The sequence below is a fragment of the Peribacillus sp. Bi134 genome (assembly GCF_918698065.1).
Taxonomy (GTDB): domain Bacteria; phylum Bacillota; class Bacilli; order Bacillales; family DSM-1321; genus Peribacillus.
This window is the reverse complement of the sequence record NZ_CAKKLN010000004.1, coordinates 288,358-403,700: the sequence shown is the minus strand read 5'-3', so window position 1 is coordinate 403,700 and position 115,343 is coordinate 288,358. Positions and strand designations below refer to the sequence as shown.

Genomic DNA, 115,343 nt, shown 5'->3' with positions numbered 1-115,343 from the left:
TCAAATAACTAAAGACAGTATATCATTGTTGCTCGAATCGATGCTAATATTTTGCTTCAGTGGTAGGATGTCCAAAAAAAGAGTAAATATGCAGGCCAAATAAAGGGGCAAGACATGTATCGGCTTATGCCAAATGTCTTGCCCCTCATCTGTATTATTTCTATTACGCGTTAACTTTAAGTTTTTTGAATTCTTCCGTTAGTAACGGAACGACTTCGAAAAGGTCTCCGACAATTCCATAATCCGCCACATTGAATATGTTAGCTTCCGGGTCTTTATTGATCGCAACGATAACCTTGGAGTTGGACATCCCAGCTAAATGCTGGATCGCACCGGAAATTCCGCAGGCGATATAAAGGTCAGGTGTTACGACTTTACCCGTTTGCCCGATTTGCAGAGAGTAATCGCAATAATCCGCATCACATGCTCCGCGGGAAGCTCCTACCGCTCCGCCAAGAACTTGTGCCAGTTCCTTTAATGGTTCAAAACCATCTTCACTTTTCACGCCGCGGCCACCAGCGATGATTACTTTCGCTTCTGAAAGGTCGACCCCTTCACTGGCTTTTCTTACAACATCTTTAATGATTGTACGTAAATCCTTGATGTCCACACTTAATGTAGAAACATCACCAGAGCGGGACTCATCTTTCGCTAATGGTTCGATATTGTTCGGACGGATTGTCGCGAATATCACGCCATCTGTTACAATTTTCTTTTCAAATGCCTTACCGGAATAGATCGGACGGGTGAAAACGATATTTCCGCCTTCTTCTTCAATGGTTGTAACGTCGGAAATCAATCCTGATTCAAGCTTTCCAGCCAATTTTGGTGCAAGGTCTTTTCCTAGGGCCGTATGTCCAAAGAATATCCCTTCTGGTTTTTCCTGTTCGATGACGGCAAGCAAGCTTTGCGCATAACCATCTGAAGTATATTGTTTCAATTGATCATTTTCGACTGCAACAACCCGGTCTGCCCCATACTGGATCAATTCATTTCCGAAATTTTGAACACTGTCACCAACCAAGACACCTACTATTTCCCCGCCATCTGCAGCAAGTTTAGCCGCACCGATAGCTTCAAATGATACATTTCTCAGTGAACCGTCACGAACTTCGCCCAATACAAGAAACTTTCTAGCCATTTATAAAAACCTCCTGTGCACTATTTTATCTTTTTGTCGTGTGTTGTTATTTTGAAAAAGTACCGTTTCGATTAAATCACTTTTGCTTCGCTTCGTAATAATTGAACAAGTTCGCTTACTTGATCACCGATTTCGCCGTTTAATACTTTTCCAGCTTCTTTTTTAGCAGGAAGGTAAATTTCAATCGTTTTTGTTTTTGCCTCAACATCTTCTTCTTCCAAATCCAGGTCATCCAATTCCAATTCTTCAAGCGGTTTTTTCTTCGCTTTCATGATTCCCGGCAATGATGGATAACGTGGTTCGTTTAGCCCTTGCTGAGCCGTTACCAACAACGGAAGGGATGCTTCGATCGTTTCAGAGTCCCCTTCGACATCACGGATAACGCTTACATTTCCATTTTCGATGTCCAGCTTAGTAATGGTAGTAATATAAGGAATTTCTAAAATTTCGGCCACGCGTGGTCCCACTTGACCAGAACCGCCATCAATTGCAACGTTCCCTGCAATGATTAAATCGGCATTTTTATCTTTTAAGTATTCGCCTATAATTTTGGCAGTCGTGAATTGGTCGCCATTTTCAATGTCGTCTTCTATATTTATCAATACGGCTTTGTCAGCACCCATTGCCAGCGCCGTACGTAATTGCTTTTCAGCCTCTTCGGTTCCGACGGAAATAACCGTTACTTCGCCGCCTTGTGCATCACGCACCTGGATTGCTTCTTCAACTGCATACTCATCGTATGGATTAATGATGAATTCTGCTCCATCCTCATTAATTTTCCCGTTGGATAGAGTAATTTTTTCTTCTGTATCAAATGTTCTTTTCAGCAGTACATAAATGTTCACGATAATACCTCCCGAATGATTTGAGTTTTGAAGATTATGAATTTTATTGATATATAGTATTGTATTCTACAGATTTCATCAAAATCCTGCATGATATATAAAAATAGTTATTTATACTCGAATCATCATTTCCCTGTGAACTCAGCTTCCCTTTTTTCAATGAAAGCGCCGATTCCTTCTTGTGCATCAGCAGTATCGAAAGCTTGGCCAAAGAGGGCGGCTTCCCTTTCCACACCTTTATGGTAGGCATCATGCTTGGAATAATTTAATAACTCTATGGCCGACTTTAAAGCAAGCGGGCTTTTCTTGGCAATTTTATTGGCTAGTTCTTTAGCTTTCGGAATCAATTCTTCATCCGTGAAGGCATGATTCGCCAATCCGCATTGTACAGCTTGGGTACCTGAAATCGGTTCACTTGTAAACAGCATTTCAGCTGCCTTTGCCATGCCCACATAACGAGGAAGACGTTGGGTCCCAGCAAATCCAGGGATTAAGCCCAACTGCAGCTCAGGCAAACCCAGTTTAGCCCTTTCGGTTACCAAACGGATGTGACAGGCCATGGCCAGCTCCAATCCTCCGCCAAGGGCCGCTCCATGGATGGCTGCAATGACCGGTTTTGGGAAAGATTCGATTTTCTCAAAAACAGATTGCCCGTTCTTGGTCAGCTTCTCGAAAGCTTTCCCGTCTTTCACTTCCGTAAACTCCTTAATGTCTGCTCCTGCAGAGAAGAATCTTCCTTCACCATGAAGAAGGACAACCCGTACGGCGTCATCATTCTCAATTTGGTCGAAGGCCTGTGACAGCTCTCCGATGATAGCCGAAGAAAGTGCATTTGCAGGTGCATGATCAATCGATATAAAAGCCACATGATTTTCGACAGAAAGCTTAAGATATTCCATTTCAATCCCTCCAGGCATACTAGTCAAACTTTTTCGAAAATTTAATATGTATCACTTCCCGATAAAGCTGGAAGCAGAATTAACCGATTCTTTCGAGGATGGCTCGCCATCCTCTATTTAAATCGTTAACTTTTCAGGCCACAGCCGCCAATCAGAAGGCGGTGAACATCAGGTGCAAGGTCTGGGAGCGAATACTTTTGCTCATTCATGACCCAGGTCGTCACTGTTTCGTCAATCGTTCCAAAAATCATCTGCCTGGCAAGTAAATTATTTAAATCAGGCAGGAATTCGCCGTTTTCTTTTCCTTCTATAATGATTTGATCGATTAAATTTAAATACCCTCTTAACACATCATTAATTCTTAGGCGCAATTCTTTATTCGACTGTCTTAATTCCAACTGAGTGACAATTGCTAAATTCACGTCTTCTGAAAGGTTTTTAAAATGTTTTTGGATGAGCACATGCAGTTTATCCGAAGCAGTGGTCTTTCCTTTTAGCTCTTCTTCGATCTGTTCCACAAAATAGCCCATCTTTTCATGGAATAATGATATTAGGATATCTTCTTTATTTTTAAAATAAAGATATATGGTGCCATCCGCTACCCCTGCCTGCTTGGCGATTTTGGATACTTGGGCTTGATAGTAACCGTTTTGGGCAATGACGATAACGGCCGCATCAATAATTTGATTATACTTAGGTCTGTTGCTTTTCACTGGATGTCCCCTTTCAGAAAATGAATGAACCATCATTCATATTTCTATCATAAAATGATGACCCTTTACTGTCAAGCAAAACTTCTAAGGGGCCTGACATTCCACTTCTGTTCATTGTACAGTCCCCATCCATAGGTTGTCCAGCCGTTTTGCAAAACACGGAGCTCTCTTCCGCTGCTCCGTTAAAAGGGGGGTGCATGTTTAAGCTTCTTTTCTTTCCTCGGATATTTTTTTCTTTTCCTCCTCGATTAGGACCCTTCTCAGGATCTTTCCTATCGTCGTTTTTGGAAGTTCATTCCTGAATTCATAGCTGCGCGGCACCTTATAGGAAGCCAGGTTCTTTCTGGCAAATTCATTCAATTCCTCTTCTGTGACCCTCGCATTTTTTTTCAGTACGACATAGGCCTTGACGGTTTCCCCGCGATATGGGTCAGGGATACCTGCCACAACCACTTCCTGTATGGCCTCATGCTCGTATAGCACCTCTTCCACCTCACGTGGATATACATTGAAACCGCCTGCAATGATTGTATCCTTTTTCCTCTCGACGACATAAAAGAACCCCTGCTCATCCATGTAACCCAGATCGCCAGTAAGCAGCCAGCCATTTTTAAAGGTTTTTTCCGTTTCATCCGGACGATTCCAATATCCTTGCATCACCTGTGGTCCTTTTATTGCAATCTCTCCAATTTCATTCGGAGGAAGCTCTTCAAAGTTTTCCAGGGACAGAATCACCGAGTCGGTATCTGGCCAAGGCAGTCCAACGCTTCCTTTTACACGCGGCTGATCCCAAATGAAATTAGCATGTGTCACCGGTGAGGTTTCTGAAAGCCCATAGCCTTCAACAAGCTTTCCGCCGGTAATTTTCTCAAACTGCTCCTGGACCTCTAAGGGCAATGATGCAGAACCGCTTATACAGGCATTGATGGAAGAAAGGTCATATTTGGCGATATCCGGATGGTTCAAGAGGCCAATATACATCGTCGGTGCTCCTGGAAACATGGTCGGTTTCTGTTTTTGAATGGTTTTAAGCGTCGCTTCGACATCAAATTTTGGCATGATGATCATGGTGTTCCCTTCCATGACGGATAAAACCAAAACTGTAGTCATACCGTATACATGGAAGAAAGGCAGAATCGCAAGGATCCTTTCCTCACCGCGCTTATTTTTATAAAGCCATGCATTGCACATTTTCGTATTTGCCAGCATGTTCTTATGGGTAAGCATGACCCCTTTGGGAAAGCCTGTTGTCCCACCTGTATATTGCAAAAGCGCAAGGTCATTATCCACATCGATTGGCACTGTGACTTCTTCAGTGATCTTTCGTTTCATGATTTCGGAAAATAAATGATGATTCCCTTCATGCTCCACATTGATGACAATGCCGTATTGCTTTTTTTGGATAAAAGGATAGATAAGATTTTTCGGGAATGGTAAATATTCCTTGATAGCGGTTACAATTATATGTTCTATATCCGTTCTTGATGCCACTGCTGTGACACGGGGAAATAAAATATCCATCGCTAAAATTATTTTCGCTCCGGAATCTTTCATTTGATATTCTAATTCACGTTCCGTATAGGTTGGATTCGTTTGAACCACGACTCCGCCGGCCATCAAAATCCCAAAAAAGCTTATGACACCCTGAGGGCAGTTTGGAAGCATGACGGCAACGCGTTCACCTTTTTGAAGACCGATACTTTTTAAATAGGCTGCAAACTTTATAGCCGATTCATGCACTTCCCGGAAAGTTAATTCTTTTCCCTGGAAATGAATCGATACTTTATCAGGGAATTCTTCAGCTGATTCCTTCAAAAAAGAATAAAGAGGTTTATCTTCGTACGACAAAACAGCGGGTATCTGTTCCGGATAAATAGCTTGCCATGGCTTATTGCTCATTTGCCCCCTCCTTCTGAATATTCTCAATACTCTTAATCATTATAATACAATCGGGATTTTCTTACAATTGCCGAATTTCAGAGTATAAAGACCTTATGATGAGAAGCAGACCAGTATATATCCTATGCCAACCACAGGGAACGAAATACATTAAAAGAGAGAAAAAAAAGGAGTGGATCCACTCCTTACAGACTGTAGACAAATTAGGGTAGAACCAGTTCACCTTCAATTCTAGTGAAGGTTTCATCTCATATAAGTTTGCATGCACGGTAAAGCATTAAGCGATAATGCTTCATTCTTTTGTATCAATTTGGAGTGAACCATATTTCTCTTCCTTTGCCGTAAAGTCTATTTGACCAATGTTATTTCTAACTTTTGTAAGAGTTCAAATAAAAGAAGCGGCACAATGGCCGCTTCAATTGAAGAATGTCATATAAATGATTCCAAACAGAAAAAAGATACCGCAACAAACAATTAATACTTTTGCAAGTTTCTCCACAGCTTACTCCCTCTCATGAAGGGCATTAAGAAATTCCGGCGCCGATGACAAAAGATAATGCGATTGATATGATCATCGATAGGAATCCAACTGCCCGATTATCTTTTTGTATTTCTTCATCTATTTTAAATCCAGGAGTCATAAATTCAAAAATGAAATACCCGATTAACAGCAGGACAAATCCGTATACGCCCCAGCCAATCATGGTAAGAAGCGAATTCTGATGGAGAATGGACTGTTGGAATACATAGGCGATCCCAAATATTTTACCACCTGTTGCCAATGCGACAGAAAGGTTTCCCTGTTTGATTTCCTCCCAGTTCTTGTACTTTGTGACAAGTTCAAAAATGGCTAAAAAAACAATCATGCACAAAATAACGACACTGTAACGAGCAGCTATATATACATATTCATTTTCCCACATGTTCTCCATGGTCCAACTCCCGAATGGTAACTAGCCACCCGGCTTGGCTAAATAGCCGGAGTGACCGCTTTCCTTTATTTAAATTCCACCACCGTAACACCTGTTCCGCCTTCACCGGCTTCCCCGAAGCGAATCTTTTTGACAGAGCGGTGATTTTTCAAGTATTCCTGGACTCCGGACCGAAGAGCGCCCGTTCCTTTACCATGAATGATGGAAACACTCGAATAACCGGCCAAAAGAGCATCATCAATGTACTTTTCCACTCTTGAAATTGCATTTTCAAAGCGTTCTCCACGGAGGTCAAGTTCCACGCTAACATGATAATCGCGGCCTTTGATTGTGGTAAGCGGCTTTGTTTCTTTTACTTTTGTGCTCTTGATGAATTCCAGGTCAGACTCCTTCACCTTCATCTTCATGATGCCGATCTGAACCTGCCATTCATTATTTGAGACCTTCTCAATCAAGTGACCTTTTTGACCAAAGCTTACTACCTTAACTTCATCTCCAGGTTTCAAGCTTTTATCCAGCGGCTTAGCAGCTTTATTTGACGTTTTTTTCACTTTAGGCGCTGCTTCTTCAAGCCGCTTTTTGGCATCGATCAGTTCATGCTCTTTAACATCGGCATGCTTTTCCAGTCGCAGTTTACGTAAATCGGCAATGATCGCTTCCGCTTCCTTTTGTGCATTATCAACGATTGCTGCTGCCTGTTTTGCTGCCTTTTCGACCATCGCATCCCGTTCTTCATGGTACTCATCAATTTGCCTTTGAAGGTCTTTATGAAGAATTTCCGCCTCTTTCAGGTGATTCTTGGCTTCCAGCTCCTCTTCTTCAGCCTTCTTGCGGCTGTCCTCAAGGGATGCTATCATATTTTCAACTTTATTCGTGTCCTCACCAATATGACTGCGGGCGCTGCTTATCACGCTTTCTTCCAAACCAAGACGCTTGGAAATTTCAAAAGCATTACTCCGCCCTGGTACACCGATCAAAAGTTTGTAGGTGGGACTCAAGGTTTCCACATTAAATTCGACGCTTGCATTAATGACGCCTTCCCGATCATATCCATACGCTTTTAATTCCGGGTAATGTGTCGTTGCAATTACACGTGCTCCGCGCTTATACACTTCATCCAAAATGGAAATCGCCAAAGCGGCACCTTCCTGTGGATCTGTTCCCGCTCCAAGCTCATCGAATAAAACAAGGCTGTCATAATCGACATGCTTAAGGATATCGACAATGTTGACCATATGCGAGGAGAATGTACTTAAGCTTTGTTCAATCGACTGTTCATCGCCAATATCGGCATAAACAGAAGAAAACACAGCCGTTTCGGAACCATCAAGCGCAGGGATTTGCAGACCCGACTGGGCCATTAACGTACAGAGGCCTATCGTTTTCAGGGTAACCGTCTTCCCTCCTGTATTCGGACCGGTGATGACGATTGTCGTAAATTCATCACCAAGAAAAATATCATTGGCTACGACAACATCACTCGGAATGAGCGGATGTTTCGCTTTGAATAATTTCACGCGTCCCTCATTATTCAGAATCGGCTTGGATCCTTTAATCGCTTTTGCATATTTTGCCTTGGCAACAAGGAAATCTATTTGTGCAAGCACTTTGACATTATGAAGCAATTCAGGGGTGAACGCACCGACTTTTTCCGATAGTTCAACCAATATCCGTTCTATTTCCTGCGTTTCCTTCACACGGGTTTCCTGCAGGACATTATTCAGTTGAACAATTGCTTGCGGTTCAATGAACAACGTCTGCCCTGATGATGATTGATCATGAATGATCCCGCCATATACACTGCGGTATTCCTGTTTTACCGGGATGACGAATCGATCATTCCGGATGGTGATGATGGCATCGGATAACATTGTTGATGCATTTGAAGAACGGATCATACTTTCCAGTTTTTCCCTGACGCGACTTTCGTTCGTCCGAATTTGGTTTCTTAGGGTACGAAGCTTGTCGCTGGCAGAATCCATCACTTCGCCATGTTCGCTTACTGCAAACGTAATTTCCTGTTGCAAATCAATCAACGGATGAAGGGAATCGATATATTCAGCTAATAGCGGAACATCAATTTCCTGCTCTGCGAGTTCTTCGAAAAAACGGCTGAGGATCCTGCCGGCACGAATCGTACTCGCAAGTTCCATCAGTTCCATCGGTGAGAGCATTCCGCCAATCTGTGCCCTTTTTGCATGTGGACGGATATCGAAAATCCCGCCCAATGGCAAGTTACCTTTCAACCGGACGATTTTGGCTGACTCATCTGTTTCTTCCTGCCATCTCGACACTTCTTCAAAATCCGTGGAAGGCATTAATTGCTCTGCCTTCTCTTTTCCTATGGATGAGGATGCGTGTGAGATTAATTGTTCTTTTATTTTATGAAATTCCAATGTCTTTAAAGCTTTTTTATGCATGGAGTTAAAGCTCCTCCTTATTTATGGGCAAATAGTTAATCATTTCTCTTTAAAAACGCCAATAATCCATCCGTATCCCTTGCATTAAGAACCGTTGATTCTTTAATCCAGCCCTTTTTGGCTGACGAGACCCCAACAGGCATATGTTCAAGCATGTCGATGCTGTGGGCATCCGTATTGATTATGATAGGAACTCCCGCTTCTTGCGCCTTGCGCAGATGGGGAGGTGCCAAATCCAATCGGTTCGGATTCGCATTCAATTCCAAGGCGGTATTCGTTTCACGAGCCAGTTCGATCAGCATCTCTATATCCACATCATATCCGGCGCGTCTGCCAATGATCCTTCCCGTTGGATGGGCGATGATATCTACATGCGGATTATTCAGAGCCGTTTTTAAGCGCTCCATGATCGTTTCCCGCGGCTGTGAAAAGCTTGAGTGAATCGATGCGATCACCAAATCCATCTCTGCAAGCAGCTCATCGTCATAATCAAGTGTCCCATCAGGAAGTATATCCATTTCAATCCCTGAAAGAACGGTAAAGTCAGCGTATTTTTCATTAAGTTCATGGATGATTCGTTTTTGTTCTCGTAAACGTTCCGCGGTCAAGCCGTTCGCCACTTTCAGATATTGCGAATGATCGGTGATGGCCATATATCGATACCCTTTTGCACGGCATGCTTCAATCATTTCTTCAATCGTATGAGCTCCATCACTCCATGTGGTATGCATATGCAGATCACCTTTAATGGCCTCTAAAGATATGAGAGGTTCATTAGCATCATAATGCTCGACTTCCGTTCCATCTTCACGTATTTCTGGCGGAATGAAAGGAAGGCCAAAATGGTTATAAAATTGTTCTTCCGTTTCAAACGTCAATACATCACCGGTTTCAGTCACTTCCACCCCATATTCGCTGATTTTCTCTCCGCGATCTTTAGCAAGCTGGCGCATCCGCACATTGTGATCCTTCGAACCTGTAAAATGATGGAGTGTCGTGATGAATTCCTTATCCTTAACGATTCGGAAATCAACAGAAATATCATATTCATAATCAAGCACGACCGATACTTTTGTATCACCGGCCGCAATTACCTGCTTTATCCCTTTCATTGCTAGCAGTTGATTTTTAACCTCTTCGGGATGATCTGTCGAAATGATGAAATCTAGGTCCTTGATCGTTTCCCTCATGCGCCGGATGCTGCCAGCCCTGGAAGAACGGATGATGTATTCCATGTTAGCAAGGGCCGTTTCAATATCAGCCGCAATCGGCCTCATGAAGGCAAGGGGGAGTCGATCGGGCCTTGAACCCGCCTCGGCAATTGCAGACAGGATCTTCTCTTCCGTTTTTTTGCCGAAACCGGCAAGCGCCGCGACCCTGCCTTCTTCACAGGCGATTTTAAGATCATTCACATCTTTGACATGCAGCTCTTTATGAAGCTTGGCAATTTTCTTCCCGCCCAAACCTTGAAGCTGCAAGAGCGGAATCAATCCTTTTGGCACCTGCTCCTGAAGCTCTTCAAGTACAGTCGATTTCCCCTCATTTATATACTCTTCGATGACGGATGCCGTTCCTTTCCCGATTCCATTTAAAGCGGTAAAATCTTCGATCTCCGACAGGCTCCGGTCATCCGTTTCCAAGGCGCCTGCTGCCTTTCGGAAAGCTGAAACCTTGAACGGGTTCTCTCCTTTTAATTCCATATATATTGCAATTTTTTCTAATAATTTAATGATATCTTTTTTATTAATTGTCATTTAATTCACCGCCGGAAAAATTAGTAGGGTCTCCCATGTTCACTTTCTTAAAGATACCTTTCTTGGAGGTAAAGTACAAGCAGTCCGATTCTTACCTTAGGGGGAATTACATGCTGCTACATAAAAAGGGGCCTCCCCCGTTCAAAGTATAGGAATCCAGGACTTTGAGAAAGGGAGGCAGGCCCACTTATACTGACATTAAGATTGTTTTAGATCATGAAACCAAAGTTCCTTCACCTGCTCGGATAGGAACGGCGTATGTTTCACGATCGATTCTGCCAGAAACGAGCCCGTTAATGGTTTCTGGATTGAATCCATTGGCAGCATGGCAGCTATATATAATATAATAAACATGATAAGATAGACTTCGAGAAAGCCCAATATCCCTCCACCCCAGCGATTCAGCTGCTTTAATATCGGAAGATGGGTAATGAAGTTGAGCATGGATCCTATCATTTGCCAAAGAAGCTTGGCAGCAAAGAAAATGATTGCAAAGGCAATTGCATTGTAATACGCCGTATCAAGCCCGACTGTATCGAAAAACATATTAAGGGTCGAGGAATCTCCCATCGTTGGAAAAGGAATCCACAATTTCAAATTGGGAGCAAGATTTCCGTAAAATACATAGGCGACGATGAAGGCTACTATGAACCCTGTCATATGAACCGTTTGTAAAATGAAGCCACGCTTTAAACCGATTAATAAACCGATTAAAAGAATGGCCAGAATTGCTAAATCAAGCATGTACTCAGTCCTTCTCTCTCTTTAATTCCAGTTGAAGCTGGTCTAATTCATCTTTTAATTTAATATATTCGTGGATGGTATTCACGGCCGTTAGCACCGCTAGCTTACTTGTATCCAAGTATGGATTTTTCATCCTGATCTCTCTCATTTTTTCGTCAACCATCGAAGCGACCAGGCGCATATGACTTGCGCTTTCTGTGCCGACGATTGTATATGGTTGTCCGTATATATCAACTGTTGTTTTATTTCGTTTATCGTCTGACAAAATGATGCCCCCAATCTAAACAATCCTAATTCTATCATATCACGAAGTTTTTCGTCATGAAAGAGAGTACATCGTCATTTCTCGCATAAAAATTTCAATAATTTGTCAAACGAAAACGAATTTTAGGAAGAGGATTACCTAATAAACAAAATGAAGTTAGGAGCTTACCCATTATGTCCCATGTTGTTTTACTTATCAGCCCTGAACAAATAAAGGCTATGAAGTCCCACTATTCTTCATCCTTGGCCGCCAAGCTGCCGCCCGGGAGCATCTTTTCCGCCAAACCGCCGTTATGTACGGTGACCGCCTATAAATCTGGAAAGGTGCTTTTTCAGGGTAAAAATGCCGAGCTAGAAGCAGTAAAATGGCAAAATGGCACCACTGCTGCTGCTCCAAAGAAAAAAACGACATCCTCTGCATCAGTCAATGTCCATCGATATTCGCCGCCTGCAAATATCGGAACCATGTCTGTGATTGGATCCGATGAGGTCGGAACAGGAGACTATTTCGGCCCGATCACCGTCGTAGCCGTATATGCAAAAAAGGAACAACTAGCCCTATTAAAGGAGCTTGGTGTCCAGGATTCCAAAAATCTCAAAGATCCACAGATCATCGAAATCGCCAAACAGATTAAGGATGTAGTGCCATTCAGCCTGCTCACATGCGACAACCCGAAATATAATGCGCTCCAGGCAAAGGGAATGTCACAAGGAAAAATGAAGGCACTCCTCCATAACCAAGCAATCAAGAATCTCATGCAAAAAATCCACCCGGAACAAGCGGAAGCGGTCCTTATTGATCAATTCGCCCAACCAGAGGTATTTTTCAATTACCTTAAAGGGCAAGAACTATTTCAAGCCAACGCCACCTATCTATGCACAAAAGCGGAAGGTATACACCTTGGAGTAGCAGCCGCATCCATCCTGGCCCGATATGCATTCGTGAAACGCTTTGACTTGCTGAGTGAAAAGGCCGGATTCAAAATCCCTAAAGGAGCCGGATTTGCAGTCGATGAAGCGGCCGCAAGATTAATTCATGAAAAAGGAATCGATTCATTAAACGAATTCACGAAAACCCACTTCGCCAATACAGAAAAAGCGAAGCGACTATATCAACAGAAATATCATAAATAGAAGAAAGCGGCTGATCTTTTGGAAAAGCCGCCTTTTTCTCGTGAGTTCGCGCTTTCTGCTCGTAAGTTTGCGCCATTTACTCGTGAGTTCACGCTATTTACTCGTGAATTCACGCTATTTACTCGTGAATTCACGTCATTTACTCGTGAGTTCGCTCCATTTACTCGTGAATTATGCAATTTACTCGTGAGTTTGCACTATTTACTCGTAAAATCCTAAAAGACAGCTCCCCAAGATTCAGGGAGCTGTCTTTTTGGTTTTATCCTCTTAGCTCTGCGCCAGCTTTTTCTTTAACGGCTTCAAGCACTTTATCATGTGCTTTTGTAATGTCCTCGTCCGTTAGAGTACGTTCCGGGTCGAAGTATTTCAGTGAGTAGGCAATGGATTTCTTGCCTTCCTCCATTCTTTCACCTTCGTATAGGTCGAAGATGCTTACTTCTTTAAGCAATTTGCCACCGGCTTCTTCAATAATTTCCTGAATGTCCCCGGCTTTCGTAGCTTGATCCACAACGAGCGCGATATCGCGTGTGGTTGATGGATAGCGCGGAATGGTTTGGTAAGCAATCGGCGCGACTTCGGCTTCTGCCAATGCTTTTAAGGAAAGTTCGAAAATGTATGTTTCTTTAATATCCAAGTCTTTTTGGACAGTTGGGTGCACTTGGCCGATAAAGCCAATCACTTCACCATTCAATAGTACTTCCGCTGTCCGTCCTGGATGCATGTCGTTGATTTCCGCTTGGCGGTAACTGATTTGATCAGCTAATCCAAGTGTGTCGAATAATGCTTCGATCACGCCTTTGGCTACAAAGAAATCCACTGGTTTCTTTTCACCTTGCCATAGATGTGACTCCCATAGGCCTGTGATTGCTCCAGCAATATGTTCTTTTTCTTCAGGCAGCTCTTGTTCGTCACGCTTAAAGAATACCGAACCGATTTCATACAGTGCCAGTGAATCAATTTGGCGGGCATTGTTATATTTCACGACTTCCAGCAATTGAGGCACGATGCTTAAACGCAGCTGGCTCCGTTCTTCACTCATTGGCATTGCTAATCGTATGGATTCTCTTGCTTCCAATGCAAATTGGGACGCTTTTTCCTGGCTTGTCAGTGAATAGGTCACCGCTTGATAAAGGCCTGCGCCTTCAAGTGTACGGCGTGCCTTCCGCCGTTTAATTTGATAGTCAGTCAATTGGCCTGGGGTAGCAGAGCCGATTGGAAGTGTAGCGGGAATGTTATCATATCCATATAAACGTGCAGCCTCTTCGACTAAATCAGCTTCAATCGTAATATCACCACGGCGCGTCGGGACTGTGATTGTGAATGTTTCATTGTCAAGTTCAACGCCGAATTGCAGACGTTTGAAGATTGATTCCACAACTGATACGGTCATGCTTGTGCCAAGAAGTGTGTTGATTTTTTCAAGAGTGATGCTAATGACTGCAGGTTCCATTGTCAATTCGTCAACTTCTGCTGCTCCTTGTAAGACTGTTCCGCCTGCATATTGCGCAATCAATTGTGCAGCACGTTCTCCAGCTTCACGTACACGTGCTGGGTCGACGCCTTTTTCAAAGCGGGCACTGGCTTCACTGCGTAATCCATGGTCCTTTGATGCTTTACGAACTACTGTACCTGCAAAATATGCACTTTCAATAATGATGTTCGTCGTATCATTTTTAACTTCGGAATCAGCTCCGCCCATAACACCAGCTATCGCAACAGGCTCGCTGCCATTTGTGATCACTAAATGGTCAGGTGTCAAAGTGCGTTCAGTTTCATCCAATGTTACGATTTTTTCAGCATCCTTCGCTCTGCGGATGACGATCTCCTTTGAACCAAAGCGGTCATAATCAAAGGCATGGAGCGGTTGGCCGTATTCAAGTAAAATGTAGTTCGTGATATCCACGACATTATTATGAGGTCGGATACCTGCAGACATCAACCTAGTCTGCATCCAAAGCGGTGAAGGGCCGACCTTTACATCCTTGATGATTTTAGCCATGTATATCGGGTTATCTTCTTTCGCTTCCACTTTGACACTGATATAATCAGTTGCTTTTTCAGCTGCCTCTTCTTTCTCGACAACCGGCCATTTCACTTCCCGGCCTAGAATGGCTCCCACTTCGTATGCAACACCAAGCATGCTCAAAGCGTCGGAACGGTTTGGAGTCAGCCCAAGTTCCAGCACTTCATCACTTAAACCAAGTTCCTCCAATGCATCTTTCCCTACTTCCACATCATTAGGGAAGACGAAGATACCTGTAGCATAATCCTTGGAAACGAGCTTGGATTCGAAGCCCAATTCCTGAAGCGAGCATATCATCCCGTGCGATTCCTCTCCGCGAAGTTTCGCTTTCTTGATTTTGAAGTTACCTGGAAGGACCGCGCCAACAGTAGCGACTGCGACTTTTTGGCCTTTATCGACATTCGGTGCTCCACAGATGATCTGAACGGGATTTTCAGCCCCGATATCAACTTGGCATTTATTCAATTTATCCGCATTTGGATGCTGTTCACGTTCTAGGACATGCCCGATGACGACCCCTTTTAGCCCTTCACTTTTCTTTTCTACCCCTTCAACCTCAATGCCGCTTTTCGTGATTTTGTCAGCTAGCTCCGTCGCATTGATGCCTGAAAGGTCAACATAATCTTGTAACCATTTATATGACACAAACATGGTAGGTCCTCCTTTTTAAAATAAAAAATTTATGCTTCGTGATGGTTGAATTGTTTTAAGAATCGAACATCATTCGTATAGAAATGACGGATATCGTCCACGCCGTACTTCAACATGGCAATCCGTTCCACACCGATTCCAAATGCGAATCCAGAGTATTTCTTGGAATCGAAGCCAGCCATTTCAAGGACGTTCGGATGTACGATTCCACCGCCAAGCACTTCGATCCAGCCTGTTTGTTTACAAACGCTGCAGCCTTTACCGCCGCAGATTTTACAAGAAATATCGACTTCGACGGAAGGCTCGGTAAATGGGAAGAAACTAGGACGAAGACGGATTTCACGGTCTTGCCCGAATACTTTTTTCGCAAATACGTCTAGTGTTCCTTTCAGATCGCTCATGCTGATGTTCTCATCGATGACCAAGCCCTCAATTTGCTGGAATTGATGGGAGTGTGTCGCATCATCGTTATCACGGCGGTATACTTTTCCTGGGCAAATGATTTTAACAGGACCTTGACCTTTATGTTTTTCCATCGTTCTTGCTTGAACAGGTGACGTATGCGTACGCATCAGGATTTCATCCGTGATGTAGAAGGAATCCTGCATATCACGTGCCGGATGGCTTTTTGGCAAGTTAAGTGCCTCGAAGTTGTAATAGTCGCTTTCAACTTCAGGGCCTTCCGCGACCGTATAACCCATACCGATGAATAAGTCTTCGATCTCTTCCACGACACGTGTTAATGGATGAAGGTTCCCCTTGTTTACCGGACGTCCTGGAAGTGTGACGTCAATCGTTTCAGTTGCTAGCTTTGCATTGACTGCCGCAGTTTCAAGTGCTTTTTGCTTCTCCTCGATCTTTGTTGCGATCGCTTCCCGTACATCATTGGCAAGTGCCCCGATTTTCGGGCGTTCTTCGGCAGATAATTTACCCATGCCGCGCAATACCTCAGTGATTGGCCCTTTTTTCCCTAAATAAGCAACACGGACTTCATTCAGTTCTTTTAATTCGGAAGCGGCGGCAACTTTTTGCAACGCTTCTTCCTGCAGTTCTAGTAAACGTTCCTGCATCATGTCTTCCTCCTTTATTTTCCTTTTGTAAAAATGAACACAAAAAAACCCCGATCCCTAAAGGGACGAGGTTTATGTATCGCGGTACCACCCTTATTAGTGCACAAAACAAAAAAACTTCTGCACTCACTTCATTAAAAATAACGGCTCTTCACCGGAACATTTTTCAGACATCCTGTCTTCCCAATGCCAACTCGAAAGGTGAATTCACTTAAGCAGTGCCATAAAAATGCTTTCAGTCAAGGCATTTTCTCCCTGGATATGGTTAACTAAAGCTACTAGTCTTTGTCATCGTCGTTTCATTATAAAATTCTGTTTTATTATATTATAATTCTTCGGCCGTTTCAAATCGATTTTCGTAAATGGTACATTAAAATCCCGGCAGCGATACCCACATTCAATGATTCGCTTTTTCCGTAGATGGGAATATAAAGGTTTTTAGTCGTTTTCACCAATAATTCTTTTGATACCCCTTGGCCTTCATTACCGACCAGGAGGGCAAATCGGGAAGACTTTTCCACTTCCTCAAATGGTGATGCGCCTTCTAATGCCGTGCCATAAACCGGTGTGCCGCCTTGCTTCAGCTCATCGATGATTTCGGAAAGGTTCCCTTTAATGACAGGCATATGAAAGAGGCTTCCTTGCGTCGAACGGACCACTTTGGGATTATACAAGTCGGCACACCCTTCGCCAAGTATGACCGCATCGATTCCAGCAGCATCCGCTGTCCTGATCATCGTTCCAATATTACCCGGATCTTGAACGGCATCGATCAACAATAGCTTATCCGGATTGATGGACGCCATGCTCGTTGATTTCTGTTCACAAACCGCGGCAATTCCCTGCGGGGCTTCGGTATCGCATATCGCCTTCATAATATCATTTTTCACATAAATGAGTTCTGTGCCTTCCACCTTAAAATGGGCAGGCATTTCAGTTTCTTCATTTATGATCACTTCCAAGACGATTTCTTCTTTTAAGGCTTCTTCAACTAAGTGAAAACCCTCGATTAAATATTTACCTGTTTTATCGCGTTCTTTTTTGGTCAAAAGTTTTTTCCAATGCTTAACTTGCGGGTTTTTTACGGATTCGATATATTTCAAGGGTAAACGCTCCTTTAACTTCACACTGATTTTCCTATTATAACGCAATTCGCATACATATTGCATGCGAGTTTGTGAAATGCTATTAATGTCAGTCATTATGTGTTAGAGGAGGAATAATTATGAATTTAAACTTACGTAATGCGATCATCCAAAATGTATCTGGAAATTCGCAAGAGCAGCTGGAAGACACGATTGTCGATGCCATACAAAATGGCGAGGAAAAAATGCTTCCTGGATTGGGAGTATTATTCGAGGTCATCTGGCAAAATTCATCCGAGCAGGAAAAACAGGAAATGATCACTGCCCTCGAAGCAGGATTAAAAAAATAACAGCCTTAGCAGGCTGTTATTTTTTTGATTTCGCTTCGCCAGCCTTAAGTTTTTCGATGGAGACTTCTTCATCAAGCAGCAAGATGAGTTTTTTTGAGCTCACTTCTTCAAGCATCGCTTTTGTCTCAGCAAAAGAGTAGCCATATTTCGTGAAAAAGCTGCGTAAATCTCCAGACCCTTCATCTGTGAAGTAATGGAAAATTTTCAAGAAAAGAGTGTCCTCCTTATCCTGATTGGCAATGATCAGTATATCCGTATGTTCATTTCCAAGCTGCACGTGATTTTTTATATCAGCTGCCACTGTCATTTGGGTGCCAGATATGCCTTTAGCTTTTAAGTCTTGAATTGCAGCAAGTATTTCCGGATTAGAGTCAAAAACACCATATACGTTTTTTTCCATGTTTCTCCCTCTCCTTGTTACTCTACTAAAAATAAAATTCCTTAGTCATTATACCTTGCGGCTTTAACATTAAACAAGCAAATAGTATAGCGGAAATTCGCAACTAATGAACGGGAAAACCCTTTGCCTAAAGGATTTTTTAAAAAAAGCCTGTAGACAAACTAGATGAAGAATCGAGTTTGCCTGCAATTTCTTTATGGCTTGTACAACTTGGACGTTGATTTCCATTCCAGGCACCGACTCGCTCCAATCAACTATATCAAATCGGAGGATATAAGATGTTGCTTTGGGTCAGATTTTTCGGGAACATAATTTGATGAAAGATATATTTTCCGAAACCCTCTTTATCCACAAACTGAAGAACAGCCTTGTGCAGGCTGTTCTTTTTGCGTATTACAGATTGTCGGTATTGATTCGATTTTTGATGTATTCTTCTTGCAAGCCTTCCTCTTGCTGTCCGCTCGCATTCGGGCTCAGAGTCTGATCCAGTGATCCTCGGGCATCGAGGGCTTTGTCAGTATCGGCAGAAAACGGGTCTGCATGAGGGTCGCTTGCCAGTGTTCCTTCATGATTACCTGGTTTTTGCTTCTTGAATTTTTCCGTGGAGTTCCCCCAGATTTCCCTTTCTTGAGCTCGCTTCGTACCCAGTTCTTCATTTTCAAAGATGTTAGCTGAATTCCCGTGAAGCTCTTCACTTCTTCCTGGCTGTGCTTCCACTTCTCCTGATTGATAGGCATTCGCTGTTGTTTCAGGAAAAAGGTTAGGGTCCGGATTGTTCACCACTCCTGTTTTAATCGGATTCTCTGCAGGTTCGTCCGTATCCTCGATACGGTTGGAAGTTATGTTCTCTCGTGCTGATACGGTTTTCGATTCATCTAAAAGAATCAGGAATTTTCCAGCCTCCACTTCATTTATATAAGCAGTGGCTTCACTATCGGCAAGCCCTAACTCACCTAGTCGGTTCCTTATATCTTCAGAACTCTCGTTCAGGAAAAAATGTTTCATCTTATCAATGAAGGAATCCTCATTTGAGTTAGTAACGACTTCGACATCCGGATCACGCTTTTCATTGACGAAATCCAAATCTTCTTTCCTATCAGCCATTACCGTTATTTCTCCTTCATGGACCCCCTTTCCCTTGAGGGATTGTATAGCCTGGATTAGTTCTCTTTCCGTATTAAAAACACCATATAATGTTTTTCCCATGCTTCTTCCTCCTCCTATTATTCCGATATTTCTTCTTATGTGTATTTATACCCTGATGGGTGCTAATTAAACAAAAAGGTTTGCCTTCCCTAGGCTCGAACCTTTAATAAGTCTCTAAAATCAAAAAGAAGCCTGCAGTTTTAAAACTGCAGGCTTTTTCCTTCAAGCTTAGAAGCGGTCGGTTCTATGTTCAGTTGCCTTTTTCTCATTCACGATCGAATCATCTGTACTATCAAGCTGAATATCTTCCTTTTTAAGAGTATCCTGAACTTGTTCCGTTTCTTGTACAGCATGTTTCTTGATGACAATTTCATCAGAGACGACCGGTTTTTTCGAAACTTCCAATTTTTCTTCAACAACAGGGATCCTGATTGTTTCCCCATCTTCAATGCTCCCGGTTTCCAGATTCGCTTCACGCCCTGAAACTGATCTATGCTCGACTGTCACTTCTTCGTGTTCAACAGGGACATTTATCGTTTTATGCTGTTCATTGACTTCTTTGTTAATGACGACTTCACCTGTCTGAACTTTTTCTTTATCGATGTTCAGCTGTTCTTCGCGTAGTGTAAGCGTCCTTTCATCCTCTGGCAATTCACGGCCGTGTCCGTTGACTCCATATACATCTTCTTTATTTAATGCATCGGTTTTTTCAGTGCCGTTAAATAGTTGGTTGGTGGAGTTTGTATCAAGCCTTGTACCGGCAGTGTCCATTGTTCCGGTCGTGAATTTATCTTTTGCCGTTCCAAGATGGCCTTCACCTTCTTCAACCAGAACCAGGACTTTTCCGTTCTCTACATCAAAGACATGTTCAGCCGCTTCATTATTCGAAAGGCCTGCATTCGCCAATCTTGTTGAAAGATCTGCCGTATCTTCCGGCATGAAGAAACGTGCCACCTTGTCCATAAACGATTCGTCGTTAGGAACATTCGTCATTGTATGAACATCCGTTTCGCGTTTGTGGTTCGTGAAATCCAATGTTTCTTCCTTGTCCGCGACGACAGTAATATCGTCCCCTTCAAAACCCTTTGCCTTAAGTGCATTAATTGCTTGGATCACTTCTGCGTTTGATTCATAAACTCCATATACTGTTTTATTCATTTTACATTCCTCCTTAGGTTTTGTTGTTTCGTTTAGTGGATGCTATATATAAACACTACCCGCCATGGTCCTAAGTAAACGAGGAATCAATATTTCTTTTTTGTTATAACTTTTACAATTCGTTCTCAGCACAGAACGCATTTTTTTCTAAAATCCAGACTTTACAAGGGATTCCTCATTTATTAAAATGTAATGTTTAACCAAATAATTACATTTATTTTCTATTTACATTCTTTTTTCTTCTATTATAAAGCCACAGCCTTTATTAGCAGGTCTGCAATATGCACTGCTTTCGTACAATCCCCCAAGTTTTCCCTCTCGATCCCCAATTGCATTTGTAACAAACAGCCAGGGTTTGCCGTTACAACAATATCGGCCTGTGTCGATTTCGTGTGCTCCATTTTAGAGTCAAGAATATTCATGGACATCTCTGATTCAACAATATTATAAATCCCTGCGGAGCCGCAGCACCGATCCGCATCCTTCATTTCCCTGAAGTCGATTCCTTCTATCGATTGAAGGAGAACTCGCGGAGCCAATGAGGTGTTCATCACATTCCGTAAGTGACAGGAATCCTGAAAAGTTACCGATTGAGCCGGCAATTTCAAGCGAACCTTTTCCTGGAAACGCAAATCAACAAGTATCTCGCTGATATCTTTCAACTTATTTTTAAATGCGATTGCACGGTCGTGCCATTCTGGTTCAGCTTGGAGCAGATGGTCATAATCTATGAGAAAAGCTCCACATCCGCCGGCATTCGTAATAATATAATCAACTTCCTCTGCTTCAAAAGCTTCTATATTACGCTTGGCCAGTTGCTTAGCACCTTCTTTTTCGCCACTATGTCCGTGCAGCGCCCCGCAACATGCCTGGGATTTCGGAATCACGATTTCACATCCGGCCAGCTGAAGAAGCTTTAATGTGGCCTTGTTCGTCTCCAAAAACATCGTATCCATCAAGCAGCCGGAAAAGAAAGCCACCTTTTTGAGCGGCGTTCCGGTTGCAGGCAGCTTGGTCGGCCTATTTTTCATTTCTGATTTTTTCGGGACTTTCGGCAGCACTTTTTCCATGGTTGCCAAATTATCCGGAAGCAGGCTGAGGACTCCCGTTTTACGGGCAATGTATTGCAGTCCTGATTTCTGATAGAAGCCAAGCAAACTCGTCATGGCCTGCATTCGCTCCTGGTGTGGGAATAACCCACTAAAGACGGCCTTGCGAATCGTTTTTACAGGGTAACTGTGTTTTTTATTCTGATGGATGATATCCCTTGCTTCTTCAAGAAGATGTCCATATTTGACACCTGAAGGACACACAGGCTCACAAGCCCTGCAGCCGAGGCAAAGACTCAACGAACGTTCTACATCCTCATCAGGCTCAATCACACCATCCGCCACCGCTTTCATAAGTGCGATCCGGCCCCTTGGTGAATGGGATTCCTTTAGCCCCGATTCTATGTATGTCGGGCAATGGGGTAAGCAAAAGCCGCAGCGCATACAATTCAACAATTCATCTTCATTCATTTTTTCCGCGAATTGAATGGCAATGGTTTTCCTTTCCTGAACTGTCGTCATGAAGTAACCACCACTCTTTTCCTGGTTTCCTTGGCAAATACTTTGCCGGGATTCATGATGTTATTGGGATCGAAAGCTTGTTTAATCGCCCTCATTGCGTCAATCCCTTCTTTCTTCAGCTTCCATTCAAGATACGGGGCCTTCATCGCTCCTACACCATGTTCACCGGTAATCGTCCCGCCAAGGTCGATAGCCGCGGCAAAAATGTCGGCAAAAGCGAGCTCCACCCTCTCCATTTCCTCATGATCACGAGCGTCGGTAATGCACGTTGGATGCAGGTTCCCATCCCCAGCATGACCAAAAGTGCAAATATCCACGTCATGCTTGTCTGCGATTTCATTAATTGCTTTAACCATTTTGGCAATTTCCGAGCGGGGAACGGTGGCATCTTCCAAAATGGTTGTCGGCTTTAGGCGTGCCAGTGCGGAAAGGGCTGTCCGTCTTGCTGTTTTCAAGGCGACAGCGTCAGATTCCGTTTCGGCAATTTCCACTGAAACCGCCTTCTCCTCTAGACAGATATCGGCCATCCTTTTCATATCACGTTCCACCACTTCAGGCGGCCCATCCTGTTCAATCAGCAGGACCGCTTCCACATTGGTGGGCAAACCGATTTTCGCGAAGTCTTCAACAACTATCAAAGTCGGCCGATCCAGAAATTCCAATGTAACAGGAATGATTTTATTTGAAATGATCTTGGCCACTGACTGGGCTGCAGCATCCAGATCTTGATATAAGGCAAGCATCGTCTTTGTCGTTTCCGGCATGGGGATCAGCTTTAGGATCGCTTCCGTAACGATTCCCAAGGTCCCTTCCGATCCGACAAATAGTTTCGTTAAATCATATCCGGCTACGTCTTTGGCAAGCTTGCCCCCTGTTCGAATGATGTCCCCGTTCGGAAGGACAACTTCAAGCCCGATGACATAATCACGGGTGACTCCGTACTTTAATCCTCGCAGTCCGCCAGAGTTCTCATTAATGTTGCCGCCAATCGTGGAGATTTTCATCGAACTCGGATCCGGCGGATAAAACAATCCCTTCTCTTCAACTGCTGAAATCAAGTCCAATGTGATGAGCCCAGGCTGTACGGTAGCCGTTAAGTTCTCCTCATCTATTTCAAGTAATGAATTCATTCGATTGAATAAAAGGACAAGCCCACCCTCTGTCGGGCAGGTGCCTCCGCTCAAATTCGTCCCAGACCCGCGTGGAACGATCGGAACATTATATTCGTTACAAACTTTGACGATGGCTGCGACTTCAGCTGTGCTGCCCGGTTTAATGACAGCATCCGGCATCGCTTGAAAGCCTGGCGTTGCATCATATGAATAGACTAGACATTCCACTTTCGAGTCATCGTAATTCTCCTGACCGACGATGGTAAGAAGTAGCTGCTTAACCTGTTTTGTTAACATGTACATCCTCCTCATAAACATAGGAAATTTCGAGATTTTTTATATGTTGTAAGTATAAGAAAAAAAACACTTGGCCTTCTATGTATGAATATATAGAATTTAGTGCTTTCCAGAGAATTATTTTGTATGTTTATCCAATACTCTTACCGCTAGATACATAGTGACTAAATCGGCTAGCTTCCTAGGGTTCAGTCGGGTCAAATCTTCTATGCGCTTAAGCCTGTAATGAAGGGTATTGATATGGATGTGCAGGGCTGCGGCTGTTTCCTTCAAAGATAGATCACATGCAAAATACATGGAGAGGGTTTTAAGCAGCTCCTCATTAGGAAGCAGCTCCTGAATTGTCCTGGATAAATATTCCTGTTTTGTTTCAGCGGTAACTTCATCAAACAGGACCTCAAGCTTCAAGTCCTCGTCAAATATGATCCCTGATGAAGGACACGCGATTTTCAAGGAACGTTCCGCTTTAAAAAACGCCGACCTGAAAGCGGATCCTGATGCACGCGAACTTACTCCTGCACACACTTTATAACCCGAACTCTCCTCTAGCTTTTTTTGCAGTTTACTTAGTTTCTTATATTGCTGGTTTTTTGAACCGATGAAATCGGCTATTGAAAGAATGACGAATTGGTTCCTCCCCCAACGGACTGCGATGTCATTGGGATGCTGCTGGCTTATGTAAATCTGAAGCGTTCTCCATACATGAGGTTCAATGATTTCCTCAGTCTTGAATTCCCCAAGAGTGATGATTCGGTCTGCATGAACATCGACCCCAAGCAACTTGGCCTTCTGAAGGAAATGTTCATTGAACGTCTGCAGCTGATGCCATTCAAATACAAAGAATTCCATCAGACGTGATTGGGATTCTGCTTGTTCGAAATGATAGCTTTCCTGAATGAACATCTCCGTCATCTTTTTTAATAGTTCCGCATAAGGGGAAACATGTTTGGGGTCACCTGTAATTCCAATGACACAAACGGCTTCCTGGTTGAAGAAAATAGGTAGGTTTATACCTGCCTTCACTCCTTTCCAACTTCGTTCATCCTGTTTGTTGATGATCAATTTCTCACGATTGTTGAAAGCGTGGATGGCTCCTTCATGATAAGATCCAATACGGCTGCTGTCGGTGCTGGCGATAATTGTGCCAGCATGATCAATAATGATGATTTCCTCTTCAATCAGTTTCCGAACCTCATGAACCAATTTCCCTGCCACAGCTGCCAATTGCATTATATGTCCTCCTTTTTTGTATGGGCTTGAAAAATATTTCGAGGCTCCCCTATGAAAAGGGAGCCTCATTCTACTTATGGAATCATCCAGGAAAGGACGCCATTTTGCAAGAAGGTAATCACACAAACAAGCAGCAATAAGAAAAGACTATGTTTGAGCGTGAATCTCAATAATTCCGATTCCCTGCCCGCCAAGCCAACGGCAGCACATGCAATCGCTATCGATTGTGGTGAGATCATCTTTCCGGTGACCCCTCCGGAAGAGTTCGCCGCCAGCGCCAGCACCGGTTCCATCCCAACTTTAAGAGCGGTCACTTTCTGCAGACTGCCAAATAAGAGGTTTGCTGATGTATCCGATCCGGTAATGAACACCCCTAGCCAGCCGAGAACCGGTGCGAAGAACGGAAATAAATCACCCGATTTTGCAAGGGTCATCCCTAATGTTGTCGACATTCCTGAAGAATTCGTCACGTAGGCAAAGGCCACCACGGTAGAAATCATCAAGATGGGCTTTGCCAACTCTTTCATCGCTTCAACAAAGGTGCTATAAAAGTCTTTTGCAGACATGTGTGCGATGAACTTCGTTACGATTGCAGCCAGTAAAATGGCAGTCCCGGCTGCCCCGAGCAGTTCTATTTTATAGAAAGCCGCAATCTGCAATCCATTGCTTCCGATTATCTCATTATGCAGACCTGGGACTTCGATTTGGAAGGTTAATAGCTTCCCGATTTCATTGATTGCGCCAAGCAGCACATTGGTGCCTTCATAATGTCCGGAGAGTGCCGGCTTTATTGGGTTCATCCCCCATATTGTTATGAAAAGCGTTAACAGAAGGAATGGTGACCAAGCATGGAATATCTGCCATTTCGAGTATTTTGTCTCCGCTTCGGCTGTATATAAAGGTTCGACAGTGGCTGCCGTTTCCTCGGAGGCAAAGCGAAAGATCGTTTTAGGTTTCCAGAATTTAAGGAAGATTGCCAATGCAAATAGTGACACTAACGCGGAAAGGATGTCCGGTAGTTCGGGCCCAAGAAAATTTGAACTTAAGTACTGTGTGATGGCAAAGGAAAATCCGGAAACCAAAATTGCCGGCAGGACTTCAAGCGACCTTTTCCACCCAGTCATTATTAAAATGAGATAAAGCGGAATGAAAGCCGAAAGGAATGGCAATTGGCGGCCGACCATTTTTGAGATCTCCATGGCGGCTATGCCAGTAGGGCCTTCCATGGCGATAATCGGTATTCCAACTGCCCCGAATGCTACCGGAGCGGTATTCGCGATCAAACAAATTCCGGCTGCATATAGCGGGTTAAATCCGAGACCGACCAAAAGCGCAGCCGAAATGGCAACAGGTGCTCCAAATCCCGCGGCACCTTCTAAAAATGCCCCGAAAGAAAATGCCACCAATAATGCCTGGAGACGGCGGTCTTCCGTAAGCGAAAGCACTGAAGAACGAATGATATTGAATTGTCCGCTTTTAACAGTCATTTTGTACAAAAATACGGAAGTGATGATTATCCATCCGATTGGGAGCAGCCCATATACGGCTCCCTGTGAAGCAGACATCACTGCTTTTCCTGCAGGCATTCCGTATATCAATACAGCCACTGCAAGAGCTACAAGCAAAGTGGTTATACCTGCAATGTAACCTTTCATACGTTTGATGGTAAGTGCCCAGAAAAAGTAAAGAATTGGAATGAGTGCGGCAAGAGATGATAAAACTAAATTATCGGTGATCGGCGTAAAGTTTTGTGTCCATGTCATTCATTTCGACTCCATTTTCTATAGATTTTTTAAAAAATTCAGAAATCAATCGCTAATTGAAACCCCTTACATACCGAAATATTCAAAGTCATCAGATGACTTGATGAGTACTCATTAAAATTAAATGATTGAAAATATAAAATCAAGATTTTTTTTATTTTTTGTTGATTTTTCACCCTTCTGGAAGTGTCATATAGCATTTGTGTTATATAATATTAATCAGAGAAACTCATAGAAAATAGAGGTGCTACTACTTGGTATATAAAAAAATAAAGCCGAAAAAAATTTATGAAGAAGTCAGCGATGAACTTTATGAAATGATTCGGTCAGGCAGCCTGAAACCAGGTGAACAATTGGATTCGATTCAGCAGCTTGCGGAAAATTTCCAAGTCGGGCGCCCGGCCATCCGTGAAGCATTAAGTGCATTGAGTTCAATGGGTCTTATTGAAATAAAACAAGGTGAAGGAACATTCGTTAAAACCTTCGACCCCGCCATCATGAACCACCCCTTGTCTGCCGCCCTTTTGATGGATCAAGACAATATCAAGCATTTACTGGAAGTTCGGAAAATACTTGAGTCCGGTACGGCAGAAGTGGCAGCGAAAAAAAGAACGGAAGAAAACCTTATCGAACTCAAGGACAGGCTTTTTAATATGGAAAAGGTATCAGATGATGAAGAACTTAGTGATAAAGCGGATATCGCCTTCCATGTTGCAGTGGCAAACGCATCACAAAATGAGCTGCTGATTACATTGATGAACCATGTTTCAGAATTAATGACGGAAAAGATGCGTGATATCCGTCGGGTTGCGCTTTATTCCGAAGAGATGACACTTAAGCAGCTTTATCAGCAGCATGTCAGGATTTATGATGCAATCTTGGCACAGGATGAAGACGGAGCCCGCAGTGCCATGCTGTTTCACCTTCAAAGCGTCGAGGAATCACTGGACCGGGTCATCCAAAAAAATCAGTAAAAGCATAGTTGACCTTTCATTAATTTCAAAAATACCCTATACAAAAAAGGATAAAATTGATATATTATTTTGAAAACGATTATCTCATTTAAAAAATCATGGAAATTGGTATATTCTCTAAACCATTTCCTTTTTCCATTTTCTAGTCATCAGATGACCTGTTAACTTATTTGAAATAGGAGGAGTTCAGATTGAAAGTTACTCTCTTTGCAACATGTTTAGTCGATTTGTTTCAATCCAATGTCGGCAAAGCGACAGTGGAGCTACTCGAGAGATTAGGCTGTGAGATCGATTTCCCGGAATCCCAGATATGCTGCGGACAGCCGGCATATAATAGCGGGTATACGAAGGAATCGAAGGAAGCCATGAAAAAGATGATTAAAACGTTCGCGGATGCTGAATACATCGTAACCCCTTCCGGTTCCTGTGCAGCGATGTTCAAGGAATATCCGGCCCTATTCAAAGGGGATGCCGAATGGGAAAAGAAAGCGGCATCATTAGCGGCTAAAACATATGAATTGACCCAATTCATCGTGGATGTCTTAAAAGTGACCGACGTCGGGGCGACCCTTAAGGGAAAGGCCACTTATCATACTTCATGCCATATGACACGGCTGCTTAAGGTCAAGGAAGCACCTGCCATTTTGTTAAGCCATGTCAGGGGGCTGGAAATGACACCACTTCCGGATGCCCAAAACTGCTGCGGGTTCGGGGGAACCTTTTCGGTCAAGATGGGTGACATTTCCGGGCAGATGGTCGAGGAGAAAGTCTGCAATATTGAAGATACCGGGGCAGATTTTTTAATCGGCGGGGATGCAGGATGTTTGATGAATATCGGCGGGCGGATCCAAAGGAAGGGGCAACCGGTGCAAGTGCTTCATATTGCGGAAGTCCTGAATAGTATTTAAAGAAAGCGAGGAGGGGAAAAAATTATGGCTATGAAAACCAGCTCTGCCAAGTTTAAAGACCGGGTGGATGAAGGAATACATAATGATTTTATGCGATTGGCCGTATCGAGTGCCCAAGAACGATTACACGGACGGCGGCTGACTGCCGTTGATGAATTGGGAAGCTGGGAGGATTGGCGTTCCCTTGGGGAAGAAATCAGGCAGCATGTGCTTAGTAACCTTGATTTCTATTTGCACCAGCTCGCAGAAAATGTTTCGAAAAGAGGCGGTCATGTCTTCTTCGCTCAAACGGCTGAAGAAGCAAGCGGTTACATCAAGGATGTTATTGTAAAAAAGAATGCCAAAAAGGTCGTGAAATCCAAATCGATGGTCACGGAAGAGATCAATTTGAATGCCACTCTTGAGGCAGTTGGCCTCGATGTCGTTGAAACGGACCTTGGTGAATACATTTTACAAGTGGATGATCATGATCCCCCTTCCCATATCGTCGCACCTGCTCTCCATAAAAATAAGGAGCAGATTAGGGATGTTTTTAAAGAAAAGCTTGCATATACGCAAACTGAAAAGCCGGAAGAGCTTACCGCCCATGTCCGGGGCATTCTGCGGAAAGATTTCTTAAGCGCCGATGTGGGCATTACCGGCTGTAATTTTGCGATTGCGGAAACGGGCTCGATCGGTTTGGTGACGAATGAAGGAAATGCAGATTTGGTCACCGCCCTCCCAAAAACGCAAATCACCGTGATGGGAATGGAACGGCTTGTACCTACATTCGATGAATTCGAAGTCCTTGTCAGCTTATTGACAAGAAGCGCTGTCGGCCAAAGATTGACCAGTTACATCACCGCACTTACCGGTCCGCGTGATGAAGGTGATGTAGACGGACCCGAGGAGTTTCACCTTGTGATCGTGGATAATGGACGCTCCTCCATCTTGGGAACTGAGTTTCAATCCGTTCTTCAATGCATTCGCTGTGCTGCCTGTATAAATGTCTGCCCAGTCTATCGCCAGGTTGGCGGTCATTCATATGGTTCAATATACCCCGGACCAATCGGTGCTGTGCTTTCACCTTTACTCGGAGGTTATGATGATTTCAAGGAACTTCCATATGCCTCCACTCTTTGTGCCGCCTGTACAGATGCCTGTCCGGTAAAGATTCCTCTCCATGATTTACTGAGGAAGCATCGGGAAGTCATCGTTGAAAAGGAAAAAATGGCGCCGTTTTCAGAAAAGATGGCCATGAAGGCCTTCGGAATTGGTGCGGCATCGCCTATGCTTTATAAATTCGGCTCCAAAATCGCACCATCAGCGATGTCCCCTTTTAAAACGGGGGATATCATCTCGAAAGGACCGGGACCGCTCAAAACTTGGACAGAAAGCCGCGAGTTCCCTGCTCCAGGGAAAGAGAGCTTTCGGGACTGGTTCAAAAATCGGGAAAAAGGAGGGAAACCATCATGAATGGAACCATCCATAATGAAGGGACATTTTTAAACAATATAGCAAAAAACCTGGGAAGGGGTCCTATTACGGAAGGCATCTCCGTTCCGGAATGGAAGCACGCCCCCCAAAAAGAAGTTTTGAAACATGCGACACCAAATGAGCTTGTCGCGGAATTGGAGGAGCAATGTAAACGGGTGCATACTCAATTTCACGTTACCGACTCCAAGAAAGTGATGCATTGTTTAACACAGGTGATCGAGGAGCTTGGAAACGGACCCTTGATCATCCCTAAGGACGATCGGTTTTCCGACTATGGGTTAGAGGGTATCTTAAAGGAAAAAGATGTCCATATATGGGATCACCAAGCCGGCAAAGAAAATATCGAAAAAGCCGAAAGTGCTAACATCGGAATCACATTCAGTGAGATGACATTAGCAGAATCAGCGACCGTCGTCTTGTTCAGCGACAAGGATCACGGCCGTTCCATCAGCTTCCTTCCTTCTTGCCATGTTTCCATCATTCCAAAAAGCACCATCGTACCGCGAATGACCCAGGCTGCTGCGGCCATCCGTTCAAAAGTTAAACGGGGCGAGGTCGTTCCTTCCTGCATCAATTTCATAACAGGCCCGAGCAACTCTGCTGATATCGAAATGGACCTTGTCGTCGGAGTCCATGGCCCCATCAAAGCGGTCTATATAATCGTCGAAGATAAGTAGTAATAAGAAATAGAAAATGGAGAGGACCTAAATTAGGCCTCTCCATTTTTTACTTTCACTATATTATTCGTAAATGATCCGATCAACCGCTTCGCGATCGAGGCGTTTAATCACTTCGACAATGAGCTTAACTGCATTCTCATAATCATCCCTGTGAAGCATTGCTGCGTGTGAATGAATGTAGCGTGTGGCAATCGTGATCGCCAGAGCGGGAACACCATTTGCCGTTAAATGGATGGAGCCGGCATCCGTCCCGCCGCCTGGAATCGATTCATATTGATAAGGAATATTCATTTCATCAGCCGTGTCGGTGACGAAATCGCGCAATCCCTTATGTGCCACCATCGATGAATCATAGATGACGATTTGCGGGCCTTCCCCCATCTTACTCATCGCTTCTTTTTCGGAAACCCCCGGTGTATCACCAGCAATGCCGACATCGACGGCAAAGCCGATATCCGGCTGAATTTTGAATGTGGATGTTTTGGAGCCACGCAGGCCGACCTCTTCTTGCACTGCGCCAATTCCATATACTACATTAGGATGGTCGCTTTCTTTCAGCTGTTTAAGCACATCAATGGCGATTGCACAGCCAATTCGATTGTCCCAGGCTTTGGCGAGAAGCATCTTTTCATTATTCATGACCGTGAATTCAAAATATGGCACAACCATATCCCCTGGCTTGACGCCCCATTCCTTAACCTCTTTTTTGCTGGATGCACCAATATCAATAAACATATCTTTAATATCAATCGGCTTCTTCCTTGCATCGGCTGACAGGATATGTGGCGGCTTGGAACCGATAATGCCAGTTATATCACCTTTACCTGTAACGATCGTCACGCGCTGGGCCAGCATTACCTGTGACCACCAGCCCCCTACCGGCTGAAAACGCAAAAATCCTTTATCATCAATTTGGGTGATCATGAATCCGACTTCGTCCATATGCCCGGTAACGACGATTTTCGGTCCGTTTTCATCCCCCGTTTTCTTGGCAATCAAACTCCCCAGGCCATCTGTCGATATTTCATCCGCAAATGGTGTTATGTATTCGGTCATCACTTTTCTTACTTCACTTTCATTTCCTGCAATGCCTTTAGCATCCGTTAAGTCCCGAAGCATCTTTAACGTTTCATCCAATTGAGCCATTCTTTTACCTCCCTATAACTTACATTACAAGAATAATTATACAGACAATCGATTACATAAACAATCAGTAGCCTTGCTTTTGCCTTTCGTAATTCACTTCATTTTTGCTTACATAAGCTTTTTCCACATCCATTGCCGAAAATCCAAGCAACTCCCCTAAATGTAAATACGCAGCAAATACCTTTTGGAAGGATGACTCTGTCAACTGTGTGCGAAATTCACTGATGTAGCCGTAAATAGCAGTAAATTGAACAGTCAAATCCTCCTGATGCATGGTTGGGGCAGATGGAACTTCCGGTACAAATCCCCGTTCGATCCCGAGTGACAAAATGAAATGAATGCCATCCACGTATTCAGCCAAAATCGTTTCTTTATCAGAGGGGCCTTTAAGACTCCAGAATTTAAAACATCTCGTTTCATTGGCTAGCTCACCAAGCTCCACTAAAAGAGCAAGTATCTTCCGTTCCACCAAGTCTTCAGAACCCAATTCATGCTTTGATTGTATATGCTCATCCAAAGCTGCCTGCATTTCCATTAATTTACCTATGTTCATTTTCATCACTTCTTTCCTTGTCTTCCCCTAAATTATATCAAATAAATGAAACTTATTAAAAACCCATACGTAAATGAAGGGAATCACTCTGTTTAAGGAGGTAGCTCCATGGTATTGATCATGCGGTTCATTCTTTTGGCTCTCATCATTTTCTTAATATATACAGTCATCAAATATCTATTTAATCCGAAAAGAAAATTAGAGCTGGCACATGAACAGAAAAAGTTCTTTCTGCTCGACGATACAGCCAATATACGAAAGAATTTTTTATTGACGTACAACGGGGTGATGTTTGAAGGGGAAAAGTATCTAGGGACGACGGAACGCTCCTTTGAGGTCATCTCCATCTTCATATGGCCCAAGAAAGTGGCCGGCCTAAAAGGCTTGAAGCGAAATGACTTTTTAAAAATCGAGGAAGCCATAAAAAAACAATATCCGGATGCCGTTATTGATTGGAAAAGCCCTGTTAAGGAATTTTTACAAAAATGAAAAAAAATCACACGTAATGAAGAGCCTTGAGAAAAATGTACTCAAGGCTCTATATTAATCATCTGAACGAAAAAATTCCTTCCAGGGAACGACCGTCTGTTTCTCTCTCAATAAATAGAGCAATAAGGTTAAGGATAATAAAATGATGACGATCAGGGTTGGACTGAAATCTGCAATATAGTGGCCAAAAACCGTATATACGAATGCTACAGGGAGATTAGTCATGAAGGATAGATAAAAATAATTTTTCAGCCCTTTATTGGATTCCAATAAGCAAAGCGACAGCAAGTAAAAGTGAATGAATGGTATTAGCCTCAGTACTGCAATTTGCCGGCTGTTTAGCTTTCGGTTTCCAAAAAGCTTATTCTTAAGCCGCAGCAGCCTATCCTTTGTTTTCGGAAATTTGCCTATCACGAAATAAAAGGCCATACTGGACAACGTCAAACCGATTACCGAATAGATGGTTCCAAAAGCTGCCCCGAATAATACTCCTCCAGACATGCAAACCACAATGACGGGAATGAATAAAAATTGCCTTAATAAATGAAAAGTGATAAAAATCAACGGTGCAAACACGCTTCCTGATTGAACGTAGCTCATCACAAGTGTCAGTTTATCATTCATGCTCTCCCTCCAGCTACTCTTTGCTGCTTCTACAAGCATATACATTATAGCGGCTACATATTACAATTGAATGAATATCTTAATCAATAAGCCTATCTGAAGAATCATCAATATCGGCAGGCCCCACTTAAAAGCGGCATGCTTCGTCTTATGGCGGAATTGCTTCATCCCCAAAAAGGACCCAGTCCCTCCGCCTATAACCGCCCAAAACCAAAGTGTCTTTTCACTGATCCGGTACTCCCCATTACGCGCTTTCCTTTTGTCGATTCCCATTAAGGCAAACCCGATGATGTTTGTGATGATCATATAAGCAGCAATGAACCATACTCCTTGCATCCTTATTCCCTCCTTTAAATATGTAAAAAGCCACCCTCTTGAAAAGAGAGTGGCTGTATCAGTCAGACTTATTTGTCTAATTGTTGTTTAGCAGCAGTTGCTAATTGAGCAAAAGCTTGATCGTCAGCAACAGCAAGATCAGCAAGCATTTTGCGGTTCACTTCGATACCAGCAAGCTTTAGACCATGCATTAAACGGCTGTAAGAAAGACCGTTGATGCGTGCTGCAGCGTTGATACGAGTGATCCAAAGTTTGCGGAAATCACGTTTCTTTTGACGACGGTCACGGAAAGCATAGTTTCCTGACTTCATTACTTGTTGGTTAGCTACTTTGAAAAGAATATGTTTCGCGCCATAGTAACCTTTAGCTAATTTTATTACCTTTTTACGACGTTTGCGAGTAACAGTACCGCCTTTTACACGTGGCATGTTATTTCCCTCCTATTTAACTCGATAAATCGAACTTATTTAATGTTGTCTAGCATATGACGAATACGTTTGAAGTCACCTTTGCTTACAAGGCTAGCTTTGCGAAGCTTACGCTTTTGCTTAGTAGATTTGTTAGCAAATAAATGGCTTGTGTAAGCGTTAGAACGCTTAAGTTTGCCGGATCCAGTCTTTTTGAAACGTTTAGCAGATCCGCGGTGAGTTTTCATTTTAGGCATAAGGTATTCCTCCTCATTACAAATTACTTTACAATTACTTTTCGTTTTTCGGTGCTAAGATAATGAACATGCTGCGCCCGTCCATTTTTGGGTGTTGCTCGATTGTAGCCACTTCTTTACATGCTTCAGAAAAACGAACGAGTACACGTTGACCAATTTCCTTATGCGTAATGGCACGTCCTTTGAATCGGATAGAAGCTTTTACTTTATCGCCTTTTTCAAGGAATTTAATACCGTTGCGAAGCTTCGTATTGAAATCGTGTTCTTCAATCGTCGGGCTCAAACGAACCTCTTTCAGACTGATGACTTTTTGATTTTTACGTGCTTCCTTGTCTTTCTTTTGCTGCTCGAAGCGGTGTTTTCCGTAGTCCATGATCCGGGCTACCGGAGGCTTTGCATTTGCAGCAACTAAAACTAGATCAAGATTTACACGAGCGGCAATTTCCAATGCTTCGAATTTCGTTTTAATTCCAAGTTGTTCTCCGTTTTGGTCAATAAGACGAACTTCACGGGCTCGGATGCCCTCGTTTACCATCGCGTCTTTACTAATAGTTAGCCACCTCCAAAGATATTGGCGAATACGAATATTTGAATAAATTCGGTCACGCTCACAACTCGCTTACAGGATATAATCATAATAAAAAAGTGTGGATGCATGCTGCACCCACACTGATAGACTCATTCAGAAAGATCCAAATAATCAAATCATGACCTGTTAACTGCATTGTTTGCGTCAACCAGGTGAGAAGCGGGTGCTTCTTCTTTTCATCAAACACGTATTCAATTCACTTTAGAAATATATCATAAACACTGATGACTTGTCAAATGCTAATTTATTCGTTTTTCACAACAAAATTAATATTATCAGACATTCAGTTATTTGACAATACGTTTTTTAAAGTAATTTGGACAAAAAATATTCATCATGATACTTCCCATCAAAAAACAATGATTCCCGCTTTATTCCTTCCTTTTCAAAACCCATCTTTCGATATAAGGAAAGCGCAGGGGCGTTGTTTGCAATCACGGACAATTCCAGGCGCCGGATTCCGTTTGTCCGTGCATGCTCCTCCATTTTTTGAAATAGCTTCGTACCAATGCCTTTTCCCCGGTCAGTTTCATTGATGCCGATGACGATTTTGGCTGAATGCCTCGTTCGGCCCATTTGATTGCCCAATAAGATCAGGTAACCATACAGTTCATGGCCGCTAGCAGCAACGAGGAAAACGGAAAGGGGATTTTTTTCGATTTGCTCCATTTGCTTCTCCATTTGTTTCGCTGTCGCTTTTCTTTCTCCAGGGTTGAACAGCATATACCCGGAATCTTCAACATGATTGAACAGAGCAGCCAAGTTATCCGCGTCTTCCCTTGAAGCCTTTCTAATCTCCATTTATCCCCACTCCCCCTTTGGTTACAGTCCATACTGACAGAAGCCATCAAATGTTAAGAGTTTTCTTTCGCCTTTTTCTTTTTCTCAATGGCGTCCCAAGAAAATAGGGCTATCCAAAATAACAGGACCGGGACGATGGCATATTGTCGATAACCATCCAATAACAATAAGATGATGATGACAAGGAATGTCGGTCCGAATAGATAAGTAAATTTCTTTTTCATGCTGCCCCTCCTTTTCATTGCTGTACATATTTTCACATGATGGTTTCATTTTATCATGCCATAATTAAAAAGAGGGACACAACTATATGTGCCCCTCTTTTTGATGTTAACGGCTTACTTCAGCCTTAATCGCTGAAACGAAATCTTCAAAAGCGATCGTTTCGGATTTTTGTTCACCGTACTTACGTACATTCACGCTGCCTTCTTTGGCTTCGTTGTCTCCAACAACCAGCATGTACGGGATTTTTTGCATTTGCGCTTCACGGATTTTGTAACCGATTTTCTCGTCACGTGTATCCAGGTCGACACGAATGCCTTGCGCCTTAAGTTTTTCCTGTACTTCTTTCGCATAATCCAAGTGCACTTCAGGTGAGACCGGGATCACTTGTGCTTGGATAGGTGCAAGCCAAGTCGGGAATGCCCCCTTGTATTCTTCGATCAAGTAAGCGACAAAACGTTCCATTGTGGAAACGACACCGCGGTGGATAACAACCGGACGATGCTGCTTGCCGTCCTCACCGACGTAATTAAGATCAAAACGTTCAGGAAGCAAGAAATCAAGCTGAACAGTGGAAAGCGTTTCATCTTTCCCTAAAGCAGTACGTACCTGAACATCAAGCTTAGGACCGTAGAATGCCGCCTCACCTTCCGCTTCAAAGTAATCCAGACCAAGTTCATCCATGGCGCCTTTTAACATGCTTTGCGCTTTTTCCCACATGTCATCATCATCGAAGTATTTTTCTGTATCCTGCGGATCGCGATATGACAGACGGAATGAATAATCCTTGATATCGAAATCTTTATATACTTCCAGAACCAGGTTCACAACGCGCTTGAACTCTTCTTTGATTTGGTCGGGGCGGACAAAAATGTGTGCATCATTCAATGTCATCCCACGTACACGCTGAAGGCCTGAAAGGGCACCTGACATTTCATAGCGGTGCATCAAGCCTAGCTCGGCAATCCGGATTGGCAGTTCCCGGTAGCTGTGGATGCTGTTTTTATAGACCATCATGTGATGCGGGCAGTTCATCGGACGCAGGACAAGCTGTTCGTTTTCCATCTCCATGACAGGGAACATGCCGTCCTGGTAATGATCCCAGTGTCCAGAAATTTTATAAAGGTCCACGCTACCCATTACAGGTGTGTAGACATGGTCATAACCCAACCGTTCTTCCTTGTCCACGATATACCTTTCGATTGTCCGGCGGATGGTCGCTCCTTTTGGCAACCACATCGGCAGCCCTTGCCCCACTTTCTGTGAGCTCATGAACAAGTTCAATTCTTTACCGATTTTACGATGGTCACGTTCCTTTGCTTCTTCAAGGAAACGCAGGTGTTCGGCCAAATCTTCTTTTTTATAGAAAGCCGTACCGTAAATACGTTGCAGCATTTTGTTTTTGCTATCGCCTCTCCAGTATGCTCCAGCGATGCTCAATAGCTTGAATTCTTTGATTTTCCCAGTTGATGGAACATGAATTCCACGACAAAGGTCAAAAAATTCACCCTGCTCATAAAGCGTTACCTGCTGATCGGCAGGAATTGCATCGATCAACTCCAATTTATACTCGTCGCCTATTTCTTTAAAACGGGAAATCGCTTCATCACGACTTACTTCGATGCGGGAAATTTCCAAGTTCTCGTTGACGATTTTCTTCATTTCTTTTTCAATCAATGGAAGGTCTTCGGGAGTCAATGATTCCTCCAGATCCATATCATAGTAAAAGCCGCCCTCGATGACTGGACCTACGCCGAATTTAGCGTTTTTGTACAAACGTTTGATCGCCTGTGCCATCAAGTGCGCTGTGCTGTGACGCAATACTTCAAGAGCATCCGCTGTGTCCTGTGTGACGATTTCGATTGAACCATCTTGTTCAATCGGCCGTTTCAAATCATATAATTCACCATTGAATTTTCCGGCAATGGATTTTTTCCTTAAACCAGGACTGATGGATGCAGCGATGTCTTCAGTTGTTGTGCCTTTAGCAAACTCCTTAACCGCTCCGTCAGGAAAAGATATTTTCAGTAATTCTGACATTGAGTTTCACTCCTTCTTATTGTTCGAACAAATTACAGGTATTTGATTCCATTACAACACAAAAAAGCCCGTCCCTGTATAAAACAGGGACGAGCTTAGTAATAAATATCATTAACCCGCGGTTCCACCCTCGTTCCAGCTTGCTTTTCACGGCAAAATGGCACTTGTAACTTGGTAACGGCAGCTTCCCGTCAGCTCATATTCACAGGATGCCTGCTTTCCGAGCCGAAGTTTAAAGGTGGTAAGTGTTCCATGCGAATAGGAAGCTTACAGCCTGTTGGCTCCCCTCTCTGATAATCGGCGACTAGAATACCCTTGTCCTCATCATAACTTTTAGTTTTTTAATAGTATGTAGGAAATTATAATTTGTTATACGGTGAAAATCAAGGTTAATTTTCTTTTTTCCACGAAAGATCATTCAAATGCATAGAAAATGACGAAAGTGGCAGGATAGTGGCCCGTTCTTCGAAAATCCTTGAAATGGTCTGGATCAGCCCCTCATCCTTGTCATCGGTATAGATACACAAGTTTTCAGGAGCAATCGATAAAAGCGGGGCAAGTATCACCGTATCGAGAAATAGTGAACTTTTGGCAAGAAGCCTCCTGTCGATCATACTATTGATTTTTGGGCGGTCGAGCTTGCTGAACTTCTGATCATAGAAATGAAAACCATCCCGGTTGACCAGGTGAAGCTTTCTTAATTTCGACTCCTGCCCTTGAAGGCAATCACGGAGCGTAGCAATGAAATTTTGATAGTCCTGTTCCAGCTTGTATTCATCAATCGCCTTGACGACATACTTTTCCAACGTGTGCTGAAATGATTTCAAACGGAAGGTCGTAAAAGAATCGAATGAAAAAGATACCTTTCCAGCCAAGATGCTTTGAAGTCCCTCCTCAATCAATCGTTTCTCCGTACTGAATGCTTCATCTTGACTCCTGGTTCTTTCCACCTCGATGATTGATGATGCAATTTCAATGATGGCTTCAATTTCTTCCCGTTCCCTATAAAAAAATTTACCGACTATTATTTGCTCCAGAACAGGAAGCGTCTTTTCTTCCAATAAAAAAGAATGAAATGCATCACGAAGCAGAATTAGCCATTCATCACCTGAAGACTCCGTCATATCCACATACATGCCTTGTTGCGGAAGAAATCGAATATATGCTTGAAATTCTGCCCCCAGTGGATGGACAGAAACGAAATTCAGTAATTTCAATGCCTCTGAATCGTTTTGAAACGAAATTTGCACTACGACATCCCCCCTTCCCCCTTGCTTCTTTTTTCATGTATATGGGGATGGGGACGTGTTTAGAAGTAGGATGAGCCTTGTAAGATGAAAAAAGTGACCTCCATTAAGAGACCACTTTTCTTCATCTTCTCCGATTCATGCCATCAAGCTTGACCGGCTCAGCTAAATATTGAATTCTTTCCAGTACCCTGGCCGCCTTCACTTCTTCCTTCTCACCACGCTGTGAAAAGGTCAGGTGGTTCTCCAGGCCATTCAAGTCAAAATTCGAAGTGAAAAACGTTGGCAGGTTTTCCAGCATCCTGAATTGTAAAATCGGACCAAAAACCTCATCGCGTCCCCAGCTCGTCATGGACTCCGCTCCAATATCATCAAGCATGAGGACAGGTGCCGTTTTCACCATTTCAATTTTTTCATTGACCGTATTATCACCTATCGATCCCTTAAGTTCCCTCAAGTAGTCAGGTACATAGACAATAAGGGAGGAAATTTGCCTTTTTGCAAGTTCATTGGCGATCGCACCTAATAAGTACGTTTTCCCAACGCCGAATTTCCCATAAATATATAAGCCTTTTTGCCTTTTACCTGGCTCATATTCCATAATGAACGACATCGCTTTACTTAAGACAGACAAGCGTTTGTTTTCATTATCCGTTTGGGTAAAGTCTTCAATGCTCGCCTTTAAAATATCCTTCGGTACATACAGGCTGCGGATCAACTTTTCCCGTTTCCGCTTTTCATCCTCTGCCAATTTCCGCGGGCAGACTTCATAATGCAGGTTCAGGGCTTTCCCTTGAACCACCAATTTGGGATAATACCCCTGCATCATATTCATGCAGCCATCCAAGCTCGGACATTTATCACACTTATTGCTTTGTGAAGTGAACTCATAAAGCTTCCCCAAGTTTTTATCAATCATTTCCTTCGTGACCGTCGAGCTGTTGGCATTCATAAATAACCGCACTTGTTCGTTTTCAAAAATCTCCTGTTTCAGCTTTTCATAACGCTGTTGAAATTGATTTGTATTCGCCAATTTATTAAGGGACCTATTAATCTTTTCCATCGTTCATTTCACCTCCTGCTTTCCACTGCTTCCATTTCTCCAGAAGCTCGCGTTTCTGGGCATCCAATTCAGGCTGATCTGCATTCTGCTCCTGCTGTGCTTCTTCTTTTTTCTCAAGCCACTCCGGAACCACTTCTTCACGTATCGCCTTTTTCCGGCCGCCCTTCGCAGCATTCCTGCTTCCTTGAGCCCAGTCCTGATATTTCCTATGTTCATTTTTAGCCAGCTCCATCGCCTCGACCACCGTGGAGACCTTAAGTCGTGCCCAATGGCCTGCCAGTTTTTCGACATAGCCCTTCGTGAACTTCATATCCGTTTTGAGCATGACATATTCAATCAAGACATTGACGACACCCGGATTCAGCTTTTGATTGATCATCACGCCCTCAACGACTTTCAAATCACCGCTTGATGGCTCTGCACCGCCAGACAATTGCATCAGCCGCTCCCTTGGGGAAATCGTCTCCAAATGGCGGATTAACTCTTGTTCCTGTGTTTTCGGTTCCTCTTTTTGCGTCCGTTCACGAATCGGCTGCACCCGATTGACAAGGGAAGGCATATCGGCCTGTCGTTCAATCTGATACCAGTCCCTTGCCGCCTTTCTGAGCACTTCCTCATCGATCTCATCATCCAATGAAACGGCATCCATTACTAGTTTTTGCATTTCAAGCGGATCGATGCCATATAAAAAAGCAAGTTTGGCAATCGTATTTTTTATTTTCGGAGTAAATGCCTTTTTCGGTACGATCGAGGATTTTATCCCGGCAAATAAAAGGTCAAAATCAAATAAGTCATCAAACCCCGATGGCTCGACGCCTTCCGTCCGATCGATGTATTGCTGTTCAGGCATCGGCTGCCATTCATTTTTCGCTTCATCCGTTACATATAAAGAGTCCAAATGATCTGATGAGAATACTTCCGCAAAAGATTTAGTCACACCTTCATATTGATCGGTTAAGATATGGTCATCACAAAAGAATCTCTTTAACCGGTTGAATTGCGCTTTACCGATTTTTTTGTATAAGTAAATATTCAGCATTCCATCCGTGAAAAACTGCTGGGGGGAAAGCGGCGGGTTTAACTCATAGATGAATTCCTTCGTTTCATTTTTCGATTTCTTATATACATTCAACAGACCGATTCCCTCAAGTAAAAGCCGGGCTTCGTAAATATCAGCTAACTTAAGGCCGATGGTATTCATTAATTGATAATGTGAGGAGGTTTCCGACCATAGCCTGTTCTCCTCCAACTCACTCCATAACGTCATATATAGGCTAATGCATATAGGTCCAATAAGAGGTTGATATAGTCGGGTAAGTATTTTCCGATCATAGTCATGAAGCAGCCCCGCAGATGAGACCAAATATGAATCAGCTGGGAGCAATTCTTGCCAATGCTTTGACATCTCCATTCAAACCTTTCAAAAGATGTAGTGAAAAAAGAGCCAAAGTGAATCTTCAGCTCTACTTTCTTTCTTTATTTATCAAATCTTTCAATTCATCGATAAAGACATTGATGTCTTTAAATTGTCGATAGACGGATGCGAACCTTACATAGGCAACCTCATCGACTTCTGCCAGCTTGTCCATCACCATCTCGCCGACATTGTCGCTTTTCACTTCCGATATGCCCTGGTTGCGTAGTTCTTTTTCTACATAACTGGTAATTTGCTCTAGTTCTTTCAAGGGAACCGGGCGTTTTTCGCAAGCCCTGATTAAGCCACGCAGGATTTTATCACGACTGAACTCTTCCCGCGTCCCGCCCTTTTTCACTACAATAAGCGGTGTTTCCTCCACCTTTTCAAATGTCGTGAATCGAAAACCACATGCCTCACATTCACGGCGTCGTCGAATCGATTTACTTTCATCGACTGGCCTGGAATCGAGCACTCTTGTTCCGTTATATTGACATGATGGGCATTTCATCATTATCAGCTCCGTATTTTATGTAGGACTCCCCTATCTAAATGTTCCCCAAGGAATTACTTCTCTATCTTAATCTTATATTAAATGGAACGGCCAGTACAAGTAAAAAGTGTAACTTCCGGCAGCAGGCACTTTTTGTTCTGCCCTTGAAGCACCGTTGTCAAAGTCTTTATGCTGCAAGGGCATCCTCCCCTATAAAGGGAAGCTGACTGCCGATTGATTGCATTAAAAAAGAGATGCACCCATGGCATCTCTGTGTATACGTGTTTTTTATAGGGCACTTATATTGGCTTTTTTCATTTGTACAGGACCTAATCCACGTGGTAATTCTATGTTTTCACGTGTTTGCGCATTCAAAGCTTCTGCAATATAATCTGCCGCAATATTCGGATCCAAGTTACCGCATGTATAGACATCAATGCTCGCATAGCCGTGTTCTGGAAAACTGTGAATCGTTAAGTGTGATTCAGAAATGATGACAACCCCGCTGACTCCTTGTGGAGCAAATTTGTGAAAGGCAACTTCTCGTACCTCTGCACCTGATTTCAAAGCAGCATCAACAAAAATCTTTTCAATTAAATCGATATTGTTCAGTTTTTCAAAGTCACAACCCCAAAGTTCAGAAATGACGTGTCTACCCATAGTTTCCATAGTGTAAGCTGTTTCCATATTAAGCTTCCCCCTTACCATGATTTAAAAATAAGTTCTGATAACTACCACGGGGGAAAGTTAGTCCAAAGAGGTCCTAACCCTTTAAGTAGCCATCATGCAAACCGCTATTGAAGAAGTTCACGATTCATAGTATATATGGTTTGAATTTTTTTTGCAACTCCAAATTGAATTTTTGGAAAGATAAACTTTATATGTAATGAGGATATAGCGAAGGTTCAAATGTGGAGCAAATTCCGTCTTCGGTTTATTCAGCGCCATAAAACAGCCGGGAATTCATGGATCACTGCATGAAAAATAGCCCGCTAAAAAAATTCAGCAGGCTCTGACTGTAGACAAACTCAATAATTGAGTTTGTCTACAGTATATTAGGCCGTTGATTTCCACTCCTGGCACTCGCTTTCCGCGGGCGGTCCGGGAGCCTCCTCGGCGCATAGCGCCTGTGGGGTCTCCCTTGGACGCACTTTCCCCGCAGGAGTCTCGTACACCCGCTCCAATCAACTTTGTTTTAACAGTAAGATAGAACTCTTTTACCTTCAGTCTATTTAAGGAAGAAACCAAGGAGATTAAGGGCAGTTCAACTGATACTGAGAGTAGCTACTATTATGTGAATGATGAACGAACAAAATAAGTTTGCCTATTCGTTTCATTCGGCATCATACGCAATGGATTTGTGTTAGGGACGATAGTAACACCCGGAAATACGCATGATAATCATATCTTAGAGCTTCTGGTTGAACTAGTGATTGAGAAAGTTGGAAAACCAGGAGCAGATGCAAAAGAAAAGTATGGTATGCGTTAGGTCACCATTCTCTATAACTGCTTCAAATCCGATAAAAAATCAAAAATAGCCCGCTAAAAAAATTTAGCAGGCTCAGTTATTTCATTTTATTTTACTGATAATTCGACTTCGGAAGTTTTTTTCAACTCGGAGCCAACCAATTTCACTAGGTCCACTACCCGGTTGGAGTAACCCCACTCATTATCATACCATGCAAGGACTTTCACTTTCCTGTCCCCGATCATCATCGTCGTCAACCCATCGATGATTGCAGAGTGTGGATTCGTTTTGAAATCACTGGAAACTAAAGGTTCCATCGTGAATTCCATGATACCTTTGAGTTCATTTTCTGAAGCATCGATGAAGGCTTGGTTCACTTCATCAATCGTGACATCACGGTTTAAATCCACAACAAGATCGACTAAAGATACGTTAGGTGTCGGTACACGTATCGCCATTCCATGAAGCTTGCCTTTTAATTGCGGCAACACTAGTGAGATGGCTTTTGCAGCTCCTGTAGTCGTAGGAATCATGCTTTCCGCAGCGGCACGGGCACGTCTCAAGTCTTTGTGCGGGTTATCGATATTATTTTGATCATTAGTATAAGAATGTATCGTTGTCATTAAACCGTTGTTTATGCCGAATTTTTCATCAAGCACTTTTGCAACCGGTCCAAGGCAGTTCGTTGTACAAGATGCATTGGATATGACGAAATGCTTGTCAATTTCCAGCACTTCCTCATTTACTCCCATTACAATGGTAACGTCTTCATTTTTACCCGGCGCTGATAATATAACTCTTTTTGCTCCTGCTTCTAAATGAAGAGCTGCTTTAGAACGATCATTGAATTTGCCAGTGGCTTCAATTACAATATCTATGTTCATCTCTTTCCAAGGCAATAGCTTTGGATCGCGGTTATTTATTAGTTTTACTCGGCGGCCATTCACTATTAGTGAATCATCTTCAGCTATAATGATACCGTCGAATTTACCATGTATCGTATCATATTTTAGTAAGTGTGCTAAAGTTTCAGCTGGATAGCTTGCATTAATGGCAACAATGTCCAAACTCTCATCTAATATGGCTTTTCGGAAAACCATTCTTCCAATTCTCCCAAATCCGTTAATCGCTATTCTTGAATTCATTGTTCGGACCCTCCAGAAAATATTAGTGTTATACTTATTACCTTTCACATGTAATTAGTATAACATAATTCAGAGGAATTGTGCTAATAAAAATGCGGATTGTTCTTATTTTTTCAACATAAAAAGAAGAAACCGGGCGGTTTCTTCTTTTTATCATAATTATATGACATACCATTCGCTAAGTATGGACTTCACTTGCCGCTTCGTTTCATTAATGTCCCCATTATTATCGATGACGGCATCCGCTAAAGCCTTTTTATCGGCCAAGGGCATTTGCGAATTGATCCTGGCAAGTGCATCAGTCTCCGAAAGACCATTCCTGTTCATTAATCGCTGCAATTGAACTTCCTCATCCACATAGACCAATAGCGTCTTATCCACCATGAATGTCAGCTTGCTTTCAAATAGAAGCGGAATATCCATGAACACCGTTTCTTCACCTGATGATAGTGCCGCTTCCGTTTTGAGAAGCATCCAACTCCTGACGGCAGGATGCACGATGCTATTCAATAGCAATCTCTTTTCTTGATCATGAAATATGATCGACCCAAGCTTTACGCGATCTATATTCCCATCCGTCAATAATATATCTTCACCAAACGCCTTCACAATTTGATGGTAGGCTTCTTCACCTGGCTCAACGACAGCACGGGAAGCCAGATCTGCATCTACAATCGTGAATCCGAGTTCCTGTAAATAGAGGCTGACGCTGCTTTTCCCACTGGCGATGCCTCCGGTGATTCCGATGATTTGTCCCATAAGCTCCCCCTTTTAAACCATGTATCATAACTTGAATATACCGATGATAATCAATAGTACACCTGGAAGAAAGGTCAAATGCTGGACAACTTTATTATTTGAAAGTAATTTCCCGCTTTGAATTCCGCTCCAAATGAAAATCGAACTCATAACAGCGATGCACCCTGCGAGAATAATCGGTGAAATGCCGATCATAGCCGCTCCAACTCCCGCCCCGAAAGCATCCAGCGAAAGTGCAAACCCGAGAACAAGCGCTTCAACTCCAGTAATCGTGCCTGATTTATCAAAATCGGCATTCAATGGTTTTTGTAAAATATTAATGACTACCCCAAGTGATTTAATTTCAAAATTAAAGATGATCTTTTCATGATATCTATCATCTTTCAGTTCTTTTTCAGGCTTAAAATACTGGTATACCATCCAGGCACCAAGAAAAATGAGGATGATGCCACCCGTTTTTTCAGCCGCCCCGATAGATATGAGCTGACTGATGAATTGTCCGATGACCATCGCTATACCTAAACTCAATGCAGAGCAAAATGAGATGACCGCTATTGACCTTAAGGGGATTTTCATCTTCCGCATACCGAATGTCAAACCTACGCCAAATCCGTCAATACTAACTGCAAAAGCAAGAAAAATAATTTGTAGCCACATCGGAATATTACTCCTTCCCTACTCGTTGCTACCCTAGTATATGGAAGGAGCCCATCCGATGTGTTAGAAAAAACACTACCTATTTAAGCGGCTGGCATAACGGGCAAATATGTGTACCGCGTCCTGCAACAACCAGTTTCTCAAGGGGCGTGCCGCATGTTTTGCAGTTCTCGCCCTTTCGTCCATAAACATTCAATTCCAACTGAAACATGCCGATTTGCCCTTGGGAATTAATGTATGAACGAATCGTACTTCCGCCTTTTTCCACAGCTTCCCCTAAAGTCGCAATGATTTCTCCATGCAACGTCTTGATTTCCTGCAATGAAAGTGAAGAAGCGATTCTCTCTGGATGAATACGGGAGCGGAATAACGACTCATCCACATATATATTCCCAATCCCGACGACAACCGTTTGATCAAGGAGAACGGGCTTGATTTTCCTGTTGGTTCTTGCCAGCTTCCTACTTAGCCCCTCGACAGTAAAATCTTCAGACAAAGGTTCCGGCCCTAAATGCAAAAGGGGCAGCCGATCAAGTTCTTCCCCTTTGGCAAATAGATGCATCGTTCCGAATTTCCGGACATCCCTGTACCGAAGTTCACTGCCATCAGTGAATGTGAAGATCACATGGGTATGCTTATCATACGGCTCTTCTTTTGGATGCACGCCGTATTTCCCTTCCATTCTTAAATGCGAAACCATCGAATAATCATCCAAGGTGAAAATGAGGAACTTGCCCCGACGGCCTATTCCCCTTATCGTCTGACCCCTTAAAGCATCCTGAAACTGTTCGACAGGTTCAGGCGCTTTAATGATCTTTGGCCAAAAGACGGACACTTCCTTGATCTCTTTTCCGAGTACGAGCTGCTCTAACGTTCTTCTGACTGTTTCCACTTCTGGAAGTTCTGGCATTGCAATCACCTATCTTTTATTATTTGGCATCAAACCATGTTGGCCCGAAAGCATAGTCCACTTTAAGGGGCACGTTCAATTCAATGGCACTTTCCATTTCCTCCGGGACGATCACTTTAAGGATTTCCAGTTCCTCAGGAGGGGTTTCAAAAATCAATTCATCATGCACCTGAAGAAGCATTCTCGTTTTAAGCCCTTCACTTTTCAGGCGCTTATTCATGTTTATCATGGCAAGCTTGATGATATCCGCGGCGCTGCCCTGAATCGGCGTGTTCATTGCTGTCCGTTCGGCAAAGCTCCTTATGTTGAAATTCCTGCTTGTTATCTCAGGTATATAGCGCCTTCTTTGCATCAGAGTCGTGCTATATCCTTTTTGACGGGCCTCATGTATGCTTTCTTCCATATATTCCCGAACACCAGGAAAGCTTCTTAAATACTTCTCGATGAACTCTCCAGCTTCTTTTCTTGTGATGCCAAGACTTTGCGATAGCCCGTAATCACTTATACCATAAACGATTCCGAAGTTGACCGCTTTGGCATGGCGCCTCATGTTCGAAGTGACTTCCTCTGCCGATACATGGAACACATCCATGGCTGTCTTTGTATGGATGTCCATCCCGGCCTGGAATGCTTCCACCAATCCGCTGTCATTGGCGATATGCGCCAGAACGCGCAATTCGATCTGGGAGTAGTCGGCAGCAAAAATGATCCAATCCTTTTCGGAAGGAATGAAGGCCTGCCTGATTTTCCTTCCTTCTTCCAGTCTGATCGGGATATTCTGAAGATTGGGATCTGTTGAGCTTAACCGGCCGGTCTGGGTCAATGCTTGGTTGAACCGGGTGTGCACCTTGTCCGTTTTGCCATTGACCACCTTAAGCAACCCCTCAATATAAGTGGATTGCAACTTACCAAGCTGGCGATACAATAGTATCTCCTTAACGATATCATGCTTGCTCTCCAGTTTTTCCAGCACATCGGCTGACGTCGAATAACCTGTTTTGGTTTTCTTCATGACAGGAAGCTCCAACTTTTCAAACAGGATGGCCCCAAGCTGTTTAGGTGAATTGATATTGAACGCCTCACCAGCCAAATCAAAAATTCGTGCCTCGATGTTTCTTAAGCGAATGGCTAATTCCTGTCCCATGTTTTTCAGTCGGTCTATATCCACCTTGATTCCCTGCCATTCCATATTGGCCAGGATTATCGATAGTGGCAGCTCCAGTTCCGTAAATAGGTGAAATTGCTCGAACTCTTGCAGTTTATCGATCATCGGTTCTTTCAGGGACGAAATCGCCTTCGCTTTTCTGGCGATATGCTCCCTCAATTCCGCTTCCTCAGGTATTTTGCGTTTTGCACCTTTTCCATAAAAAACATCATCCGTTTCAAGGCGGATAGCACCTTGAGTTTTCGTGATTTCAGCCACTTCGTCCACTGACTCTGCCGGATCCAGGATATAGGATGCCAAAAATACATCAAAATCGATGCCTTTTATTTCGACTCCTCGATGGCGAAGTGCCACAACCGTACGCTTCGCATCGAAAACCGTTTTCTTTTTTGTTTCATCCTCTGCCCAGGATTTAAAGGTCCCGGAATTCAGGGCATCATCTCCATGGAAGTAAAAATGACCTTGTTCATTACTGATGGCGATCCCTATTATATCGGCACGATGATAATTATCTTCTAAAATTTCAACATACAAAGCACTTTCATCGGCAAACATTCCTTCTGTCATTTCAGCCGAGTGAACCTCAATCTTCTCCTGTTCAAGCGGCGCACTCTCCGTTACATCCAATTTATCGAGCAAAGTCGAAAAGCCAAGCTCTTTATAGAATGAGATGACTCGATCCTGATCCATGCCAGTATACTCAGTCTCGTTTACGGAAACTTCAAGCGGCGCTTCCCTCGTTATTGTAGCCAACTCTTTGCTTAATAGGGCCAGGTCTTTATGTTCTTCTATTTTCTCTTTCAATTTCTGTCCGCTTACCTCATCAATCGACTGCAAAAGGTTTTCAACTGTTTCAAATTGATGCAATAATTTAAGGGCAGTCTTTTCACCAACTCCCGGAATACCGGGAATATTGTCAGAGGCATCTCCCATCAGCCCTTTTAAATCAATGATTTGCAAAGGGGAAAGACCGTATTTTTCATGTATATGCTTTGGTGTGTATTCCTCAATTTCAGTAATCCCCTTTTTCGTGATGGAAACCGTCGTACTAGGGGAGGATAATTGCGTTAAATCCTTATCACCGGAAATGACCTTCACTTCAAAACCATCTTTTTCCGCTTGCAAAGAAAGCGTACCGATAATATCATCGGCTTCGTAGTTCTCCAGTTCATACCTTTTTATTTGAAAACAATCAAGCAGCTCGCGAATGAAAGGGAATTGCTCCGATAATTCTGGCGGCGTTTTTTGGCGCCCTCCCTTATATTCTTTAAATGATGCATGTCTGAATGTCGTTTTACCCGCATCGAATGCCACAAGTATGTGCGTTGGCTTTTCTTCTTCAAGAATGCGGTTGAGCATCATGGTGAATCCGTACACGGAATTGGTATGGACCCCCTTATCATTATTCAAGAGCGGAAGCGCAAAAAACGCACGGTATGCTATGCTGTTTCCATCTATTAGTACTAGCTTTTTATCCAAATCCGTCTTCCTCCAGTCACACAGGTTTATGTAGTTATAGCTTCTATATAAAAACGCAAAAAGCCGTCCATTTTCCTTCTCTATTCTACCATGAGTAGAAGCGGAAAGAAAAATGACGGCATCAAGGTTATTTTATATTTCCCATTAACAAGCTGGCATATGGGGAATCCGAAGGAAGAACGATTACAGTTTGATCTCCGATCGTTTTTTTGTAGGATTCCAGAGTCCGGTATAGTTTATAGAATTCGGGATCTTTGGAAAACGACTTATTATAGATTTTCGCTGCTTCCCCTTCTCCTTCAGCCCTGATCACTTCTGCATCAGCCTCTGCAGTAGAGAGCAATTCTTTCACTTTCCTATCAGTATCCGCAATGATCCGGTTTTTCTTCGCATCACCTTTGGAAAGGTATTCTTGCGCTTTCGATTCCCGCTCTGAAATCATCCTCTTGAAGACGGACGCTTCGTTTTCGGCGGGCAGGTCAGTCCGCTTTATCCGGACATCCGTCAAGCTTATGCCATAACTGTCCTTTTGCAGCAGATCGTTGACTTTTTCGGTTATGCGGTCGTTTAAACTTCCCCTGGATGACTTCTCATCATTGATGATCTCATCATAATTCAGCTGGCCCAGCTCCGAACGAACTGCCGAATAGATGAACTCTTCCATTTTCGTTTCGGCATTCTCAAGTGTCCTTGCATTTGTAATCAATTTCTTCGGATCTTCTATTCTCCAAACGGCATAGTTGTCGATCAGCATCCGCTTTTTATCTTTCGTATTGATTTCCGCTTCTGAAACATCAGAACTCATCTGATACTTCGGCAATGTCACGACACTCTGAATGAATGGCACCTTCGCTTTCAATCCCGGGGTCTTATCGATCCTTACCACCTCACCGAATTGGCGGACGACTTTATATTCTCCCTCTTTGACGATATATACATTGGTGAAGATGATTAGCAGCAGCGCGATGATAATAATCAGGAAAATGCCGAATCTCACATAGCCCCTCCAATGAAAATTCCCTTTTTTGAGTTCAGAGAAATCTACTATTTTTCCGCTCATTGTTTAGCGCCCCCTTCCCCTGTCGCTTTTTCTTCCGATCCATTCCCTTTTTTCGTTTCTTCTTCAGGTATAGCGGCTTCATCAGGGGCAGGAGTTTTTTTTGTTTCCTCCTTTTCAAGCGAGCGAAGCGGCAAGTACTTCATTGTGTTTCCATCATCATTCATAATATAAATCTCTGCATTCGGCAATACTTCCTCAAGGGTCTCAATAATAAGGCGGTCCTTCGTAATCCCCTTATTGCCCTTATACTCACTGAGTAATTTTTCAAAGACCGCTACATCCCCGCGGGCAGCTTCCGTACGGGCAGCTTTATCCCCATTAGCCTGAGAAATGAGGGCATCTTTTTCCCCTTCCGCTTCATTCATACGCTTATTTTCATATTTATCCGCTTCGTTGATTTTCGTATTCGCCGTTTCCCGGGCATCCGTTACATTGGTAAATGCTTTCCGCACTTCTTCATTCGGTAACTCCACGTCCTGGAGTTTAACCGCAGATATGGAAATCCCGACATCATATTTCTCCATTAGCTGTGACAATAAATCGCGTACATCCGCTTCGATTTGCGCTTTTCCAGATGTAAGGGCATCATCGATTTTCGTGCTGCCGATAATGCTCCGTAATGCAGCTGAAGTCGTATCATATAAAATTTTTTCCGGGTCATCTGCATTGTATAGATATTTTGGAGGGTCGGTGATTTTCCACTGAACCACTAGGTCGGCAAGCACAATATTTTCATCACCCGTAATCATTTTGGTTTCACTCGGGTAATTCGTCACCTCTCCATCCTCTTCTTTATATCCAAATTTAAGACTGAATGTTTCTTTAGATAATTTCTCAACCGATTGAATGGGCCAAGGCAGTTTAAAGTGAAGTCCTGGTTCCGTTATCGTCTCCTCCACTTTACCAAACGTCATTATGACAGCTTGATCGGATTCATCAACCGTGTACCAGGTCGATATCGCAACTACACCTAAAATTAAAATAAGAAAGACAAGACCTGTGATCGTATATATCCTTTTTAAGCTAACGATATGTATCACCCCTTCTTTGCAGTTATATCTTATTTACGCAAGAAAGGGCCTAAAGTTTCATGAAAATCAAATATTTTCCTAGAAAAATAGGAAAGAGGAATGGTTCCCGGGGAATATAGCCAAAATTAAAAGACAGAGACTATGTCTCTGTCTGAAGTTTTTAAGGGTTTTGTACAATTTGAACGTTGGGCACTCGCTTTCCCGCGGCCGGTCCGCCCTTTGCGCTTAAGGGGACTCCTTGGACGGGCTATTCCTACAGGAGTTTCGCTCACCTGTTCCGATCATCTTTGCTTTAAAATTTAGATTGAACTTATACAAAAAAAATCAAACAGAGACTATGTCTCTGTCAATGTTTAACTCCTTGGATGAGGGGTTGTACAACCATTGTACCCCTTCATTATGAAGTCAGTTTTAAGGAATTGTAAAGGACTTGTAAATAAGAAACCCGCTACATTTTCCCTTTTAAGCTTTTATTTAAAGTGACTGTAAAAGTCGTCCCTGTTCCAGGTATGCTTTCGACGTTGATTTTACCTTTATGGACTTCAATTATATGCTTGACGATTGCCAGTCCAATGCCCGTTCCTCCAGAATCGCGGCTCCTCGCCTTATCAATTCGGTAAAATCGTTCAAAGATCCTTGGCAGTTCTTTTTCTTCGATGCCGATCCCGCTGTCTTGAACTGCAATATCGACCGTCTGTTCATTTTCAATGATATCAACGCTGACCCTGCCGCCATTTGGTGTATAGGTCAATGCGTTCGTAATCAAATTGATGAAAACCTGTTTGATCCTGTCAGATTCCCCTTCAATGAATACTGGTTCCGGTGATGTTTTAATTTCAAGGGATACTTCTTTTTCCTTCAGCTTGCCTATAAGCATCTCTTGTATTTCGCCAAGCACTTTGGTAATATCCACGACCCCTGCGTTTAAAACAAATTCCTGTTGCTCCATTTTGGATAAATTCAGAAGCTCCTGAATGAGTTCTTGCAGCCGGTCACTTTCTTTCAGGATAATCGATAAAAAGTGCTTTAGGGTCTTTTCGTCTTTTAGTGCGCCATCTAACAATGTTTCAGAAAAACCTTTAATGGATGTGATCGGAGTCCTCAATTCATGGGACACATTAGCGACGAAATCCTTTCGCATCTGCTCGAGCCTTTTCAATTCGGTGATATCATGGAAAATGAGGAGAATCCCCTTCCATTCATCATGATTCCCGATAATGGGAGCCCCGTAAATCTCAAAATGCTTACGTTCTATGGCAAGCGGTATCTTCACCTGTCGTTTTATCGTTTTTTCCGTTCGAAAGATCTCTTCGATGATGGCTATCACTTCCTGATCTTTAATGACCGAATAATATTCCTGGAACAAAAACGTAGCGGCGTTCACATGGAAGCTTTTCTTGAATTCCCGGTTGATTAAGGTCGTATACCCTTTACTGTCTATCAGCAAGACTCCACTACCGATATTTTCAACAAGCGCTTCCAAACGATCCTGATTCATTTCCCTCGCTACCTCTGTTTCCTGAAGGTTCCTCGCCAATATGTTCAAGGAAGTTGTCAGCATTCCCGTTTCATCGGAATGCCGCCCGAATGTCCGGGTTCCGTAATTCCCTTTTGCCAATTCAATGGCTGCCATCGTCGCCTCTTCGATCGGACGGGTATAATATGAAGTGATTTTGCTCGCAAGCATGAGAATGATGATCAAGGCAACCCCTAAACAAATGATCAATATTTGCCACATTTGTTTATTTACTTGATGGATGGCCTCTATTTCATTGCTATGGACGACAAAGCCTTCAATTTCGCCGTCCTTTTCAACCGTCTTCCAATAATAATGGAGGTCCGATTCCCCTTCGACCACTTCATACCCTTCCCCATGCTTAAGCCCTTTTTCCAATGTTATTTTGCGAAGGACATTAGCGTGGCTTTTAAGTATTTCATTGGATGATGTGGAATCGTATAATATTTCCCCACTCTTGGAGAGAATGGTTAAATTCGAATCTAAAAGGGGTGTCAATTTTGCCGTCTTCCCTTTTTCCAAAAAGGACTCGATTCCGCCATGCTCCTGAATATATGTAGAAATGAAAAATGTTTCGTTCTGTATACGCTCATTGAACGTTTTAATATAATAACTTTTGAACAAGTGTCCTAATAAAAAGCCCACGGCCATCAGGACGACCATCACCAATGTGATGAGGGTATATAAGAGCTTTTTACGATAGGTCGTCATTCTTTTTTAGGCTCCTCAAGCTTATACCCCAAGCCCCTTATCGTTTTAATATAGAGAGGTTTTTTTGTATCTTTCTCTATTTTTTCACGAAGATGGCTGATATGGACATCGACGATCCGTGAGTCTCCCGCGAAATCATAATTCCATACCGCACTGAGCAGTTGATCCCTGGTCAGTACTCTTCCTTTATTCTTCGCCAAGTATAAAAGTAATTCAAATTCCTTTGGAGTCAATTCTAATTGCTGTTCATCAAAGAATGCTTCGTATCGTTCCGGGAACACTTTCAATTCCCCTAATTTCAAGAGACCATCTTCCTGATCCTGACTTGACTCACTTCCGTTCGATTGCAACTGGGATCTTCTTAAAATGGCTTTAATCCGGGCCACTACCTCCCTGGGACTAAATGGCTTGGTCAAGTAATCATCCGCACCTAGTTCCAGTCCCAGCACCTTGTCAAATTCATCGTCCTTAGCTGTCAGCATCAAGATCGGTATATTGATTTTTTGCTGGCGAAGCTGCTTACATACTTCAAGCCCGTCCATTTTAGGCAGCATCAAATCCAATACCACTAAATCGGGGCGTATATCCACGGCAGCCTCCAGCCCTTGTTCTCCATCCAAAGCTGTGATAACCGTATAGCCTGATTGTTCTAAATTGTACTGAAGTAAGGTAACTATTGATTGCTCATCATCCACTACGAGAATTTTCTTTGACATTAGATCCTCCTGAATTATGTATTACCCAAAAGACCAATTCCTTGGTCTACTCATCCAATTCCATTATAAAGAATATTATATGAAAATTACACATAAAAAAAACTGAAATAAAGTTATTCCTATCTTCAGCAGGGAAATTATAAGTTCCAGGATTCTTTTGAAGCGGATTAAAAAACTGCCCGAGTCGGAAAAGGCCTTGGCCTGTTATTCCAATATCCGGGCAGTCTATAGATGATCTCTCTTATTGAAGAACTTGCATAACAGCTTTAACTGATTCGACTGATTTCGAAAGTGCAGCCTTTTCATCTTCAGTCAAATCAAGTTCGATGATTTGTTCAATACCGTTTGCACCAAGTACAGTCGGCACTCCTAGGTAAATACCTTCAAAGCCGTATTCACCTTCAAGATAAGCGATGGATGGAAGAACGCGACGTTGGTCTTTAAGTATTGCTTCAGCCATTTCCACAAGAGATGCAGCTGGTGCATAATATGCGCTTCCGTTTCCAAGAAGGTTTACGATTTCTCCGCCGCCAGTGCGGGTACGAGCTACTATTGCTTCTAAACGATCTTGAGGAATCAATGTTTCCAAAGGAATTCCGCCTGCATAAGAGTAACGCACTAGAGGTACCATATCGTCTCCGTGTCCGCCAAGTACGAAACCAGTTACATCTTTAACGGATAAGTTTAATTCTTGAGCTACGAAAGTGCGGAAACGAGCTGTATCAAGTACACCTGATTGACCGATAACGCGTTCTTTAGGGAAACCAGATTCTTTGTATACAGTGTAAGTCATTGCATCTACAGGGTTAGTCAAAACGATGATTGTTGTATTAGGGGAATATTTAACTACTTCTTTTGTTACTGATTTCATGACCTTTTGGTTAGTTTGAACTAAGTCGTCACGGCTCATGCCGGGCTTACGGGCAATTCCGGCTGTGATGATCACTACGTCGGAATCAGCAGTTTCTGCATAGTCGGATGTACCGGTGATATTAGCATCGAAACCTAGAACAGGTCCTGATTCCGCCATATCAAGGGCTTTACCTTTTGTAGGGTTTTCAGCTTGCGGAATATCAACCAAAACGATATCACCAAGTTCTTTTTGAGCTGCCAGGAATGCTGCTGTAGCGCCAGTGAATCCGGCACCTACCACTGTGATTTTTTTACGTTTAGACATGTTATTTCCTCCTTAAAATATATAAATACTTTTGGAATACTTTTAACATTCTCTTGAAAATATATATAAGCCTCCTGGAAAAGCAGCCCGTTCAGGCACTTTTCCAGAAAGCATACAATGAATTATTTAAGGTTTTTAATAAGCTCGTCTGCGAACTCAGAACATTTAACTTCTGTTGCACCTTCCATTAGGCGGGCAAAGTCGTATGTAACAACTTTAGAAGCGATTGTTTGTTCCACTGATTTCGTGATGCTGTTTGCAGCTTCGTTCCAGCCAAGGTGCTCAAGTAAAAGAACGCCTGAAAGAAGAACTGAAGATGGGTTAACTTTATCAAGACCAGCATATTTAGGAGCCGTTCCGTGAGTTGCTTCGAAGATGGCATGTCCAGTTTCGTAGTTGATGTTTGCTCCTGGAGCGATACCGATTCCGCCAACTTGTGCAGCTAATGCATCAGAAATGTAATCTCCGTTCAAGTTCATTGTTGCAACAACATCAAACTCTTTAGGACGAGTCAGGATTTGTTGTAAGAAGATATCAGCAATGGAATCCTTAACGATGATTTTGCCTTCAGCCTCAGCAGCGGATTGTGCTTTGTTAGCAGCTTCAGTGCCTTCAGCATCTTTAATTTTGTCATATTGGTTCCATGTGAACACTTTATCGGCGAATTCTTGTTCTGCAACTTCATAACCCCAAGTTTTGAATGCACCTTCCGTGAATTTCATGATGTTACCTTTATGAACAAGCGTTAATGACTTACGGCCTTCTTTGATCGCATAGTTAAGTGCAGAGCGAACAAGACGTTTTGTTCCTTCTTCGGAAATCGGTTTGATTCCGATACCTGAAGTTTCAGGGAAACGGATGTTTGTAACACCGAATTCATTTTGCAGGAAATCGATCAATTTCTTAGCTTCGTCAGAACCTTTTGCATATTCGATACCAGCATAGATGTCTTCAGTGTTTTCACGGAAGATGACCATGTCAGTGTCTTCTGGACGTTTAACTGGTGAAGGTACACCTTCAAAGTAACGTACTGGACGAAGACATACGAATAAGTCCAAAACTTGACGCAATGCAACGTTCAATGAACGGATACCGCCGCCGATTGGAGTTGTAAGAGGTCCTTTAATAGCAATTAGATATTCGTTAATGACATCAAGAGTTTCTTGTGGAAGCCATTCGCCCGTTTGGTCAAATGCTTTTTGTCCAGCTAAAACTTCTTTCCATTCGATTTTCTTTTCGCCATTGTAAGCTTTTTCAACTGCTGCGTCTAAAACGCGGGATGCTGCAGCCCAGATGTCAGGACCGATTCCGTCTCCCTCAATATAAGGAACGATTGGATTGTTTGGTACGTTAAGAGCACCGTTAGTAACTGTGATTTTTTGGCTTTGTGTCATGTCTCTTACCTCCGATTCAAATTCAAAGGTTAGATGGCTAGCCATTAAATAAGGCAGAACCACTAACCTTTTTTACTCACATCTATTAATTTACTACAAAATCGATGAAATAAAAAATGATTTTTCGAAAAAATTTAAATTAGCGGTTTTCAATCGGTACGTATTTTTGCATACCTGGTCCAACATACTCTGCACGCGGACGGATAAGGCGGTTGTTTGAATATTGCTCAAGGATATGAGCGATCCAGCCTGAAGCACGGCTTACAGCAAAGATTGGTGTAAATAGGTCATGCTCGATACCTAAACTATGGTATACAGAAGCAGAATAGAAATCCACGTTCGGCGGAAGGTTCTTTTGACCGGTTACGATTTCATGAATTTTGATGGACATATCATAATATTGCGGTTGTCCAGTAAGTTCAGTCAGTTTTTGTGACATTTCTTTAAGGTGTTTAGCACGAGGATCACCTTTACGGTATACACGGTGGCCAAAGCCCATGATTTTTTCTTTATTGGCTAATTTTTCGTTGATATATGGCTCAACGTTATCAACTGAACCAATTTCTGTAAGCATTTTCATGACTTGTTCGTTAGCTCCGCCGTGAAGAGGGCCTTTTAAAGCGCCGATCGCAGCAGTTACACCAGAATAGATATCAGCTAATGTAGCCACACAAACGCGTGCAGTGAATGTAGAAGCGTTTAATTCATGGTCAGCATGAAGAACCAATGCTTTGTTGAATGCTTCTTCTTCGATTGCCGTTGGTTCGTTACCGCTTAACATATATAAGAAGTTAGCAGCAAAGCTTAAATCTGTACGTGGAGCAACAGCTTCTTTCCCTTGACGGACGCGAGCGAAAGTTGTTACCAATGTAGGGATTTTTGCTTGGATGCGGATTGCTTTACGATAGTTAGCGTCTTCACTCATTACATCTGCTTCTTCATCATAAAGACCAAGTAGAGATACTGCAGTGCGAAGAGCTCCCATTGGATGTACTTTATCAATTGGGTATGTTTTGAAGTGATTAACCACTTCAGCTGGAATTTCAGCATTTTCAGCAAGTTGTTTAGTTAATTCTTCTAGTTGGCTTTTGTTCGGAAGAGCTCCGTGCCATAAAAGATAGATTACTTCCTCGAATGTTGCGTTTGAAGCTAAATCATCGATGTCATATCCTACATACGTTAATGTGTCATCGATAATGGAGCTTACTGATGAAGTTGTTGCTACCACACCTTCAAGACCTTTTGTTGCTGTCATACTAAATCTCTCCTTTTCCTAGATATTCCCCTATGCCCTTGCTATTAGCGTATAAATGTAGCGCTTCCAAGAAATTAGCTATTGTAAACAACCATCTATTTTTTAGCAGAAGACATACACCTTGTATTGGAAGCGTTCACAGAATATGACCCCAACAATATAAAATGTACGATAATCTTTAATACGAAATTCTAAAAATAATGCTTGTAGCTATTCCTAGTGAGCGCTTGCTCAATAACTACATCTTTTTTTTAAGATTCCTCAAAAATATCAATGATATTCCGAATCCCAATTTTAATAAATCAGAGCAGTTACATGATTATTATAAACAATAAACACTTTTTTGGGAATGAAAAGCACTTAAAATGTGAAAAAATTATTATTTTATTAGAAAAATTAGCTGCATATTCTCTTGCTTATTTTAATGCGATTCAATACGGTTTTTTTGAAAATTTGCCCCAAGGCAGAATAAATGAAACATTAAATAGAAAATTTATATTCCCGGGACTGACGGACTTTTCTGCCATTAGCCATTCGCTTCATTTAAAGAAATTGAATATCTGCATGCATAAATAAGCAATTCCCGCCCCGATTAACGGACCGACAGCCACACCTTTGAATAATGCGACCGCAAGAATCGTCCCAAAAACAAGAGCCGTGGTAATGTGCGGATCATGTGATAGGAGCGTAATTCCATTTTTTGCTATGAGCGCAACGGCTATTCCAGATGCAAGCGCAATCCAGGCATAAGGAGATTTTATCGCGTCTCCTAGTTCCTTGAAACCTATCGCCCCGTTTGCTATTGGTATCAGTACGGAAATCGTAATGATCGTAACGCCCAGGTTGATTCCTTTCGCTTCCAGGTATGGAAACACTTTGGCATCAAGGCCAATCAGTTTCATGATTAAAAGAAAACCCGCAGCCATGATCAGTGAAGTATTTTTCCCAAACCAACCTATTGCAGCAAGCAGAATTAAAAATACGACAGGACCGTTGATCATTATCCCTTCACCTTCTTCCTTTCTTTTTTGTTATTTTAACATAACAAACTCCCTTGTTTCCTAGGAGAAAAATGATTTATGGAACGATGTATCGGCGAAAAAAGTTAAGCCGAAAGATGAAAGAATCTTTCCTTTCTTTTCCATCATCGTTACAATTATAATACAAACCTTATGATTGAAGGAGGATATGACTTGAATCCGGTATATATGTATCGTTTCATTCGCTCTTTACTGGTCGTTGGAGGGGTAATTTTAGGCGGGATTGCCGTGTTTTATTTATCTAAATATACATATCCATTCATCATTGCCATGATAATCGCTTTCTTGATGAATCCCCTGGTCACTTTTTTCGAAAGGAAAGGGAGGCTGCCCCGAGGATTGGCTGTATTCGTTTCCCTGTTACTCATTTTCCTTTTATTTGCAGGTCTTATCACTTTACTTGTTGCCGAGATCATTTCAGGAACCAATTACCTTGCCGGAGTCATCCCGAAACACATTGAAACCATAGTGGATTATATAGAAACATACATAGCGTCCACCATCATCCCTTTATATAATCAAATAGCAGCCATGTTCAATAATTTGGATATCGAACAGCAAGACACCGTCCTCAAGAACATCCAAAATATCGGTGAGTCCATCACTACCGGAGTAAGCGGCTTCATTCAAGCTTTCTTGAAGAACATCCCCACAATCATCGGATGGTTTCCAACTACAGCAACAGCACTCCTTTTTACCCTGCTGGGCACTTTCTTCATCAGCAAAGATTGGGATACCTTTGGCCGAATGACCGGAAAAGTGTTGCCTGATAAGATTTTTGCAGGTGCAAAGCGTTTATTCAAGGATTTAAAAAGGGCTTTGTTCGGGTTTATCCGGGCACAATTCACTCTTGTTTCATTGACGACTGTCACGATTTTAATCGGATTTCTCATTTTAGGGGTGAATTATTCAATTACCATTGCCTTGATATGCGGGCTGGTCGATATCATCCCCTATTTAGGGACAGGTACGATTTTCATTCCATGGATCATCTTTGAATTCATCGCCGGTAATACAAGTCTCGCAATCGGTTTGTCCGTCCTTTACATAATCGTCGTTGTCCAACGCCAGCTAATAGAACCAAAAGTACTTTCTTCCAGTATTGGTTTGGATCCGCTTGCCACTCTCATCGCCTTGTTCATAGGCTTCAAATTGATCGGTTTCCTAGGTTTGATTGCAGGACCTGTAGTGCTTGTCATATTCAATACACTTCAGCGTGCAAATGTTTTCAAGGCCATATGGACTTTCATCATCGGGGATACAAAGAAAACAACTTAAGTTGATCAAGAATATCCTTAGCATTCACCGATTACCATTTAAAAATCCGCCTCGGGTACAAGGCGGATCTTTGGTTTTAAGCTAAAATTATTTTGACGTCTCAAATTGTTCTGTTTCAGTGGAACCTGCAAGTGCTGTTGTGGATGATGTTCCACCAGAAACGACTTGTGCCACTTCATCAAAGTAACCAGTTCCCACTTCACGCTGATGACGTGTTGCTGTATAGCCGTCTGGCTCACTAGCGAACTCCGCTTGTTGAAGTTCTGAGTATGCAGCCATGCCGCGGTCTTTATAACCAAGAGCAAGATTGAACATGCTATGGTTCAATGAATGGAAGCCTGCAAGTGTAACGAATTGGAATTTGTAACCCAATTTACCCAATTCCACTTGATAATTGGTAATCTCTTCATCACTTAATTTCGCTTTCCAGTTAAATGATGGTGAACAATTGTAAGCAAGCAGTTTGCCCGGGAACTCTGCATGGATCGCTTCGGCAAAGCGGCGAGCATCCGCTAGATTAGGTTCAGAAGTCTCACACCAGATAAGGTCGGCATATGGAGCATAAGCAAGACCTCTTGCAATTGCTTGGTCAAGACCTGCGTTCGTGCGGTAGAATCCTTCCGGAGTCCTTTCACCCGTGATGAATGGTGCATCGACCGGATCAATATCATCAGTGATCAAATCTGCAGCATCAGCATCCGTACGGGCAATCAAGATAGTCGGTGTACCCATTACATCGGCTGCCAATCGGGCGGAAACTAAATTACGTACTGCCGTTTGGGTTGGAAGAAGGACTTTACCGCCTAGGTGACCACATTTTTTCTCGGAAGAAAGCTGGTCTTCAAAGTGAACGCCTGCCGCTCCAGCTTCGATCATGCCTTTCATTAATTCGAAGACGTTAAGGGAACCGCCAAAGCCTGCTTCAGCATCTGCCACGATTGGTGCGAACCAATCGATATCATCTTTTCCTTCAGCAAAGCTGATTTGGTCTGCACGCTGAAGTGTCTGATTAATGCGTTTAACCACTTGCGGTACGGAGTTGGCTGGATATAAACTTTGATCAGGGTACATTTGCCCTGCGATGTTAGCATCTGCCGCCACTTGCCAGCCGCTTAAGTAGATTGCTTTTAAACCAGCTTTCACCTGCTGCATGGCTTGGTTACCAGTCAATGCTCCTAATGCATTGATGAAATCCTCTGTATTTAATAGATTCCACAGTTTTTCAGAACCACGGCGTGCCAATGTTTGTTCAATATCGATGGAACCCCTTAGTTTAATAACTTCTTCTGCCGTATAAGGACGCTTGATTCCAGTCCACCGTGAGTCATTTTCCCAGCTTTGTTGTAATTTTTGCGCTCTCTCATTCATCATCATTATTTCCTCCTAATTTATATTATATTTTTTGAATATTAAGATAATTTTTCATATGCCGCGTTGGTTAAGAAATCTGCAAAGTCATCCGCTTCAATCAATTGTTCAAATAGTTTAGTAGACTCTTCAAACTTTCCTGATATGAAAGTTTCTTCCCCTACTTCCGATTTAATGACCGCCAATTCTTCTTCTTTGATTTGATGGAATAATTCCTCGGTTATTTTCCTGCCATCTTCGAGAATGCCTTTTGGATGACGGATCCATTGCCAGACTTGAGCCCTTGAAATTTCAGCGGTTGCAGCATCTTCCATTAAGTTATTGATGGGTGCCGCACCTCTGCCACTTAGCCAAGAGGCGATATATTGGATGCCTACGTTAATATTCGTCCTTAATCCTGCCTCTGTAATCGTTCCTTCCGGTACAGCAAGCAGCTCTTGAGCTGTTACATGGACATCTTCCCGTTTTCGGAAAATTTGATTCGGTTTTGGGACGAGCAGGTCAAAAACCTCTTTTGCCGTTCTTACCATACCTGGGTGGGCAACCCATGTTCCATCATGACCGTCTCTTGCTTCGCGTTCTTTATCTGCCCTTACTTTCGCAAAAGCCTCATCGTTCTTAACCGGATCATTTTTAACAGGAATTTGCGCGGCCATCCCGCCAATTGCAGGAGCATTACGAGTGTGACATGTTTTGATTGCCAGTAAGGAATACGCCCTCATATTCGGGACGGTCATCGTGACCTGCTGCCTGTCTGGGAAGATAACATCATCCGAGTGACGGAATTTTTTCAGGAAACTAAAGATATAGTCCCAGCGGCCACAGTTCAGGCCTGCCGAATGTTCTTTCAGCTCGTACAGAATTTCGTCCATTTCGAATGCAGCAAGAATCGTTTCTATCAAGACCGTTGCCTTGATGGTTCCTTGCGGAATTCTCAAATCGTTCTGTGCATATACGAATATTTCATTCCATAATCTTGCTTCGAGATGGCTTTCCAATTTTGGTAAGTAAAAGTATGGACCGCTTTGTTTTTCAATCAATGCTTTTGCATTGTGGTAAAAGTACAGTCCAAAGTCAAAAATGCTGGCTGATATAGGCTGTCCATCCAAAAGGACATGTTTTTCCTCTAAATGCCAGCCGCGCGGCCTTACTTTTAAGACAGCTGTTCTTTCATTTAATTCATACACTTTACCATTTGGATTTTTAAATGAGATGGTTCCGCGGATTGCATCGCGCAGATTCAATTGACCATCAATGCAATTCTCCCAAGTGGGTGAATTGGCATCTTCAAAGTCCGCCATGAATACATTGGCACCTGAGTTCATGGCATTAATGATCATTTTACGATCGACAGGTCCAGTGATTTCAACCCTGCGGTCCTGCAAATCATTCGGGAGGGCCGCAATTGTCCAATCACTTTCACGAATATGCTTCGTTTCTTCAAGGAAATCAGGAAGCTTGCCTTGATTCAGTTCTTCCTGAACGCTTTTCCGCCGTTCCAGAAGTTCTGCCCTTCTTCCACTGAAATGCCGTTCAATTCTTCCAATGAATTGAAGAGCATCCGTTGTAAGTATTTGTTCATATCCTAGCTTAATGCTGCCTGTAATTTGTAAGCCTTTTGCTTCCGTAATCATGTTGCCTCTCCACATCCTTTCCAACTCTTCTATGTTATAATACAGTTGTTTTATTTCCTGTTTGTATTATATAACACGTTGTATAAATTTGTCACCAGTTTTTTCTAAAAAATCTAAAAAAAGATTTTTTAGCATGGAAAAGCCTGTTTTACCAATGTTTCCAAGGAGTTAATAATTTTTAAATCCTGTTATTATACACATTTCATTCTCATGGAAATCATCATTTTATGGTGAAACAGAGAAAATCCATTTACATTGAAACTCCCATTTTAATGAAAGCAAAAAAGCACCCTATAAAAAACTTGGATGCTTTTGTTTGACCTTTTTTCCAGACCAAAAAGGCTGCCTAAAAGCTTGAGCCTTTAGACAGCCTTATATTATTTATGCCGAATGATGGTAACTTTCCCTTTATTCATTCTGTTCATGATAAATCGGATAACAATCGGTTTGAGGAGATTCCGGGTTGGCGGAAACACAAGGATCAATCCCATGATATCCGAGATGAGCCCAGGGGACAGCAACAGTGCAGCTCCGATAAAGATACAGATTCCATCAATGATTTCATTTCCTGGCATCATTCCGTAACGAATCTGTTCCTGTGCCTTTTTCCATGTTTCCATCCCTTGCCGTTTAGCCAAATAGGCTCCGATCAAGCCTGTGGCTACAATCAGGAACAGCGTTGGCCAAAAACCAATCAGATTGCCTGACAGCAAAAGGACAATAATTTCAACGACCGGCATCGCAATGATAAACATTAAAAAATATTTCATCTACATTCCTCCTGCACAGCCCATTTCTGGTGCGGTACATCCATCTTACCTCATAGGCACGGAATCAGCCAAAATTTCGTTTTACAGTACGTTGGCATGTCCATCATAAATGACTCCGCGACCTGCATCGACTGTTATTCTTTGACCATCCTTGAAAACCTTGGTCGCGTCCTCCGCCCCAACGATGACCGGTATGCCTAATGTGACTCCTACAACAGCTGCATGGCTTGTCAAACCGCCTTCTTCCGTAATCAATGCCGCACACTTTTCAATCGCCGGCATCATTTCGCGGTCCGAACCGATCGTAACCAATACAGAGCCTTCCGTCACTTTTTCCAAAGCTTCCTTGGCATTCTTAGCGATAACCACTTCACCTTTAGCTGATTTCCTGCCGATTCCTTGAGCCTTCAAAAGAACCTCTCCTAACACATGAATTTTCATCAAGTTAGTCGTACCTGTTTCACCTACAGGCACACCGGCTGTAATGACGACTAAATCCCCATGGGAAACTAAGCCAGAATGCAAGCTTTCATCTATTGCGGTTTGAAGCATTTCATCGGTAGTCGTTGCTTTTGGACCAATCTGCGGATAGACTCCCCAAACCAATGCAAGCCCTCTTGTAACATGATCATTGGATGTAACCGCAATGATCGGTGCTTTAGGGCGGTATTTGGAAATCATCCTTGCCGTATGGCCGCTTTCCGTAGGGGTGATGATTGCCCCTGCATTAAGATTAAGCGCTGTATGGGCAACGGATTGGCCAATAGCATCAGTGACATTATGACGGTTCACTTTGCTTCTGACTGATAATATATCCCGATAATCAAGGGCAGTTTCAGCACGTGAAGCAATGTTATGCATCGTTTGCACCGCTTCGACAGGATAGGTTCCAGCAGCTGTTTCGCCAGAAAGCATGATTGCATCCGTTCCATCAAATATGGCATTGGCCACGTCACTTGCTTCTGCACGGGTCGGCCTTGGGTTACGCTGCATCGAATCGAGCATTTGTGTAGCCGTTATGACTGGTTTCCCAGCATTATTACATTTTTTGATCATTTGTTTTTGGACTAACGGCACTTCTTCTGCAGGAATTTCCACTCCCAAGTCTCCACGTGCTACCATCAAGCCATCTGAAACTTCCAAAATTTCATCAAGACGGTCTACGCCCTCTTGATTTTCGATTTTTGGGATGATTTGAATATGTTCCGCTCCATTTTGCTGTAATAATTCACTAACTTCAAGCACGTCGGAAGCTCTGCGTACAAATGAGGCAGCAATGAAGTCGATACCCTGTTCGATTCCAAAAAGGATATCCTGTTCATCTTTCTCCGTTATGCCAGGCAGGTTTACCGAAACCCCAGGAACATTCACGCCTTTTTTGTTCTTGAGTGTACCGCTATTCAAGATCTTCGTATGGATTTCTTTTCTTACCTGATCTATCTTCAACACTTCAAGCCCGATCAATCCATCATCCAAAAGGATTTTAGATCCTGGGTGGACATCATGCAGAAGCCCTTCATAGGTAATGGAGAATTTTTCAGGTGTTCCCAGGACTTCATTCATGGAAATAATGACTTCATTGCCGGCTACAAGCTCTATAGAATCATTTTCCATATTATTTGTTCGTATTTCAGGTCCTTTTGTATCCAACAGGATGGCAACCTGTTTACCCGCTTTTTCGCTAGCTTCCCTTATATTGCGAATTCTAGCGGCATGTTCTTCATGATTTCCATGAGAAAAGTTAAGACGTGCCACATTCATCCCTGCTTCTATTAATTGAACCAGCTTTTCTATACTTTCACTCGCGGGTCCAATCGTACAAACAATCTTGGTTTTACGCATGTGTCATCCTCCTTTAAGGAAAACTCGCCGCCTGTCCACCTTTTGAAGACAGGGGCGCAGTGTTTTATGTCCTCTATTTAAATACCCAATTCTTTAAAAAGCAATTCCTATCAATAATGATTAAATCGATAGCTCTGCAGATAAATCATACATCTTCTTGTCAATTGTATGCGGTTTAGCAAGGGCTTCGATAATATCATAATCAACAAGTTGATTTTGTTCTATCCCTACAGCCCTGCCTCCTTTTCCTTCAAGAAGCAATTCAACCGCTCTTGCTCCAAGGCGGCTTGCCAATACCCGGTCATTAGCCGAAGGAGATCCCCCGCGCTGAACATGGCCCAGGACAGTTACACGGGTTTCAATTCCTGCTTTCGCCTCAATACTCCTGGAGATATCAACGGCACTTCCAACACCTTCAGCTACTATGATGATACTGTGCTTTTTCCCTCGGTCATGTCCGCGGTTCAGCTTTCCAATCAAATCATCTATTTCATATTCATATTCAGGACAAAGAATCGTTTCAGCTCCGCCAGCCAATCCAGCCCAAAGCGCAATATCGCCGGCATCTCTTCCCATCACTTCAACTACATAAGTCCTTTCATGAGAAGTAGCCGTATCCCGAATTTTATCGATAGCATCGATGACTGTATTCAGGGCCGTATCGAAACCAATCGTAAAGTCCGTACCTGGTATGTCATTATCAATTGTTCCAGGAACTCCGATACAAGGAAAGCCCCTTTCCGTTAAAGCTTTCGCTCCGCGGTAAGAACCATCGCCACCAATTATGACAATGCCCTCGATACCAAGTTTATTCAATTGTTCAATCGCTTTCAGCTGGCCTTCCTCTGTCTTAAATTCCGGACAGCGAGCCGTATGTAACATCGTGCCGCCTCGATGGATGATATCCCCGACCGACCCAAGTTCTAGCTTCTTTATATTTCCATTTATTAGACCCTGATAACCATGATAAATCCCGAAGACCTCTATTTCATGAAAAATTGCTTTCCGGACAACTGCTCGGACTGCCGCATTCATTCCTGGAGAATCTCCTCCACTTGTCAATACACCTATTCTTTTCATAAATGTCACCTCTCTACAGCACTAATCAATTTCAAGCTCCATTATATCATTGTACCCTTTTTCATGCCTCAATAAGCAGTACTTGTTTCACTTATGCTCACTTGATGTTATAAGCCTAACCGATTCTCTTCAGAAATTGAAGTAAAATGGCGTAAAAGTTTACATTCTACACACAAACCATATTCTTTACTCGTTTCGGTAATGAATACATATGTGCCATGAAAGGATGAAAAAACGTGTTGCCCCAGGCAGCACGTTTTTCCATTTACAAAATGTGTTTATGAATGCTGTTCCACTTCCTTAGGTTCGCCCTCAGGTTGTTTTGCAAATTCATATTCACCGATTTTCTTGAATTTCATATAACGCCGGTTGATAAGATCATCACTATTCAATGGCAGAAGTTCCTTGAATGAACGTTTCAGGATATCCTTGATGGCTTCAGCCTGTAAATTCGAATCCCGATGGGCGCCGCCCCTCACTTCAGGAATGATCTCATCAATGACTCCTAAGCGATTTAAGTCGGGAGCCGTGATTTTCATCGATTCCGCAGCCCTCTTAGCCTGGGAGGCATCCTTCCACAGCAAGGCTGCAGCCCCTTCTGGGGAAATTACCGAATATGTTGAGTTCTCAAGCATGAAAATTCGGTCTCCGACGCCAAGTGCCAATGCACCTCCGCTTCCGCCTTCACCGATGACTATACTGATTACCGGTACCTTCAGCCCTGCCATTTCGAATAGGTTTTTCGCAATGGCTTCACTTTGCCCGCGCTCTTCAGCAGCTTTACCAGGGAAAGCTCCCTTCGTATCAATGAAACAAATGATCGGCCGGTTGAATTTTTCAGCCTGTTTCATCAGACGCAATGCTTTTCGGTAGCCTTCAGGATGGGGCATACCAAAGTTACGACGGATGTTTTCCTTCGTATCCTTACCTCGTTGATGGCCGATGACCGTCACGGCAAGTCCATCAAATTCCGCGATTCCAGCGACAATCGCTTCATCATCCCCATAATAACGATCACCATGAAACTCGATGAAGTCATTGAATAATAGCGGAATGTAATCAAGCGTAGTCGGACGTGCTGGATGCCGGGCAATCTGAACACGATCCCACGGTTTAAGATGGTTATAAATATCCACTTCCAGCTTCTCTAAACGCTTTTCCAATGTTTCGATTTCAGCTGTAAGATCTACATCAGCATCCTTCGAAATTGACTTTAGCTCTTTAATCTTATTTCTCAGGTCCGTAATGGGACGCTCGAACTCCAATTCGTAAATCATAACCATTCACCGCCCGGGGCATGAATTTTAAGGATCGTCGTCAAGGTTTCCTTCATTTCCGTACGTTTGACGACCGCATCCAATTGGCCGTGCTTCATCAAGAATTCAGCCGTTTGGAAATCTTCAGGAAGCTCTTCATGGATCGTCTGTTCAATGATCCTTCTTCCCGCAAAACCAATAAGGGCTCCTGGCTCGGCTAGATTAATATCGCCAAGTGACGCGAAACTTGCCGAAACCCCGCCTGTGGTAGGATGGGTCATCATTGATATGATCAGTCCACCTTCATTGCTGAATATCTTGAGTGCTGCACTTGTCTTTGCCATTTGCATCAAGCTTAAAACACCCTCCTGCATCCGAGCGCCGCCTGATGCGGTAAAAATGATGAACGGAATCTTCAACTCACCTGCACGTTCAATGGCACGGGTAATTTTTTCCCCAACAACGGATCCCATGCTCCCCATCCGGAAATTCGAATCCATTATGGCTGTTGAAACTTGGTACCCATTGATGCTTCCAACTCCTGTTACAACCGCCTCATTAATCTTGGCTTTCTTTCTATCTTTTTCTAATTTTTCCAGATAATCCGGAAATTCAAGCGGGTTAACTGAAATCATTTCTTTATCAAATTCATTAAAACTGCCGGCGTCGAATAAAAATTCGATGCGCTCATGGGAAGACATCGGATGGTGGTGCCCGCAATGTAAACAAACTTTCTTGTTTTTCACCAATTCTTTTGTATACATGATTTTTTTACAGCCGGTGCACTTTGTCATGATTCCTTCTGGTACATCTTGTTTCTCCCGATCTAAAGGAACCGTTGCATATTTCTTCTTAGACTTCGCAAATAGCTCTTTAAGCAAGCTTAATCCTCCCTTTACCACCAATTATCTATTTTATGATACTTGGTACAAACTATATCAGAAATAAAATTAGTATCGTGTAAAAAGGTGTCACTCGTCCTTCGACATATTTCTAATTCTAATAAGATACGTTTCGATGGCTTTTTCTTCATCACGTTCGAGCAAATATGTAAGAAGTGACAGATAATCTTCTTTTTTCACATTACCCTGTACCATCTCTGATGTTCTAGCATAGCTGTTGACAATGCGCCAAATTCTTTCCAGCAATCGATTGCGATTCAAAATGGCAATCCTTAAGAAGAAATCATCATCATGAAACTCATCCGCCTTGACCCAGACCATTAATCTTTTGATGTCCTCAGCCGTAGCGAAAAAGGCGACGATCCGCAAACAGTCAATTTCAATCAGCCTTTTCGTCTCAGACAAATCTTCTTGTACTTTTTTATCTTGCAAAAAAAAGGTTCCCAGAAGCTCGACTAGCTTATGCTCCTGGAAATCCCTGATAAACGTCCCTTCACCACGCCTTGTTTCTATTAATCCTAATAGCTCTAAGGCACGCAATGCTTCACGGACAGAGGAACGGCCTACATTAAAACGATCCGATAACTCCCGTTCTGATGGGATTTTATCTCCCGGCAGGAGGCTGTCCGCTTCAATCATGCTACGTAGGCTCTCAACTACATCGAGATAAATTTTGGATGAAGATGTACGACCTGCCAAATTAATTATTCCTCACTTTTTCCAATGATCGCTAATTTCCTTGTTTTTTCTTTAATTTCCTCGGGATCCACATTAATTCTAGCCACTCCCGTTTCCATCGCTGCCTTGGCAACAGCAGCAGCAACGGCAGGTGCTACCCTCTCATCAAATGGAGCAGGGATAACGTAGTCTTCGTTTAACTCATGTTCCTGTATTAAACCGGCAATGGCTTGTACTGCTGCGACCTTCATTTTTTCATTGATATGTGTTGCACGTACATCCAAGGCACCACGGAAAATCCCTGGGAAAGCTAGGACGTTATTGACCTGATTCGGGAAATCCGAACGGCCTGTTCCTACAACCTTGGCACCCGCTGCTTTCGCATCTTCCGGCATGATTTCCGGATCTGGATTAGCCATCGCGAAAATGATCGCATCCCGATTCATCGAAGAAACCATTTCTTTTGTCAATGCACCTGCGGCAGAAACACCGATAAATACATCAGCGTTTTGAATGACAGTTTCCAAAGGTCCTGAAACCTTATTTCGATTGGTGACTTTCGCCACTTGTTCTTTTGTATCATTCATACCTGTCGAACGGCCCTCATAAATGGCACCCTTCGTATCACACATGATGATGTCACGAACTCCATAGCTATAAAGCAATTTAATGATGGCAATGCCCGCAGCGCCTGCTCCATTCGCCACCACTTTAATTTCCGACATTGATTTATTCACAAGTCGTAACGCGTTCACAAGACCGGCAACAGTAACAATGGCTGTACCGTGCTGATCATCATGAAAAACAGGAATATTCATTTCTTTCTTGAGTCGTTCTTCAATTTCAAAACAATTTGGTGCGGCTATGTCCTCTAAGTTCACTCCACCGAAAGTCGGTTCGAGTAATTTAACGGTCTCTACAATTTTGTCCACATCCGTCGTTTTTAAACAGATTGGGAAAGCGTCCACTCCAGCGAAACTTTTAAATAAAACGGCTTTTCCTTCCATAACCGGCATAGCAGCTTCCGGACCGATGTTTCCAAGTCCCAACACAGCCGTTCCATCAGAAATAACGGCAACAGTATTCCCCTTCATTGTATAGTCATAGACGGTTTCCGGCTTATCGTAAATATCTTTACACGGTTCTGCGACACCAGGAGAATAAGCCAGGCTTAAATCTACTGCATTCCTTACCGGTACTTTCGAAACTGTTTCTAATTTCCCTTGATTCAAGCGGTGCATATGTAATGCTTCTTCTCTTAATGTCATAGTTTCACTCCTAAAACAAATTGGATAACCCATATCTTATATGCTGAAATCTAGTGGTCAGACCACAGCGGCCTGTTTTCAATATAACATAACTATTAAAGTTGTAAAACAGTTATTCTTTCTTGTAAACCACATTCCCTTTTCCAACCAAGTCAAATAATGCCTGCATCAGACTATCTGAAGGATTGACCCAATCCCAATAAGATAGCTGTACATAGCGGTTTTCCCTCTCGTAAAAAAGCATGACCTTGGTTTCACCGCTATGCTGCATTAAAATTTTTTTTATTTTTTGCAGTGTATCCTTCGTTTGCTTGCCGGCCTCAATTTTCAGGAATATCGTTCCGTTTTGTTCCTCTTTCATCTGCTTCACTTTTTCAAGCGGGTAAACGTTCCTGATCAGGAGCTGTGTTTTTCCATCCCGCTCTTCCAATGTTCCTTGCAGCATAACGAGTTGTCCATGATTTAATTCAGCAGAGTGGTTTTTATAAACATTTGGAAAAACGACCGCTTCAATATCCCCCTCTTCATCACTAACGCTCAAGAAAGCCATCACATCGCCCTTTTTTGTCCTTATTGTTTTAACCGACGTAATATATGCGCCAAGTAAGACTTTTGATTCCTTTTTATCGGTAGCTTCATCTATGGTCAAGCAGCCGAAGTGCTGAAAAAGTTCTCTGTAGCTTGTCACCGGATGATTCGATAGATAAAGGCCCAATGCGCTTTTTTCCAATGAGAGTTTGTGCTCGATAGGGATGGGATCGACCCGGTTGTATTTCGGTTTGAGTGAAAACTCACCATCCGAAAACATATCGAATAGGTCATCATCCGGATTAACCAATTCCGTATGATTGATCGCTACGTCCAAGCTCGCCAACAATGTTGCCCGGTCTTCACCGAATTCATCAAATGCACCTGAATGCACAAGCGCCTCCAACACTTTCCTATTTACGATTTTCCCTGAAACGCGCAAACAGAAATCGAATAAATCAGCGAACTTCTTCTGCCTCCTCGCAGCAAATATTTCTTTCAGGACCGTACCGCCTATCCCTTTTATGGCTCCAAGGCTATAACGGATCCCTTCCTTTTCGGGTAAAAACGGGTATCCGCTCCGGTTAATCGAGGGAGTCAGAACCGATATCCCTTTCTTTTTTGCTTCACGGATATATTGCGAAATCTTTTCATCATTCCCGACGACCGATGTCAAGAGTGCTGCCATGAAATATTCCGTATGGTGAGTTTTCAAGTAACCAAGCTGATAAGCGATGAAACTATACGCCACCGCATGGCTTCGGTTGAATCCGTAGTTAGCGAAGCGGACAATCAAGGAATAAATCTCATCTGCCGTTTTTTCGGAATATCCTTGTTTCAATGAGCCGCTCACGAAATGCTGCCGCTCTTGATCCAGAACATCCTTCTTCTTCTTGGAAACGGCACGGCGGAGCAGGTCAGCCTCCCCTAGTGAAAACCCGGCTAAGCGGGAGGCAATTTGCATGATTTGTTCTTGATATACGATGACCCCGTAAGTAGGCTCGAGGATATCCTTCAAATCCTCGTGAAGGTAATCAATCTGAGCCAGTCCATGTTTTCTCTCGATGAACAGCGGTATATTTTCCATCGGACCTGGACGATATAGGGCATTGACCGCGACGATATCCTCGAATCGGTTCGGTTTCAGCTTTATCAAAACCTTTCGGATGCCATCCGATTCGAATTGAAACACCCCGGTTGTTTCTCCTCTCCCTAAAAGGGCTAGCGTCTCGGGGTCATCCATAGGGATATGGGACAAGTCGAGCTTTTTCCCCGTTCCCTTTTTAATGTTATTTAGAATATTATCGATGAGCGTTAAATTGCGAAGTCCAAGAAAATCCATTTTAAGAAGTCCCAGTTCTTCGAGAAGGTCCATTGGATATTGAGTCAGATGGATTCCGTCATGCCCTCCCTGAATCGGAATATGCTCGGTCAGTGCCTGGTCGCTGATGACGACGCCGGCAGCATGAGTCGAAGCATGGCGAGGCAGACCTTCAAGCAATAACGCGGTTTGAAAAAGTTTTTGATTCAGGTCACTCTCATTAACGAATTCCCTGAGCCTTTTCGATTCCTTGAAAGCCTCGGGAAGCGTGATGCCCAGACGGCCTGGAATCATTTTCGATACCGCTTCCTGTTCCTTTGAATTCAAGCCGAAAACACGTCCTGTGTCCCTTAACGCAGCCTTGGCAGCCAAAGTTCCGAATGTAATGATTTGTGCTACATGAAGTTCCCCGTACTTCTTCGCGACATAGGCAATCACTTCTTCGCGGCGGTTATCCGGAAAGTCAATGTCGATATCCGGCATCGAGACACGCTCCGGATTCAGGAAACGCTCGAACAGCAAGGAATGTTCGATAGGATCGACATCCGTTATCGACAGGACATAAGCTACCATCGACCCGGCGGCAGAGCCCCTTCCAGGACCAGTAAGGATTTGATGGTCCTTAGCGAATTTCATGAAATCCCAGACGATTAAAAAGTAATCGCTGAATTTCATCTTTGTGATGACATCCAGCTCATATCGTAGGCGCTCTTCATATTGGATGGATGGCTCCGGCAATCTTTTCTTCAGCCCTTGGAAACAGATGGCTTCGAGCATTTCCTCGGCTGTTACTCCATCTTCAGTAGGGTACTTAGGCAGCAGTGAACGATTAAATGGGATTTCCAGATTGCATTGCGCGGCAATATGTAGTGTATTTTCGAGTGCATCCGGTCTGTCATGGAATAGTTCTGCCATCTGAGCCCGGCTTTTCAAATAAAATTGATCTGATTCAAGTACCGTATGCGTCTCATCCGCCAGCTTGTCGCCATTTCCAATTGCCAACAGGACTTCTTGTGCGAGTGCATCGCTTTCATTCAAATAATAGACCGGATTCGTCGCGACAATCTTTATCTCTAAATCTCTCGCCAACTGACTTATGGCTTCGTTACCTTTTTCCTCATCCGCAATCGAAAGTCTCTGTATGGATATATAAAAATTATCATGACCAAAAATTTGCAGAAATCGCCCTGCTGCCTGTTTGGCTTCTTCAGGATTTTCTTCTCTCAATAGCGTTTCTATTTGCCCCTCCGCACCCGGTGTGATTGCAATCAAACCCCTGGAATAGGCTTTTAGCCAATTCATCGGAATGCCTGACGGGGATTTCGTTTTTATGGCACTGCTTATTTTAAGCAGGTTTTGATATCCTTGTAGACTTTTTGCCAATAAAAGAAGTCCATGTGGCGATTCCCGTTCATCAAGGACATCCGCAATTATGCCGATGATCGGCTTTATACCTTGTCTCTTGCATTCTTTATAAAAATAGACCGAACCGTACATAACATTTCGATCGGTTAAGGCAAGACTTGTACAGCCATCCGCTTTCGCTTTGGCCACAAGTTCAGTGATCTTCACCGTACTTGTCAGCAGGCTGTATCCGCTCTGAATATGGAGATGAGTATACACGTTTTTTCTCCCACCTTTGTAAGGCATGTTTCTTTTCATTATAGTGTTTATTTCAAAAAAAGAAAATATGTTCTCATTACCAATGCAATTTAACTTCCTGATTTCCTGCGACTATCATATTACCTCTGAACTTCCCATATAAATGGAATAGAAGAAGAATATCAAGCAAAAAAGGATGATGATATATGAATGAAGCCTTTGTTCCAGCCTTTCTCAACAGCTTTTTCATATCGCTTGGCGTATTGCTTGGCGGCTCTATAATCGGGGGCCTCGCGGCTTTTTTTACTGGACAAGCCCCGATGACGACTGTATTCCGGCTGTCGGACAGCCTTCGTATTTGGGCCATTGTCGCTGCGATCGGGGGTACTTTTGATATGGTCTATAATTTTGAACGCGGTATTTTCCACGGAGAAACGAAGGATATAGTCAAACAGGTCCTATTGATTCTATCTGCACTTGGAGGGGCACAGACAGGAGCACTGATCATAAACTGGTTCACGCAAGAGCATATTTCACCATGAGAATTCCTCCCTATCACAGGTCTCCCACCTGGCAGCGTTTTTTTGCCGGAGCCGCACTTGGCGGATTGATCAGCTGGGTTATTTTCTTTTATATGCATGGTGTTCAGCAGGAGAAGCAGATCCGGATCCTTCACGAACAAAGAGAAGAAATCAAGGATTTAAACGGGGAAATCGCAATTTGGGAGCAGGATTATAAAAAATTGAATGAGAAAAACGAGGAAATCCTGACGATTCAGGAAGTGGAAGTAACCATCACGAATGAAAAATACAGTCTGGATCGGCTCAGTATTGCAGAAGCGGAGGATGTGATTGAGGACGACCTTTCCTCTCTTCTCGCCAAAGATGTCGCCAGTGTTTATGAAGGAAAGGTGCTTTTGAAAAAATCGATAGAAAATAAGATCGTGACCATCAATAAAAAGCGCTATCAACTTGAAGTCGTCGAGATCATGTTTTATACGAAAATGAGTATTGAAATCAAACTAAAAAGGACTACTTCTTAGATGTTGGCTTAATTGATTTCTACCAAACTTAAAGACCAAATCATATGCGATTTGGTCTTTAAGTTTTTTCATTACGCTTTATTCAACTCTTCCATGTCGGCAAGGATATTATCCACTTCATCCCAAGAATGAATCGAAGCCCCTGCTGCAAGCGGGTGGCCTCCGCCGTTATATTTCCGGGCAATCGTATTGATGATTGGTCCTTTAGAACGGAAACGGACTCTGATTTCTTTATCCTCTTCAATGAAGAAGACCCAAGACTTAACATTTTTAATGGAACCGAGTGAGGAAACGAGCTGAGATGCCTCAGATGTGGAAGCATGGAATTTTTCAAGTATTTCTTTTGTGATGATCATTTTCCCTGTGCCATAGGGAAGGATTTCAAAATGCTGCAGCACATAGCCATTCAACCGGACTATGCTTTCCTCGACGTCATACATTTCCTGATATAACTGAGGGCGGGAGAACGAGTAGTGAATCAACTCACTGGCATAGGCAAATGTCTTTTCAGTCGTACTTTGGAATAGGAAACGACCTGTATCGCCAACAATGCCTGCATATAGAAGGCGTGCCGCTTCATCACTCATCTTCAAGCCTTCCTCTTTCCCGAACTGGTAAAACTCATAAATCATTTCACTTGTCGAACTTGCCGATGTATCGACCCAGCGCATATCGCCATATGGATCTTCATTGGGATGATGATCGATTTTAATCAGTTTATCTCCCGTTGTGTACCGTGCATCACAAATCCGGTCCGTATTTGCGGTATCACAAACGATTACCAGAGCACCTTGATATGTTTCATCCGAAATCACATCAAGCCTTCTTAAGTAATTCAATGACGGTTCTTCTTTCCCGACCGTAAAAATTCGCTTTTCGGGGAAAGATGCTTTCAGGATTTCCGCCAATCCCCCCTGTGAACCATAAGCGTCCGGATCTGGACGGACATGACGATGGAGAATGATAGTATCATAACGCTTTATATCTGCTAATATTTCAGCTTTCATATAGATCTCCCCTTAACATATGTATTATCGAGCCTAATAAAGATGATATATTTCATTTAATCAAAAAATTGCGGAAATAGGAAGACTCATCTTGTTTACTGTGGCATTCTCTTTCATTTCCCGCTACAATAAAAAGGTACATATGTTAAATTGGGGGAATTTCAAACGATGCCTATTCTTGTCACCTTGATCGTTCTTTCATTAGGGGTCTATCTGTTTTATAAAATCAAATCGGTCCGAACCAGAATGCCGATGGAGAAAAAGTGGATTTCAGGGAAGTCTTCCATTGCCCTTGGTGCGTTTGTCGCACTATTCGGAATCAATCAGCTTTTTCTATTCCACACGACCATCACTTATATCATTGCTGCCGTTTTCATCTTCGTTGGCCTATTCAGTATTTGGGGCGGCTATAAAATGTATAAATTTTATTTGCCGCATGCAATCGAAGAAGCTGCAAATCAAAAAGGATAATCGAAATTCGATTATCCTTTTTATTTTTCATGATCGGTCAAGCAATTGGCAAGTCAACATCGCCTTGCCGACAAGTTTGCCTTGGTTAAACACTTCAACATCCACTTTTCCGAATTTACGTCCTACATCGAGTACACGAGGATGGATTTCAAGCGTACTGTCGATCTGGACTGGCTTGATGAAATAAATCGTCATGTTTTCCACGACCAAGTCACCGCGCTTATAGCTTCGAAGTGCACGATTTGCTGAGTCGGTGACCAATGTCGTGAACACACCGCTTGAAATGGTTCCAAGGTAATTGGTCATCTGCGGAGTGACTCCATAGTTATACACTTCCTCGCCCTTGCCCCGATTCGAAGTCATCACAAGCTGGCTTGTAATCGTATCGTCGATCGTTTCGCCGACCTGAGGCTGCCTTTGGCTCATTTGCAGTGCCTTCAGGACATCCTGCCTGCTCACGATACCCTTGAGGATATGACTGTCATTCACGACCGGGATTAACTCAATCCCTTCCCAAACCATCATATGTGCAGAAGATGCCACACTCATTTTATCGCCTACGGTCATCGGGTTTTTCGTCATCACCTTATCAATGAGCGTCATCTCTTCCTGTCCGATGATATCTTTTGATGTGACCATTCCTTGAACCTTCATATTGTCATCGACAACAGGGAAACGGCTATGCCCGGATTCCTGATTCAGCTCATGCCAAGTCTGAACCCGGTCACCCACCGTTAAAAAGGTCGTTTCCTGTACGGGTGTCAAAATATCCTCCACCAGCAAGATTTCCTTTTTGATCAATTGGTCATAGATTGCCCGATTGATCATCGTTGCGACGGTAAAGGTATCGTAACTTGTTGAGATGACTGGCATCTCCAATTCATCGGCTAACCTTTTAACGGGCTCTTCCGTATCGAACCCCCCGGTGATCAGCACCGCTGCACCCGCTTTTAACGCGTGCTCGTGGGCCTGTGTACGGTTCCCGACGATCAGCAGGTTTCCTGCACCCGTATATCTCATCATGGCATCCAGCTTCATCGCCCCGATGACGAATTTATTTAATGTCTTATGAAGTCCCGTTTTCCCACCCAGAACTTGTCCGTCAACAATATTGACTACCTCTGCGAAAGTGAGCTTTTCAATATTCTCTTTTTTCTTTTTCTCAATGCGGATCGTGCCTACCCGCTCAATCGAGCTCACGTAGCCCTGGTTCTCCGCCTCTTTAATTGCCCGGTATGCCGTACCTTCACTAACATTCAATGCTTTAGCTATTTGACGGACGGAAATCTTTTCGCCGACAGGGAGCCCATCGATATGTTTTAATATTTGTTCATGCTTTGTAGCCAAGCGCTTCACCCTTTTCACGGTATTCCTATTCTCCATTATAAGGTCAAAGAGCCTAGTTTATCAAACAACTACTAGTATTGGCGCAACCTTTTGTATTCCGGCTGTCGTTTTACCTTTTGTTTCTTAGGAGAATATAGTATGCCCGTCAAGTTTCCAGCTACCGCCAACAATGCAAACAACAGCCAAGATCCAGCAAACAGACCCTCCAGACCGCCACTTTCCAACGACAAACGCGGTACGGCATAATACAGCATCACACCGCATAGTAGCAAACACAGTAATAACCTCTGTTTCATCCAATCCCCCCTTTTTTTTCATCTATTCATTTTATGCCTGTGAAAGGAAAAAAGACTTGGCTGCAAAACGAGACTTTACTTTCCGATTGCTGTAATGACCCTGCATGAAAGGCAATGTTGCTGGGAAAACCCGTCATTTCGGCTGGTAATCCCCACACGTACACATAAAAAAACGGAAGCCCTGCAGGCTCCCGCTTCTTTTATAATTCGATTTCATCTCCGGCTTCCATGATCAGTCCATTTCCCTCTTCAAGCAAATCAATGAATTTGTTAGGATCCTGTTTGATGACAGGGAAAGTATTGTAATGAATCGGCACGACTTGTTTGGCTTGAAGGAATTTCGCTGCAAGTGCGGCATCTTCCGGGCCCATGGTGTAATTGTCGCCGATTGGCAGGAATGCCAAGTCAATCGGATGTCGCTCCCCGATCAGCTTCATATCGGAAAATACCGCTGTATCCCCTGCATGATAGATCGTTTTCCCTTCTATCGTAAGCAATATGCCAGCAGGCATTCCCAAATAAATGATTTGCCCTTCCCCGTTATTGAATCCCGTTCCATGGAATGCTGGCGTCAGTTTCACCTTTCCAAAGTCGAACTCGAAAGCTCCGCCGATGCTCATCCCGTGTGTTCGAACTCCTTGAGCACCCAGGTAGTCGGCCATCTCTGCAATGCCGATGACAAGTGCATCATGCCTTTTGGCCAATTCAACCGTATCACCGACGTGGTCATTATGGCCATGTGTTAAGATGATCACATCCGGTTTCACATCTTCTACCTTCAAATCGGTCAATTCGTTTCCAGTAATGAATGGATCGATTAAAATCGTTTTACCATTCGTTTCGACTTTTACAACTGCATGTCCATGAAAAGATACTTTCATTTTTGATGCTCCCTTCCCATACCCACTAATTTTTTTAAGTAGCTTTCTTAGGCCTTTCCCATTTACTATACTTTTAAATATTGCTATGGTAATTATATCTTATTAATGGAGGTATCGTCATGAATGAACGTTTGACAGAACTACAAAATTGGCTACAGGCCAATGAGACTGAAGCCGCTTTACTTACATCTACAGAGAGCATCTTCTATTTGAGCGGTTTTTTTAGTGATCCTCACGAAAGACTGCTGGCACTTGCCATTTTTGCAAATGCCGACCCATTCCTTGTCTGCCCGCAGATGGAAGTTCCGGATGCTAAACAGGCTGGATGGGCTGGAGATATCATCGGTTACACCGACATTGAAGACCCATGGAAAAAAGTTAAGCAAGCAGTGGAGAATCGCGGGTTATCCATTAATAAAATGGCTATTGAAAAAGAGCATATGAATGTAGAACGTTATGAAAAGGTCCAACAACACTTCGGAGCCCCAAAGCTCGTTTCCGCAGAAGAAAAACTTCAAAGGATGCGAATGATCAAGTCGGAAGATGAAATGGTCAAAATCCGTGAAGCATGCCGTCTTGCCGACTTTGCGATTGAAGTGGGTGTCAGCGAAATTCATGAAGGTAAAACGGAAATGGAAATCCTTGCAGCGATAGAATACGAATTGAAAAAAGCCGGAGTCAGCCAAATGTCTTTCTCCACCATGGTCCTGACTGGTAAAAATGGCGCTTCCCCACATGGCACACCTGGGAATACGAAGGTTCAGCGCGGCGACCTCGTCCTCTTTGACCTTGGCGTCGTTCATGAAGGGTACTGCTCTGACATCACTAGAACGGTCGCTTACGGAGATATCAATGATAAACAGGCAGAAATATATGAAACTGTACTTAAAGCACAAGAAGCTGCCGTTAGAGCCAGTAAACCTGGTGTATCCTGTTCCGAGATAGACCTGACGGCCAGAAACATCATCAGCAAAAAGGGATACGGTGAATTCTTCCCGCACAGACTCGGCCACGGGCTTGGGATCAGCGTCCATGAGTATCCATCCTTGACTGAAACGAATTCCCTCGAGCTTCAATCCGGAATGGTTTATACCATCGAACCTGGCATATATGTTCCAAATGTTGCAGGCGTAAGGATTGAAGATGATCTATTGATCACGGATACTGGCTGTGAGGTTTTGACCAAATTCCCGAAGAGCCTGCAAATCATAAAATGATAATGCATTAACCAATTAATATAACAAAAACCGGATACCCCCGCCTTCATTTAAGACGGGGGTATTTATTCAACATTTCAACTAATCGGTCCGCAGTTCATACTTCATTGCTTTATCACTGCCGTCAAACCAAATGACCAGCCATTCACTATCAATTCTTATGATTCCCCTTTCGGCACCGAGATAATAAACAACATTATCTTCCTCTTTAAAATATTCCGTTTCTGTTGGAGACCCTAAAAGCGTAAACACTTCTTCTTTTGTCATGCCTATCAATTCGTGTTCATTCATTAAATCTTCTATCAGGTATACTCTTCCTTCATCATCATTTAGCCATCTTTCAGCGGTGAAGCTTGATTCATATTCATACACCCCCAACAGAACCACACAAAAAAATAGAAGGGCAAAGCCAAGGCATGTAATGACTATAAATCTAATTTTGAGTTTCCTTTTATTATGCCGGTCGGTATATTTCCATGAAATCCATTGAAAAAATAGTAATAGAATAAATGGAAGCAGCAGTGCTGATATACTCATTAAACTGATAGAAGCATGTGCAGCATTGATGAAAAAAATATAAATGAAATAGATCAAAGCATACAAAAGCACGAATGAATATAATGCATAGTTTACTATTTTTGAAACACTCAAAGAAAAAACTCCCCTTTCACATTAAAGATTACCATAAATAAACAAATGCGTTCCTGCAATGATTCCTTACATCATAAGAGTTGGAAACATATTGTTCCATTTTTCAATTTCCAGATTATTGGCATAAACATTCGCTAATTTGTTACAATTGAAATCAGATCCATTAGGTAAATCATAGTATAATAGGATTTAAATAGAAGGAGGAGATTCACTTGAATAGTATAGATTATAAAAATATTCTTGTTGCAGTGGACGGCTCGGAAGAAGCAGAGTGGGCTCTAAAAAAGGCAATCTACTTAGCAAAACTCAGTGACGCTACCCTTGTGCTCACACACATCGTGGATACAAGGAATTTCCCTACTGTCGAAGCTTATGATATGACTATCCGTGATCACTCTGAAACCTTTGCCAATGAGTTATTGGACAAGTATAAAACGGAAGCCATTGCTTCCGGGATTACAAAGGTCCAAACAGAAGTTGCATATGGTTCTCCTAAAGTTCAAATTCCAAGGGATTTAGCGAAAAAGCATTCGATCGATTTAATTGTTTGCGGTGCAACGGGCCTTAATGCAGTCGAACGTTTCCTTATCGGCAGCGTGTCGGAAGGCATCGTTCGCCATTCAAACTGTGATGTTATGGTCGTGCGTTCGAATTAATAAGAGAAAATGATAAAAAGCTCGTTCGCCAAATTGGTGAACGAGCTTTTCCTTGTTATTCACTTACCAGTTTTTCCGCTTTTTCAATCGCCAGCAAGACTTGGGCAAAACCTGTACCGCCCGCACTGTTACGGCGTTTAACGGCTTCATAAGGATTTAATGCATCATAAATATCATGTTCAAACAAATCGGAAGCTTCCTGGAATTGTTCAATGCTTAGGTCCACTAAATAGCAGCCATTCTGGACACAGAACAATACAAGCTTCCCGACCACTTCGTGCGCCTTACGGAAAGGCATTCCCTTTGAAGCTAGGTAATCAGCTAATTCCGTCGCATTCGAGAAGTCATTTTTTGTTGCTTTTTCCATTACGTCCGTTTTCACTTTCATCGTTGAAATCATGCCGGCAAATATTTTAAGTGAACCAACAATGGTCTTAACCGTATCAAAAACGCCTTCTTTATCTTCTTGCATATCTTTGTTATAAGCAAGCGGCAGTCCTTTCAAAACAGTCAATAACCCCGTTAGGTTCCCATAAACCCGTCCTGTTTTACCACGGATCAATTCCGCCATATCAGGATTTTTCTTTTGCGGCATAATGCTGCTTCCCGTGGAAAACGCATCATCCAATTCAATGAATTGGAATTCCTGGCTTGACCAGAGAATGATTTCTTCGCTGAAACGGGATAAATGCATCATCATTGTTGCACTGTTACTCATGAATTCAATCGCAAAATCACGATCACTTACCGCATCAAGGCTGTTTTCGTAAATCCCCTCAAACCCCAATAGCTCCGCACTGAGGGCACGGTCAATCGGGAAAGTCGTCCCAGCTAATGCCCCAGCACCCAATGGAGAAATATTGATCCTTTTGAAACTCTCGGTGAAGCGCTGCTTATCACGCTCAAGCATCCAAAAATAAGCCATTAAGTGATGCGCAAATGAAATGGGCTGAGCACGCTGTAAATGTGTATAACCTGGAATTAACGTTTCCACATTTTTCTTGGATTGTCCCAAAATCGCTACTTGCAAATCATTGATGAGTTCCAGGATCACTTTCGTTTGGTTCCGCATATATAGATGAAGGTCGGTTGCAACTTGGTCATTACGGCTTCTTCCTGTATGAAGCTTTCCGCCAACTGGACCGATTTCGCTTATTAGCATACTTTCCAGGTTAAGATGGATATCTTCCATCTCAACCTTAAAAGTCAATTCACCCTTCTCAGCCTTTTCCTGTAAACTTTTCAGACCTGCAATGATCTGATCCGCATCTTCCTCAGGTAAAATGCTGCATTGCTTTAACATGGTTACATGAGCTAAACTGCCTTGAATATCTTCAAGGACAAGTTCCTGGTCAAAGGAAATGGAAGCTCCAAACTCATCTACCCATTCTTCGGCAGATTTCGTGAATCTTCCTCCCCAAAGCTTGCTGCTCACACTGTCACCTTCTTGTTATTGACCATGCTGTTCACTTTCGTTGGAAGACCCCATAACTTAATGAATCCAACTGCTGCATCATGATCGAATTCATCTGCTTTTGTATAGGTAGCCAATTTTTCGTCATATAGGGAGTACTCGGATTTTCTTCCTTCAACAATCGCATGACCTTTGAATAGTTTGACACGGACCGTACCCGTTACATTCACTTGTGTTTCTTTCAGGAATGCAGCCAAAGCCTTTTGAAGCGGAGAGAACCAAAGTCCTTCATAAATCAATTCAGTCATTTTCTTCTCAATCACCGGCTTGAAGTGAGCCAATTCTTTTACAAGCGTGATATCTTCAAGTTCTTTATGTGCAGCTATCAATGTCATCGCACCGGGAGCTTCATAGACTTCACGTGATTTGATTCCTACTAATCTATTTTCAACGTGATCGATACGCCCAACTCCGTGTTTGCCGGCAATTTGATTCAACTCGACAATCAGGTCAGCCAGTTTATAGTTTTTATCATTCAATGTAACCGGCACACCCTGTTCAAAACCAATTTCAATGATATCGGCAGTATCTGGCGTACATTCAAGGCTTGTAGTCAAATCATATGCTTCTTCGGGCGGAGCAGCCCAAGGATCTTCCAGGATTCCACACTCGTTACTTCTTCCCCAAAGGTTTTGGTCAATCGAGAACGGACTCGCCATGCCAATCGGAACGGGAATGCCATTTTTCGCTGCATATTCAATCTCCTCTTCACGAGACCATTTCCAGTCACGAACAGGTGCAAGAACTTGCAAATCAGGGTTCAAGGCGGAGATGGATACTTCGAAACGCACTTGGTCATTTCCTTTGCCCGTACAACCGTGCGCAACAGCTACCGCGTTTTCCGCTTCAGCTACTTCCACTAATTTCTTTGCGATCAGCGGACGTGATAAAGCTGATACCAATGGATATTTCCCTTCATACAAAGTATGTGCCTGAAGAGCCGTCAATGCGAATTCATCAGCGAATTCGTCCTTCGCATCAATGACATAGGAACTTACCGCACCAACAGTGATCGCTTTTTCTTTAATGAAGTCCAAATCTTTTCCTTCACCGACATCCAAACAGCATGCCACAACTTCGTATCCTTGATCTTGTAACCATTTAATTGCAACGGAAGTATCCAAACCTCCGGAATATGCTAAAACAACTTTTTGATTTCCCATTTCCATCGTCCTTTCGTGTGAATAAAAATTCATCGTTTGTTATTTTTATTCAATCTATGATTAGTACTTTATCATCTTTATTAAAGGAATACAAGGGGTATTTTAAAGATTTTGCTAAATAATCCGCTAATAATTTTAGTGAATTTACACATTGGATGCTTCCGCGGGAATATAGTAAACTAGGAGTATGATAAATCGAAAAGCGGAGGGCATATGAAAGAACTATTTACCTTTGATGAACGGCTTGGCATCTCAATTCCCGATTTGAATCTGGAGTGGGATGAATATACAAAAGGCGAGCAACAGCAAATACTCGTACACTGGGAGAATATCCGGGGAAGCATCCCGGACCGCATCAAGGAACTTGAATCCACCATTAACCGAAAGCAGTTTCGGCTCTCCGATGAGAGTAATTTCGCCAAATCATGCCAGCTCAATTCCGAAATTGCGGAACTTGCTTCCATCATCAATGATTTATGGCTATGGTATCGTGCCAATCAAGTCGTAAGTGAAAAGATGCATAATTAAGGCCTATTCCATGCAAAAAAAAAGCCACAGTTTAAAACTGTGGCTTTTTTTTGCATCCTCTTATAAATCCTTGCGAAGTTCACCAACGACATGTCCCAATTCCGGAAGAATCAATTTATTCATCGCAAGCCGAACCGCCCCTGATGAGCCTGGGGTGGAAAAAACGGCTTTATTGTTCACGACTCCGGCAATCGCCCTGGATAAAATGGCGGCAGACCCGATATCCTCTTGATAGCTAAGCATTCGAAAAATCTCGCCAAAACCGGGAATTTCCTTGGTCATCAACTCTTTGACCGCCTCGATCGTTACATCCCTATTGGCGATGCCAGTGCCCCCATTTGTTAATATGACATCGACCTTGCTGCTTTGGCTACCAGAAGTGACCGCATCCTGAATCGCTTCCCGCTCATCTTTAACGATTACATATTCATTCACTTCATGACCATTCGAATTCAGCAATTCCATCATCAGTGCTCCGCTTTTATCGCTTTCTTCATTACGTGTATCACTGACGGTTATCACCATGCAGCGAACTGCCTCCGTGATGGCTTTTTTATGATTCTTGACACTCATTCTTCATCAGCCTTCTTATCCAGTAAATAACGATATTGATAGAACTTCTGGGCAAATTCACTGACACTCCGGGTCATTTGATAATTGGATCCAGCCCCGATGGCCATACTGATGAACGGTATGCCACGAACCAATTTTTTTCGAAAAACAGTAATGGATAATGCTTTCAACAGCTGCTTCAGAGGCTGTTCCATCCAGGTAGGGTTTGTCAGTTCTTCAATTCCTAAATAAAAATAGTCATCTTCTGCGGTCTGGACCTCGCGGATCAATTCTTCCCACGCTATTCCTTGGAGCCTCTTTGGCATCGCTCCTGCATTGAATACCTTAAGGGCCAACATCATTTCAAACGGCGTATTCACCTCAACACCATAAGACATCGCAATTAGCTGGACAATCCTGACATTGATGACCGTCATGGCTGGAATATCGCTCCCTAGCAGAAGGAGGCCTCCTGATCCGCTCATCCCGCCCTGTGCAAATGAATATAAGCGATGCTTAGCGATATGCTGATTGGCTATGTAATTCAACTGATCGATCGATAAGTGATTCAAATCACTCAACGTTTCGATTTCTTCATTAAACACGCGCGCAGATGCTAAAATCCGCTCTCTTGCATCTATTTGAACTTGTGAGCTCTGAACCATGGCATGTAAATGAAAAAGCCAGGTATCCAGCTTTTCAAAAAACTGTTGTTGGACGTTTTCAGGAAGCAGGGCAAACCCCTGCTCCAACCATTTATCATACAGTGCAGCAAGGTCCGTGGGCTCATATTGATAAAGTTTTTCCTGCCATTCACTAATTTCATTCCAAATTTTCATTTCCCGGTTCGTGAATTCCATGCATCAAGCCTCCTATGTACAGAATTGGTGGATTCTCCCTTAAGTATACCATAGAGGGAAGCCTTTCAGAGAACGGATGATAGGAATCCAGTGTGAATGGGGATGGGCTGCATGGACATAAACTCCATGAGGAGTCGGACTTTGAGGAGGGAATTTCATGGGAAAGACCCCTTACCAGTGGAATAAGGGATCATTATAAAAAAACAGGAAGTCATGTTTTCCAAGTTTCGCTCAAGGCTATCTTCATCGTATCCCTGACAATCATGATTTCTTCATTAGTGGGGATGACCATGACTTTTACAGGGGAATAGGGTGCATTGATGAACGCTTCCTTACCCGAGGTGCGATTGAGATCCTTATCCCAATAAACTCCCATGAATTCAAGTCCCTCCAAGATTCGACCCCTAATGGTTTGACTGTTTTCACCGATGCCCGCTGTAAAAATGATGCCATCCACACCTCCCATTTTAGCTGAATAGGAGCCAATGTACTTGTGAATTCGGTCTGCGAATACTTTAAGTGCGAGTTCAGCCCGCTCATTGCCTTCATCCGCTTCAACTTGAATATCGCGCAGGTCGCTGGAAAAACCGGAAAGGGCCAGGATGCCGCTTTTCTTATTCAGGACATCCAGAACTTCATCTACTGTTTTACCCGTCTTCTCCATGATATAAGGAATCAATGCAGGGTCGATGTTCCCTGAACGCGTTCCCATAGTGACACCGGCCAATGGTGTAAATCCCATTGATGTATCAATTGATTTGCCGCCCTTTATGGCCGTGATGCTTGCACCATTCCCTAAATGGCACGATATCAATCGAAGCTGTTCAATTGGGCGGCCAATCATTACGGCAGCACGCTGTGATACATATTTATGTGAAGTACCATGAAACCCATACTTCCTTATTCCGTATTTTTCATAATATTCAAGAGGCAAGCTGTACAAATAGGAACCTTCTGCCATCGTTTGATGGAAGGCAGTGTCGAATACCGCAACCGCTGGCACATCATCCAGTGCTTGCCTGAAGGCTTTGATCCCGGTGATATTGGCGGGATTATGAAGGGGCGCCAACTCGGAAAGCTTTTCGATTTCCTCTATTACGTCCTCCGTAATCAAGACCGATTCGCTGAATACCTCACCGCCATGCACCACCCGATGCCCTACGCCATCTATCTCTTCAAAGGAGTCAATGATGCGATGGTCAATCAGCTTTTCCAATAAAAGCCCTACAGCCACTTCATGATTGGGTATATCAAGCGTTTCAGAAACCTTGTCGCCTTCGACGCTTAAAGTAAATGCGGAATTTTTCAAGCCGATTCTTTCTACAAGACCTTTTGTAATTACTTTTTCATAAGGCATCTCAAAAAGCTGAAACTTCAATGAAGAGCTGCCCGCATTAATAGCCATGATTTTTGACATCCATCCTGCTCCTTTTCTCTAAGCTAGTTCTTCCAATGTTATCTCAACGAAACGTGCAGTGTATTGTACAATCTTATCATGACAAGCAGGTTCAACCAAATATTAATGAACAATTGCAAATAATCACTCTCAAATAAAAAAATGAAAGCCAATGCCCGGGGCATCAGCTTTCATTGACTATTTTTCCTCTTTAAACCAATCGTCCATCTGTTGCATGACAGACCTGGTCGCTTCGAAATCCGACAACTTCGGAAGCTGTACGAGCAATGCCTTCTTCGGTGCTTCGATACCCTCTTTTTTCTTTTGAAGAATCAGGATGCTTTTCGCAGCCGCTTCACTCTTAAACATGGAAAGCGGCAATTGCACCATCCCTTGAATATGTGTATGCTTCTTCAGGAAATCATTGAGTTTCGGCGCTTCCTCCGAGACGAACAGGTTATTCGGGACAATGAAGAATAGATGTCCGCCATCCTTCGCGTGTTTAACACCTTGTTCAATAAACAAATGGTGTGCATACGAATGTCCCTTATCGGCCTTCAATTCATATTCAGCTGCACGCACATCATTCGGATAATAACCAATCGGCAAATCACTGACCACAACATCTGAAGGATCGATGAAAAGCGGCTCCAGGCTGTCCTGGTTGAAAAATTGCAGCGGGTGTTCTTGCAGGTTGGCACCTGCATAAGCAAGCCTGATCAAGGTTTCATCAATCTCGACACCATATGAAGCGATGTTTTTATCAGTAAGTTGATTCAAGATCGCAAATAGTAAGTTCCCCGTTCCGATGGCTGGATCGAGCATGACTATCTCTTTTTGATCCTTTGTGAATTTACCGACTAAATAACTGACGAACATGCCGACTGCATCAGGAGTCATATGATGATTCGGCTGAACGCTCTGCTGCATGCCTTTTAAAATGGCAAGCTGGTACGCTTTTCGGATTGCTTCTTTTTCATATTTTACTGGTGAAAATGAAGCATAATGCTTCACTAACCTTTTTTTCGATACTTCACTGATTTCCTCCTGCAGGACTTTCCCTTCGAAGAAATTCTCGCCCGTTTCACCCAGGGCATCCAGATACGTACATGATAGTTCACTTTGCAATATTTGGGCTGTTTCATCAAATTCATAAAATAATTGTTCAACTGGGGTAGACTTCACTTATTAATTCCTCCTGTTTGCTTCTGTCCCTATTTTAAAGGTAAGAAGAAAGAGATACAAGCCGTACGTCCTGCTCATCATTCTTCGTCTGTTTAACGTACTGTTTTCCGTTTTGAAATTATTAAATACAAGGTGTAAAATTCGGACGTTGATTTCCACTTCAGGCACTCGCTTTCCGCGGGCGGTCTGCCCTCGGCTTACGACTGCGGGGTCTCCCCTGGACGCGCTTTTCCCGCAGGAGTCTCGTACCTTACGTTCCAAGCAACTTTGTTTTGAAATTCAGATAGAAACTCTTTTGTCTAAAAAAGTGGCTAGGAATGGTCACACCCCGAACCATGAAATGTTTTGGTGGACTTGATTTCCATTCCAGGCACTCGCTTTCCGCGGGCGTCTGTCCTCGGCTTGCGACTGCGGGGTCTCCCCTGGACGCGCTTTTCCCGCAGGAGTCTCGCACATCCGCTCCAATCAACTTTGTATAAAAATTTCAGATAGAAACCCTTTTGTCTAAAAACTCAAATACGGATTGTGTTGTTGCCCTGTATTTTTTATTACTTGGATAGGCTCAATGAATGCCCCAACAGAATACCATGCATGAGGTGGTGATTATATATGGATAATCAATATCAAAACTATCATGGGCAGGTTAATCCGATAAATCAGCAACATGATATTCAGTCAGCAGATGAATTAAACAGGCAACAACAGGGGTTTCAACAAGGGTTTCGACAAGGATTTCGACAAGGGTATCGACAAGGGTATCGAGAAGGATTTCGAGCAGGGCAACAACAGGGGTTTTTCCCAGGACCAAGACAAATACCGTCGTGGCCTAATGAAATTGACATAAAAGTTGGAACACCTAATGGTCAAGAGTGGTCTGGCAAGGTTGTTTTACCACAAAATGGTCCGACTTTCGAGCCTTAACTGATCCAGCATATAATAAATGAAACTCGTCAAAAGAAACGAACTGTATCGATCGACCTCAGAAATTAATAATAAGCACAACTTAAATGAATATTAGAGCCTAAAAAGGACCTGTCCACTTCAACGACAAGGTGTTTATCAACAAGAAAATCAACATTAAAACAAAAAACCGGGCACATTGAGCCCGGTTTTTTTAAATTTGCATCTTATTTTGCCGCTTTAGCCGCTTCGATTGCACCTTCGTAATTAGGATGGCTGGTACCTTCACTTACATATTCTACATATGTGATTTCATCAGAGCTGTTCACTACGAATACAGAGCGAGCCAATAGACGAAGTTCTTGCATGACGACACCATATGCTTCACCGAATGAAAGGTCACGGTGATCGGAAAGAACTTGAACATTGTCCAAGCCGCTTGCAGCACACCAGCGTTTTTGCGCGAAAGGAAGATCGTTACTGATCGTAAGTACTTTTACATTATCCAATTTTGCCGCTTCTTCATTGAATTTACGTGTCTGTGCGTCACAAACACCTGTATCCACAGATGGCACCACGCTGATAATGCGGACAGAACCTTTGGAGTCGTTTAAAGTAACCGGTGATAAGTCATTAGCCAATACTGTAAAATCAGGTGCTTTGTCCCCAACTTTTAGTTCTGGTCCCACTAAAGTGATCGGGTTGTTTTTAAATGTAACTGAAGCCATTAAAAATTCCTCCTTTTTCTGCTATATGTACAAGCATAATAATATTTGTTTTGCCGGAATTTTGCAATTAATTGAATTGGGAAATGTGATTGGAGCTTGTTCATGACATCCAAGCTTTTGAATGTGTAATGATATACTGCAGCAAAAATAAAAACTCGGCGGATGCCGAGTCGCAGTTAGAAATCTATATCCATTTTAGGTTCTTGGTACCTTTTTGCAGCTGGTTGACTGCCGCCTTGGTTTTGATTACTGCCCTGCTTTTGATTATTGTCTTTCTTGGATAGCATGGACTGAATCTTATCGACGACTTGAGGAGCTAAATCCATCATTTTTTCGAGAAGATGCGTCCCTTCATCCAGATGGATCATTTTCACCCCATGGGAACCGACAATCAAAAAGGCAATTGGTGTTATGGAAACCCCGCCGCCGCTACCGCCGCCAAAAGGCTGCTTGGAACCACCTTGCTGTCCTTGATGGTTTCCATCCATCACAAATTCACTGCCACCGGCTGCAAAACCAAATCCCACTTTGGATACGGTTAAAATGACACTTCCATCCGGAGTTTCCACCGGATCTCCGATGATCGTGTTCACATCGACCATTTCTTTCAGATTTTCCATTGCTTCTTTCATTAAACCTTGGATCGGATGATCTGACATTTAAATTCCCTCCACTCTAGAACGATTGTTTATTGGAATCACCTGATAGCTTCGCTAATTTACTCGACTTGAAATGCGGCTTCCCGCCTTTCCAATAACGAAGCAGTTTTATTCCAGTCACCATAGCCTGCCCGATTCTAAATTGTAATATGCAGGAAATCGACGTGTTTGCCTGCCATCTCTGAAAGTCGGGTGTAATGGAATAGGAGGGCATGATCCGGAAGTTGAAATAGGTTGTCAGCAAACCGATGATGGAACCTTTGAGTGCCCAGCATGCTCCAGTTAAAACACCGGTGTGTGCAGCGTTTTTAGTACCGACCTTACTATGCCAAGTGAATTTTTTGACTTGGACTTTCCCAGCGAAGTGACGGACTATCTTATGGAAACCGATTATATGCTGAAGCATCTCCAGAATGTCTGCGAATCCGTCACGCATATCTTCAGCTGTAATTTTTTTCTTTTCCTTTTTTGTTTTTCCGTTCATTTCTTGCTCTTTGTTTACTACTACAGTTGTCGAGTCATCTTCCATTTTGATGACCGGAACCTTGATTGTATAGTGAAAAAGCCCATACCAAGCTGATAATTTAATATGTATTAGGTCATTCGTTTGGACACGTTTGTAGTCGATGGACACTCTTACTTTAGTGAAAACAACTATTAGCAACACCAAAATGAGGATACCTATAATCAACAAAAGCCACTTCATGCACCCACACCCCTTCAGCCTATCATTATTGGCTTATGCAAAAAAAAATAAACCTGTAAAAGCGAAAATCACGCTCTTACAGATTTATGACTGGAAGAAATCATCTTCTGATCAACACAACGCCCGTGTCTGCAAAGATATCATGCAAAGCCTGTTTCTTCGGTAATAGGCCTGCCAAGAGATAGCCGATCCAAGTGATCTTTGAAATATAGCGGCCAATCAGCTCCCTGAACAAAATCGTGCCCCATGAAATGTTACTTTTCTCTTCCTTCAATGCAACGACTTTCAGTCCAAAAATCATTTTACCAAGAGTTTGGTTCAAGAATTTGGTCATCAAAACAAAGTATAAGAAGAATACGACCCCCGTTAAAAATCCCTCTGCGGAAAACCAGAGATCATCTGTCCCTTCATAAAACTTGAAGATGGGATGAATCAAAATCCTGTTCAAACTTCCGATAACCAATAGGTCGGCTAAATAGGCCCAAAACCTCATCCAAAAACCGGCAAAATGCACTTTCATTACTTCGTCATCATCCACGGCATTACTGACTGGTGTAAATCCCTGCTCAACGGGAACCTCTTGATCTGCCATTAGATTGGATGAAGCAATTTGTTCATTATTTTCATTTCGTTCCGTCATCCTTCAGCCCCCCTATTCCGCATACAAATACATTAAGCGTGGAGAATTTGAAGAGGAAAGGATTTTTGTCAAGACTGCCGTTTCCACATCATTTCCCAACATTTTTTGCGCACCCATACTGAATAATGAACCGAATCCTGCCTCATCTGTATAACGGATAACTTGAGCATCCTTTTCACCGATATCCGTTTTCATCGCGGCAATTACATCATCCAAATGGCCGAAATCATCGATTAGATGGTTTTCTTTAGCCTGACGTCCATCATAAATGCGGCCATCTGCGATTTCCCTTACTTCCTTCTCTGACATACCGCGTCCATCTGCAATGATTTTTACAAATTGGTCATAAGAATTATCGATCATGTCTTGGAGTATTTCACGTTCTTCACCAGTCATTTCCCGGGTCGGACTCATAATATCTTTGTGTGGTCCGCTTTTGATGGTTTGGAACTCAACACCATACTTCTTGGCCAACTTCTCGTAATTATACCCCTGCATGATGACACCAAGTGAACCCGTCATCGTTTCCGGACTAGCATAAATCTTATCGGCTGGTGCAGAAATATAATACCCACCTGAAGCTGCCATAGACCCCATTGATACATAAACAGGTTTTTTCACTTTCTTGATATCAAGGATCTTTTCATATATCTCTGCACTTTCGACGACACCGCCGCCTGGAGAATTCACCCGAAGGATGATTCCTTTGATATCGTCATTTTCCTCAGCCATCTTCAGCTTATCCATGAAGGCACGGTGATTATATGTTGCCGAACTAAGTAATGAGGCTTCTCCTGTATCTTGAATCGTGCCCTCTACATCGAATACGGCAATAACATTAGAGAAATCATCGCCTTCTATGACTTCCTCGTAAAATGCACTTTCAGAAGCAAATAAATCATCAATGATATTTTCCGTATCCGCTGTAAATAGAGTCGTAGCCGTCCCTACAGCAATAGAAACAAAAAATAAAACGGCTGCAATTCCAAGTGCCGCCCAACGCTTTCCATTCATCTGTTTTCCCCCTTAAATATATGTATCCTTCTTACCATACGAACTAAAGACGAAAATGTTTCATTCCATGATAAACCAAGACATATAAAATTGTAGCAAATAATCCTCAAATTGGAAATGAATTGGTTCATTTTGGACAATCTCCATTTGTTTTTTCAATATCCATTAATATATTAATTTTCCCAAGTTTCAATTTTTGAGCTGAGCAGTAAATCACGTAAAGGGAAAATCAGCTCAACTAAAAAGCTGCCGGGATCATCCTGGCAGCTTCTCTATTTATTGCTTTGGTGCTAATTCAATTGCTGACTGAATGGCCGCAAGCATGCTTTTTTCATCAGCGATGTTCTTTCCAGCGATATCAAAGGCTGTGCCATGATCTACGGAAGTTCGGACTATGCCGCCCTTGAGCCCTACAGTAATATTGACCCCAGCCTCAATTCCCATAACCTTGATTGGGGCATGTCCCTGATCATGATAACAGGCAATGACAATATCAAAATCCCCACGGCCAGCCCGGAAGAACAATGTATCTGCAGGAAGCGGCCCGCTTACATTGATTCCTTCAGCCTGTGCCTTCTCTATTCCAGGCATTAACTTCTCTTCTTCTTCACCATTTCCAAATAAGCCATTCTCCCCTGCATGAGGGTTTATACCACAAACGGCGATGCTTGGGTTTTGGAAGCCCGCCTTTGTCAGCGTTTCATGTGCAAGCTTAATTACTTTGTACGTCCGTTCAGGATTAATGCTTTCGATAGCTTCAATCAGCCCCATATGAGTCGTCAAATGGATTACCTTTAAATTGGGAGTGGTCAGCATCATCGAAAAGTCATTTGTATCCGTAAGGTCAGCAAGAATCTCTGTATGACCCGGATACATATGACCACCTTTGTGGAGCGCTTCTTTATTCAGTGGGGCTGTACAGATTGAATGAATTTTCTTCTCCTTTGCCAGGTCGATGGCCTTTGCCAAGAATTGAAAGGCGCCGTCTCCCGCTAAACCAGATACCTCTCCAAACGGAAGGTCCAATGGTAGGATGTCCAGATCCAGAACATCTATCGAACCGAACTCATATTTCGCCTCTGCAGGATCTTTTATGGCATGAACCATCCCCTCAAAGCCTACGATAGGCTTTACCTTTTCTATTATTTTCGCATCTCCGATAATAAGCGGCCTGCACTGTTGATACACCTCAACGTGAGCCAATGCTTTTACGATAATTTCCGGGCCAATTCCCGCTGCATCTCCCATCGTAATTCCGATAATGGGTCTCATCAATCATTCTCCCCCTTCAACTTATTCATCGCATGGATAAATACGTCCTCTGAACCAAATCCTCCAGCTTTCGTGACGACATGAATAGCGTCATTACCTAGGAATTTGGAGATCGGGACCCCTATTTCCAGTTCATCCAGCAATTCGAAACCTTTTACATCCCATAGATTGCATATTTGCTTGGCTGTATCGCCGCCTGTCATTGTCACACCTTTAAAATATTGTTTCTCTAACAGGACAGAACATACTGTTCCAATCGCTTTCACAATCTCGTTACTGACCTGTGTATGAGTAAGGCCTTTAGATTCGCCTGTTTTCCAAGCCCTTTCAATATCCGCGTTTTCTGCAGTGGAATAAATGACGACATCCTGCCCTTGTGCTGCCATTTGGATGGCCTCATGATAGACTCTCCTGATTTCCTCAGTTCTTTCCCGGTCTTCCCCTACAGCTTTATGGGACTCGAATGATATGGCATGTACCTGGGTCTGTTCCAACATTTTTTTCAATTGTTTCCGTGAATTCTTATTTACACTTCCGATCACTGTAAGGACCGGCGAGCTTGAATTAGGAATCTTCAATCGATTTTCCTTGTGTGGTATGGAATAATGGTCAGGCAGGTAATTGGCGATCCCTGCCGATCCCGCCCATGCCACGTCAATATTCATTTCCTTTGTATAATTCAATATGTCTTTCAAATGCTGCTCTTCGGTTGCATCGATGATGATATACGTTATCGAATCCTTTGCAAAACCTAATAACATACTGTTCACATGGTTTTTGCCTTTGTCCAAATCCTTCACTGTAATTGTACCAATTTTATGTGATGTCTGGGCGCCAATCAACTCTGGCAGATAAGATTGGGTCACAGGCGTTTTTGGGTCCTTGGAAATCTCTGTTTCTCCAAGAGGAATACCATTTAAATAGTGGGTAGAATCCAGAATTGATCTTCCATTTTTAGGATACCCCGGAGCGATCATGACTAAATCCGGCCTTACAGCATCATAGATGGCATCGATTTCAGCACCGATATTTCCGCGCATTGTCGAATCTAGCTTTTTGAAGATCGTTGAGAAGCCAGCCCGCTTTAAAAAGCCTGCCGCTGCCTTGACTTTATCATAAGCATCCTGCCTCTCAAGTGAGCGGCTGTCTGTATCAAATACGACGGCATCATAATCCCGTACATTTTCTTCATCCAATCCAAATAGTACGGTCGTTTTAAGACCATGTCGAGCCAATTGGACTCCGCTATCATTGGCGCCAGTTAAATCATCCGCAATAATCGCTAATTTCATTTAAATCCCCTCCAAAGCATGGGCTAGCCTAATTATTGTATTTAGCCACTCCACCCTTCTTATCCAAATGCTTGGATAGGAAGCCGATGAATATCGGGAGAAGAATAGCTGTTGTCACGACACTTGCTGCAATTTGTACAGTAGCAAGCTCCGCATGGATCCCGAATGAAGCATTCGCTGCCACGATAGCCACCGGAGTCCCGACGGCGTTACCCGCAGTGGAGCCTTCAGAAGCACCGACAATCGGGTTCCATCCTATCCACTTAAAGATCAGATACCCTCCTCCACCAGTTAGGAGAACTGTAATCACACCAAGCAATACTCCACTTAATCCACCTTGGATTATCGCTGTGAAATTAATCCCCATACCTAATGAAAAAGCAAAGAATGGAACAAGCTTATCGCTTCCTTTAGAAAGAAAATCTTTCATCTCGGAATCCAAATTCCCTAATACCACCCCGACTAGCAGCGGAAGCAATACGGCTATGAACGAAGTTGGAGAGAACATGCCATCAGCGAAGCCCATTGTCCCGAAAATAGCAAGCGCTACCATTGTTAAGAATGGACCATCACTTAAAGCGAGAAATGGGTAGGCGGCCTTGTCTTCTTCTTTCCCATACTGACCGGCTAATGCAATATAAAGCCCGCCATTGGAATTTGTCATGGCTGCAATAATTGCCAATGGTGCCATCCCTAAGAACAATCCGTTACTATCTGCCAGCCAGAACCCAATTAGGCCGACCAGTGCTCCTAACACCCACTTATATGTTAAAAGTGTAACGCCCTTTTTCACCGAAGTGCCTGCTGTACGAAGATTGATTTGCGTTCCGGCAATTAAGAGGAATAATGCTATCAAAGCACTTGAACTGTTCACGAACAGTGCTTCCGTAAATCCGCCAATCCTTAATAGACTAGGAAATAATGTATTGATAGTGGCTGCCAGCAATAGCGGAACAACCATCATCCCCCCTGGGATACGATCAAGCGTTGCTTTAATTCTCATAATAAAAACCCCTTTGTTTTATTATTAAAGCGCTTACAATATTCATATTAAAATATGATGTTAATAAAAGCAACACTTATAAAAATATAAAACTACTTTTTATAAAAACAGTTTAAAAATGCAACACATTAATCAAAAAAAACAAACTTAAAGTCATTCTTTAAGTTTGCGCCATAATGTTGCCCGGTTGATACCCAATCGTTCAGCAGTTTTCGTTTGATTATAATTTTCCTCTTTAAGAACTCGCTGAATGATATACTTTTCCATTTCTTTTAGTGTCGCTTTTTGCGAAACGAAGATATCAGTCGGAATGTTATTATCTTCTATTATTTTCTGAAGGGTTTCCTTTCGTATCACATACTCTTTTTCATTTAAAGCTATTTGCTTAATTAACTGTTTTAAATCGTCGATGTTGTTAGGATACGAATACTCTTCCAGAAGAGCAAGAGCATCACTTTTTATATTCATTGCAGTTGTTCCATACGTTTGATGATAATAGGATAAAAAGAATTTCGTTAAGTTTCCTATATCGCTCTTTCGTTGCGATAAATCCTGCATATGAATCGTGTTTATTGCAAAATGCCCAGCAATGGATTCGTTGACTTGACCATTTGATACAATGAATATCGATAGACTTTTTCTGCAGCAAATGCTTAGAAATTCTCTTAATGGTTCATAATCATTTAGACAATCGATATTCTTCAGAGTTATGGTGCGGATATGCTCAAGAGGCAGTTTGTTAAGCTCAGCTTCCTTGAATTCTTTGAAATCAATTATAAGAAGCTTTCCATTTTTAGCTTGTTCATTATGTATATAATGTACAAGAAACTCCTTACCCGTCCCTCGATTTCCTTTTAGGTGAATGATTTCATGATTCTTATAGAGCGATGTTACATTATTTATGAGAACTGTATCCATGGCAATTGGTTCTGAGATGGAAGCTGCCTTAATCTGCACCCCTTTTTGATCGAATCGTTTCATCGAACTGGCATCTAATACATAAACACCATATGATGAGTACAAACCATCATGCCAAAAGCCGTCCACATCTATACTTCTGCCATCCAGTGAAAAACTGGTATGAAGCTGCTTACTTACGTTCACTTCTCCATTCATGGTTCTATATTGATCATCGCTCAATGGGTTGGAATCAAAATCCTTTAAATGCTCATAGACGATTTGATTATCACTGTTTAAAATGACGATATTATGGACTTCTTTAACTAAAAGCCTTTCATACATCCTATTGATGTCGCTTTTGTAATGAAGATAGGCAATCATTTCCCTAGCATCATTGATGGCCCTTATGATAGATTCCTTTCCCGATTGAATGAGGAATCCTTTCATGCCATAAGAGATGGTAGTATTTATTGTAATCACATCACCAACAATCTGTTTATAGCCCTCGTTTTTCAAAGTCAAGATGAGAGGAGCTACATCTTTTGATTCACGGACCGTATAAACCTGTAAAGGAAGGTCCAATAAGTCGATAATCGATTGGGCGCCTGATGTTATATTTGAAAATCCTACGATGGCCGTTTTATCTTTAAGCTCACTGGCCAATGTCAGGGATCGGATCATATCATAACCGGAAAGGTGCATGTCAATCACTGGGATATTGACCGATTTCTTAATTAACTTGGCCGTTCCTCCCCGGCTGATTATGGCATCCGCTCCGTTTTCCGCTTCCAATTTTGCAAGTTCAACACCCTTTTCCAAGTCGCCTATGGAATACCCTATTTCCAAGTCTGGATAAAGTGGCAAACACGCTTTTATAATTGGAATCATTGATTCATACGGCGCAATGATATGTACTTTCATACACATAACCTACTTTCTTATATATCCGAACCCTACCCTTTGTATGGCAGGGATTTAAAGAGCCCTTACTGAGAATTCATTATACCATTATTCTCTTTTCACTTCCTAAAAAGACGATCCTAGTTAATCATGCAAGAACGGACCATTCTTTCTTTTCGTTACCGCTTTAACAAAAGTGCTTCATTCCATGATAAACTATGTCATATAAAAATGTACGAAATGTACAGCTGCATTTTGTACTGCGGTTTTACTTTTTCAAAAGAAAAGAAAGCCCTTTCATAAACATACATACTAGGAGGGATCATGATGAACACTCGAAGGAATATTTATTTTTTCCATGCACCGAATGCAGAGATGCTTAGCAAGGTTGAATACTTGTCAGACTTGGCGAAGCAACATTCGTATGAAGTCATCCAGGATTTCACAAAAGCAAACATCATCGTAAGCATCGGTGATGACGGCACATTCCTGCAGGCAGCCCGTAAAACCGGGTTCAGGGATGACTGTTTATATGCTGGCATTTCCACCACAGGTAACTTGAATATGTATTGCGATTTCCACTTGGAAGATACGGATAAAATGATCGATGCCATGACTAGAGAGCAAATCGAGGTGCGTAAATATCCAACCATCGATATCCAATTGGACGATCAGCCCTCCTTTTATGCCCTTAATGAACTCAGTATCCGGTCTTCCATCACCAAAACGTTCATCATGGATATTTTCATTGATCGACTCCATTTTGAAACTTTTCGCGGGGACGGAATCATCATTGCTACTCCGACCGGAAGCACCGCCTATAATAAATCGGTCAATGGGGCGGTTGTCGATCCCCTTCTCCCTTGCTTTCAAGTGAGCGAGCTTGCTTCCATCAATAATAATACCTATCGGACCTTAGGCTCCTCATTCATTCTTAGCGGTGATAGGACTTTGACCATCCACCTTGAACAAAACGGACCAAGCTATCCGATCATCGGAATGGACAATGAAGCCTTAAGCATCAATCATGTCGAACAGGTAAAGGTCCGGTTAAGCGGTAAAGTCATCAAGACCGTTAAGCTAAAAGACAATTCCTTTTGGGAAAAGGTTAAAAGGACCTTCCTTTGAACGTACTAAAAAGGTACCGGATATGATAGCCGGTACCTTTAAATATGATAAAAATCTTTCGTATTTTGATAAAGGGTTTCATAAACATCCTCAATCGGCAATCCTTTAATCGAAGCAATTTGACGCACACTGTCATGCATCATGCCGGGATGGGTCCATTTCCCTTCGAAAACCCCTTCAAACTGCCATGGGCCATCCGTTTCAATCATCATCAGCTTAAGTGGGTATGCCGAAACTAATTCCTGTATTTCCCTCTCATAACAAACATCAGGTGTAATCGAAATGCGGTAGCCCTTTTCGGCCATTCTTTCGACTGTGCGGATATCTCCTTTAAACCAATGAAAGTGCGCCTTTGTGATTTGATGCTTATCCAAAAGGTCGCAAACGATAGGTGCATCTTCATGGACGGCATGAAGGATAACCGGCTTTTCCATCTCTTTAGCAAAAGCCAGGAACTTCTCCAATATCCCTATATACGCTGAGTTATCCATATCGGGATTTTCCTGCCTTAGATAATAGGGCAGTCCAACCTCACCTATGGCAACCATATCTTGACGATGTTCCCGCATCCAGTTCAATAATTCGTTCACTTCTTCATCACTCGGGAGGGGCTGCTCTGGATGAAAGCCAAAGGCTGGCTTAACTCGGGAATCCTCCAGTGAAAGCTGATAATTGTTAATAGAAGAAGCCAAATTCATGGAAACAGTCAGCAAGGATTGCAAATGAACCTTTTCCATGTCAGTCAGAATCTGCTTCCGCTTAACAACATCATATTTATCCAAATGGATATGGCTGTCGATGATTCTCAAATTTAATAGCCTCCTTACTTAAGTAGAAAGAGTTGGCATTAATGCTGCATATAACTCTCTTTTCAAATGAAAAAATTCATCACTAAGAAGCTGTTCTTCACTTCTTGGCCTTGGAAACGGAACTTTGACTTCTTTGATGACCGCAGCCGGTTTTGCAGATAACACATAAATTCTATCGGATAGGAAAACCGCTTCATCTATGCTATGCGTAACAAAAAGCACCGACCTCCGATTTTCCTCCCAAACCGACAACAGCCATTTTTGCATTTGCAATCTTGTCAGTTCATCCAAGGCAGAAAAGGGTTCGTCCAGGCACATCAAGTCCTGTGGACTTAAGATACTCCGGATGAATGCGGACCTTTGCTTCATGCCTCCTGATAATTCATGCGGATATGCTTTCTCATACTCTTCTAATCCAGCTTTCATCAATAGGGCTTTTGCCTTTTCTTTATCTCTGATCCCAGCAAGTTCACTTCCCAGCAAAACATTTTCCAATACCGTTCTCCAAGGTAAAAGGGAAGGCTGCTGCGGCATATAGCTGATATGGCCCTTTAAACCATTTATCTTTTTACCATCCAGTGAAATGATGCCATGATCCGGCTTCAAAATACCTCCGATCAAGTGGAACAAAGTACTTTTACCGCTGCCCGATGGCCCAAGGATCGTGACAAATTCCCCATCATCCACACGAAAATTCATGTTCTCCAATATATTCTGTTTACCATCGAAAGAATAGGAGACATCTTTAATTTCCAGCTTCATCCTTGCCGCCCTCCTTTCTCTTCCAAGAAACTAAGTATTTCTCCAGGAAGGTGATGATTCCAAAAAAGACCAGGCTCATTCCCATAATGATGAAAATGGCAACAAACACCCGGTCTGTCCTGAACGCAGAGGACGCGAGCGTCATATAAACACCAATCCCCGATTTTGCCCCGAGCCACTCTGAAATAACCGCACCCATTACGCTATAGGTGGCCGAAATTTTCAGGCCGGAGAAAATGAACGGGATTGAGTGAGGAAATTCCAGCTTCCAAAATAACTGGTTTTTCCCCGCTCCCATCATCTTGAAATAATGCTTAAGTTCGTATGGTGTCTGGCGAAAACCGTCCAATGATGCAACCGCAACCGGAAAAAAACATACGAGCGAAATCACTATTAGCTTAGGCAGCATGCCAAAGCCAAACCAGATCACCAATAGCGGGGCCAAAACTATGATAGGTATATTTTGTGATAGTATGAGCAGAGGATAAACCGCGTCCTTCACACCTGGAAATAGGTGTAAGGTTGCAGCAACCAATAAGCCGATGCAGCTTCCAATAAAAAAACCCGACAACGCAAGCTCGGTTGTCGATATAAGGTGTCCGTAAAGATTGCGCGACGACTCAATTCCTTCAATGAAAATGGCCGATGGAGCGGGAAGCAGCCATTGTTCAACCTTCAATAAGACTGTCACTGACTCCCAAACTATCAGCAACAATAATAAAAGAAAGAAGGGAGCCCCCTTCTTCCAAATTCCCCTTCCGATCATGCCCGATATTTCTCCGTTAACGTATCCATCGTAATCCCGCTTGGTTGATATAATATTTTCACTTGGGAAATGACATTCGGCGATCCTATTTCAATCATTCTTACATTCATTTTTTCTATCACGGCAAAAAGTTCGGAAAGCTCGCCCTCCATTGTCGTTTCAAGGGGGTGAACCTCATACTTGACACCAGATTCTTCAATGATCTTGATTGCTTCATCGACCATAGGGATGACATTTTCCCCTTTAGGAATAATTTGTATACTAATTAATGAATTGGCCATCGTATTTCCTCCTATTTTGGTAAAAATTCATTGGTAAATGCCTTTTCAGGATCGAAATCACCTTCAAGAAGCTTGTTTTCTGTCATCCAATCACTGTAATTCTTCCAGATTTCCAGTTTTTGTTCACCCCAACGCGGAGCATCATCCTGATACTTGGCTGCAAGCCACTCCTGGCTTTTCTTAACTAGTTTTGCATCAAGATCCGGCGCAGACTTAATTAACATGTCTGCTGCATCAGCAGGATTCTTAATCGCAAACTGGTACCCTTTTGATGCTGCATGAACGAATGCTTTAACAGTTTCGGGATCTTCTTTTATCATCTTTTCATTTGTAGTCAAAACAGGCGTATAGTAATCAAGCTTATCAGAGTATTCGGTTAAGTAAACCATATTAAGCTTTTCATTTCGCAACTCAGCCTCAATGCCTGTCCATCCATAATAAATCCAGGCAAAATCTATATCCCTTTTAACCGAAGTGAAAAAATCCATGTCTCCTGTATTGACTATATCCACTTTATTTACATCCGCATTTTCTTTTTTCATGAGTGAATCAATAATGGCCTTTTCAACCGGAGAACCCCAGCCACCATACGTTTTCCCTTCAAAATCCTTGGGAGTTTTAATGTCCTTTGCCTCAGGGGAAGCGAATCCAGAGGTATTATGCTGGATGACTGCAGCAATCGAAACAATTGGCACGCCCTGCACGCGGGCCTGTGTTATGCCCTCCTGGTAGCTCACGCCAAATTCAGATTTTCCTGAAGCGACAAGCTTATCCGCTCCAGCTTCACCTGGCATGATAATTTCCACATCAAGACCTTGCTCTTTAAAGTAACCTTTTTCCTTGGCAACATACAATCCTGTATGGTTTGTATTCGGTGTCCAATCGAGCACGACCGATACCTTTTTTAATTCTTCATTTTTAGATGCTTCTTCTTTTTCATTAGTTCCGCCTGCACCACATCCAGCCAAAAGGAACAACGAAGTTAACAGTGGTAAGAATTTATTCAAGTTATTATCCTCCTACACATCATATAAGATCCATATGCCGGAACCATAATGGGGCTCCAGGGTCTATTCAAATACTGGATAAAAAGCAAAAAACGCCCGAAGATGAATTCGGACGTTAACATACAAAACAGAAAGTCAGTAATAATATGTTCCCTCCGCTGGCATCACCCAGATCAGGTTCAAAGAGTCAGCATCTAAAGGATGCAATCTCAGCCAGCAGTACTGGCCCCCCTACATTTCTCGCACATATGAACTTTTCTCTCTCATTATATCAATTCATAGGGAAAAGGGAATACTAATTTGCTTCTTATCACTAATTTGAAAGGTATTCCTTACTCTTAAGGATATCTAGCAAAACATCTTTTGGAACGAAAATCATTGAAATCAATGTAATTCTGCCTCTTTTCATTCCAATCATTCTTGACTGCAGCGGTGGCTGACAATTTCTAAATAGTCATTTCTTTGCATGCATTCATATAATGAGCATTATCTGTAGACATTTATGTTTACTGGTTTTATAAACCGTTAATTTAATAAGCAAAAGGTGGATATGATCATGATAAAGATTAATCACAGATGGTTAGATGTCAGTCACATCCAACCAGGAATAGCATCTGCTGAGTCGCTTGAAATTCTCCAATTGCTGGATGAAGATACTAACGTTTTTGAATACCGGAATTTTGGAGAGTTTAATTTCGATATACAGCTGAGGAACCGAGTCATAGAAGCAGCTATTGCGTTGGATAAAAGCGGTCCAGAATTTTCCACACTTGAGGAATCTCAATCCAATCAACAATATTGGCACCTTTCAAAGGATGGCACCTTTACCCTTCAGCCAGGGATTCTCCCTCATGCTGCACTCGTTGACATTTTCATGAATGGAAGGCTTTATGCCTTCGAATGCGGGACAGCAATCGTCGTCACTTTTTTAAAGGCCATTTTGGATTCAATCGGCCCTAGGAATTTCGATTACCTTTTTTCAAACCTATTTTTATATGACTGGCGCCCTCCACAGAACATGGAACTTAATATTCACAAAGGGAGGGATTATTTACCAGGCGATTGTGTTTACTTCATAAACCCTGATCATGACGAGACAACTCCTGAATGGCAAGGTGAAAATGCCATATTATTAGGGAATAACCTCTTTTATGGCCACGGAATCGGGATAACGACGTCACAGGGAATCATCGATGAATTAAATAGCAATAGAAAGCCGTACGCAACCATATCAGCATTCCTGACAACGCATATCATTTTCCTGGATAGTTCCTTCTATAGACAATTCCAACTAAATATCCCCCGAGCAAAGCCCGATCACTGTCCTGCTAGCCTTTCCAATTGTATTGTTTCTGAAATAGGTTCGAAGATTTACCTTTCATGACCTCTTTGTTTTATATACCCGCATAAAAAAATGCTTGGGGAGAGATCTCCTCCCAAGCATTTTTTCTTATTCATGCACCAATATTCCCTTTGCCTTTAAGCCTGCGGGCATTCGCCTGACCCCATTTCGTTATGGATAGTGTATAAACGGCCAAGGCTGACCATATGAACAAAAAGGCTAAAAGATGTGCTTTGGTAAAACTTTCATGATAGATGAATACGCCTATTAATAAAGATAAGGTCGGAGCGATATACTGAAAAATGCCAAGCATCGATAACGGGATCTTCTCCGCCCCTTTCGCAAAATATAAAAGAGGCAAGGCCGTGGCAATCCCGCCACCCACCAGCAGCAAGCTTGTGCTTCCCGCTGTAAAGAACTGCATTTCTGATTGGTTCATCAAGTAAATCAGGTAACCTAGGGCCAGAGGCGTTACCATCATCGTTTCAAGAGTCAGCCCGATCGCCGCTTCAGCCTTGATCATTTTTTTTGCCAGACCGTATAATCCAAAGGTCATGGCCAAAACAAGAGAGATCCACGGGATCGTGCCGAAATGAATGCCCAGGATCAAGACTCCGATTCCTGCAAGCAGGAATGAAATGATTTGGGCCCCGCTCAATTTTTCTTTTAAGACTATCACTCCCAATAGTACACTGACTAGCGGATTGATATAATATCCAAGGCTCGTGTCGAGGATCCGTCCTGTATTAACGGCCCAGATGAACACTCCCCAATTAGCTGTAACAAGCAGTGACGCCGTAAGTAATGCCACAAAGAGTTTGGGATTTCCCAATATGTTTTTGACATAGACAAGAAACGCCTGCCATTTTTTCATGAACATCAATAAAACCAGCATGAACACGAAAGACCATAATACCCTCTGAGCTAAAATTTCTATTGCACCGACTCCCTGAAGGAACTTCCAGTAAATCGGCACGATTCCCCACATCATGTAAGAAAGGGCTGCATAAATCGCCCCTTCTTTTTGTTCATCCACTTTCATAACAAGCCTTCTTTCCATTTACATTCCTTTATCTAATTCCATCTAACAATTTTGTATTTCCATTTCTTTTTTTGCAACTGTTAATTTTTATCATACATGATTTTATCATCGATGACCGTCATGACCGCCTCAGCTTTTAGGAGGTCATCCGGCGCAACAGCAAAGACATCCAGATTAAACACGGTAAAATCGGCATCGTACCCTTTATTGATCACACCGCGGCGTTTTTCCTGGCCGATTGCTGCAGCACTCCCTTTGGTATACAATGCGAAAGCCTCGTAAACGGAAAGCCTTTCAGACAAGCCATATACGGTATGGTCCTCACTATTGATTTTCATCCTTGTGACAGCTGCATGAATGCCCAAAATTGGATTTAATGGCTCAATGGGTGCATCCGACCCACCCGCACAAATGATGCCCAAATTCAAATAGGTTTTCCAGGCATATGAGGATTCCAACAGATTGGCTGGAACCTTTTCTTCCACCCACGGAAAATCGGACGGGACGAAGCCCGGTTGGATATCAAAGATTAACGGCAGCTTTGCCGCCCGCTGCAACAGCTCCGGCCGGACGATCTGTGCATGGATGAGCCGGTCCCTCTGTCCCTCTTGCGGGGGGAGTGCCTCAATTGCATTCAAGACGTATTCAAAAGCGAGATCGCCAATCGCATGGACAGCAATCGGCATTCCGGCAGCCCTTGCTTTTTTCACCCATTCCTGAAGCTCGTTTTCAGTAAATATCGCGACTCCATTCGTATTCTTTTGATCTACATAAGGCTCGCTCAACAGGGCTGTTCGTCCCCCTAAGGAGCCATCCGTAAATATCTTCATGCTGTCGAATTTAATATATCGCGTACCTTTCTGATAACCGCCTCCTGCTGCCAGCATTTCTTCAAACGCTTCATGATGGACAAGCAAGTTCGCGCGAAAGGCCATTTCCCGGTCCTCGATTACCGATTTAAACGCCTGATATGTCGGCATGAAGCCATTATAGTAATGGAGGTCCTCAGTATGTCCGCCAGTCAAACCTAGCTTATATGCGTCTTCTATGGCCTCTGTGAGTGCGTTTTCGATATACTCTTGATCAATGCCGGGAAGACTGTCTAAAATAAGGTTCTGTGCCTGACTTTCTTTAAATAAACCATTTAAAAGTCCGTCAGGATAACGGCAAATCACCCCGCCTGAAGGTTCTTTAATATCTTCTTTAATATCCGCTTCCAAAAGGGCGCGGGAATTGACCACCAAGGCATGACGGCAAATCCTTTTCAATACGATGGGATGTTCCGTCGATATCACATCGAGCTCATCCCGTAATATCAATTCAGGACTCGGCCATTCGTTTTCATTCCACCCTTCGGCAACAATCCACTTTCCAGCCGGGGTCTTTGAGCACTTTTCCTTCAAGGATTTCATGATCGACTCCCTGCTATCCATCAAAGAAAGGTCTAAACGAAGCAGCCTTTCACCATGCCCGACCAAATGAAGGTGACTATCCACTAACCCCGGCAACATCGTTTGTCCTTTTAAGTCGATTTCCCTGGAAATATTGCCGGCATACTCATTTTTCAAATAGCCCTGGCTGCCGGTATCAACAATTACCCCCTTTTCAGTGTAGACTGCCTCCACTTGATCATTTTCTTTAATCATTGTATAAATCGACCCATTGAACCATAACGTTCCCACCGGCTTTACACTCCTTATTAAATGATTGTTACTGTGCAGATATGCAGTAAGTGTACCATCTCATATCACGAATTCCCATATTTATGCTTTTATCCAAGCCCCTGTCAATAAAAAACGCCAGCCTTGGAGGCTGACGGTCATGCATTTCGATCAATTGTTAAGGAGTGCTTCTTCCCTTTTCCGTAAATCCACCCGTTTGATTTTACCTGATGTCGTTTTGGGCAGCTCTTCTAAAAATTCGATTTTCCTTGGATATTTATATGGGGCAGTCAATTCTTTCACGTGCGATTGAAGCGTCTTGATCAAGTCCTGGCTGTTCGGATCGATATCATCCATCAAGACGACATACGCCTTAACCACATTTCCCCTTATTTCATCAGGACTTGCTATAACGGCACACTCTTTAACATATGGATGCTTAACGAGTGCATCTTCCACTTCAAACGGTCCAATCGTATATCCCGAGCTGATGATGATATCATCGGAACGACCCTCAAACCAGAAGTAACCATCCTCATCCTTTTTCGCCTGATCGCCAGTGATATAATAATCCCCACGGAATTGCTGCGATGTCCGCTCGGGATCTTTAAAATATTCTTTAAAGAGTGCAGGTGTATCGACATGTACGGCAATATCACCCACTACACCAGGAGAACAGGGCTTACCGGAATCATCAATGATATCCACATGGTTGCCCGGTGTCGGTTTGCCCATGGAGCCCAATTTAATTTCCATTCCTTTTGTTACACCTACCAACAGGGTATTTTCGGTCTGTCCATATCCATCACGCACTTCAATATGGAAATGGTTTTTAAAGACCTCGAACACTTTTTGATTTAAAGGCTCTCCCGCTGATACAGCACTATGAAGATGGGATAAATCATAGTCATCAAGGTTTTCCACCTTTGCAATCAATCGATACTCGGTTGGTGTGCAGCATAATGCATTCACTTTGTAGTCCTGAAGCAGCTGAAGATATTTTTTCGCCTCGAACTTCCCATGGTAAGCAAGACCGGTCGCTCCCGTTCCTAGAACCGCCAGGAAAGGACTCCAAATCCACTTTTGCCACCCTGGACCCGCAGTTGCCCAAACCACATCCGTTTCGCTGATGCCGAGCCAGTTTGCAGCAGACGTTTTCAAGTGGGCATAAGCCCAGCCATGTGTATGGACGACCCCTTTTGGATTGCCTGTCGTTCCGGAAGTATACGATAAGAACGCCATATCCCCACTCTTCGTGTCGGCCAATTGCAGCTGATCGGATTCTTCGTCGGCAAGCTCATTCAAATCCAGCCAATTTTCGATTCGTTTTCCGATTGAGAATTTCAGAAGGCTTTCCGCTCCTTCTATTTCATTCAATTCATGAGTATATTCATGATAACTGATGATTCCTTTGACATCACCATGGTTGACTCGATACTGCAAGTCCTTCGCACGAAGCATTTCCGAACAAGGTATGACAATCATGCCAATTTTCAATGCGGCTAAATACACTTGATAAGCTTCCACCAAACGAGGAATTATGATAAGGACCGTATCACCTTTACCCAGTCCTTTTTTCTTTAAGGCATTTCCAATTTTATTTGCACTTTTTAATAAATTCTCATATGTAAGTTGTTTTTTATCTCCGGTTTCGTTCTCCCAGAGTACGGCAACTTTTTCTGGATCTTTTGCATAACGTTCCATTTCACTCACTAAGTTGTAATGTTCCGGAGCCAATAAGTCTTCACGCTTCATATTCTTCCCCTCCAATTATGAACTCTTAGTACCTACTCATTATACAAGATACTTCTCTAATATTTCTATTTATTTTTACAAATAAATAAAGAGAGCGGGTTTAGGAATCCACTCTCTTATAGCCTTTTGACAACTCTTAAAGTGAGTTTGTCTGCAGTTTTTCTTTTTAAAAATTCCGCTGATTTCAGAAATCCGCTCTCTTTCCGCCGACTGTCTGCCAAGCCTCCTTGGCGCAAGCGCCTGTGGGGTCTTGGCTAGCCAGTTATTCGGCAGGAGTGTCGCAAAACTCTTCCATCCAATAAGGTTTCATATTATATAAAACAGTAAACAATTATGTAGTAAAACTAAGGAATTTATTAAATCGTTAATTATTCAGCCGTCCACGAATTCAGTCCGCAAACGTAAAGAGAGCGGGTGTTAAAACCCGCTCTCTGTAGCCATATTTATTAAATTATCTGTTGAAGCCTCCGCCTAATTGTTGTTCAGCCATTTGAACAAGGCGTTTTGTGATTTCTCCACCAACTGAACCGTTAGCGCGAGATGTTGTGTCGGCACCAAGTTGTACGCCGAATTCTGTAGCGATTTCATATTTCATTTGTTGTAGAGCTTGTTCCACTCCAGGTACCAATAATTCGTTTGAGCTGTTGTTGTTTGCCATGTGTTTTTCACCTCCTTGTGATTATAGAGTGTGTTAAAACACATGGCTTCATTCGCACTATTTTATTGGTAATTACAGGATATTAAAATAAGTCTTCCATCGCTTCTTCCTTATCGAAAGTCTGACCAGGTTTAACTGTCAATACTTCTGTTTCGGAGACTGCTTTTTCAATCAACGAATCAAAGTCGACGAAGCTTTCATAGTAATTGACTTTTTCACGTTTCGGTTTCGTTTTTGGGCTTGCCGGCGTAAAGACCGTACAGCAATCCTCATACGGCAGATTGGATATTTCAAAAGTATCAAGCTCTCTTGCAATTTTGATGATTTCCGTTTTATCCATGGTAATCAGGGGGCGCAGGATCGGTGTATTCGTCACCTCATTGATGGCGAACATGCTGCTCATCGTCTGGCTCGCAACCTGCCCAAGGCTTTCACCGGTAATCAGTGCCATGGCTTCTTCCTTTTCACGAATTCGATCGGCGACCCGCATCATTAAACGACGGGTAGTAGTCATTGAGTAGTTTTCCGGGATTTGCTTTTGAACTAATAATTGGATTTCCGTAAATGGAACGATATGCACTTTCATGCTTCCATTTATTTCGGCAAGCTTGCCCGCCAAATCAATGACCTTTTGACGTGAACGTTCGCTCGTGAACGGTGGGCTGTAGAAATGGATAGCTTCCACGTCCAATCCCCGTTTCATCGAAAGGAATCCCGCAACAGGGCTATCAATCCCGCCTGAAAGCATCAGCATCGCCTTTCCGCTTGACCCGAATGGAAGACCGCCTGCCCCCTGGATGATTTCACCTGTCAAATACACGGCTTCGCGTCTCACTTCCACTAACAGGTTCAAATCAGGGTTCTTTACATCCACTTTTAAATCCTCTGTATTTCGAAGCAAATGCCCGCCGATTGCCCTGTTAATTTCATCGGTATTATATGGAAAATCCTTATCCGCGCGTTTTGTCGTGATCTTGAACGTTTTTACCTCTTCAAGAGTATGATTCAGGTAATACAATGCTGCCGTTTTCATCCCTTCCAGATCACGCTCTATTTTTATCGCAGGGCTTAATGACTGAATTCCAAAAATGCCTTTCAATCGTTCAATGACAGGCTTATGGTCAGCACCGTTCAGGAGTACGTACATCCGCTCCCGGTTGGCTGTAAGCACTACACCTTCAATATCTTTTAAACTCCAGCGAATATGTGCCTTCATTTTGTCTACAAAGCCTTTACGGTTTCTTTTTTTCGTGGAGATTTCTCCATAACGGATAATTATATGATCAAATTTCATTTTGCAACCCTCATTATTTTTTCTAAATTAGCGACTATTTTCTGTATCGCCGCCAGAACTTGCTTTGCTTCTTCCATTTCATTGCCATAGGTAGTACTGATTCGGATGACGCTTTCGGAACGAGCCGAATTATGGAACATTGCATCCACCGTTTTGCTTATCGTCCTTTTTTTCGAAGAACAGGCACTAGTTGTCGAAACATATATTCCTTCCGATTCTAGTGCATGCAGCAATACCTCGGATTTAAGTCCGGGAACGGAAAAATTCACAATATGTGGTGCCCCTTCTTCAGGACTGTTAACCAATACCCCGTCCATTTCCTTCAAACCTTTATATAAATAAGTTTTGATTTGCTGCAGCTTATCATGATACAGCAATTGATTGTTCATACTAATACGCAAAGCCTTCGATAGGGCGACGATTCCCGCAACATTTTCGGTGCCGCTCCTGATTTTCGTTTCTTGATTGCCGCCATGGAAAAGCGGATCGATCCGAACGCCTTCACGAACATAAAGGATGCCCGTCCCCTTCAAGCCGTGGACCTTGTGGCCGGAAATTGTACATAAATCCACATTGGCATCACGCAATGATAAAGAAACTTTGCCTGCTCCCTGCACATTATCGACATGAAAGAGCACGTTTGGGTATTGTTTTATCAATTTGCCGATTTCAGCAATCGGCTGTATCGAGCCAACTTCATTATTAACATGCATGACGGAAACCAGAATGGTATCCTCCCTCAATGCATCCTTTAGGTCCATTACATCAATTTGCCCAAATTCATTAACGGGAAGATATGTGATCTCATACCCCATTTTCGTCAATGATTGGCATGCATCTTCTACAGAAGGATGTTCAATCGCTGTCGTGATTATGTGTTTGCCGCGATTTCCCTGAAAGTGTGCGGTTCCTTTAATGGCAAGATTATTTCCTTCCGTCCCCCCGGAAGTGAAATATATTTCCGAACTCTTCACCTTTAATAAATCAGCGATTTGCTTTCTTGCAGCGGAAAGCAGTTTTTCGGATTGCACCCCAAGTCCATGAAGTGAAGAGGGGTTCCCGAAATAGTCCGAAGTAACCTTCATGAATGATTCGATTACTTCGGGATATGGTTTTGTTGTTGCACTATTATCAAAATAAATCATGGGCTCACCTTCCATGTTTTTGTATCTATGATGGTCACTCTACTAAATATAAGTTTCAATGTTGCTGTTGCAACATCTAATATTAACATAATTGAATTTGAAAGAGAATGTAAAACACTGGTCCATGAATGATAGGAGAATTGCTTCTTTTTATTCCTCAGAATGATTTAAACTTCCCACCTGTCTATTCACGGTCCATCCGGTAAAAGAAAAAAACCCGCCTTGGCGGGTTTTTAGGAAAGGACTTCTTCTATGTTCGCCCCGATTTTTCGTAAACTGCCTGGGTCGACCTTTTCTATGGCCGTTGCTGCCGTTTCCAACGCTGCTTGATATTCATAGCTTCGGAATTTCGCCTCGGCTTCCCTAAGGCTCTCGGCAACCATATCGTGACTGCTTCGATAGCGATTTCCGAATTGGATCACCTTTTCGGCCAAATACATATGTTCGATTAATTCTTGGGCTTTTTCGTGGACCCTATTCACCTGTTGAACCGCTTTTTCCAAATAAATATAAACAGCTGCCATGTCAAGCGGCTTTTCTTCAAGTTTCCCCTGGACATCATCCATGCTTTCTTTGGCATCAGATAGCACCAATTTATACTCTTCCGGAAGACCCGGAATATTGCTTTTTGCAATTAATCGTCCAGTATCGACCATTTTACGTTTCAATTCAGCCAGTGAATCCCTGGCATCCATTTCATCTTTCCGTAAAGCCTGTAATTTAATGGTGAAGTCTTTCTGATTTTCCTGTAATTCCTTCAACTGTGCAGCCAGCCCCTGCATCTCTTCGCTGATAAGGGAGCTTGCCATCACATTATCCTCCATTTTCAATACAAGCAATTGATGGCGTTTCGAAATCTGGGCAATCTGCTTTTCCATTTTCCGTTGTGCATCGAGCTCATTTTCCGTCAGATGATATGTGTGTTGAACATGTATGGTTTCAACTTTAAGTTTATCGTTTTCATATTCAAGGTCACTAATCGTTTTCCTGAGAACTTCATCATTTTTCAAGATATACTGTTTTGAAAGTACTTCTTTTTCCAAAAGGTCATAAAGCACCTCAATGCTTTCGCGCATATCTTTAATGCCTTTATCCACTGCTTCCGTTTCGGCATTTTCCAATTGTGTTTTATATAGTTCCAGCTCTTCCTCAAGCCGGGATATTTCCTGCTCGAATTGGATATGGCTCAACAGATACCCCTGTCCTGACATCTCCTCATAACCATCCTTCAATTCTTGAAGCTGGGAATGCAGCTCGGATTGGCTATCTACCAATAATTTCGGGAGCATTTCCATTTTAACCGACAGAACCGCCAATTTTTCCTTAATGGATAGAACAAGCTCCCTCGCATTCAAATAATTGCCATTCACGGTCTCTTCGTCATACTTTTGAAGGATCTGCAATACTTCATCCAAGGTACTTTCCAGCTTATCAGCAGCTTTCCCGTAATTATGCCTGTGTGCAAGCAGGGATTTCTTCAATTGACGGTAGGATTCCTTGATATCCTCAATTTCCAATCGGTTTTTTTCCTCACTGCCTACGAGTTCATTCAGTTCGTATAAGATCTTTTTGATCATTTCCTCGATTTCATTCAGCTTGACTGTAATTTTGCGCTGTACTTCT

107 protein-coding genes, 1 riboswitch and 2 other annotated features (1 of these 110 running past the window's edge) are annotated in these 115,343 nt (G+C 42.8%); of the genes, 17 read left to right on the top strand and 90 right to left on the bottom strand.

Annotation, left to right across the window (positions count from 1 at the left end):
- Positions 1-163: 163 nt before the first annotated feature.
- The 10 genes from LQ188_RS10560 to zapA form a co-directional block, all read right to left on the bottom strand.
- Positions 164-1,141, bottom strand: a complete 978-nt coding sequence (locus LQ188_RS10560) for an electron transfer flavoprotein subunit alpha/FixB family protein (RefSeq protein ID WP_230176776.1) — start codon at positions 1,139-1,141, stop codon at positions 164-166.
- Positions 1,142-1,212: 71 nt separating this feature from the next.
- On the bottom strand, positions 1,213-1,986 hold the full coding sequence (locus LQ188_RS10555; RefSeq protein WP_101222842.1) for an electron transfer flavoprotein subunit beta/FixA family protein: 774 nt from the start codon (positions 1,984-1,986) through the stop codon (positions 1,213-1,215).
- A gap of 125 nt (positions 1,987-2,111) precedes the next feature.
- Positions 2,112-2,885, bottom strand: coding sequence for an enoyl-CoA hydratase (locus tag LQ188_RS10550; RefSeq protein WP_230176775.1), 774 nt, complete (start codon positions 2,883-2,885; stop codon positions 2,112-2,114).
- 125 nt (positions 2,886-3,010) lie between these two features.
- The gene (locus LQ188_RS10545; protein WP_101222845.1) at positions 3,011-3,598 is read right to left on the bottom strand and encodes a TetR/AcrR family transcriptional regulator; all 588 of its coding nucleotides are present in this window, start codon (positions 3,596-3,598) and stop codon (positions 3,011-3,013) included.
- A gap of 201 nt (positions 3,599-3,799) precedes the next feature.
- Positions 3,800-5,497, bottom strand: a complete 1,698-nt coding sequence (locus LQ188_RS10540; protein WP_230176774.1) for a long-chain-fatty-acid--CoA ligase — start codon at positions 5,495-5,497, stop codon at positions 3,800-3,802.
- 524 nt (positions 5,498-6,021) lie between these two features.
- Complete coding sequence (locus LQ188_RS10535) at positions 6,022-6,429, bottom strand: DUF350 domain-containing protein (RefSeq protein WP_034309012.1); 408 nt, start codon at positions 6,427-6,429, stop codon at positions 6,022-6,024.
- 65 nt (positions 6,430-6,494) lie between these two features.
- Positions 6,495-8,849: an endonuclease MutS2 gene (locus LQ188_RS10530; RefSeq protein ID WP_230176773.1), complete on the bottom strand. Its 2,355-nt coding sequence runs from the start codon at positions 8,847-8,849 to the stop codon at positions 6,495-6,497.
- 35 nt (positions 8,850-8,884) lie between these two features.
- Positions 8,885-10,603 (bottom strand): DNA polymerase/3'-5' exonuclease PolX, encoded by a 1,719-nt coding sequence (polX, locus tag LQ188_RS10525; RefSeq protein WP_101222850.1) that lies wholly within the window; start codon positions 10,601-10,603, stop codon positions 8,885-8,887.
- A gap of 198 nt (positions 10,604-10,801) precedes the next feature.
- Positions 10,802-11,347 (bottom strand): CvpA family protein, encoded by a 546-nt coding sequence (locus tag LQ188_RS10520; protein WP_230176772.1) that lies wholly within the window; start codon positions 11,345-11,347, stop codon positions 10,802-10,804.
- A gap of 4 nt (positions 11,348-11,351) precedes the next feature.
- Entirely contained in the window at positions 11,352-11,612 is a 261-nt protein-coding gene (gene zapA / locus LQ188_RS10515) for a cell division protein ZapA (protein ID WP_048678967.1), read from the bottom strand.
- Between the two features lie 173 nt (positions 11,613-11,785).
- Between zapA and rnhC the strand changes: the two genes are divergently transcribed.
- Positions 11,786-12,745, top strand: coding sequence for a ribonuclease HIII (rnhC, locus tag LQ188_RS10510; protein ID WP_230176771.1), 960 nt, complete (start codon positions 11,786-11,788; stop codon positions 12,743-12,745).
- A 259-nt stretch (positions 12,746-13,004) separates the two neighbouring features.
- On the opposite strand, the gene pheT is transcribed toward rnhC, so the two are convergent.
- From pheT to LQ188_RS10495, 3 genes are all read right to left on the bottom strand, one after another.
- Positions 13,005-15,419, bottom strand: a complete 2,415-nt coding sequence (gene pheT, locus LQ188_RS10505) for a phenylalanine--tRNA ligase subunit beta (protein ID WP_230176770.1) — start codon at positions 15,417-15,419, stop codon at positions 13,005-13,007.
- Between the two features lie 29 nt (positions 15,420-15,448).
- Positions 15,449-16,489 (bottom strand): phenylalanine--tRNA ligase subunit alpha, encoded by a 1,041-nt coding sequence (gene pheS, locus LQ188_RS10500; protein WP_098370018.1) that lies wholly within the window; start codon positions 16,487-16,489, stop codon positions 15,449-15,451.
- A gap of 58 nt (positions 16,490-16,547) precedes the next feature.
- Positions 16,548-16,790, bottom strand: a binding site (T-box leader).
- A gap of 43 nt (positions 16,791-16,833) precedes the next feature.
- Entirely contained in the window at positions 16,834-17,592 is a 759-nt protein-coding gene (locus tag LQ188_RS10495) for an RNA methyltransferase (RefSeq protein WP_101222854.1), read from the bottom strand.
- A 122-nt stretch (positions 17,593-17,714) separates the two neighbouring features.
- Here LQ188_RS10495 and sspI point away from each other — a divergent pair, with 122 nt between their 5' ends.
- Positions 17,715-17,924 carry a small acid-soluble spore protein SspI gene (gene sspI / locus LQ188_RS10490; protein ID WP_057911488.1) on the top strand — a complete coding sequence of 70 codons (210 nt, stop codon included), beginning with the start codon at positions 17,715-17,717 and terminating at the stop codon, positions 17,922-17,924.
- 16 nt (positions 17,925-17,940) lie between these two features.
- On the opposite strand, the gene LQ188_RS10485 is transcribed toward sspI, so the two are convergent.
- The 7 genes from LQ188_RS10485 to LQ188_RS10455 form a co-directional block, all read right to left on the bottom strand.
- On the bottom strand, positions 17,941-18,324 hold the full coding sequence (locus LQ188_RS10485; protein WP_101222856.1) for a general stress protein: 384 nt from the start codon (positions 18,322-18,324) through the stop codon (positions 17,941-17,943).
- A 393-nt stretch (positions 18,325-18,717) separates the two neighbouring features.
- The gene (locus tag LQ188_RS10480) at positions 18,718-19,530 is read right to left on the bottom strand and encodes a general stress protein (protein WP_230176769.1); all 813 of its coding nucleotides are present in this window, start codon (positions 19,528-19,530) and stop codon (positions 18,718-18,720) included.
- 168 nt (positions 19,531-19,698) lie between these two features.
- Complete coding sequence (locus LQ188_RS10475; protein ID WP_230176768.1) at positions 19,699-20,628, bottom strand: YsnF/AvaK domain-containing protein; 930 nt, start codon at positions 20,626-20,628, stop codon at positions 19,699-19,701.
- A gap of 245 nt (positions 20,629-20,873) precedes the next feature.
- A complete protein-coding gene (locus tag LQ188_RS10470; protein ID WP_230176767.1) occupies positions 20,874-22,199 on the bottom strand; it encodes a (Fe-S)-binding protein in 1,326 nt (441 codons plus the stop codon).
- Positions 22,196-23,608: a glycolate oxidase subunit GlcD gene (gene glcD, locus LQ188_RS10465; RefSeq protein WP_230176766.1), complete on the bottom strand. Its 1,413-nt coding sequence runs from the start codon at positions 23,606-23,608 to the stop codon at positions 22,196-22,198. Before glcD ends, LQ188_RS10470 begins: the two co-directional genes overlap by 4 nt.
- 117 nt (positions 23,609-23,725) lie before the next feature.
- Complete coding sequence (locus tag LQ188_RS10460; protein WP_230176765.1) at positions 23,726-24,838, bottom strand: sugar diacid recognition domain-containing protein; 1,113 nt, start codon at positions 24,836-24,838, stop codon at positions 23,726-23,728.
- 74 nt (positions 24,839-24,912) lie between these two features.
- The gene (locus LQ188_RS10455) at positions 24,913-26,601 is read right to left on the bottom strand and encodes a lactate permease LctP family transporter (RefSeq protein WP_101222866.1); all 1,689 of its coding nucleotides are present in this window, start codon (positions 26,599-26,601) and stop codon (positions 24,913-24,915) included.
- A 254-nt stretch (positions 26,602-26,855) separates the two neighbouring features.
- On the opposite strand from LQ188_RS10455, the gene LQ188_RS10450 reads away from it, so the two are divergent.
- The 4 genes from LQ188_RS10450 (at position 26,856) to LQ188_RS10435 (ending at position 30,636) form a co-directional block, all read left to right on the top strand.
- Positions 26,856-27,575, top strand: a complete 720-nt coding sequence (locus LQ188_RS10450; protein ID WP_101222867.1) for a FadR/GntR family transcriptional regulator — start codon at positions 26,856-26,858, stop codon at positions 27,573-27,575.
- A gap of 191 nt (positions 27,576-27,766) precedes the next feature.
- Positions 27,767-28,483, top strand: a complete 717-nt coding sequence (locus tag LQ188_RS10445) for a (Fe-S)-binding protein (RefSeq protein WP_101222868.1) — start codon at positions 27,767-27,769, stop codon at positions 28,481-28,483.
- A gap of 24 nt (positions 28,484-28,507) precedes the next feature.
- Positions 28,508-29,938 (top strand): LutB/LldF family L-lactate oxidation iron-sulfur protein, encoded by a 1,431-nt coding sequence (locus LQ188_RS10440; protein ID WP_230176764.1) that lies wholly within the window; start codon positions 28,508-28,510, stop codon positions 29,936-29,938.
- Positions 29,932-30,636 carry a lactate utilization protein C gene (locus LQ188_RS10435; protein WP_230176857.1) on the top strand — a complete coding sequence of 235 codons (705 nt, stop codon included), beginning with the start codon at positions 29,932-29,934 and terminating at the stop codon, positions 30,634-30,636. Before LQ188_RS10440 ends, LQ188_RS10435 begins: the two co-directional genes overlap by 7 nt.
- 63 nt (positions 30,637-30,699) lie before the next feature.
- Here the strand turns inward: LQ188_RS10435 and LQ188_RS10430 are convergent, their stop codons facing one another.
- Both LQ188_RS10430 and LQ188_RS10425 read right to left on the bottom strand, forming a co-directional pair.
- Positions 30,700-31,785, bottom strand: a complete 1,086-nt coding sequence (locus tag LQ188_RS10430; RefSeq protein WP_101222873.1) for a M42 family metallopeptidase — start codon at positions 31,783-31,785, stop codon at positions 30,700-30,702.
- A gap of 64 nt (positions 31,786-31,849) precedes the next feature.
- On the bottom strand, positions 31,850-32,338 hold the full coding sequence (locus tag LQ188_RS10425) for a dUTP diphosphatase (RefSeq protein ID WP_230176856.1): 489 nt from the start codon (positions 32,336-32,338) through the stop codon (positions 31,850-31,852).
- Positions 32,339-32,446: 108 nt separating this feature from the next.
- On the opposite strand from LQ188_RS10425, the gene LQ188_RS10420 reads away from it, so the two are divergent.
- Positions 32,447-32,827, top strand: coding sequence for a sigma-w pathway protein ysdB (locus tag LQ188_RS10420; RefSeq protein ID WP_101222875.1), 381 nt, complete (start codon positions 32,447-32,449; stop codon positions 32,825-32,827).
- A gap of 54 nt (positions 32,828-32,881) precedes the next feature.
- Here LQ188_RS10420 and LQ188_RS10415 read toward each other — a convergent pair whose 3' ends face one another.
- From LQ188_RS10415 to LQ188_RS10290, 26 genes are all read right to left on the bottom strand, one after another.
- Positions 32,882-33,451, bottom strand: coding sequence for a VTT domain-containing protein (locus LQ188_RS10415; RefSeq protein WP_101222877.1), 570 nt, complete (start codon positions 33,449-33,451; stop codon positions 32,882-32,884).
- 60 nt (positions 33,452-33,511) lie between these two features.
- Complete coding sequence (locus LQ188_RS10410) at positions 33,512-33,787, bottom strand: DUF1294 domain-containing protein (RefSeq protein ID WP_101222879.1); 276 nt, start codon at positions 33,785-33,787, stop codon at positions 33,512-33,514.
- A gap of 68 nt (positions 33,788-33,855) precedes the next feature.
- On the bottom strand, positions 33,856-34,215 hold the full coding sequence (gene rplT / locus LQ188_RS10405; protein WP_101222880.1) for a 50S ribosomal protein L20: 360 nt from the start codon (positions 34,213-34,215) through the stop codon (positions 33,856-33,858).
- A 35-nt stretch (positions 34,216-34,250) separates the two neighbouring features.
- Entirely contained in the window at positions 34,251-34,451 is a 201-nt protein-coding gene (gene rpmI / locus LQ188_RS10400) for a 50S ribosomal protein L35 (protein WP_034309070.1), read from the bottom strand.
- Positions 34,452-34,485: 34 nt separating this feature from the next.
- Positions 34,486-34,986, bottom strand: a complete 501-nt coding sequence (infC, locus tag LQ188_RS10395) for a translation initiation factor IF-3 (RefSeq protein WP_034309072.1) — start codon at positions 34,984-34,986, stop codon at positions 34,486-34,488.
- A gap of 98 nt (positions 34,987-35,084) precedes the next feature.
- Positions 35,085-35,221 (bottom strand) — a sequence feature (ribosomal protein L20 leader region).
- A gap of 125 nt (positions 35,222-35,346) precedes the next feature.
- Complete coding sequence (locus LQ188_RS10390; RefSeq protein ID WP_230176763.1) at positions 35,347-35,841, bottom strand: GNAT family protein; 495 nt, start codon at positions 35,839-35,841, stop codon at positions 35,347-35,349.
- 53 nt (positions 35,842-35,894) lie between these two features.
- Positions 35,895-36,065, bottom strand: a complete 171-nt coding sequence (locus LQ188_RS10385; RefSeq protein ID WP_157831018.1) for a hypothetical protein — start codon at positions 36,063-36,065, stop codon at positions 35,895-35,897.
- A 106-nt stretch (positions 36,066-36,171) separates the two neighbouring features.
- A complete protein-coding gene (gene thrS, locus LQ188_RS10380) occupies positions 36,172-38,103 on the bottom strand; it encodes a threonine--tRNA ligase (RefSeq protein WP_230176762.1) in 1,932 nt (643 codons plus the stop codon).
- Positions 38,104-38,492: 389 nt separating this feature from the next.
- Positions 38,493-39,353 (bottom strand): sporulation protein YtxC, encoded by an 861-nt coding sequence (gene ytxC, locus LQ188_RS10375; RefSeq protein ID WP_101222885.1) that lies wholly within the window; start codon positions 39,351-39,353, stop codon positions 38,493-38,495.
- Between the two features lie 121 nt (positions 39,354-39,474).
- On the bottom strand, positions 39,475-40,413 hold the full coding sequence (gene dnaI / locus LQ188_RS10370) for a primosomal protein DnaI (protein ID WP_230176761.1): 939 nt from the start codon (positions 40,411-40,413) through the stop codon (positions 39,475-39,477).
- Positions 40,400-41,818 (bottom strand): DnaD domain protein, encoded by a 1,419-nt coding sequence (locus LQ188_RS10365; RefSeq protein ID WP_230176760.1) that lies wholly within the window; start codon positions 41,816-41,818, stop codon positions 40,400-40,402. Before LQ188_RS10365 ends, dnaI begins: the two co-directional genes overlap by 14 nt.
- A gap of 58 nt (positions 41,819-41,876) precedes the next feature.
- A complete protein-coding gene (nrdR, locus tag LQ188_RS10360) occupies positions 41,877-42,338 on the bottom strand; it encodes a transcriptional regulator NrdR (protein ID WP_057911467.1) in 462 nt (153 codons plus the stop codon).
- A gap of 270 nt (positions 42,339-42,608) precedes the next feature.
- Complete coding sequence (speD, locus tag LQ188_RS10355; RefSeq protein ID WP_034311443.1) at positions 42,609-42,989, bottom strand: adenosylmethionine decarboxylase; 381 nt, start codon at positions 42,987-42,989, stop codon at positions 42,609-42,611.
- Between the two features lie 906 nt (positions 42,990-43,895).
- Positions 43,896-44,933 (bottom strand): glyceraldehyde-3-phosphate dehydrogenase, encoded by a 1,038-nt coding sequence (locus LQ188_RS10350; protein ID WP_230176759.1) that lies wholly within the window; start codon positions 44,931-44,933, stop codon positions 43,896-43,898.
- A gap of 159 nt (positions 44,934-45,092) precedes the next feature.
- On the bottom strand, positions 45,093-45,692 hold the full coding sequence (coaE, locus tag LQ188_RS10345) for a dephospho-CoA kinase (protein WP_101222893.1): 600 nt from the start codon (positions 45,690-45,692) through the stop codon (positions 45,093-45,095).
- A 24-nt stretch (positions 45,693-45,716) separates the two neighbouring features.
- The gene (gene ytaF / locus LQ188_RS10340) at positions 45,717-46,349 is read right to left on the bottom strand and encodes a sporulation membrane protein YtaF (RefSeq protein ID WP_101222895.1); all 633 of its coding nucleotides are present in this window, start codon (positions 46,347-46,349) and stop codon (positions 45,717-45,719) included.
- A gap of 79 nt (positions 46,350-46,428) precedes the next feature.
- Positions 46,429-47,259 (bottom strand): DNA-formamidopyrimidine glycosylase, encoded by an 831-nt coding sequence (mutM, locus tag LQ188_RS10335; protein WP_230176758.1) that lies wholly within the window; start codon positions 47,257-47,259, stop codon positions 46,429-46,431.
- A gap of 19 nt (positions 47,260-47,278) precedes the next feature.
- Positions 47,279-49,903, bottom strand: coding sequence for a DNA polymerase I (polA, locus tag LQ188_RS10330; protein ID WP_230176757.1), 2,625 nt, complete (start codon positions 49,901-49,903; stop codon positions 47,279-47,281).
- A 127-nt stretch (positions 49,904-50,030) separates the two neighbouring features.
- Complete coding sequence (locus tag LQ188_RS10325) at positions 50,031-50,963, bottom strand: protease modulator HflC (protein ID WP_230176756.1); 933 nt, start codon at positions 50,961-50,963, stop codon at positions 50,031-50,033.
- Positions 50,960-51,994, bottom strand: coding sequence for an FtsH protease activity modulator HflK (hflK, locus tag LQ188_RS10320; protein ID WP_230176855.1), 1,035 nt, complete (start codon positions 51,992-51,994; stop codon positions 50,960-50,962). The genes LQ188_RS10325 and hflK overlap by 4 nt, the downstream gene beginning before the upstream one ends.
- 448 nt (positions 51,995-52,442) lie before the next feature.
- The gene (gene pnpS / locus LQ188_RS10315) at positions 52,443-54,221 is read right to left on the bottom strand and encodes a two-component system histidine kinase PnpS (RefSeq protein WP_230176755.1); all 1,779 of its coding nucleotides are present in this window, start codon (positions 54,219-54,221) and stop codon (positions 52,443-52,445) included.
- Complete coding sequence (locus LQ188_RS10310) at positions 54,218-54,937, bottom strand: response regulator transcription factor (RefSeq protein WP_101222903.1); 720 nt, start codon at positions 54,935-54,937, stop codon at positions 54,218-54,220. Before LQ188_RS10310 ends, pnpS begins: the two co-directional genes overlap by 4 nt.
- 241 nt (positions 54,938-55,178) lie before the next feature.
- Positions 55,179-56,114: a malate dehydrogenase gene (gene mdh / locus LQ188_RS10305; RefSeq protein WP_230176754.1), complete on the bottom strand. Its 936-nt coding sequence runs from the start codon at positions 56,112-56,114 to the stop codon at positions 55,179-55,181.
- Positions 56,115-56,236: 122 nt separating this feature from the next.
- On the bottom strand, positions 56,237-57,553 hold the full coding sequence (icd, locus tag LQ188_RS10300; protein ID WP_260358297.1) for an NADP-dependent isocitrate dehydrogenase: 1,317 nt from the start codon (positions 57,551-57,553) through the stop codon (positions 56,237-56,239).
- A gap of 94 nt (positions 57,554-57,647) precedes the next feature.
- Positions 57,648-58,763 carry a citrate synthase gene (gene citZ / locus LQ188_RS10295; protein ID WP_095390768.1) on the bottom strand — a complete coding sequence of 372 codons (1,116 nt, stop codon included), beginning with the start codon at positions 58,761-58,763 and terminating at the stop codon, positions 57,648-57,650.
- A 539-nt stretch (positions 58,764-59,302) separates the two neighbouring features.
- The gene (locus tag LQ188_RS10290; protein ID WP_101222907.1) at positions 59,303-59,764 is read right to left on the bottom strand and encodes a DUF441 domain-containing protein; all 462 of its coding nucleotides are present in this window, start codon (positions 59,762-59,764) and stop codon (positions 59,303-59,305) included.
- 192 nt (positions 59,765-59,956) lie between these two features.
- Here LQ188_RS10290 and ytvI point away from each other — a divergent pair, with 192 nt between their 5' ends.
- The gene (ytvI, locus tag LQ188_RS10285) at positions 59,957-61,081 is read left to right on the top strand and encodes a sporulation integral membrane protein YtvI (RefSeq protein WP_101222908.1); all 1,125 of its coding nucleotides are present in this window, start codon (positions 59,957-59,959) and stop codon (positions 61,079-61,081) included.
- A gap of 87 nt (positions 61,082-61,168) precedes the next feature.
- Here the strand turns inward: ytvI and aceA are convergent, their stop codons facing one another.
- The 10 genes from aceA to dnaE form a co-directional block, all read right to left on the bottom strand.
- Positions 61,169-62,452 carry an isocitrate lyase gene (gene aceA / locus LQ188_RS10280; RefSeq protein WP_230176753.1) on the bottom strand — a complete coding sequence of 428 codons (1,284 nt, stop codon included), beginning with the start codon at positions 62,450-62,452 and terminating at the stop codon, positions 61,169-61,171.
- Positions 62,453-62,490: 38 nt separating this feature from the next.
- A complete protein-coding gene (gene aceB / locus LQ188_RS10275) occupies positions 62,491-64,083 on the bottom strand; it encodes a malate synthase A (protein ID WP_230176752.1) in 1,593 nt (530 codons plus the stop codon).
- 377 nt (positions 64,084-64,460) lie between these two features.
- The gene (locus LQ188_RS10270; protein ID WP_034309123.1) at positions 64,461-64,853 is read right to left on the bottom strand and encodes an FxsA family protein; all 393 of its coding nucleotides are present in this window, start codon (positions 64,851-64,853) and stop codon (positions 64,461-64,463) included.
- Positions 64,854-64,934: 81 nt separating this feature from the next.
- Positions 64,935-66,695, bottom strand: coding sequence for a pyruvate kinase (gene pyk, locus LQ188_RS10265; protein WP_101222911.1), 1,761 nt, complete (start codon positions 66,693-66,695; stop codon positions 64,935-64,937).
- A 120-nt stretch (positions 66,696-66,815) separates the two neighbouring features.
- On the bottom strand, positions 66,816-67,775 hold the full coding sequence (gene pfkA / locus LQ188_RS10260) for a 6-phosphofructokinase (RefSeq protein WP_137018174.1): 960 nt from the start codon (positions 67,773-67,775) through the stop codon (positions 66,816-66,818).
- A 278-nt stretch (positions 67,776-68,053) separates the two neighbouring features.
- Complete coding sequence (gene accA / locus LQ188_RS10255) at positions 68,054-69,052, bottom strand: acetyl-CoA carboxylase carboxyl transferase subunit alpha (protein ID WP_101222913.1); 999 nt, start codon at positions 69,050-69,052, stop codon at positions 68,054-68,056.
- On the bottom strand, positions 69,049-69,912 hold the full coding sequence (gene accD / locus LQ188_RS10250) for an acetyl-CoA carboxylase, carboxyltransferase subunit beta (RefSeq protein WP_230176751.1): 864 nt from the start codon (positions 69,910-69,912) through the stop codon (positions 69,049-69,051). Before accD ends, accA begins: the two co-directional genes overlap by 4 nt.
- 90 nt (positions 69,913-70,002) lie before the next feature.
- Positions 70,003-70,632: a GntR family transcriptional regulator gene (locus LQ188_RS10245; protein ID WP_101222915.1), complete on the bottom strand. Its 630-nt coding sequence runs from the start codon at positions 70,630-70,632 to the stop codon at positions 70,003-70,005.
- 5 nt (positions 70,633-70,637) lie between these two features.
- Positions 70,638-71,879 (bottom strand): malic enzyme-like NAD(P)-binding protein, encoded by a 1,242-nt coding sequence (locus tag LQ188_RS10240; RefSeq protein ID WP_101222916.1) that lies wholly within the window; start codon positions 71,877-71,879, stop codon positions 70,638-70,640.
- 112 nt (positions 71,880-71,991) lie between these two features.
- Complete coding sequence (gene dnaE, locus LQ188_RS10235; RefSeq protein WP_363320590.1) at positions 71,992-75,351, bottom strand: DNA polymerase III subunit alpha; 3,360 nt, start codon at positions 75,349-75,351, stop codon at positions 71,992-71,994.
- Between the two features lie 185 nt (positions 75,352-75,536).
- On the opposite strand from dnaE, the gene LQ188_RS10230 reads away from it, so the two are divergent.
- Entirely contained in the window at positions 75,537-75,872 is a 336-nt protein-coding gene (locus tag LQ188_RS10230) for a YtrH family sporulation protein (protein ID WP_034309135.1), read from the top strand.
- Complete coding sequence (gene ytrI, locus LQ188_RS10225; RefSeq protein ID WP_101222918.1) at positions 75,869-76,372, top strand: sporulation membrane protein YtrI; 504 nt, start codon at positions 75,869-75,871, stop codon at positions 76,370-76,372. The genes LQ188_RS10230 and ytrI overlap by 4 nt, the downstream gene beginning before the upstream one ends.
- Before the next feature lie 71 nt (positions 76,373-76,443).
- On the opposite strand, the gene LQ188_RS10220 is transcribed toward ytrI, so the two are convergent.
- Positions 76,444-77,379: a bifunctional oligoribonuclease/PAP phosphatase NrnA gene (locus LQ188_RS10220; RefSeq protein WP_230176749.1), complete on the bottom strand. Its 936-nt coding sequence runs from the start codon at positions 77,377-77,379 to the stop codon at positions 76,444-76,446.
- 168 nt (positions 77,380-77,547) lie between these two features.
- On the opposite strand from LQ188_RS10220, the gene LQ188_RS10215 reads away from it, so the two are divergent.
- Positions 77,548-77,850, top strand: coding sequence for a YtpI family protein (locus tag LQ188_RS10215; protein ID WP_034309143.1), 303 nt, complete (start codon positions 77,548-77,550; stop codon positions 77,848-77,850).
- A gap of 27 nt (positions 77,851-77,877) precedes the next feature.
- Here the strand turns inward: LQ188_RS10215 and LQ188_RS10210 are convergent, their stop codons facing one another.
- The 3 genes from LQ188_RS10210 to LQ188_RS10200 all read right to left on the bottom strand — a co-directional run bounded on the left by LQ188_RS10210 (position 77,878) and on the right by LQ188_RS10200 (position 80,374).
- Positions 77,878-79,197: a DRTGG domain-containing protein gene (locus LQ188_RS10210; protein WP_034311452.1), complete on the bottom strand. Its 1,320-nt coding sequence runs from the start codon at positions 79,195-79,197 to the stop codon at positions 77,878-77,880.
- Between the two features lie 71 nt (positions 79,198-79,268).
- Positions 79,269-79,493, bottom strand: a complete 225-nt coding sequence (locus LQ188_RS10205; RefSeq protein ID WP_034309145.1) for a hypothetical protein — start codon at positions 79,491-79,493, stop codon at positions 79,269-79,271.
- A 200-nt stretch (positions 79,494-79,693) separates the two neighbouring features.
- The gene (locus LQ188_RS10200; RefSeq protein ID WP_230176748.1) at positions 79,694-80,374 is read right to left on the bottom strand and encodes a metal-dependent hydrolase; all 681 of its coding nucleotides are present in this window, start codon (positions 80,372-80,374) and stop codon (positions 79,694-79,696) included.
- Between the two features lie 119 nt (positions 80,375-80,493).
- Here LQ188_RS10200 and LQ188_RS10195 point away from each other — a divergent pair, with 119 nt between their 5' ends.
- Positions 80,494-81,591: a Xaa-Pro peptidase family protein gene (locus LQ188_RS10195; protein WP_230176747.1), complete on the top strand. Its 1,098-nt coding sequence runs from the start codon at positions 80,494-80,496 to the stop codon at positions 81,589-81,591.
- Positions 81,592-81,672: 81 nt separating this feature from the next.
- Here the strand turns inward: LQ188_RS10195 and bamE are convergent, their stop codons facing one another.
- The gene (gene bamE / locus LQ188_RS10190; protein ID WP_230176746.1) at positions 81,673-82,242 is read right to left on the bottom strand and encodes an outer membrane protein assembly factor BamE; all 570 of its coding nucleotides are present in this window, start codon (positions 82,240-82,242) and stop codon (positions 81,673-81,675) included.
- A gap of 221 nt (positions 82,243-82,463) precedes the next feature.
- On the opposite strand from bamE, the gene LQ188_RS10185 reads away from it, so the two are divergent.
- Positions 82,464-82,898: a universal stress protein gene (locus LQ188_RS10185; protein ID WP_101223488.1), complete on the top strand. Its 435-nt coding sequence runs from the start codon at positions 82,464-82,466 to the stop codon at positions 82,896-82,898.
- Positions 82,899-82,953: 55 nt separating this feature from the next.
- Here LQ188_RS10185 and argH read toward each other — a convergent pair whose 3' ends face one another.
- Together argH and LQ188_RS10175 are read right to left on the bottom strand one after the other, a co-directional pair.
- Positions 82,954-84,333, bottom strand: coding sequence for an argininosuccinate lyase (gene argH / locus LQ188_RS10180; RefSeq protein ID WP_101222923.1), 1,380 nt, complete (start codon positions 84,331-84,333; stop codon positions 82,954-82,956).
- Positions 84,330-85,535, bottom strand: coding sequence for an argininosuccinate synthase (locus LQ188_RS10175; protein WP_230176745.1), 1,206 nt, complete (start codon positions 85,533-85,535; stop codon positions 84,330-84,332). The genes argH and LQ188_RS10175 overlap by 4 nt, the downstream gene beginning before the upstream one ends.
- Before the next feature lie 213 nt (positions 85,536-85,748).
- Between LQ188_RS10175 and LQ188_RS10170 the strand changes: the two genes are divergently transcribed.
- Entirely contained in the window at positions 85,749-86,063 is a 315-nt protein-coding gene (locus LQ188_RS10170; protein ID WP_101222925.1) for a hypothetical protein, read from the top strand.
- Between the two features lie 60 nt (positions 86,064-86,123).
- On the opposite strand, the gene LQ188_RS10165 is transcribed toward LQ188_RS10170, so the two are convergent.
- From LQ188_RS10165 to LQ188_RS10150, 4 genes are all read right to left on the bottom strand, one after another.
- Positions 86,124-86,636 carry a molybdenum cofactor biosynthesis protein B gene (locus LQ188_RS10165; RefSeq protein ID WP_101222926.1) on the bottom strand — a complete coding sequence of 171 codons (513 nt, stop codon included), beginning with the start codon at positions 86,634-86,636 and terminating at the stop codon, positions 86,124-86,126.
- The gene (locus tag LQ188_RS10160) at positions 86,633-87,475 is read right to left on the bottom strand and encodes an EcsC family protein (RefSeq protein WP_101222927.1); all 843 of its coding nucleotides are present in this window, start codon (positions 87,473-87,475) and stop codon (positions 86,633-86,635) included. The genes LQ188_RS10165 and LQ188_RS10160 overlap by 4 nt, the downstream gene beginning before the upstream one ends.
- 211 nt (positions 87,476-87,686) lie before the next feature.
- Positions 87,687-88,892: an acetate kinase gene (locus LQ188_RS10155; protein WP_230176744.1), complete on the bottom strand. Its 1,206-nt coding sequence runs from the start codon at positions 88,890-88,892 to the stop codon at positions 87,687-87,689.
- Between the two features lie 177 nt (positions 88,893-89,069).
- On the bottom strand, positions 89,070-90,056 hold the full coding sequence (locus LQ188_RS10150) for a class I SAM-dependent methyltransferase (RefSeq protein WP_230176743.1): 987 nt from the start codon (positions 90,054-90,056) through the stop codon (positions 89,070-89,072).
- 609 nt (positions 90,057-90,665) lie between these two features.
- Here LQ188_RS10150 and LQ188_RS10145 point away from each other — a divergent pair.
- Complete coding sequence (locus LQ188_RS10145) at positions 90,666-90,977, top strand: hypothetical protein (protein ID WP_230176742.1); 312 nt, start codon at positions 90,666-90,668, stop codon at positions 90,975-90,977.
- A 206-nt stretch (positions 90,978-91,183) separates the two neighbouring features.
- Here the strand turns inward: LQ188_RS10145 and tpx are convergent, their stop codons facing one another.
- From tpx to LQ188_RS10100, 9 genes are all read right to left on the bottom strand, one after another.
- Positions 91,184-91,684 (bottom strand): thiol peroxidase, encoded by a 501-nt coding sequence (gene tpx / locus LQ188_RS10140; protein WP_101222931.1) that lies wholly within the window; start codon positions 91,682-91,684, stop codon positions 91,184-91,186.
- A 176-nt stretch (positions 91,685-91,860) separates the two neighbouring features.
- A complete protein-coding gene (gene ytfJ, locus LQ188_RS10135; RefSeq protein WP_137018154.1) occupies positions 91,861-92,343 on the bottom strand; it encodes a GerW family sporulation protein in 483 nt (160 codons plus the stop codon).
- A 16-nt stretch (positions 92,344-92,359) separates the two neighbouring features.
- On the bottom strand, positions 92,360-93,049 hold the full coding sequence (locus LQ188_RS10130) for a DUF2953 domain-containing protein (RefSeq protein ID WP_230176741.1): 690 nt from the start codon (positions 93,047-93,049) through the stop codon (positions 92,360-92,362).
- A 100-nt stretch (positions 93,050-93,149) separates the two neighbouring features.
- Complete coding sequence (locus LQ188_RS10125; RefSeq protein WP_230176740.1) at positions 93,150-93,689, bottom strand: RDD family protein; 540 nt, start codon at positions 93,687-93,689, stop codon at positions 93,150-93,152.
- A 12-nt stretch (positions 93,690-93,701) separates the two neighbouring features.
- Complete coding sequence (sppA, locus tag LQ188_RS10120; RefSeq protein WP_137018152.1) at positions 93,702-94,703, bottom strand: signal peptide peptidase SppA; 1,002 nt, start codon at positions 94,701-94,703, stop codon at positions 93,702-93,704.
- Positions 94,704-94,979: 276 nt separating this feature from the next.
- A complete protein-coding gene (gene pdxA / locus LQ188_RS10115; protein WP_230176739.1) occupies positions 94,980-95,975 on the bottom strand; it encodes a 4-hydroxythreonine-4-phosphate dehydrogenase PdxA in 996 nt (331 codons plus the stop codon).
- On the bottom strand, positions 95,975-97,267 hold the full coding sequence (locus LQ188_RS10110; protein WP_230176738.1) for a four-carbon acid sugar kinase family protein: 1,293 nt from the start codon (positions 97,265-97,267) through the stop codon (positions 95,975-95,977). The genes pdxA and LQ188_RS10110 overlap by 1 nt, the downstream gene beginning before the upstream one ends.
- Before the next feature lie 28 nt (positions 97,268-97,295).
- A complete protein-coding gene (locus LQ188_RS10105) occupies positions 97,296-98,270 on the bottom strand; it encodes a 2-keto-3-deoxygluconate permease (RefSeq protein WP_101222938.1) in 975 nt (324 codons plus the stop codon).
- Between the two features lie 153 nt (positions 98,271-98,423).
- Positions 98,424-100,091, bottom strand: coding sequence for a sigma-54-dependent transcriptional regulator (locus tag LQ188_RS10100; RefSeq protein ID WP_230176737.1), 1,668 nt, complete (start codon positions 100,089-100,091; stop codon positions 98,424-98,426).
- Between the two features lie 306 nt (positions 100,092-100,397).
- Between LQ188_RS10100 and LQ188_RS10095 the strand changes: the two genes are divergently transcribed.
- The gene (locus LQ188_RS10095; RefSeq protein WP_137018150.1) at positions 100,398-101,198 is read left to right on the top strand and encodes an NAD kinase; all 801 of its coding nucleotides are present in this window, start codon (positions 100,398-100,400) and stop codon (positions 101,196-101,198) included.
- Between the two features lie 38 nt (positions 101,199-101,236).
- Here LQ188_RS10095 and LQ188_RS10090 read toward each other — a convergent pair whose 3' ends face one another.
- The 5 genes from LQ188_RS10090 to LQ188_RS10070 are packed head-to-tail and all read right to left on the bottom strand — an operon-like array spanning position 101,237 to position 104,823.
- Positions 101,237-102,007, bottom strand: a complete 771-nt coding sequence (locus tag LQ188_RS10090; RefSeq protein WP_230176736.1) for a TatD family hydrolase — start codon at positions 102,005-102,007, stop codon at positions 101,237-101,239.
- A gap of 18 nt (positions 102,008-102,025) precedes the next feature.
- Positions 102,026-102,769: an ABC transporter ATP-binding protein gene (locus tag LQ188_RS10085; RefSeq protein ID WP_101222942.1), complete on the bottom strand. Its 744-nt coding sequence runs from the start codon at positions 102,767-102,769 to the stop codon at positions 102,026-102,028.
- Positions 102,753-103,535: an ABC transporter permease gene (locus tag LQ188_RS10080; RefSeq protein ID WP_101222943.1), complete on the bottom strand. Its 783-nt coding sequence runs from the start codon at positions 103,533-103,535 to the stop codon at positions 102,753-102,755. Before LQ188_RS10080 ends, LQ188_RS10085 begins: the two co-directional genes overlap by 17 nt.
- On the bottom strand, positions 103,532-103,816 hold the full coding sequence (locus tag LQ188_RS10075) for a thiamine-binding protein (protein ID WP_034309193.1): 285 nt from the start codon (positions 103,814-103,816) through the stop codon (positions 103,532-103,534). Before LQ188_RS10075 ends, LQ188_RS10080 begins: the two co-directional genes overlap by 4 nt.
- An 11-nt stretch (positions 103,817-103,827) precedes the next feature.
- On the bottom strand, positions 103,828-104,823 hold the full coding sequence (locus LQ188_RS10070; protein ID WP_101222944.1) for an ABC transporter substrate-binding protein: 996 nt from the start codon (positions 104,821-104,823) through the stop codon (positions 103,828-103,830).
- A 133-nt stretch (positions 104,824-104,956) separates the two neighbouring features.
- A riboswitch (TPP riboswitch) is annotated at positions 104,957-105,066 on the bottom strand.
- Positions 105,067-105,379: 313 nt separating this feature from the next.
- On the opposite strand from LQ188_RS10070, the gene LQ188_RS10065 reads away from it, so the two are divergent.
- Positions 105,380-106,207, top strand: coding sequence for a protein-glutamine gamma-glutamyltransferase (locus tag LQ188_RS10065; protein ID WP_230176735.1), 828 nt, complete (start codon positions 105,380-105,382; stop codon positions 106,205-106,207).
- 70 nt (positions 106,208-106,277) lie between these two features.
- Here the strand turns inward: LQ188_RS10065 and rarD are convergent, their stop codons facing one another.
- The 7 genes from rarD to ezrA form a co-directional block, all read right to left on the bottom strand.
- Positions 106,278-107,207, bottom strand: coding sequence for an EamA family transporter RarD (gene rarD, locus LQ188_RS10060; protein ID WP_101222945.1), 930 nt, complete (start codon positions 107,205-107,207; stop codon positions 106,278-106,280).
- 80 nt (positions 107,208-107,287) lie between these two features.
- Positions 107,288-108,889, bottom strand: a complete 1,602-nt coding sequence (locus LQ188_RS10055; protein ID WP_101222946.1) for an amidohydrolase — start codon at positions 108,887-108,889, stop codon at positions 107,288-107,290.
- 150 nt (positions 108,890-109,039) lie between these two features.
- Positions 109,040-110,623: an acyl--CoA ligase gene (locus tag LQ188_RS10050; RefSeq protein ID WP_101222947.1), complete on the bottom strand. Its 1,584-nt coding sequence runs from the start codon at positions 110,621-110,623 to the stop codon at positions 109,040-109,042.
- A gap of 451 nt (positions 110,624-111,074) precedes the next feature.
- The gene (locus LQ188_RS10045) at positions 111,075-111,281 is read right to left on the bottom strand and encodes an alpha/beta-type small acid-soluble spore protein (RefSeq protein ID WP_034309203.1); all 207 of its coding nucleotides are present in this window, start codon (positions 111,279-111,281) and stop codon (positions 111,075-111,077) included.
- A gap of 82 nt (positions 111,282-111,363) precedes the next feature.
- Positions 111,364-112,575, bottom strand: a complete 1,212-nt coding sequence (thiI, locus tag LQ188_RS10040) for a tRNA uracil 4-sulfurtransferase ThiI (RefSeq protein ID WP_101222948.1) — start codon at positions 112,573-112,575, stop codon at positions 111,364-111,366.
- The gene (locus tag LQ188_RS10035) at positions 112,572-113,720 is read right to left on the bottom strand and encodes a cysteine desulfurase family protein (RefSeq protein WP_101222949.1); all 1,149 of its coding nucleotides are present in this window, start codon (positions 113,718-113,720) and stop codon (positions 112,572-112,574) included. The genes thiI and LQ188_RS10035 overlap by 4 nt, the downstream gene beginning before the upstream one ends.
- Before the next feature lie 233 nt (positions 113,721-113,953).
- Positions 113,954-115,343: the 3' portion of a septation ring formation regulator EzrA gene (ezrA, locus tag LQ188_RS10030; RefSeq protein ID WP_101222950.1), read on the bottom strand. 305 nt of this gene lie beyond the right edge of the window; only the last 1,390 of its 1,695 coding nucleotides appear in the window; its start codon lies off the right edge, out of view; the stop codon is at positions 113,954-113,956.

Coding starts and splice junctions, on each gene's coding strand:
- LQ188_RS10560 (WP_230176776.1), bottom strand. CDS start 1,141: ATGGCTAGAAAGTTTCTTGTATTGGGCGAAGTTCGTGACGGTTCACTG.
- LQ188_RS10550 (WP_230176775.1), bottom strand. CDS start 2,885: ATGGAATATCTTAAGCTTTCTGTCGAAAATCATGTGGCTTTTATATCG.
- LQ188_RS10540 (WP_230176774.1), bottom strand. CDS start 5,497: ATGAGCAATAAGCCATGGCAAGCTATTTATCCGGAACAGATACCCGCT.
- LQ188_RS10535 (WP_034309012.1), bottom strand. CDS start 6,429: ATGGAGAACATGTGGGAAAATGAATATGTATATATAGCTGCTCGTTAC.
- LQ188_RS10530 (WP_230176773.1), bottom strand. CDS start 8,849: ATGCATAAAAAAGCTTTAAAGACATTGGAATTTCATAAAATAAAAGAA.
- polX (WP_101222850.1), bottom strand. CDS start 10,603: ATGACAATTAATAAAAAAGATATCATTAAATTATTAGAAAAAATTGCA.
- LQ188_RS10520 (WP_230176772.1), bottom strand. CDS start 11,347: ATGCTTGATTTAGCAATTCTGGCCATTCTTTTAATCGGTTTATTAATC.
- rnhC (WP_230176771.1), top strand. CDS start 11,786: ATGTCCCATGTTGTTTTACTTATCAGCCCTGAACAAATAAAGGCTATG.
- pheT (WP_230176770.1), bottom strand. CDS start 15,419: ATGTTTGTGTCATATAAATGGTTACAAGATTATGTTGACCTTTCAGGC.
- pheS (WP_098370018.1), bottom strand. CDS start 16,489: ATGCAGGAACGTTTACTAGAACTGCAGGAAGAAGCGTTGCAAAAAGTT.
- sspI (WP_057911488.1), top strand. CDS start 17,715: ATGAATTTAAACTTACGTAATGCGATCATCCAAAATGTATCTGGAAAT.
- LQ188_RS10485 (WP_101222856.1), bottom strand. CDS start 18,324: ATGGAAAAAAACGTATATGGTGTTTTTGACTCTAATCCGGAAATACTT.
- LQ188_RS10480 (WP_230176769.1), bottom strand. CDS start 19,530: ATGGGAAAAACATTATATGGTGTTTTTAATACGGAAAGAGAACTAATC.
- LQ188_RS10475 (WP_230176768.1), bottom strand. CDS start 20,628: ATGAATAAAACAGTATATGGAGTTTATGAATCAAACGCAGAAGTGATC.
- LQ188_RS10470 (WP_230176767.1), bottom strand. CDS start 22,199: ATGACGACAGTTCAGGAAAGGAAAACCATTGCCATTCAATTCGCGGAA.
- glcD (WP_230176766.1), bottom strand. CDS start 23,608: ATGTTAACAAAACAGGTTAAGCAGCTACTTCTTACCATCGTCGGTCAG.
- LQ188_RS10460 (WP_230176765.1), bottom strand. CDS start 24,838: ATGCAATTGGCAGCTGTGGCAGGGAAATTGGTTCATGAGGTTCGGAAA.
- LQ188_RS10455 (WP_101222866.1), bottom strand. CDS start 26,601: ATGACATGGACACAAAACTTTACGCCGATCACCGATAATTTAGTTTTA.
- LQ188_RS10440 (WP_230176764.1), top strand. CDS start 28,508: ATGGCTATGAAAACCAGCTCTGCCAAGTTTAAAGACCGGGTGGATGAA.
- LQ188_RS10430 (WP_101222873.1), bottom strand. CDS start 31,785: ATGGCTCAATTGGATGAAACGTTAAAGATGCTTCGGGACTTAACGGAT.
- LQ188_RS10425 (WP_230176856.1), bottom strand. CDS start 32,338: ATGAACATAGGTAAATTAATGGAAATGCAGGCAGCTTTGGATGAGCAT.
- LQ188_RS10420 (WP_101222875.1), top strand. CDS start 32,447: ATGGTATTGATCATGCGGTTCATTCTTTTGGCTCTCATCATTTTCTTA.
- LQ188_RS10415 (WP_101222877.1), bottom strand. CDS start 33,451: ATGAATGATAAACTGACACTTGTGATGAGCTACGTTCAATCAGGAAGC.
- LQ188_RS10410 (WP_101222879.1), bottom strand. CDS start 33,787: ATGCAAGGAGTATGGTTCATTGCTGCTTATATGATCATCACAAACATC.
- rplT (WP_101222880.1), bottom strand. CDS start 34,215: ATGCCACGTGTAAAAGGCGGTACTGTTACTCGCAAACGTCGTAAAAAG.
- rpmI (WP_034309070.1), bottom strand. CDS start 34,451: ATGCCTAAAATGAAAACTCACCGCGGATCTGCTAAACGTTTCAAAAAG.
- infC (WP_034309072.1), bottom strand. CDS start 34,986: ATGGTAAACGAGGGCATCCGAGCCCGTGAAGTTCGTCTTATTGACCAA.
- LQ188_RS10390 (WP_230176763.1), bottom strand. CDS start 35,841: ATGGAGATTAGAAAGGCTTCAAGGGAAGACGCGGATAACTTGGCTGCT.
- LQ188_RS10385 (WP_157831018.1), bottom strand. CDS start 36,065: ATGAAAAAGAAATTTACTTATCTATTCGGACCGACATTCCTTGTCATC.
- thrS (WP_230176762.1), bottom strand. CDS start 38,103: ATGTCAGAATTACTGAAAATATCTTTTCCTGACGGAGCGGTTAAGGAG.
- dnaI (WP_230176761.1), bottom strand. CDS start 40,413: ATGGAAAAGATTAATAGGTCCCTTAATAAATTGGCGAATACAAATCAA.
- LQ188_RS10365 (WP_230176760.1), bottom strand. CDS start 41,818: ATGTCAAAGCATTGGCAAGAATTGCTCCCAGCTGATTCATATTTGGTC.
- nrdR (WP_057911467.1), bottom strand. CDS start 42,338: ATGAAATGCCCATCATGTCAATATAACGGAACAAGAGTGCTCGATTCC.
- speD (WP_034311443.1), bottom strand. CDS start 42,989: ATGGAAACTATGGGTAGACACGTCATTTCTGAACTTTGGGGTTGTGAC.
- LQ188_RS10350 (WP_230176759.1), bottom strand. CDS start 44,933: ATGAATTCAAGAATAGCGATTAACGGATTTGGGAGAATTGGAAGAATG.
- coaE (WP_101222893.1), bottom strand. CDS start 45,692: ATGGGACAAATCATCGGAATCACCGGAGGCATCGCCAGTGGGAAAAGC.
- ytaF (WP_101222895.1), bottom strand. CDS start 46,349: ATGTGGCTACAAATTATTTTTCTTGCTTTTGCAGTTAGTATTGACGGA.
- mutM (WP_230176758.1), bottom strand. CDS start 47,259: ATGCCAGAACTTCCAGAAGTGGAAACAGTCAGAAGAACGTTAGAGCAG.
- LQ188_RS10325 (WP_230176756.1), bottom strand. CDS start 50,963: ATGAGCGGAAAAATAGTAGATTTCTCTGAACTCAAAAAAGGGAATTTT.
- pnpS (WP_230176755.1), bottom strand. CDS start 54,221: ATGACGACCTATCGTAAAAAGCTCTTATATACCCTCATCACATTGGTG.
- LQ188_RS10310 (WP_101222903.1), bottom strand. CDS start 54,937: ATGTCAAAGAAAATTCTCGTAGTGGATGATGAGCAATCAATAGTTACC.
- mdh (WP_230176754.1), bottom strand. CDS start 56,114: ATGTCTAAACGTAAAAAAATCACAGTGGTAGGTGCCGGATTCACTGGC.
- icd (WP_260358297.1), bottom strand. CDS start 57,553: ATGGCTAGCCATCTAACCTTTGAATTTGAATCGGAGGTAAGAGACATG.
- citZ (WP_095390768.1), bottom strand. CDS start 58,763: ATGACAGCAACAAAAGGTCTTGAAGGTGTGGTAGCAACAACTTCATCA.
- LQ188_RS10290 (WP_101222907.1), bottom strand. CDS start 59,764: ATGATCAACGGTCCTGTCGTATTTTTAATTCTGCTTGCTGCAATAGGT.
- aceA (WP_230176753.1), bottom strand. CDS start 62,452: ATGATGAATGAGAGAGCGCAAAAATTACAACAAAGCTGGGAAAATGAC.
- aceB (WP_230176752.1), bottom strand. CDS start 64,083: ATGATTACGGAAGCAAAAGGCTTACAAATTACAGGCAGCATTAAGCTA.
- LQ188_RS10270 (WP_034309123.1), bottom strand. CDS start 64,853: ATGAAATATTTTTTAATGTTTATCATTGCGATGCCGGTCGTTGAAATT.
- pyk (WP_101222911.1), bottom strand. CDS start 66,695: ATGCGTAAAACCAAGATTGTTTGTACGATTGGACCCGCGAGTGAAAGT.
- pfkA (WP_137018174.1), bottom strand. CDS start 67,775: ATGAAAAGAATAGGTGTATTGACAAGTGGAGGAGATTCTCCAGGAATG.
- accA (WP_101222913.1), bottom strand. CDS start 69,052: ATGATTTACGAATTGGAGTTCGAGCGTCCCATTACGGACCTGAGAAAT.
- LQ188_RS10240 (WP_101222916.1), bottom strand. CDS start 71,879: ATGACATTAAGAGAAGAAGCATTACATATGCACCGCTTGAATCAAGGG.
- LQ188_RS10230 (WP_034309135.1), top strand. CDS start 75,537: ATGAATGAAGCCTTTGTTCCAGCCTTTCTCAACAGCTTTTTCATATCG.
- ytrI (WP_101222918.1), top strand. CDS start 75,869: ATGAGAATTCCTCCCTATCACAGGTCTCCCACCTGGCAGCGTTTTTTT.
- LQ188_RS10220 (WP_230176749.1), bottom strand. CDS start 77,379: ATGAAAGCTGAAATATTAGCAGATATAAAGCGTTATGATACTATCATT.
- LQ188_RS10215 (WP_034309143.1), top strand. CDS start 77,548: ATGCCTATTCTTGTCACCTTGATCGTTCTTTCATTAGGGGTCTATCTG.
- LQ188_RS10205 (WP_034309145.1), bottom strand. CDS start 79,493: ATGAAACAGAGGTTATTACTGTGTTTGCTACTATGCGGTGTGATGCTG.
- LQ188_RS10200 (WP_230176748.1), bottom strand. CDS start 80,374: ATGAAAGTATCTTTTCATGGACATGCAGTTGTAAAAGTCGAAACGAAT.
- LQ188_RS10195 (WP_230176747.1), top strand. CDS start 80,494: ATGAATGAACGTTTGACAGAACTACAAAATTGGCTACAGGCCAATGAG.
- LQ188_RS10175 (WP_230176745.1), bottom strand. CDS start 85,535: ATGGGAAATCAAAAAGTTGTTTTAGCATATTCCGGAGGTTTGGATACT.
- LQ188_RS10170 (WP_101222925.1), top strand. CDS start 85,749: ATGAAAGAACTATTTACCTTTGATGAACGGCTTGGCATCTCAATTCCC.
- LQ188_RS10165 (WP_101222926.1), bottom strand. CDS start 86,636: ATGAGTGTCAAGAATCATAAAAAAGCCATCACGGAGGCAGTTCGCTGC.
- LQ188_RS10160 (WP_101222927.1), bottom strand. CDS start 87,475: ATGGAATTCACGAACCGGGAAATGAAAATTTGGAATGAAATTAGTGAA.
- LQ188_RS10155 (WP_230176744.1), bottom strand. CDS start 88,892: ATGTCAAAAATCATGGCTATTAATGCGGGCAGCTCTTCATTGAAGTTT.
- LQ188_RS10145 (WP_230176742.1), top strand. CDS start 90,666: ATGGATAATCAATATCAAAACTATCATGGGCAGGTTAATCCGATAAAT.
- tpx (WP_101222931.1), bottom strand. CDS start 91,684: ATGGCTTCAGTTACATTTAAAAACAACCCGATCACTTTAGTGGGACCA.
- ytfJ (WP_137018154.1), bottom strand. CDS start 92,343: ATGTCAGATCATCCGATCCAAGGTTTAATGAAAGAAGCAATGGAAAAT.
- LQ188_RS10130 (WP_230176741.1), bottom strand. CDS start 93,049: ATGAAGTGGCTTTTGTTGATTATAGGTATCCTCATTTTGGTGTTGCTA.
- LQ188_RS10125 (WP_230176740.1), bottom strand. CDS start 93,689: ATGACGGAACGAAATGAAAATAATGAACAAATTGCTTCATCCAATCTA.
- sppA (WP_137018152.1), bottom strand. CDS start 94,703: ATGAATGGAAAGCGTTGGGCGGCACTTGGAATTGCAGCCGTTTTATTT.
- pdxA (WP_230176739.1), bottom strand. CDS start 95,975: ATGAGACCCATTATCGGAATTACGATGGGAGATGCAGCGGGAATTGGC.
- LQ188_RS10110 (WP_230176738.1), bottom strand. CDS start 97,267: ATGAAATTAGCGATTATTGCGGATGATTTAACTGGCGCCAATGATAGC.
- LQ188_RS10105 (WP_101222938.1), bottom strand. CDS start 98,270: ATGAGAATTAAAGCAACGCTTGATCGTATCCCAGGGGGGATGATGGTT.
- LQ188_RS10100 (WP_230176737.1), bottom strand. CDS start 100,091: ATGAAAGTACATATCATTGCGCCGTATGAATCAATGATTCCAATTATA.
- LQ188_RS10095 (WP_137018150.1), top strand. CDS start 100,398: ATGAACACTCGAAGGAATATTTATTTTTTCCATGCACCGAATGCAGAG.
- LQ188_RS10085 (WP_101222942.1), bottom strand. CDS start 102,769: ATGAAGCTGGAAATTAAAGATGTCTCCTATTCTTTCGATGGTAAACAG.
- LQ188_RS10080 (WP_101222943.1), bottom strand. CDS start 103,535: ATGATCGGAAGGGGAATTTGGAAGAAGGGGGCTCCCTTCTTTCTTTTA.
- LQ188_RS10075 (WP_034309193.1), bottom strand. CDS start 103,816: ATGGCCAATTCATTAATTAGTATACAAATTATTCCTAAAGGGGAAAAT.
- LQ188_RS10065 (WP_230176735.1), top strand. CDS start 105,380: ATGATAAAGATTAATCACAGATGGTTAGATGTCAGTCACATCCAACCA.
- rarD (WP_101222945.1), bottom strand. CDS start 107,207: ATGAAAGTGGATGAACAAAAAGAAGGGGCGATTTATGCAGCCCTTTCT.
- LQ188_RS10050 (WP_101222947.1), bottom strand. CDS start 110,623: ATGAAGCGTGAAGACTTATTGGCTCCGGAACATTACAACTTAGTGAGT.
- LQ188_RS10045 (WP_034309203.1), bottom strand. CDS start 111,281: ATGGCAAACAACAACAGCTCAAACGAATTATTGGTACCTGGAGTGGAA.
- thiI (WP_101222948.1), bottom strand. CDS start 112,575: ATGAAATTTGATCATATAATTATCCGTTATGGAGAAATCTCCACGAAA.
- LQ188_RS10035 (WP_101222949.1), bottom strand. CDS start 113,720: ATGATTTATTTTGATAATAGTGCAACAACAAAACCATATCCCGAAGTA.